The sequence below is a fragment of the Microbacterium sp. C23T genome (assembly GCF_053345975.1).
This window is the reverse complement of the sequence record NZ_JBKFBD010000004.1, coordinates 1-114,244: the sequence shown is the minus strand read 5'-3', so window position 1 is coordinate 114,244 and position 114,244 is coordinate 1. Positions and strand designations below refer to the sequence as shown.

The 114,244-nt window shown below is 70.1% G+C and carries 103 protein-coding genes, 1 tRNA gene, 1 rRNA gene and 1 pseudogene (1 of these 106 cut by a window edge); 37 read left to right on the top strand and 69 right to left on the bottom strand.

Annotation, left to right across the window (positions count from 1 at the left end; genetic code table 11):
* Positions 1-256: the final stretch of a polyprenyl synthetase family protein gene (locus tag ACLBXX_RS03510; RefSeq protein WP_447656906.1), read on the top strand. The gene continues 791 nt to the left of window position 1, outside the view; the window shows 256 of its 1,047 coding nt (coding positions 792-1,047); the start codon falls outside the window, past its left edge; its stop codon occupies positions 254-256.
* Between the two features lies 1 nt (position 257).
* Here the strand turns inward: ACLBXX_RS03510 and ACLBXX_RS03505 are convergent, their stop codons facing one another.
* Positions 258-608 carry an Rv2175c family DNA-binding protein gene (locus tag ACLBXX_RS03505; RefSeq protein WP_447656849.1) on the bottom strand — a complete coding sequence of 117 codons (351 nt, stop codon included), beginning with the start codon at positions 606-608 and terminating at the stop codon, positions 258-260.
* Positions 609-823: 215 nt separating this feature from the next.
* On the opposite strand from ACLBXX_RS03505, the gene ACLBXX_RS03500 reads away from it, so the two are divergent.
* Both ACLBXX_RS03500 and pknB read left to right on the top strand, forming a co-directional pair.
* Positions 824-1,975: a LysM peptidoglycan-binding domain-containing protein gene (locus ACLBXX_RS03500; protein WP_447656905.1), complete on the top strand. Its 1,152-nt coding sequence runs from the start codon at positions 824-826 to the stop codon at positions 1,973-1,975.
* 80 nt (positions 1,976-2,055) lie between these two features.
* Positions 2,056-4,011: a Stk1 family PASTA domain-containing Ser/Thr kinase gene (pknB, locus tag ACLBXX_RS03495; RefSeq protein ID WP_447656848.1), complete on the top strand. Its 1,956-nt coding sequence runs from the start codon at positions 2,056-2,058 to the stop codon at positions 4,009-4,011.
* A 71-nt stretch (positions 4,012-4,082) separates the two neighbouring features.
* Here pknB and ACLBXX_RS03490 read toward each other — a convergent pair whose 3' ends face one another.
* From ACLBXX_RS03490 to ACLBXX_RS03480, 3 genes are all read right to left on the bottom strand, one after another.
* A complete protein-coding gene (locus ACLBXX_RS03490; RefSeq protein WP_387138384.1) occupies positions 4,083-5,420 on the bottom strand; it encodes a class II 3-deoxy-7-phosphoheptulonate synthase in 1,338 nt (445 codons plus the stop codon).
* A 62-nt stretch (positions 5,421-5,482) separates the two neighbouring features.
* Positions 5,483-6,172, bottom strand: coding sequence for a lysophospholipid acyltransferase family protein (locus ACLBXX_RS03485; RefSeq protein ID WP_310249578.1), 690 nt, complete (start codon positions 6,170-6,172; stop codon positions 5,483-5,485).
* Positions 6,173-6,176: 4 nt separating this feature from the next.
* The gene (locus ACLBXX_RS03480) at positions 6,177-7,112 is read right to left on the bottom strand and encodes an ROK family glucokinase (protein WP_447656904.1); all 936 of its coding nucleotides are present in this window, start codon (positions 7,110-7,112) and stop codon (positions 6,177-6,179) included.
* A 152-nt stretch (positions 7,113-7,264) separates the two neighbouring features.
* Here ACLBXX_RS03480 and ACLBXX_RS03475 point away from each other — a divergent pair, with 152 nt between their 5' ends.
* Positions 7,265-9,091 carry an AMP-dependent synthetase/ligase gene (locus tag ACLBXX_RS03475; protein WP_387138388.1) on the top strand — a complete coding sequence of 609 codons (1,827 nt, stop codon included), beginning with the start codon at positions 7,265-7,267 and terminating at the stop codon, positions 9,089-9,091.
* Between the two features lie 63 nt (positions 9,092-9,154).
* Here ACLBXX_RS03475 and def read toward each other — a convergent pair whose 3' ends face one another.
* From def to ACLBXX_RS03460, 3 genes are read right to left on the bottom strand one after another with little or no spacing between them, the layout of a single operon-like run.
* Positions 9,155-9,646: a peptide deformylase gene (gene def / locus ACLBXX_RS03470; RefSeq protein ID WP_447656847.1), complete on the bottom strand. Its 492-nt coding sequence runs from the start codon at positions 9,644-9,646 to the stop codon at positions 9,155-9,157.
* Between the two features lie 8 nt (positions 9,647-9,654).
* Entirely contained in the window at positions 9,655-11,736 is a 2,082-nt protein-coding gene (locus ACLBXX_RS03465) for a MinD/ParA family ATP-binding protein (protein ID WP_447656846.1), read from the bottom strand.
* A 51-nt stretch (positions 11,737-11,787) separates the two neighbouring features.
* A complete protein-coding gene (locus ACLBXX_RS03460) occupies positions 11,788-15,195 on the bottom strand; it encodes a pyruvate carboxylase (protein WP_447656845.1) in 3,408 nt (1,135 codons plus the stop codon).
* 86 nt (positions 15,196-15,281) lie between these two features.
* Between ACLBXX_RS03460 and ACLBXX_RS03455 the strand changes: the two genes are divergently transcribed.
* Positions 15,282-16,091, top strand: a complete 810-nt coding sequence (locus tag ACLBXX_RS03455; protein WP_310290271.1) for a ParA family protein — start codon at positions 15,282-15,284, stop codon at positions 16,089-16,091.
* Between the two features lie 130 nt (positions 16,092-16,221).
* Complete coding sequence (locus ACLBXX_RS03450) at positions 16,222-17,436, top strand: trans-sulfuration enzyme family protein (protein WP_447656844.1); 1,215 nt, start codon at positions 16,222-16,224, stop codon at positions 17,434-17,436.
* A 27-nt stretch (positions 17,437-17,463) separates the two neighbouring features.
* Here ACLBXX_RS03450 and ACLBXX_RS03445 read toward each other — a convergent pair whose 3' ends face one another.
* The 3 genes from ACLBXX_RS03445 to ACLBXX_RS03435 form a co-directional block, all read right to left on the bottom strand.
* Positions 17,464-18,006, bottom strand: a complete 543-nt coding sequence (locus tag ACLBXX_RS03445; RefSeq protein WP_447656843.1) for a MerR family transcriptional regulator — start codon at positions 18,004-18,006, stop codon at positions 17,464-17,466.
* A gap of 150 nt (positions 18,007-18,156) precedes the next feature.
* Positions 18,157-18,849: a transcriptional regulator FtsR gene (gene ftsR, locus ACLBXX_RS03440; RefSeq protein WP_310249566.1), complete on the bottom strand. Its 693-nt coding sequence runs from the start codon at positions 18,847-18,849 to the stop codon at positions 18,157-18,159.
* Positions 18,849-19,352 (bottom strand): FHA domain-containing protein, encoded by a 504-nt coding sequence (locus ACLBXX_RS03435; protein ID WP_056367077.1) that lies wholly within the window; start codon positions 19,350-19,352, stop codon positions 18,849-18,851. Before ACLBXX_RS03435 ends, ftsR begins: the two co-directional genes overlap by 1 nt.
* Positions 19,353-19,518: 166 nt before the next feature.
* On the opposite strand from ACLBXX_RS03435, the gene ACLBXX_RS03430 reads away from it, so the two are divergent.
* Complete coding sequence (locus tag ACLBXX_RS03430) at positions 19,519-19,869, top strand: hypothetical protein (RefSeq protein ID WP_447656842.1); 351 nt, start codon at positions 19,519-19,521, stop codon at positions 19,867-19,869.
* A 40-nt stretch (positions 19,870-19,909) separates the two neighbouring features.
* Here the strand turns inward: ACLBXX_RS03430 and ACLBXX_RS03425 are convergent, their stop codons facing one another.
* The gene (locus ACLBXX_RS03425; protein WP_387138414.1) at positions 19,910-20,311 is read right to left on the bottom strand and encodes a hypothetical protein; all 402 of its coding nucleotides are present in this window, start codon (positions 20,309-20,311) and stop codon (positions 19,910-19,912) included.
* Between the two features lie 104 nt (positions 20,312-20,415).
* On the opposite strand from ACLBXX_RS03425, the gene ACLBXX_RS03420 reads away from it, so the two are divergent.
* The gene (locus tag ACLBXX_RS03420; RefSeq protein ID WP_447656841.1) at positions 20,416-21,096 is read left to right on the top strand and encodes a copper resistance protein CopC; all 681 of its coding nucleotides are present in this window, start codon (positions 20,416-20,418) and stop codon (positions 21,094-21,096) included.
* A 10-nt stretch (positions 21,097-21,106) separates the two neighbouring features.
* Positions 21,107-22,504 carry a dihydrolipoyl dehydrogenase gene (gene lpdA, locus ACLBXX_RS03415; protein WP_447656840.1) on the top strand — a complete coding sequence of 466 codons (1,398 nt, stop codon included), beginning with the start codon at positions 21,107-21,109 and terminating at the stop codon, positions 22,502-22,504.
* Positions 22,505-22,560: 56 nt separating this feature from the next.
* Here lpdA and ACLBXX_RS03410 read toward each other — a convergent pair whose 3' ends face one another.
* Both ACLBXX_RS03410 and ACLBXX_RS03405 read right to left on the bottom strand, forming a co-directional pair.
* A complete protein-coding gene (locus tag ACLBXX_RS03410) occupies positions 22,561-23,229 on the bottom strand; it encodes a CYTH domain-containing protein (RefSeq protein WP_447656839.1) in 669 nt (222 codons plus the stop codon).
* On the bottom strand, positions 23,219-23,446 hold the full coding sequence (locus ACLBXX_RS03405) for a hypothetical protein (RefSeq protein WP_045299024.1): 228 nt from the start codon (positions 23,444-23,446) through the stop codon (positions 23,219-23,221). The genes ACLBXX_RS03410 and ACLBXX_RS03405 overlap by 11 nt, the downstream gene beginning before the upstream one ends.
* A 133-nt stretch (positions 23,447-23,579) precedes the next feature.
* Between ACLBXX_RS03405 and glgP the strand changes: the two genes are divergently transcribed.
* The 4 genes from glgP to ACLBXX_RS03385 all read left to right on the top strand — a co-directional run bounded on the left by glgP (position 23,580) and on the right by ACLBXX_RS03385 (position 30,126).
* On the top strand, positions 23,580-26,132 hold the full coding sequence (glgP, locus tag ACLBXX_RS03400) for an alpha-glucan family phosphorylase (RefSeq protein ID WP_447656838.1): 2,553 nt from the start codon (positions 23,580-23,582) through the stop codon (positions 26,130-26,132).
* A gap of 145 nt (positions 26,133-26,277) precedes the next feature.
* Complete coding sequence (locus ACLBXX_RS03395) at positions 26,278-28,797, top strand: rhamnogalacturonan lyase (protein WP_447656837.1); 2,520 nt, start codon at positions 26,278-26,280, stop codon at positions 28,795-28,797.
* Positions 28,798-28,944: 147 nt separating this feature from the next.
* Positions 28,945-29,676: a glutamine amidotransferase gene (locus ACLBXX_RS03390; RefSeq protein ID WP_447656836.1), complete on the top strand. Its 732-nt coding sequence runs from the start codon at positions 28,945-28,947 to the stop codon at positions 29,674-29,676.
* 75 nt (positions 29,677-29,751) lie between these two features.
* Complete coding sequence (locus tag ACLBXX_RS03385) at positions 29,752-30,126, top strand: hypothetical protein (protein ID WP_447656835.1); 375 nt, start codon at positions 29,752-29,754, stop codon at positions 30,124-30,126.
* Positions 30,127-30,151: 25 nt separating this feature from the next.
* Here ACLBXX_RS03385 and ACLBXX_RS03380 read toward each other — a convergent pair whose 3' ends face one another.
* Both ACLBXX_RS03380 and ACLBXX_RS03375 read right to left on the bottom strand, forming a co-directional pair.
* The gene (locus ACLBXX_RS03380; protein ID WP_447656834.1) at positions 30,152-30,919 is read right to left on the bottom strand and encodes an NAD(P)H-hydrate epimerase; all 768 of its coding nucleotides are present in this window, start codon (positions 30,917-30,919) and stop codon (positions 30,152-30,154) included.
* Complete coding sequence (locus ACLBXX_RS03375; protein WP_447656833.1) at positions 30,916-32,004, bottom strand: YihY/virulence factor BrkB family protein; 1,089 nt, start codon at positions 32,002-32,004, stop codon at positions 30,916-30,918. The genes ACLBXX_RS03380 and ACLBXX_RS03375 overlap by 4 nt, the downstream gene beginning before the upstream one ends.
* Positions 32,005-32,090: 86 nt before the next feature.
* On the opposite strand from ACLBXX_RS03375, the gene ACLBXX_RS03370 reads away from it, so the two are divergent.
* Positions 32,091-33,758, top strand: a complete 1,668-nt coding sequence (locus tag ACLBXX_RS03370) for a GspE/PulE family protein (RefSeq protein ID WP_447656832.1) — start codon at positions 32,091-32,093, stop codon at positions 33,756-33,758.
* Between the two features lie 85 nt (positions 33,759-33,843).
* On the opposite strand, the gene ACLBXX_RS03365 is transcribed toward ACLBXX_RS03370, so the two are convergent.
* The 10 genes from ACLBXX_RS03365 to ACLBXX_RS03320 form a co-directional block, all read right to left on the bottom strand.
* Positions 33,844-35,079, bottom strand: a complete 1,236-nt coding sequence (locus tag ACLBXX_RS03365; RefSeq protein WP_447656831.1) for a type II secretion system F family protein — start codon at positions 35,077-35,079, stop codon at positions 33,844-33,846.
* A 1-nt stretch (position 35,080) separates the two neighbouring features.
* Positions 35,081-36,376, bottom strand: coding sequence for a type IV pilus twitching motility protein PilT (locus ACLBXX_RS03360; RefSeq protein WP_447656830.1), 1,296 nt, complete (start codon positions 36,374-36,376; stop codon positions 35,081-35,083).
* Between the two features lie 5 nt (positions 36,377-36,381).
* Complete coding sequence (locus tag ACLBXX_RS03355; protein WP_447656829.1) at positions 36,382-37,041, bottom strand: hypothetical protein; 660 nt, start codon at positions 37,039-37,041, stop codon at positions 36,382-36,384.
* On the bottom strand, positions 37,038-37,685 hold the full coding sequence (locus ACLBXX_RS03350; protein WP_447656828.1) for a hypothetical protein: 648 nt from the start codon (positions 37,683-37,685) through the stop codon (positions 37,038-37,040). Before ACLBXX_RS03350 ends, ACLBXX_RS03355 begins: the two co-directional genes overlap by 4 nt.
* Positions 37,682-38,704 (bottom strand): type IV pilus biogenesis protein PilM, encoded by a 1,023-nt coding sequence (gene pilM / locus ACLBXX_RS03345; protein ID WP_447656827.1) that lies wholly within the window; start codon positions 38,702-38,704, stop codon positions 37,682-37,684. Before pilM ends, ACLBXX_RS03350 begins: the two co-directional genes overlap by 4 nt.
* Before the next feature lie 28 nt (positions 38,705-38,732).
* Complete coding sequence (locus ACLBXX_RS03340; protein ID WP_447656826.1) at positions 38,733-39,614, bottom strand: prepilin peptidase; 882 nt, start codon at positions 39,612-39,614, stop codon at positions 38,733-38,735.
* Between the two features lie 3 nt (positions 39,615-39,617).
* Complete coding sequence (locus tag ACLBXX_RS03335) at positions 39,618-41,231, bottom strand: hypothetical protein (RefSeq protein WP_447656825.1); 1,614 nt, start codon at positions 41,229-41,231, stop codon at positions 39,618-39,620.
* Positions 41,219-41,758, bottom strand: coding sequence for a type II secretion system protein (locus tag ACLBXX_RS03330; RefSeq protein ID WP_447656824.1), 540 nt, complete (start codon positions 41,756-41,758; stop codon positions 41,219-41,221). The genes ACLBXX_RS03335 and ACLBXX_RS03330 overlap by 13 nt, the downstream gene beginning before the upstream one ends.
* Positions 41,755-42,153, bottom strand: a complete 399-nt coding sequence (locus ACLBXX_RS03325; protein ID WP_447656823.1) for a type IV pilus modification PilV family protein — start codon at positions 42,151-42,153, stop codon at positions 41,755-41,757. The genes ACLBXX_RS03330 and ACLBXX_RS03325 overlap by 4 nt, the downstream gene beginning before the upstream one ends.
* A gap of 87 nt (positions 42,154-42,240) precedes the next feature.
* Positions 42,241-42,615: a type IV pilin protein gene (locus tag ACLBXX_RS03320; RefSeq protein ID WP_447656822.1), complete on the bottom strand. Its 375-nt coding sequence runs from the start codon at positions 42,613-42,615 to the stop codon at positions 42,241-42,243.
* Positions 42,616-43,124: 509 nt separating this feature from the next.
* Here ACLBXX_RS03320 and ACLBXX_RS03315 point away from each other — a divergent pair.
* Entirely contained in the window at positions 43,125-44,513 is a 1,389-nt protein-coding gene (locus ACLBXX_RS03315) for a DUF222 domain-containing protein (protein WP_447656821.1), read from the top strand.
* 77 nt (positions 44,514-44,590) lie between these two features.
* Here ACLBXX_RS03315 and ACLBXX_RS03310 read toward each other — a convergent pair whose 3' ends face one another.
* The 4 genes and pseudogenes from ACLBXX_RS03310 to ACLBXX_RS03295 all read right to left on the bottom strand — a co-directional run bounded on the left by ACLBXX_RS03310 (position 44,591) and on the right by ACLBXX_RS03295 (position 46,428).
* Positions 44,591-45,406, bottom strand: coding sequence for a hypothetical protein (locus ACLBXX_RS03310; RefSeq protein ID WP_447656910.1), 816 nt, complete (start codon positions 45,404-45,406; stop codon positions 44,591-44,593).
* Positions 45,407-45,520: 114 nt separating this feature from the next.
* Positions 45,521-45,634 (bottom strand): annotated as a pseudogene (locus tag ACLBXX_RS03305) (DUF2510 domain-containing protein); the annotation flags it as partial.
* Positions 45,635-45,703: 69 nt separating this feature from the next.
* On the bottom strand, positions 45,704-46,003 hold the full coding sequence (locus ACLBXX_RS03300; protein ID WP_447656820.1) for a DUF1905 domain-containing protein: 300 nt from the start codon (positions 46,001-46,003) through the stop codon (positions 45,704-45,706).
* Positions 46,000-46,428 carry an SRPBCC family protein gene (locus ACLBXX_RS03295; protein ID WP_447656819.1) on the bottom strand — a complete coding sequence of 143 codons (429 nt, stop codon included), beginning with the start codon at positions 46,426-46,428 and terminating at the stop codon, positions 46,000-46,002. The genes ACLBXX_RS03300 and ACLBXX_RS03295 overlap by 4 nt, the downstream gene beginning before the upstream one ends.
* A gap of 41 nt (positions 46,429-46,469) precedes the next feature.
* On the opposite strand from ACLBXX_RS03295, the gene ACLBXX_RS03290 reads away from it, so the two are divergent.
* Entirely contained in the window at positions 46,470-46,901 is a 432-nt protein-coding gene (locus tag ACLBXX_RS03290) for a DUF1294 domain-containing protein (RefSeq protein WP_447656818.1), read from the top strand.
* A gap of 7 nt (positions 46,902-46,908) precedes the next feature.
* Here ACLBXX_RS03290 and ACLBXX_RS03285 read toward each other — a convergent pair whose 3' ends face one another.
* Positions 46,909-47,706: a glycosyltransferase family 2 protein gene (locus ACLBXX_RS03285; protein ID WP_447656817.1), complete on the bottom strand. Its 798-nt coding sequence runs from the start codon at positions 47,704-47,706 to the stop codon at positions 46,909-46,911.
* 50 nt (positions 47,707-47,756) lie between these two features.
* Here ACLBXX_RS03285 and ACLBXX_RS03280 point away from each other — a divergent pair, with 50 nt between their 5' ends.
* Both ACLBXX_RS03280 and ACLBXX_RS03275 read left to right on the top strand, forming a co-directional pair.
* Positions 47,757-48,344: a GNAT family N-acetyltransferase gene (locus ACLBXX_RS03280; protein WP_387138491.1), complete on the top strand. Its 588-nt coding sequence runs from the start codon at positions 47,757-47,759 to the stop codon at positions 48,342-48,344.
* Positions 48,345-48,459: 115 nt separating this feature from the next.
* Positions 48,460-50,382 carry an adenylyl cyclase gene (locus ACLBXX_RS03275; protein ID WP_447656816.1) on the top strand — a complete coding sequence of 641 codons (1,923 nt, stop codon included), beginning with the start codon at positions 48,460-48,462 and terminating at the stop codon, positions 50,380-50,382.
* Between the two features lie 76 nt (positions 50,383-50,458).
* Here the strand turns inward: ACLBXX_RS03275 and ACLBXX_RS03270 are convergent, their stop codons facing one another.
* Positions 50,459-51,454 (bottom strand): aldo/keto reductase, encoded by a 996-nt coding sequence (locus tag ACLBXX_RS03270; RefSeq protein ID WP_447656815.1) that lies wholly within the window; start codon positions 51,452-51,454, stop codon positions 50,459-50,461.
* Positions 51,455-51,590: 136 nt separating this feature from the next.
* On the opposite strand from ACLBXX_RS03270, the gene ACLBXX_RS03265 reads away from it, so the two are divergent.
* The gene (locus tag ACLBXX_RS03265) at positions 51,591-52,811 is read left to right on the top strand and encodes a hypothetical protein (protein ID WP_447656814.1); all 1,221 of its coding nucleotides are present in this window, start codon (positions 51,591-51,593) and stop codon (positions 52,809-52,811) included.
* On the opposite strand, the gene ACLBXX_RS03260 is transcribed toward ACLBXX_RS03265, so the two are convergent.
* Both ACLBXX_RS03260 and ACLBXX_RS03255 read right to left on the bottom strand, forming a co-directional pair.
* Positions 52,697-53,656, bottom strand: a complete 960-nt coding sequence (locus ACLBXX_RS03260) for a L,D-transpeptidase (RefSeq protein WP_447656813.1) — start codon at positions 53,654-53,656, stop codon at positions 52,697-52,699. The genes ACLBXX_RS03265 and ACLBXX_RS03260 overlap by 115 nt on opposite strands.
* Before the next feature lie 95 nt (positions 53,657-53,751).
* Entirely contained in the window at positions 53,752-55,242 is a 1,491-nt protein-coding gene (locus ACLBXX_RS03255; protein ID WP_447656812.1) for a hypothetical protein, read from the bottom strand.
* Between the two features lie 97 nt (positions 55,243-55,339).
* On the opposite strand from ACLBXX_RS03255, the gene ACLBXX_RS03250 reads away from it, so the two are divergent.
* Positions 55,340-56,071, top strand: a complete 732-nt coding sequence (locus ACLBXX_RS03250) for an NADPH-dependent F420 reductase (protein ID WP_447656811.1) — start codon at positions 55,340-55,342, stop codon at positions 56,069-56,071.
* A 99-nt stretch (positions 56,072-56,170) separates the two neighbouring features.
* On the opposite strand, the gene ACLBXX_RS03245 is transcribed toward ACLBXX_RS03250, so the two are convergent.
* From ACLBXX_RS03245 to ACLBXX_RS03215, 7 genes are all read right to left on the bottom strand, one after another.
* The gene (locus tag ACLBXX_RS03245) at positions 56,171-56,572 is read right to left on the bottom strand and encodes a DUF2809 domain-containing protein (protein WP_447656810.1); all 402 of its coding nucleotides are present in this window, start codon (positions 56,570-56,572) and stop codon (positions 56,171-56,173) included.
* Positions 56,569-57,138, bottom strand: a complete 570-nt coding sequence (locus ACLBXX_RS03240; RefSeq protein WP_447656809.1) for a mismatch-specific DNA-glycosylase — start codon at positions 57,136-57,138, stop codon at positions 56,569-56,571. The genes ACLBXX_RS03245 and ACLBXX_RS03240 overlap by 4 nt, the downstream gene beginning before the upstream one ends.
* A 45-nt stretch (positions 57,139-57,183) precedes the next feature.
* Positions 57,184-57,723 (bottom strand): hypothetical protein, encoded by a 540-nt coding sequence (locus tag ACLBXX_RS03235; RefSeq protein ID WP_447656808.1) that lies wholly within the window; start codon positions 57,721-57,723, stop codon positions 57,184-57,186.
* A gap of 90 nt (positions 57,724-57,813) precedes the next feature.
* Entirely contained in the window at positions 57,814-58,779 is a 966-nt protein-coding gene (speB, locus tag ACLBXX_RS03230; protein WP_447656807.1) for an agmatinase, read from the bottom strand.
* A complete protein-coding gene (locus ACLBXX_RS03225) occupies positions 58,776-60,440 on the bottom strand; it encodes a thiamine pyrophosphate-binding protein (RefSeq protein WP_447656806.1) in 1,665 nt (554 codons plus the stop codon). Before ACLBXX_RS03225 ends, speB begins: the two co-directional genes overlap by 4 nt.
* A complete protein-coding gene (locus ACLBXX_RS03220; RefSeq protein ID WP_447656805.1) occupies positions 60,437-62,125 on the bottom strand; it encodes an amidohydrolase in 1,689 nt (562 codons plus the stop codon). The genes ACLBXX_RS03225 and ACLBXX_RS03220 overlap by 4 nt, the downstream gene beginning before the upstream one ends.
* Positions 62,126-62,139: 14 nt before the next feature.
* Positions 62,140-63,462, bottom strand: coding sequence for an MFS transporter (locus ACLBXX_RS03215; RefSeq protein WP_387138526.1), 1,323 nt, complete (start codon positions 63,460-63,462; stop codon positions 62,140-62,142).
* Positions 63,463-63,681: 219 nt separating this feature from the next.
* On the opposite strand from ACLBXX_RS03215, the gene ACLBXX_RS03210 reads away from it, so the two are divergent.
* Positions 63,682-64,608: an Lrp/AsnC family transcriptional regulator gene (locus ACLBXX_RS03210; RefSeq protein WP_447656804.1), complete on the top strand. Its 927-nt coding sequence runs from the start codon at positions 63,682-63,684 to the stop codon at positions 64,606-64,608.
* Positions 64,609-64,714: 106 nt separating this feature from the next.
* On the opposite strand, the gene ACLBXX_RS03205 is transcribed toward ACLBXX_RS03210, so the two are convergent.
* The 5 genes from ACLBXX_RS03205 to ACLBXX_RS03185 form a co-directional block, all read right to left on the bottom strand.
* Entirely contained in the window at positions 64,715-65,407 is a 693-nt protein-coding gene (locus ACLBXX_RS03205) for a lipoate--protein ligase family protein (RefSeq protein ID WP_447656803.1), read from the bottom strand.
* Between the two features lie 38 nt (positions 65,408-65,445).
* Positions 65,446-67,020 carry a multicopper oxidase family protein gene (locus ACLBXX_RS03200; RefSeq protein WP_447656802.1) on the bottom strand — a complete coding sequence of 525 codons (1,575 nt, stop codon included), beginning with the start codon at positions 67,018-67,020 and terminating at the stop codon, positions 65,446-65,448.
* Positions 67,007-67,483: a hypothetical protein gene (locus ACLBXX_RS03195; RefSeq protein WP_447656801.1), complete on the bottom strand. Its 477-nt coding sequence runs from the start codon at positions 67,481-67,483 to the stop codon at positions 67,007-67,009. The genes ACLBXX_RS03200 and ACLBXX_RS03195 overlap by 14 nt, the downstream gene beginning before the upstream one ends.
* Before the next feature lie 98 nt (positions 67,484-67,581).
* Positions 67,582-68,283: a hypothetical protein gene (locus tag ACLBXX_RS03190; protein WP_447656800.1), complete on the bottom strand. Its 702-nt coding sequence runs from the start codon at positions 68,281-68,283 to the stop codon at positions 67,582-67,584.
* Between the two features lie 48 nt (positions 68,284-68,331).
* Complete coding sequence (locus ACLBXX_RS03185; RefSeq protein ID WP_447656799.1) at positions 68,332-69,552, bottom strand: globin domain-containing protein; 1,221 nt, start codon at positions 69,550-69,552, stop codon at positions 68,332-68,334.
* Positions 69,553-69,684: 132 nt separating this feature from the next.
* On the opposite strand from ACLBXX_RS03185, the gene ACLBXX_RS03180 reads away from it, so the two are divergent.
* The 10 genes from ACLBXX_RS03180 (at position 69,685) to ACLBXX_RS03135 (ending at position 82,953) form a co-directional block, all read left to right on the top strand.
* Complete coding sequence (locus tag ACLBXX_RS03180; RefSeq protein WP_447656798.1) at positions 69,685-70,296, top strand: helix-turn-helix domain-containing protein; 612 nt, start codon at positions 69,685-69,687, stop codon at positions 70,294-70,296.
* A gap of 66 nt (positions 70,297-70,362) precedes the next feature.
* Positions 70,363-70,851, top strand: coding sequence for an adenosine-specific kinase (locus ACLBXX_RS03175; protein WP_447656797.1), 489 nt, complete (start codon positions 70,363-70,365; stop codon positions 70,849-70,851).
* An 85-nt stretch (positions 70,852-70,936) separates the two neighbouring features.
* Positions 70,937-72,265, top strand: coding sequence for a flavin monoamine oxidase family protein (locus ACLBXX_RS03170; RefSeq protein WP_447656796.1), 1,329 nt, complete (start codon positions 70,937-70,939; stop codon positions 72,263-72,265).
* A gap of 92 nt (positions 72,266-72,357) precedes the next feature.
* Positions 72,358-74,967, top strand: coding sequence for a PEP/pyruvate-binding domain-containing protein (locus tag ACLBXX_RS03165; RefSeq protein ID WP_447656795.1), 2,610 nt, complete (start codon positions 72,358-72,360; stop codon positions 74,965-74,967).
* Positions 74,968-75,093: 126 nt separating this feature from the next.
* A complete protein-coding gene (locus ACLBXX_RS03160; protein ID WP_447656794.1) occupies positions 75,094-76,566 on the top strand; it encodes a pyridoxal phosphate-dependent decarboxylase family protein in 1,473 nt (490 codons plus the stop codon).
* On the top strand, positions 76,563-77,876 hold the full coding sequence (locus ACLBXX_RS03155; protein ID WP_447656793.1) for a lysine N(6)-hydroxylase/L-ornithine N(5)-oxygenase family protein: 1,314 nt from the start codon (positions 76,563-76,565) through the stop codon (positions 77,874-77,876). The genes ACLBXX_RS03160 and ACLBXX_RS03155 overlap by 4 nt, the downstream gene beginning before the upstream one ends.
* Positions 77,873-78,460: a GNAT family N-acetyltransferase gene (locus tag ACLBXX_RS03150; protein WP_447656792.1), complete on the top strand. Its 588-nt coding sequence runs from the start codon at positions 77,873-77,875 to the stop codon at positions 78,458-78,460. The genes ACLBXX_RS03155 and ACLBXX_RS03150 overlap by 4 nt, the downstream gene beginning before the upstream one ends.
* On the top strand, positions 78,457-80,244 hold the full coding sequence (locus tag ACLBXX_RS03145) for an IucA/IucC family protein (protein ID WP_447656791.1): 1,788 nt from the start codon (positions 78,457-78,459) through the stop codon (positions 80,242-80,244). Before ACLBXX_RS03150 ends, ACLBXX_RS03145 begins: the two co-directional genes overlap by 4 nt.
* Positions 80,245-80,248: 4 nt before the next feature.
* Complete coding sequence (locus tag ACLBXX_RS03140) at positions 80,249-82,351, top strand: penicillin acylase family protein (protein WP_447656790.1); 2,103 nt, start codon at positions 80,249-80,251, stop codon at positions 82,349-82,351.
* Complete coding sequence (locus ACLBXX_RS03135) at positions 82,348-82,953, top strand: GNAT family N-acetyltransferase (RefSeq protein WP_447656789.1); 606 nt, start codon at positions 82,348-82,350, stop codon at positions 82,951-82,953. Before ACLBXX_RS03140 ends, ACLBXX_RS03135 begins: the two co-directional genes overlap by 4 nt.
* 3 nt (positions 82,954-82,956) lie before the next feature.
* On the opposite strand, the gene ACLBXX_RS03130 is transcribed toward ACLBXX_RS03135, so the two are convergent.
* The 3 genes from ACLBXX_RS03130 to ACLBXX_RS03120 are packed head-to-tail and all read right to left on the bottom strand — an operon-like array spanning position 82,957 to position 88,563.
* Positions 82,957-86,307, bottom strand: a complete 3,351-nt coding sequence (locus ACLBXX_RS03130; RefSeq protein WP_447656788.1) for an ATP-binding protein — start codon at positions 86,305-86,307, stop codon at positions 82,957-82,959.
* Complete coding sequence (locus tag ACLBXX_RS03125) at positions 86,304-87,098, bottom strand: DUF4194 domain-containing protein (RefSeq protein ID WP_447656787.1); 795 nt, start codon at positions 87,096-87,098, stop codon at positions 86,304-86,306. The genes ACLBXX_RS03130 and ACLBXX_RS03125 overlap by 4 nt, the downstream gene beginning before the upstream one ends.
* Positions 87,091-88,563: a DUF3375 domain-containing protein gene (locus tag ACLBXX_RS03120; protein WP_447656786.1), complete on the bottom strand. Its 1,473-nt coding sequence runs from the start codon at positions 88,561-88,563 to the stop codon at positions 87,091-87,093. The genes ACLBXX_RS03125 and ACLBXX_RS03120 overlap by 8 nt, the downstream gene beginning before the upstream one ends.
* Positions 88,564-88,656: 93 nt before the next feature.
* Between ACLBXX_RS03120 and panD the strand changes: the two genes are divergently transcribed.
* Complete coding sequence (panD, locus tag ACLBXX_RS03115; RefSeq protein WP_447656785.1) at positions 88,657-89,043, top strand: aspartate 1-decarboxylase; 387 nt, start codon at positions 88,657-88,659, stop codon at positions 89,041-89,043.
* Positions 89,044-89,185: 142 nt separating this feature from the next.
* A complete protein-coding gene (locus ACLBXX_RS03110; protein WP_447656784.1) occupies positions 89,186-91,957 on the top strand; it encodes an Ig-like domain repeat protein in 2,772 nt (923 codons plus the stop codon).
* A 45-nt stretch (positions 91,958-92,002) separates the two neighbouring features.
* Here the strand turns inward: ACLBXX_RS03110 and ACLBXX_RS03105 are convergent.
* Positions 92,003-92,079: transfer RNA gene (locus ACLBXX_RS03105), tRNA-Pro, on the bottom strand.
* Positions 92,080-92,211: 132 nt separating this feature from the next.
* Here ACLBXX_RS03105 and ACLBXX_RS03100 point away from each other — a divergent pair.
* On the top strand, positions 92,212-92,799 hold the full coding sequence (locus ACLBXX_RS03100) for a GNAT family N-acetyltransferase (RefSeq protein WP_447656783.1): 588 nt from the start codon (positions 92,212-92,214) through the stop codon (positions 92,797-92,799).
* A gap of 9 nt (positions 92,800-92,808) precedes the next feature.
* Here the strand turns inward: ACLBXX_RS03100 and ACLBXX_RS03095 are convergent, their stop codons facing one another.
* Positions 92,809-93,987, bottom strand: coding sequence for a low temperature requirement protein A (locus ACLBXX_RS03095; protein ID WP_447656782.1), 1,179 nt, complete (start codon positions 93,985-93,987; stop codon positions 92,809-92,811).
* Positions 93,988-94,024: 37 nt separating this feature from the next.
* Between ACLBXX_RS03095 and ACLBXX_RS03090 the strand changes: the two genes are divergently transcribed.
* Both ACLBXX_RS03090 and ACLBXX_RS03085 read left to right on the top strand, forming a co-directional pair.
* Positions 94,025-94,702 (top strand): lysoplasmalogenase, encoded by a 678-nt coding sequence (locus ACLBXX_RS03090; protein WP_447656781.1) that lies wholly within the window; start codon positions 94,025-94,027, stop codon positions 94,700-94,702.
* Entirely contained in the window at positions 94,702-95,097 is a 396-nt protein-coding gene (locus tag ACLBXX_RS03085) for an RNA-binding S4 domain-containing protein (protein ID WP_447656780.1), read from the top strand. Before ACLBXX_RS03090 ends, ACLBXX_RS03085 begins: the two co-directional genes overlap by 1 nt.
* 10 nt (positions 95,098-95,107) lie before the next feature.
* Here ACLBXX_RS03085 and ACLBXX_RS03080 read toward each other — a convergent pair whose 3' ends face one another.
* Positions 95,108-96,010 carry an NUDIX domain-containing protein gene (locus tag ACLBXX_RS03080; RefSeq protein WP_447656779.1) on the bottom strand — a complete coding sequence of 301 codons (903 nt, stop codon included), beginning with the start codon at positions 96,008-96,010 and terminating at the stop codon, positions 95,108-95,110.
* Positions 96,011-96,094: 84 nt separating this feature from the next.
* Between ACLBXX_RS03080 and ACLBXX_RS03075 the strand changes: the two genes are divergently transcribed.
* Complete coding sequence (locus tag ACLBXX_RS03075) at positions 96,095-96,532, top strand: GNAT family N-acetyltransferase (RefSeq protein WP_447656778.1); 438 nt, start codon at positions 96,095-96,097, stop codon at positions 96,530-96,532.
* Positions 96,533-96,583: 51 nt separating this feature from the next.
* On the opposite strand, the gene der is transcribed toward ACLBXX_RS03075, so the two are convergent.
* From der to rrf, 18 genes are all read right to left on the bottom strand, one after another.
* The gene (der, locus tag ACLBXX_RS03070) at positions 96,584-98,122 is read right to left on the bottom strand and encodes a ribosome biogenesis GTPase Der (RefSeq protein WP_447656777.1); all 1,539 of its coding nucleotides are present in this window, start codon (positions 98,120-98,122) and stop codon (positions 96,584-96,586) included.
* Between the two features lies 1 nt (position 98,123).
* Positions 98,124-98,852 (bottom strand): (d)CMP kinase, encoded by a 729-nt coding sequence (gene cmk, locus ACLBXX_RS03065; RefSeq protein ID WP_447656776.1) that lies wholly within the window; start codon positions 98,850-98,852, stop codon positions 98,124-98,126.
* Positions 98,845-99,951, bottom strand: coding sequence for a prephenate dehydrogenase (locus ACLBXX_RS03060; protein ID WP_447656775.1), 1,107 nt, complete (start codon positions 99,949-99,951; stop codon positions 98,845-98,847). The genes cmk and ACLBXX_RS03060 overlap by 8 nt, the downstream gene beginning before the upstream one ends.
* Positions 99,952-100,725 (bottom strand): pseudouridine synthase, encoded by a 774-nt coding sequence (locus tag ACLBXX_RS03055; protein ID WP_447656774.1) that lies wholly within the window; start codon positions 100,723-100,725, stop codon positions 99,952-99,954.
* Complete coding sequence (gene scpB / locus ACLBXX_RS03050) at positions 100,722-101,330, bottom strand: SMC-Scp complex subunit ScpB (RefSeq protein WP_447656773.1); 609 nt, start codon at positions 101,328-101,330, stop codon at positions 100,722-100,724. Before scpB ends, ACLBXX_RS03055 begins: the two co-directional genes overlap by 4 nt.
* Entirely contained in the window at positions 101,320-102,159 is an 840-nt protein-coding gene (locus ACLBXX_RS03045; protein ID WP_447656772.1) for a segregation and condensation protein A, read from the bottom strand. Before ACLBXX_RS03045 ends, scpB begins: the two co-directional genes overlap by 11 nt.
* Complete coding sequence (locus tag ACLBXX_RS03040; RefSeq protein WP_447656771.1) at positions 102,143-103,027, bottom strand: ParA family protein; 885 nt, start codon at positions 103,025-103,027, stop codon at positions 102,143-102,145. Before ACLBXX_RS03040 ends, ACLBXX_RS03045 begins: the two co-directional genes overlap by 17 nt.
* Positions 103,028-103,136: 109 nt before the next feature.
* Positions 103,137-103,733: a vitamin K epoxide reductase family protein gene (locus ACLBXX_RS03035; RefSeq protein ID WP_447656770.1), complete on the bottom strand. Its 597-nt coding sequence runs from the start codon at positions 103,731-103,733 to the stop codon at positions 103,137-103,139.
* Between the two features lie 202 nt (positions 103,734-103,935).
* Positions 103,936-104,886 carry a site-specific tyrosine recombinase XerD gene (gene xerD / locus ACLBXX_RS03030; RefSeq protein WP_447656769.1) on the bottom strand — a complete coding sequence of 317 codons (951 nt, stop codon included), beginning with the start codon at positions 104,884-104,886 and terminating at the stop codon, positions 103,936-103,938.
* Positions 104,887-104,951: 65 nt separating this feature from the next.
* Positions 104,952-105,539, bottom strand: coding sequence for an NUDIX domain-containing protein (locus ACLBXX_RS03025; protein ID WP_387138614.1), 588 nt, complete (start codon positions 105,537-105,539; stop codon positions 104,952-104,954).
* A 1-nt stretch (position 105,540) separates the two neighbouring features.
* Positions 105,541-107,238 (bottom strand): CTP synthase, encoded by a 1,698-nt coding sequence (locus ACLBXX_RS03020; protein WP_447656903.1) that lies wholly within the window; start codon positions 107,236-107,238, stop codon positions 105,541-105,543.
* A 76-nt stretch (positions 107,239-107,314) separates the two neighbouring features.
* On the bottom strand, positions 107,315-109,006 hold the full coding sequence (gene recN / locus ACLBXX_RS03015) for a DNA repair protein RecN (protein WP_447656768.1): 1,692 nt from the start codon (positions 109,004-109,006) through the stop codon (positions 107,315-107,317).
* Positions 109,003-110,022 carry an NAD kinase gene (locus ACLBXX_RS03010; protein WP_447656767.1) on the bottom strand — a complete coding sequence of 340 codons (1,020 nt, stop codon included), beginning with the start codon at positions 110,020-110,022 and terminating at the stop codon, positions 109,003-109,005. The genes recN and ACLBXX_RS03010 overlap by 4 nt, the downstream gene beginning before the upstream one ends.
* Positions 110,019-110,819 (bottom strand): TlyA family RNA methyltransferase, encoded by an 801-nt coding sequence (locus ACLBXX_RS03005; RefSeq protein ID WP_447656766.1) that lies wholly within the window; start codon positions 110,817-110,819, stop codon positions 110,019-110,021. The genes ACLBXX_RS03010 and ACLBXX_RS03005 overlap by 4 nt, the downstream gene beginning before the upstream one ends.
* The gene (locus ACLBXX_RS03000) at positions 110,816-110,974 is read right to left on the bottom strand and encodes a hypothetical protein (RefSeq protein WP_387138630.1); all 159 of its coding nucleotides are present in this window, start codon (positions 110,972-110,974) and stop codon (positions 110,816-110,818) included. Before ACLBXX_RS03000 ends, ACLBXX_RS03005 begins: the two co-directional genes overlap by 4 nt.
* 52 nt (positions 110,975-111,026) lie before the next feature.
* Entirely contained in the window at positions 111,027-112,061 is a 1,035-nt protein-coding gene (locus ACLBXX_RS02995; RefSeq protein ID WP_447656765.1) for an HAD-IIA family hydrolase, read from the bottom strand.
* Positions 112,061-113,887, bottom strand: a complete 1,827-nt coding sequence (locus ACLBXX_RS02990) for a primosomal protein (protein WP_447656764.1) — start codon at positions 113,885-113,887, stop codon at positions 112,061-112,063. The genes ACLBXX_RS02995 and ACLBXX_RS02990 overlap by 1 nt, the downstream gene beginning before the upstream one ends.
* 93 nt (positions 113,888-113,980) lie before the next feature.
* Positions 113,981-114,097 (bottom strand): 5S ribosomal RNA (rrf, locus tag ACLBXX_RS02985).
* Positions 114,098-114,244: the final 147 nt, after the last annotated feature.

Here is a 114,244-nt window from a genome sequence, read left to right as displayed (position 1 = left end):
GTACGCCCGGGAGGCGCTCGCGCCCAACGCGCGCGGCATCGTCGACGAGCTCGTCGGCGACCCCGATCTCGACGCGGCGCAGATCGCGTCGCTGCAGCAGACGATCATCGACACCGGAGCGCTCGACCGTGTCGAGCGGCTCATCGCCGACTACGCCCACGAGGCCGATCGCGCCCTCTCGGGGGCACGGCTGGGCAACGCGGCCGTCGGCGAGCTGCGCGACCTCGCGCGGGCCGCGACAGTCCGCACGACCTGAGTCAGGCGAGGGTGCGCGCGACCCGGCGGACCTCGCTCTTGCGCCCGGCGAGGAGCGACTCGATCGGGGCATGGCCGAGGGACTCCTCCGGAGACAGCAGCCAGTCGATCGCCTCGTCGTCCGAGAAGCCGGCGTCGTGCAGCACGAACACGGTGCCCCGCAGCGACGACAGCGGATGCCCGTCGACCACGAACACCGACGGCACCTTGAAGACGCCGTCGCGCTTGGACCCGACGAGGTAGTAGTCGTCGAGCAGCCGGCGAACGCGGCCGAGCGGTTCGCCGAGCACCTCCCCGAGGTCGGGCAGGGTGAGCCAATCGGTCTCGAAGCGCGGAGCAGCGTCAGAGGTCACGAAAGCAACTATCTCAGATCGGATCGGGCACTCGTCCACCGCACTCTGGCCACATCAGCAACAGAAACCCCTCCTCATAACACCTGTTGACACCAATAAACATCCGTGACACGGTTCTCGGAGTCGACTGAGGGGGGAAACTCGTGCGACAGGTCCGCAGTACCAGGAATCGTGTCCAGCAGGCAGGCATCCCGTCGCGCGCACTCCTCACCGGTGTGCCGGTGGCCGTCGCAGGGTCGATCGCATTGACGCTGTCGGCGGTGCCCGCTCATGCGGCGACGACGGATGCTGCGCCCCTGAGCGTGCCGCGCACGTTCGGCGCGACGGCCGCGGGTGTCCCCCGCGTCGCCGCACTGCCCGCCGTTCGCGTGACCACCGAGACCGCACCCGCGACGTACACCGTGCAGCGCGGCGACACCGTGAGCCGCATCGCGGCGCGCTTCGGGCTCCGCACCAACGACGTGCTCGCCCTCAACGGGCTCGGGTGGTCGTCGACCATCTACCCGGGCCAGGTGCTCAAGCTCAGCGCAGCGGCCGCCGCAGCTCCGGCGCCGGCTGCGCCCGCACCTGCCCCGTCCACCGGCACGTACACCGTGCAGGGCGGCGACACGGTCAGCGCGATCGCCAAGCGGCACGGCATCACGACGAACGCCGTGCTCTCGGCCAACGGGCTCGGCTGGTCGTCGATCATCTACCCCGGGCAGACCATCAAGATCCCCGGCGCGGCCGCACCCGCGGCATCCGCTCCCGCACCGGCACCCGCACCGGCACCCGCCCCGGCGCCGAACACGTCCGCGGGCGGTTCGCACACCATCGCGGCCGGCGAGACGATCAGCTCGATCGCGAAGCGGTACGGCGTGACGACGAACGCCGTGCTCTCGGCCAACGGGCTCGGCTGGTCGTCGATCATCTACCCCGGGCAGACCATCAAGATCCCGGGCTCGGCGCCGGCGGTGCCCGGGCTCACCGCCGAGCAGGCCGCCAACGCGCAGCTGATCGTCCGCATCGGCCGTGAACTCGGCGTCTCGAACCGCGGCATCGCCATCGCCCTCGGCACCGCGATGCAGGAGTCGTCGCTGCGCAATGTGACGTACGGCGACCGCGATTCGCTCGGCCTGTTCCAGCAGCGTCCCAGCTACGGCTGGGGCACCGCCGCGGAGGTGCAGGATGCCGCGCGCGCGACGCGCGTCTTCTTCGGCGGCGCCGGCGACCCCAACGGGTCGCGCACGCGCGGACTGCTCGACATCCCCGGCTGGGAGAGCCTGACCTTCACACAGGCCGCTCAGGCCGTGCAGATCTCGGCGTACCCCGACGCGTATGCGAAGTGGGAGGCTTCGGCCCACTCCTGGCTCGCGGCGCTCGGCTGAGCCGAGGCATCCGTCACAATGCGGTCTCGCCGGGTGAGCCGCTCCGCCGGCTCGCAGGCACGGATCCGTAGACTCTCAGGGTGAGCACGAGTCAGCAGACGGACCCGCTGATCGGCCGTCTCGTCGACGGCCGGTACCGGGTGCGTGCTCGCATCGCCCGCGGCGGCATGGCCACGGTGTACGTGGCGACCGATCTGCGCCTGGAGCGGCGGGTCGCGCTCAAGGTGATGCATTCGCATCTGAGCGATGACACGGTCTTCCAGAGCCGGTTCATCCAGGAGGCCCGCGCGGCCGCCCGCCTCGCCGATCCGCACGTCGTCAACGTGTTCGATCAGGGCCAGGACGGCGACATGGCGTACCTCGTCATGGAATACCTGCCCGGCATCACGCTGCGCGAGCTTCTGCGCGAGCAGCGCCGGCTGACCATCCCGCAGGCGGTGTCGATCCTCGACGCCGTGCTGTCGGGCCTCGCCGCCGCACACAAGGCCGGCATCGTGCACCGCGACGTCAAGCCCGAGAACGTGCTCCTCGCCGAGGACGGCCGCATCAAGATCGGCGACTTCGGCCTCGCGCGGGCCACGACCGCGAACACCGCGTCGGGCGCGCAGCTGCTCGGCACGATCGCGTACCTCGCCCCCGAGCTCGTCACGCGCGGCACGGCCGACGCCCGCAGCGATATCTACGCCATCGGCATCATGCTGTACGAGATGCTCACCGGTGAGCAGCCCTACAAGGGCGAGCAGCCGATGCAGATCGCGTTCCAGCACGCCACCGACTCGGTGCCGCGCCCGAGCGTCAAGAACCCGGGCGTTCCCGAGCCCCTCGACGAGCTCGTGCTGTGGGCGACCGAGAAGTCGCCGGACGAGCGGCCCGTCGATGCGCGCGAGATGCTGCAGCGCCTGCACGACATCGAGCGCGAACTGGGCATCTCCCCCGTCGTCACCCGCACCGGCCCGATCGGCATCGTCCGCGACGACGTCGCCGCGACCGGCGAACTCACGGCGGTGCTGCCCGGAACCCCGACCGGACCCATCGCGACGATGGCGGAGGTCGACAACGCCGGCCGGCTGCGCCGCGCCACGCAGCGCCGCCGGTCCCGGGGCGCCTGGCTCATCGTGCTCGCGCTCGTGCTCGCGGCGCTCGCGGGCGGGCTCGGGTGGTGGTTCGGTTCCGGACCCGGGTCGATGGTCGCCGTCGCCGATGTCACGGGCATGAGCTTCGACGAGGCGTCCGCGCGCCTCCAGCAGGACTCCCTCGTCGCCGTGCAGCAGGGCGAGTACAGCCTCGAGGTCGCGACGGGTCAGGTCATCCGCAGCGACCCCGGCGGCGGCACCCGCGTCGACAAGGGCGCCGAGGTGAACGTCTACGTCTCGCTCGGCCCGCAGGAGGCGACGTTCCCGTCGTTCTCGGGAATGCCCGATGCCGACGCGCGCGCGGCTCTGCAGGCCCAGTCCGTATCCGTGCCCGACGAGAGCGCCAAGTTCTTCACCGACGCCGCCCCCGACGTCGTGATCGGCGTGGTCATCCGCCCGGCGGGCGCGCCCGACGACGGATCGCAGGACGTCGCGTGCCTGGACGGCTGCACCGTCCACCAGGGTGACACCGCACGTCTGCAGGTGTCGCTCGGGCCCATCCCGAACGTCGCGGGCGAGAGCGAAGGCAAGGCGCGCAGCACGCTCGAGGGTCTCGGGCTCGTCGTCGCCGACCCCAGTCAGACCGAGTCCAGCGACTCGGTGAAGGCCGACCGCGTCATCCGCCTGGTCGGCAAGGAGGACGGCACCCCGCTCGCCCCCGGCGACACCGTGACCCTCGTCGTGTCGACCGGTCCCGCACTGTTCGAGGTCCCCGACTTCGAGGGCATGACGCTCGCCGAGGCCCGGCAGGCCGCCGCTGACGCCGGCTTCACGATCGACTACGACGACCGCTGGGACGCCTTCCCCGACCCGTTCACCAAGGTCGAGTCGCAGAAGCCGGACGCCGGCGACATGCAGCCCAAGGGCACCGTCATCTCGCTGCGCATCGCCGCCGCCCTCTGACGCAGAACAGCGAGATCCCGGATGCCTCGAGGCGAGGCATCCGGGATCTTCTTCGCGTCAGGCGCGAGAGGTCAGCGCTTCTCGAGCTCCTCGGCGACGAGGAAGGCGAGCTCGAGCGACTGCATGTGGTTCAGGCGCGGGTCGCACAGCGACTCGTAGCGGGTCGCGAGGGTCGCCTCGTCGATCTGCTCGGAGCCGCCGAGGCACTCGGTGACGTCGTCACCGGTGAGCTCGACGTGGATGCCGCCGGGGAACGTGCCGACCGAGCGGTGCGCCTCGAAGAAGCCGCGGACCTCGTCGACGACGTCGTCGAAGCGACGCGTCTTGTAGCCGGTCGGGGTCGTGATGCCGTTGCCGTGCATCGGGTCGGTGACCCACAGCGGGGTCGCGCCCGAGTCCTTCACGGCCTCGAGCAGCGGCGGCAGCGCGTCGCGGATCTTGCCGGCGCCCATGCGCGTGATGAACGTGAGGCGGCCGGGCTCGCGGTTCGGGTCGAGCTTGTCGATGAGCGCGAGCGCCGTGTCGGGCGACGTGGTCGGGCCGAGCTTCACGCCGATGGGGTTGCGGATCTTCGAGAAGTAGTCGACGTGCGCGCCGTCGAGTTCGCGGGTGCGCTCGCCGATCCACAGGAAGTGCGCCGACGTGTTGTACGGCGTGTTCGTGCGCGAGTCGATGCGCGTCATGGGCCGCTCGTAGTCCATGAGCAGGCCCTCGTGACCGGTGTAGAACTCGACGCGCTTCAGCTCGTCGAAGTCGGCGCCGGCGGCCTCCATGAACTTGATGGCGCGGTCGATCTCGGTCGCGAGGCGCTCGTACTGCTGGTTGGCGGGGTTCTGCGCGAAGCCCTTGTTCCAGGAGTGCACCTCGCGGAGGTCGGCGAAGCCGCCCTGTGTGAACGCGCGGATGAGATTGATGGTCGACGCGGCCGTGTGGTAGCCCTTGAGCAGCCGGTTCGGATCCGCCTTGCGCGACGCCTCGGTGAAGTCGTAGCCGTTGACGATGTCGCCGCGGTAGGCCGGCAGGGTGACGTCGCCACGGGTCTCGGTGTCGCTCGAACGGGGCTTGGCGAACTGACCCGCCATGCGGCCCATCTTGACGACGGGCATCGAGGCGCCGTACGTGAGCACGACGGCCATCTGCAGGACCGTCTTGATGCGGTTGCGGATCTGCTCGGCGGTCGCCCCGGCGAAGGTCTCGGCGCAGTCGCCGCCCTGGAGCAGGAACGCATTGCCCGACGCGGCACGCGCGAGGCGGTCGCGGAGGTTGTCGACCTCACCGGCGAAGACGAGCGGCGGCAGGGTCGCCAGTTCGGCGGATGCCTCCGCCACCGCGTCCGCGTCATACCACTGCGGCTGCTGCTTGATGGGCAGGGTCCGCCAATGGTCGAGTGCGTCGAGGTGCTGGAGCATCCCCCGATTCTAGCCGCGGGACGCGGGGCACCGGCGCCGCGTGACGACCGGCTGCTCCGCGTTCAGCGGGTCTTCGTCTTGAGCCGGTCCTTGACGGTCGACGCGTACACGTCGTCGTACTCCTGCTCCCCCAGCCGCTGCAGCGCGACCATGATCTCGTCGGTGATCGAGCGCAGGATGTAGCGGTCGCCCTCCATACCCTCGAAGCGCGAGAAGTCGAGCGGCTCGCCCACGACGATGCCGACCCGCACGATCCGAGGCACCGTGGTGCCGATCGGCATCATCGTGTCGGTGTCGACCATGACCACGGGCACCACCGGCACGTGTGCTTCGAGCGCCATGCGTGCGATTCCGGTGCGGCCTCGGTAGAGCTTGCCGTCGGGGCTGCGGGTGCCCTCGGGGTAGATGCCGAGGAGGTCACCCCGACCCAGCACCTGCAGTCCCGTGTTGAGGGATGCCTCGGACGCCTTGCCGCCCGAACGGTCGATGGGGAGCTGACCCGTGCCCTTGAAGAACATGCGGGTCGCCCAGCCCTTGAGACCTTTGCCGGTGAAGTAGTCGCTCTTGGCGAGGAACGCGACCGGCCGGTCGAGCATGAGCGGCAGGAAGATCGAGTCCACGAACGAGAGGTGGTTGCTCGCGAGGATCGCGGCTCCCTCGGCGGGGACGTTGCGACGGCCGACGATCCACGGGCGCCAGATCGCCTTGACGATCGGTCCGATGACCACGTATTTCATCAGCCAGTAGAACATCGCGCTACGCCTCTGTCCCCGCGAGATCGGCCGCTCCGATGAGGCCCGCGTCGTTGACGAGCTTCGCGATCTTGAAGGTCGCGATCGGCCGGTCGCCGTAGCCCGGCAGCGACTTCTCGTACGCGACGCGCATCGGCTCGAGCAGGGCGTCGCCGAGCTGGGCGACCCCGCCGCCGATGACGAAGAGCTCGGGGTCGAGCACGGCCTGGAAGCCGCCGCATGCCTCGCCGAGCGCGGTCGCGACGCGACGCAGCGCCTCGGCGGCGCCGGGGTCGCCCGCGAGCACGAGGCGCGACACCGCCGGTCCGCTGATCTTGCCGTTCTCGGCGCGGTGGGCCGCCAGCGCGGCGCCGATGCCGCCGCCGTCGGCGATGTCGTTGGCCTCGCGCTGCAGTGCGCGGCCGGATGCATACTGCTCGAGGCATCCGTGCTGACCGCAGCCGCACAGGATGCCGTCGCGGATGAAGCGGATGTGGCCGAGCTCGGCGGCGACGCCGTGACCACCGCGGAAGAGCTCGCCGTCGAGGACGATGGCGCCGCCGACGCCGGTGCCCATCGTGAGCATCACCATGTGCTCGACGCCGCGGCCGGCACCGAAGCGGAACTCGGCCCACCCGGCGGCGTTCGCGTCGTTCTCGATGGTGACCGGCAGGCCGATGCCCGCTTCGAGGGTCGCCTTGAGCGGCTCGTTGTGCCACGCGATGTTGGGGGCGTGGATGACGGTCGCCCGGTCGCGATCGATGAAGCCGGCCGCCGCGACACCCACGGCGGCGACGTCGTGCGCGCCGCGGAAGTAGCGGGCCATGTCGACCACGGCCTGGGCGAGCGCGGCGGTGTCGGTGGGGGTGTCGACGCGGAGCTGTTCGACGATGGTGCCGTCGGAGTCGACGACCCCGCCCGCGATCTTGGTTCCGCCGATGTCGATGCCGACCTTGAGCACGTTCTCCCTCTCCATCCGCCGCACGCGCGACAGCGCCTTGAAGTCTATCCAGGCAGTGCTCTCCACATCCCCCGCTGAGTCCGATGTGACACCTGATTAGACTCGGATGAGATCCACCCGAGATTAAGTCGTCCGGTACCGAAGGAGCTGCCGTGGTTCAATTCGAAGTCCCCGCTATCGTCCCCGCCGACCCGCAGGCGAACATCACCGACCTCCTGGTCGAGCGCGTCAAGGCGACGCCGAACCTCGCGCTGTTCGCCGTGCCCGAGGGCGACGGCTGGCGCGACATCACGGCTGCCGAGTTCCAGAAGCAGGTCATCGCACTGGCCAAGGGCTTCGTCGCCGGTGGCATCGAGCCCGGCGACAAGGTGGGCTTCATCGCCCGCACCACCTATGAGTGGACGCTCGTCGACTTCGCGCTGTTCTATGCCGGCGCGGTCATGGTGCCGATCTACGAGACCAGCTCGAGCGCGCAGATCGCGTGGAACCTCACCGACTCGGGCGCCGTGGCGATCATCACCGAGCTTCCCGACCACACCGCCCGCTTCGCCGAGGCCCGTGCTGAGCTGCCGCTCATCCGCTCCGCGTGGGAGATGCACAGCGGCGACCTCGACAAGCTCGTCACCGAGGGTGCCGGCGTCTCGGACGACGAGATCGAGCGGCGTCGCAACCTCGCCAACGGCGCCGACATCGCGACCCTCATCTACACGTCCGGCTCGACCGGGCGCCCCAAGGGCTGCGTGCTCACCCACAGCAACTTCGTCGAGCTCACGCGCAACGCCGCCCGCTCCAACCGCGAGGTCTTCGAGACGCCGGGCGCCTCGACGCTGCTGTTCATCACGACGGCCCACGTGTTCGCGCGGTTCATCTCGATCCTCGACATCCAGGCGGGCGTGAAGACGGGCCACCAGCCCGACACGAAGCAGCTGCTGCCCGCCCTCGGCTCGTTCAAGCCGACGTTCCTCCTGGCCGTCCCGCGCGTGTTCGAGAAGGTCTACAACTCGGCCGAGCAGAAGGCAGAGGCGGGTGGCAAGGGCAAGATCTTCCGCGCCGCCGCCCACACCGCGATCGAGCACTCCCGCCTGCAGCAGGAGGGCAAGAAGATCCCGCTCGGCACGAAGATCAAGTTCGCGCTCTTCGACCGGCTGGTCTACTCGAAGCTGCGCACCGCGATGGGCGGACGCGTCGCCTATGCGGTCTCGGGCTCGGCACCGCTCGGCCCGCGACTCGGCCACTTCTTCCACAGCCTCGGGGTGAACATCCTCGAGGGCTACGGCCTCACCGAGACCACGGCGCCCGCGACGGTCAACCAGGCGCGCAAGTCCAAGATCGGCACCGTCGGTCCCGTGATCCCGGGCGTGGGCGTCCGTCTCGCCGAGGACGGCGAGATCCAGGTGCGCGGCATCAACGTGTTCAAGGAGTACTGGCGCAATCCCGAGGCGACCGCCGCCACGTTCGACGGCGACTGGTTCAAGACCGGCGACATCGGCGCGTTCGACGACGAGGGCTTCCTCACGATCACCGGTCGCAAGAAGGAGATCCTCGTCACCGCGGGTGGCAAGAACGTCGCGCCGGCCGCGCTGGAGGATCCCATCCGCGCCAACCCGATCGTGGGCCAGGTCGTCGTCGTCGGCGACCAGAAGCCCTTCATCGCTGCGTTGGTCACGCTCGACCCCGAGATGCTGCCGGCGTGGCTGTCGAACAACAGCCTTCCTGCCGACATGTCACTCGCCGACGCCGCGAAGAACGACGCCGTGCGCGCCGAGGTCCAGCGGGCGATCGACATCGCGAACAAGAACGTGTCGCGCGCCGAGTCGATCCGCAAGTTCGTGATCCTCCCCACCGAGTGGACGGAAGGCAGCGGACACCTCACGCCGAAGATGAGCATCAAGCGCAACGTGATCCTCGAGGACTTCGCGTCCGACGTCGAAGAGCTCTACTCGGTGCCGGTGAACACCACCAACGTCTCGCTCAGCTGAGCTCAGAAGACACAGAAGAGGAGCGGATGCCGGGGCCTCCGGCATCCGCTCCTCTTTCGTGTCTCAGAACCAGTCGGACTCGCGGATCTCGCGCATCGCGACGCGACGCTGCTCCTTCGAGAGGCGATCGAGGTACAGCGTGCCGTCGAGGTGGTCGGTCTCGTGCTGGAGCGCCTGGGCGAGGAGACCCTCGCCCTCGAGCACGATCTCGTTGCCGTCGAGGTCGATGCCGACGACCTTCGCCCACGGGTAGCGCACGGCGTCGTGCCAGAGGCCCGGCACCGACAGGCAGCCCTCGCCGATGGCCTCGGGCTCTCCGGACACCTCGACCAGCACCGGGTTGAGGACGTAGCCGATGTCGCCGTCGATGTTGTAGCTGAAGGCGCGCAGGCCGACGCCGATCTGCGGCGCGGCCACGCCGGCGCGGCCAGGCAGCTCGACGGTGTCGACGAGGTCGCGGACGAGGGCGCGCACGCCGTCGTCGATCTCACCGATGGGGGTGCTGACGGATTTCAGGACGGGGTCGCCGAAGACACGGATGGGACGGACTGCCATCGGATGCCTCAGGCCGCCGATGCGAGCGAACGGAGGCCCTCGACCACGGTCGCGGCGAGCTGACGGGCGGCCTCGCGCGTCGCGGGCTGCAGCTCGCGGAACACGATGGCGCTGCCGGCCGCGATGTGCGGGTCGTACGGCACGCGCACGACCGCGCGCACGCGGGTGCGGAAGTGCGATTCCAGCTCATCGAGCTGGACGAGCGGATGCCCCGGCCGCGCGTTGTTCAGCACGACCACGGCGCTGCGCACCTTGTCGGCGTAGCCGTTGGTCTCGAGCCACGTCAGCGTCTCGGAGGCGAGACGGGCCTCGTCGACGCTCAGGCCGGCGACGATCACGATCTGGTCGGCGAGGTCGAGCGTGGCGCCCATCACCGAGTGGACGATGCCGGTCCCGGTGTCGGTGAGCACCACCGAGTAGTAGTGGGCCGCGAGGGCCGCGACATCCCGGTAGTCGGCGTCGTTGAACGCCTCCGACACACGCGGGTCGGTGTCGGACGCGACGACGTCGAGGCGCGTCTCGTCGCGCGCGACGATGCCCGACAGGTCGTTGAAGCCGACGACCTCGGGGCTCATGCGCACGAGATCGCGCACGGTCTTGCCGCTGTCACGGGTGATGCGCTCGGCGAGCGTGCCACGGTCGGGGTTCGCGTCGATGGCGATCACGCGGTCGTCGCGGGCGTCGGCCAGCGCCTGGCCGAGCAGCGTGGTCACGGTCGTCTTGCCGACGCCGCCCTTGCGCGACAGCACCGGGACGAACCGGGCGCCGCCGGTGAGCGGGGCCGCGATGCGGCGGTCGAGGTCCTTGCGGGCCTTCGCACGCTTGCTGTCGCCCAGGTTGATGCGCTTGCCCGAGATCGAGTACACGAAGTGCTGCCACGCGCCCTCGGGCTCGGGACGGATCACCTGGTGCGGATCGAGCAGCCGATCGGCGGTGAGCAGGTCCGCGGTCTCGCGGCCGGCCTCGAACTCGCCGAGGCGCTTCGAGGTCAGGGCGACGTCGCCGCGAGGGAAGCCCGCACGCTCGACGGCCGTGCGCTCCACGACCGGCTGGGCGCCGGTGTGGTTGGCCTCACGGCGGGTGGCGGGCGTCGGGCCGGTGGCCGTCTTCGCCGCGGCGGCCGCAGCAGGGACTGATGGCCGGGCGGGCGCCGGCTTGGGCGCTGCCGGCGCCGGGGTCGCGGCTGCCTTGTCGTCGTCGGCCGGGGTCTTGGCGCTCATGGGCTCCTCCACGGGGTCGTCGGTCGCGATGACATCGTCTCCTGTGGCGGCGTTCTCCGCCAGAGCGGCCTCCACGCCGTCGTCGGCGAGCTCGAGGTCGAACTCGGCCGGATCGAACTCGCCGTCGAAGTCGGCGTCCTCGAAGTCGACGGCGTCGAAGTCGGCGATCTCGAACTCGTCGACGGCCGGCTCCGCGGGTGCGGGCTCGGCCGCCACGGGTTCCGCCACGGGCTCTCCGGCGACGGCCTCGGGCTCTTCGGCGGCGGCAACAGGCTCGTCGGCGAAGGCCGCAGGCTCGTCGGCGTCGGCGTCGGCGTCGGACTCGTCGGCAACAGGTTCGGGCTCCTCGGAGGCCGGCTCCTCGGAGACCGGCTCGAGCTCCTCGGCATCGGCCGTCGGTTCCTCTGCCACGGGCTCAGGCTCGGCCGCCGGCTCAGGCTCGGCCTCCTCGACCACGTCGGCGTCCTCGACGTCGAACTCGGCCTCGATGACCTCGACGATCTCGGCGTCCGCGATGTCCTCGACGGCGGGCGCCGGGGCGAAGCCCTCGCCCTCCACGGTCCACTCCTCGAGGTCGGCGGCGTTCTCGACGATCTCGGCCTCGGTGGTCTCGGTCGGGAACTCCTCGACCGGAGCCGCCTCGATGACCGGAAGATCGGCGTCGGCCGGGATCTCGATCACGAAGGGGACCTCGTCGTCGATGACGCCGTCGTCCTCACGGTCGTCGTCGGATTCGGAGGGCAGCTCGACGTTCACCTGCGCCGTCGCACCACCCAGGATGCCGAGACCGGTCGTGTCGATGCTTCCGGTGTCGGACAGCACGCCGTTCTCAGGCTCGTCGGGCGTGTGTTCGATGCGATCGGGCGTCACTGCGGAGCTCTCCTGAAAAGACGGCGTTTCGGGCGGATGCCGCCCTCCAGGTTACTGCGCCGGACGGATGACGACCAAAAGGTCGCCGGCGTCGACCTGCGCGGTCTCGGCGATCACGAGGCGCTCGATGACGCCGTCGACGGGTGCGGTGATCGCCGCCTCCATCTTCATGGCCTCGATCGACGCGACCGGCTGGCCGGCCGTGACGGTGTCGCCGGCCTTCGCCTTGAGGGTGACGACGCCCGAGAAGGGCGCTGCGACCTGCCCCGGCTTCGACGTGTCGGCCTTCTCCGCCTGGCGCGCCTCGACCTTGATGCTGCGGTCGCGCACGAACACGGGACGCAGCTGACCGTTGAGGGTCGTCATGACGGTGCGCATGCCCTTGTCGTCCGCCTCGCCGATCGCCTCGAGTCCGACGTAGAGCTGCACGCCCGGGTCGATCTCGGCGACGTGCTCCTCCCCCGGCTTGAGGCCGTAGAGGTAGTCGGGCGTGCCGAGGGTGGCGAGGTCGCCGTAGGTCTCGCGGGTCTTCTCGAACTCGCGCGCGGGTCCGGGGAAGAGCAGGCGGTTGAGCGTGCGACGACGCGTCGCGGCGTCGCCGGCAAGGCCCTCGTGCTCCTCCGCGGTGAGCGGCGGGATGTCGATCGAGATCGTGCGGCCCGCGAGCACCTTCGTGCGGAAGGGCTCGGGCCAGCCACCCGGCAGGTCGCCGAGCTCTCCCGCCATGAAGCCCACCACCGAGTCCGGGATGTCGTAGTTCTGCGGGTTGGCCTCGAAGTCGGCCGGATCGGCGCGCACGGCGACGAGCGCGAGCGCGAGGTCGCCGACGACCTTCGACGACGGCGTCACCTTGGGGATGCGCCCCAGAATGCGGTCGGCCGCGGCGTACATGTCCTCGATGAGCTCGAAGTCGTCGGCGAGGCCGAGGGCGATCGCCTGCTGACGCAGGTTCGACAGCTGCCCACCCGGGATCTCGTGGTGGTAGACGCGACCCGTCGGCGACGCGAGGCCCGACTCGAACGGACGGTACAGGTGGCGCACGCCCTCCCAGTACGGCTCGAGGTCGCTGACCGCCTGGAGGCTGAGGCCGGTGTCGCGGTCGGTGTGGGCGAGCGCGGCGACCAGCGCAGAGAGCGACGGCTGACTCGTGGTTCCCGACATCGGGGCGGCTGCAGCATCCACCGCGTCCACTCCCGCGGCACTCGCCGCGAGCAGCGTCGCGAGCTGGCCGCCCGCGGTGTCGTGCGTGTGCAGGTGCACCGGAAGGTCGAAGTTCTCGCGCAGAGCCGTGACGAGCTTCGCCGCAGCCGCCGGACGCACGAGGCCGGCCATGTCCTTGATCGCGAGGATGTGCGCGCCCGACTCGACGATCTGCTCCGCGAGGCGCAGGTAGTAGTCGAGCGTGTACAGCTTCTCGGACGGGTCGAGCAGATCGGACGTGTAGCAGAGCGCCACCTCGGCGATCGCGGTGCCCGTGGCGCGCACAGCGTCGATGGCCGGACGCATCTGCGACACGTCGTTCAGGGCGTCGAAGATGCGGAAGATGTCGACGCCCGTGGCGGCCGCCTCGCGCACGAAGGCGTCGGTCACCTCGACGGGGCGCGGCGTGTAGCCGACGGTGTTGCGGCCGCGCAGCAGCATCTGGATCGGGATGTTCGGCATCGCGGCGCGCAGCGCCTCGAGGCGCTCCCACGGGTCCTCGGCGAGGAAGCGCAGAGCGACGTCGTAGGTCGCGCCGCCCCAGGCCTCGACCGACAGCAGCTGCGGCGTCATGCGGGCGACGTGCGGGCCGACGCGGACGAGGTCGCGCGTGCGCACCCGGGTGGCGAGCAGCGACTGGTGCGCGTCGCGGAAGGTCGTCTCCGTGACGGCGAGACCGCTCTGTGCGCGCAGCGCCCGGGCGAAGCCCTCGGGGCCGAGCTCGCGCAGGCGGTCGAGGGTGCCGGCGGGTGGCGGCGACGAGAGGTCGATGGCGGGCAGCTTGCTGCCGGGCGATACCGAGACGGGCTTCTCGCCGTACGGGCGGTTGACGGTGACGTCGCCGAGCCAGTTGAGGAGCTTCGTCGCACGGTCGCGCGACGGATTGCTCGTGAGCAGCTCGGGCCGCTCGTCGATGAACGAGGTGCTGACGTCGCCCGCGACGAAGGCGGGGTCGTCGAGCACCGCGCGCAGGAAGGGGATGTTCGTGGCGACGCCGCGGATGCGGAACTCCGCCAGAGCGCGACGGGCGCGCGCGACGGCGGCCGGGAAGTCGCGGCCGCGGCACGTGAGCTTCGCGAGCATCGAGTCGAAGTGCGGGCTGATCTGCGAGCCGGCAGCGGTCGTGCCGCCGTCGAGACGGATGCCGGCACCACCGGGTGAACGGTACGTGGTGATGCGCCCGGTGTCGGGACGGAAGCCCTGTGACGGGTCCTCGGTCGTGATGCGGCACTGCAGCGCCGCGCCGCGCAGCTGGATGCGGTCCTGCGTCAGGCCGAGGTCGGCGATCGTCTGACCGGCGGCGATGCGCATCTGCGACTGCACGAGGTCGACGTCCGTCACCTCCTCGGTGACGGTGTGCTCGACCTGGATGCGCGGGTTCATCTCGATGAAGACGACCTCGCCGGTGCGGGGGCCGGCGGTCTCGAGGAGGAACTCGACGGTGCCGGCGTTCTCGTAGCCGATCGACCGCGCGAACGCGACGGCGTAGCCGTGGAGCGCATCGCGGATGGCGGGGTCGAGGTTCGGCGCCGGAGCGATCTCGATCACCTTCTGGTGGCGACGCTGCACCGAGCAGTCGCGCTCGAACAGGTGCACGGTCTCGCCGGTCTTGTCGGCGAGGATCTGCACCTCGACGTGACGGGGCCGCTGCACCGCCTGCTCGAGGAAGACCCGGGCGTCGCCGAAAGCGCTGCCCGCCTCGCGCATGGCCTCGGCCAGCGCAGGCGCGAGCTCTTCCTTGCGCTCGACCCGCCGCATCCCTCGTCCGCCGCCGCCGGCGACCGCCTTCACGAAGATCGGGAATCCGATGTCATCGGCCTGGGCGAGGAGCGCGTCGACGTCGTCGGATGCCTCCGTCGACCGCAGCACGGGCACGCCGGCCGCGACCGCGTGCTGCTTCGCGGTGACCTTGTTGCCGGCCATCTCGAGCACCTTCGAGGGCGGTCCGATGAAGGCGATGCCGTTCGCGGCCGCCTTCTCGGCGAGCTCCGGGTTCTCGGACAGGAAGCCGTACCCGGGGTAGATGGCGTCGGCACCGGCTGCGAGCGCGACGCGGACGATCTCGTCGACATCGAGGTACGCGCGGACCGGATGGCCCTTCTCACCGATCTCGTACGACTCGTCGGCCTTCTGGCGGTGCAGGGAGCCGCGGTCCTCGAAGGGGAACACCGCGACAGTGCGCGCCCCCAGCTCATACGCGGCGCGGAATGCCCGGATGGCGATCTCGCCTCGGTTCGCGACCAGGATCTTGCGGAACATGAGACCTCCGTGTGCGGCGGCGCAGGCGGGGCCCGAAAAACGGGCTGAGTGTGCTCTCAGCCTAGGGGACGGTAACGTGGTGGCTTGTGCACGTCCTATCCGTCAGCTCGCTCAAGGGTGGCGTCGGCAAGACGACCGTGACTCTCGGACTCGCGTCGGCGGCTTTCGCCCGCGGTGTCCGCACGCTCGTCGTCGACCTCGACCCGCAGTCCGACGTCTCGACGGGCATGGACATCCAGGTGGCCGGCCGCCTGAATGTCGCAGATGTCCTCGCCAATCCCAAGGAGAAGACGGTCCGTCAGGCCATCACCTCCAGCGGTTGGGCGAAGGTGCACCCGGGCACGATCGACGTCATGATCGGCAGCCCGTCGGCCATCAACTTCGACGGCCCTCACCCGAGCGTCCGCGACGTCTGGAAGCTCGAAGAGGCGCTCGCCACCATCGAGGCGGACTACGACCTGGTGCTCATCGACTGCGCGCCGTCGCTCAACGCCCTCACGCGCACCGCGTGGGCGGCCTCCGACCGCGTGATCGTCGTGACCGAGCCGGGCCTGTTCTCCGTGGCCGCCGCCGACCGCGCCCTGCGTGCGATCGAAGAGATCCGTCGCGGCCTCTCTCCTCGCCTGCAGCCGCTGGGCATCGTGGTCAACCGCGTCCGCCCGCAGTCGATCGAGCACCAGTTCCGCATCAAGGAGCTCCGCGACATGTTCGGCCCGCTTGTGTTGAGCCCGCAGCTGCCCGAGCGCACCTCGCTCCAGCAGGCGCAGGGCGCCGCGAAGCCGCTGCACATCTGGCCCGGCGACTCCGCCCAGGAGCTCGCCGCGGACTTCGACTCACTGCTCGACCGCATCATGCGCACGGGCCGCATCCCGGTCCCCGAGGACTCGCGCTCCTGATTCGCGGATGCTGCGCCCCGCAGCATCCGGGAGTCACCACTTTGCTCACCGGATGAGCACATTGCGCTAGTTGTGCACGTGCGGGTGGGCTCGACTTGCCATTCGTCGCGATTTCGCTGACCATATCGCCATGGCATCGATGACGCTGCACCCTGACAGCCTTGCCGTGCACGCCGGCCGCGACGATCTCGCGAGCCTGGGCGTTCACGCTCTCCCCCTCGACCTCTCGTCGACCAATCCTCTGCCGGGGATCGAGCTCGGCGGCATGTCGTACGAGGTCCTCGCGACCGGCGGCCACCCCTTCGAGGGCGGGTCGAACGTCTACGCGCGACTGTGGAACCCGACGGTCGCGCGCTTCGAGGAGGCTCTGGCGCGTCTCGAGCACGCCGAGGAGGCCGTCGCGTACTCGTCCGGCATGGCCGCGGTCACCGCCGTGCTGCTGGCCCTCACGCACGAGTCCCAGAAGCGCCACGTCGTGGCCGTGCGTCCGCTGTACGGCGGCACCGACCATCTGCTCGCGTCGGGCCTGCTCGGCGTCGAGACCACGTTCTGCTCCCCCGACGACGTCGCCGCCTCACTGCGCGACGACACCGCGCTCGTCGTGCTCGAGAGCCCGGCGAACCCGACGCTCGAGCTCGTCGACATCCGCCGGGTGGCCGCGGCCGCGGGCGACGTTCCGGTGCTCGTCGACAACACCTTCGCGACCCCCGTGCTGCAGCACCCGCTCGACCTGGGCGCGTCGCTCTCGCTGCACAGCGCGACGAAGTACCTCGGCGGCCACGGCGACGTCGTGGGCGGCGTCGTCGCGTGCGACGCCCGACTCGCCGCCGCGCTGCGGCGCACGCGCGCCATCACCGGCGCGATCATGCATCCCCTCGCGGCATACCTGCTGCACCGCGGCCTGGCGACCCTTCCCGTGCGCATGCGCGCCCAGCAGGAGGGCGCGCGTGTCGTCGCGGAATGGCTGCTCACACGCCCGGAGGTCGCACGGGTGCACTTCCCCGGGTTCGCCGACAGCGACCCTCGAGGCCTCATCGGCACCCAGCAGTCGGGTCCCGGCGCGATGATCGCGATCGAGCTCGCCGACGGTTTCGACGCCGCGGCGGCGCTGACGGCATCCGTCCAGCTCTTCACGCACGCGGTGTCGCTCGGCAGCGTCGACTCGCTCATCCAGCACCCGGCTGCGCTCACCCACCGGCCTGTCACCGCCGACGCGAAGCCCTCGGACGCGCTCGTTCGCCTCTCGATCGGCCTCGAAGATCCGGCCGACCTCATCGCCGACCTCGATCAGGCCCTCACCGCGACGGCGGGCGTGCGGGAGCGGGTGGAGTCCGCGCTGGGCTGACCCGGAACGGAGCGGTGCGGCGCGCCCTTACGCGGAGCGTGCGGCGCGACGCACGGCGAGCTCGTCCATCGCGTCGGGCTTCTCGACCTCGAAGTCGAGGAGCTCCGATTCGACCTCGCGCAGCACCTTGCCGACGGCGATGCCGAAGACGCCCTGGCCGCGGCTGACGAGATCGATGACCTCGTCGTTGGACGTGCACAGATAGACGGATGCCCCGTCGCTCATGAGCGTCGTGCCCGCCAGGTCGCGGATGCCTGCAGCCCGAAGCTGGTCGACCGCGGTGCGGATCTGCTGCAGTGAGATGCCGGTGTCGAGCAGGCGCTTGACGAGCTTCAGCACGAGGATGTCGCGGAAGCCGTACAGTCGCTGCGAGCCCGATCCGCTGGCACCGCGGACGGTCGGCTGGACGAGCTCGGTGCGGGCCCAGTAGTCGAGCTGGCGGTAGGTGATGCCGGCGGCCTTGGCCGCAGCGGCGCCGCGGTAGCCGACCTCGTCATCCATAGCGGGAAGACCGTCGGTGAAGAGGAGTTCTGCACTGAACGGCTCGCCGGGAGCAACGTCTCCGGTCATGCTCGGACCCCCCTCCGGATCGAATAGTTCCACGCTAGATCAGCCTCCCCCTCGCGGCAACGACATCCGGCGTTCGGGGGTCGGCGTGTCGCGCACTTCGACGATCCGCGTGCCGGAAACCCTCGAACAGCTCGTGCGACGGAGGCGGACTCAGGACAGCATGCGGTCGAGCGCCGCCCGCACGAAGATCGCGCGCACGTCGTCGAGGCGACGGGTCAGCTCGGGCGCCAGCTCGCCGGCGCGACCGCGGGACGAGGCATCCGTCCGGCGCAGCAGCGGTGCGAGAGCCGACTCCACGAGCGCGACATCGCGTTCAGCGCTCTGCCGCAGGGCGCGGACATGGCGCGGCTCGATGCCGTGGCGGTCCAGCGCGACGAGTGCGCGCAGCAGCGTCACCGACTGCTCGGTGTACGACTCCGCGCCCGCGAGGATGCCGGTGCTGATGGCGTCGTTGAGCAGCTGCGGCGCGGCGCCGGCGGCCGACAGCAGCTCGTCGCGGCGGTAGCGGCGCGGCGCGGGCACGATCGACGGCGGCGGCACGGCCGTCGGCGTCGCAGGATCGCGACCGGCGTCGACGTCTTCGAGGTAGTCGCGGATGACCGACAGCGGCAGGTAGTGGTCGCGCTGCAGGGTGAGCGCGAGGCGCAGGCGCTCGAGGTCGTCCTGCGAGAATTTGCGATAGCCCGACTCCGTGCGCAGCGGCGTGATGATCCCCTGGACCTCGAGGAAGCGCAGCTTGCTGGAGGTCAGTGACGGGAACTCGGGCGACAGACGCGCGAGGACCTGACCGATGCTGAGAAGACCCGCGGACGACGCCCTGTCACGGGCGGAAGCCGCGGGCATCAGGCCTCCGTCGCCCTGGAGAGGTCAGCCGGTGAGACGAAGAAGTTGAGGCGGAACTTGCCGATGCGCACCTCGGCGCCGTTGGTGAGCGCGGCCCTGTCGACCCGCTCGCCGTTCACGTAGGTGCCGTTCAGCGAACGCTGGTCGACGAGCTCGAAGGCGGTGCCGGTGCGGTTGATCTCCGCGTGGCGACGCGAGACGGTGACGTCGTCGAAGAAGATGTCGGCCTCGGGATGCCGCCCCACGGACGTGACGTCGGCATCGAGCAGGTAGCGGGCGCCTGCGGTGGGCCCGGAACGGACGAGCAGCAGGGCGGCGCCGGAGGGAAGGGCGTCGATCGCGTCGAGCTCGGCCTCGCCGAGCTCGCTCCCGAAGGGCACGAACGACAGGTCGGAGTCGTGGCCGAACGTCTGCGTCGTGTCGGCGGCGCGGTCGGACTCGTGTGCGTCAGACCCTGCGGCCCGGCGGATGTCGCCCTGATCGGGTCGGCGGTCGTGCTCCACGGTTTCCTCCTTCGTCCGGCCAGCCTATCCGATCGCCCCCCGCTCGGAAGAGGACGTTCGCCGTTCCCGCAATGTTTCGCCGCGTGTCACTCGACGTGCGGGCCGCAAGGCGGTCCTTCTACCCTGGCAGGACCGGCAAAGATCCGTTAACCAGAAGGAGATCACCGTGTCGAGCCCGCACAGCCAGATCCCGCCCCTCGAGGTGCGCGAGGCTGCGGCGTGCATGTGCGACCACGGTGACAGCTGCTCGTCCTACGCCCCCGGTCACGCGCTGCACCTGATCCAGGCGCGCCTCGCTTCGGCGACGCCGTCGGACTGGGCGGACGCGATCGTCGAGGCTTCCGACGAGCGCTCGGGCTTCGTGATCGTCCGAACGCTCGCCGACTGGACCCCGGTCGCGCTCTGGAACGGCACCGGCGCCGCCGCGGCCGCGACGCCCGGCACGCCGGTCGCGCTCCACGAGCGCTACCACGTGCTCGCCGTCGGCGGCGCGCGGTTCAACGTCCTCCGCGGCTGAGCTGAGCAGGCCCACCGCGGTCAGAAGAAAGCGACGAGCGTCAGCTCATCGCCATCATCATGTCCTTCATGGCCATGCAGGCGTCCATGCACGCCTTGCACGCCTGAGCGCACATCTTGCAGACCTCGCTGTGGTCCGCGTGCTCCATGCACTCGTCCATCGTCATCTGGCACATCGCCATGCAGGCGTCGAGCATCGACATCATGGTCGCCGGGTTCATGCCCTGCATCCGCATCATGGCGCGCATCATCGTGTTGCACATGTCGGCGCAGTTCATGCATGCGGGAGCGCACGACATCATCTGCGTGGAGCACACCGTGCATGCCTGCTCGCAGGCCGAGCAGGCGTCCATACACGCCTGCATGACCGACATGTCCATGGTCTCCATGCCGGGCATCGACATCATGTCCTTCGACATGGCGCCCATCATCATCTGATCCATCTGCCGCATCCTTCCGCGTGGGGACGACGGGCAGGGGGCCCGCCAATCGCCAGGCTAGACCTCGGGAGGCCCTCAGCAAAGAGCCGGATAGGCTCGATCAGGTGATGTCACAAACTCTTCACAAGCCGCTTCCAGCCCGGGTCTGGGCATTCCTCGCCGCACTGCTCGTCGCCTTCGGCGTCGTCCTCGCGACCGCATCGCCCGCCCACGCGCACGACGAGCTTCTGGGCAGCGACCCGGCGGCCGACAGCACGCTCGACGCCCTCCCCGCGCAGCTGACCCTCACGTTCAGCGCCGAGATCGCCGACGACGCCGGCGCTTCGGTCGTGGAGGTGACGGATGCCTCGGGCGCGTCGCTCGTCGACGGTGCACCGACCGCGCAGGACAACGTGCTGACGCAGCCGCTCGCGGGCGAGGCATCCGGTGCCGTCACGGTGCTGTGGAAGGTCGTCTCGAGCGACGGGCACCCCATCTCGGGCGAGTTCACGTTCACCGTCGCCGGCGCACCGACGCCGACTGAGACGGCGACCCCGACGCCCACCGAGACCTCGGCGCCGACCCAGTCCGCCGAGCCTACGCCGACGGTCACGAGCGAGCCTGTGGCGGACGAGGGATCGAGCGCGCTGCCGTGGATCATCGCGGGCGTGCTGGCTCTCGCGCTCATCGCCGCGGTCGTCTACCTGCTGGTCTCCCGCTCCCGCCGCGAGAAGGCCCTCGCGAACGGCGCTGCCGGCCCCGCCGACGGCACCTCGCAGGCCGACTCCGTGCCCCCCACCGACCGATAGGCTTGAGACCATGCCTCATTACGACGTCGCCATCCTCGGCGCGGGGCCCGGCGGCTACGTCGCAGCCGTCCGCGCTTCGCAGCTCGGCCTCAAGGTCGCCATCATCGAAGAGAAGTACTGGGGCGGTGTGTGCCTCAACGTCGGCTGCATCCCCTCGAAGGCTCTGCTCAAGAACGCCGACCTCGCGCACCAGTTCCACCACAAGGCCGACCTGTTCGGAATCTCGGGTGACGTGCACTTCGACTTCGGGGTCGCGTGGGACCGCAGCCGCAAGGTGGCGGACACCCACGTCAAGGGCATCCACTACCTGATGAAGAAGAACAAGGTCGACGAGTACGAAGGTCGCGGGTCGTTCGTCGACGCGAACACGATCGACGTCAAGAAGGCCGACGGCACCACCGAGCGCGTCACCTTCGACAACGCGATCATCTCGACCGGCTCGAAGGTGCGTCTGCTCCCGGGCGTGCAGATCGGCGGCAACGTCGTGACGTACGAGGAGCAGATCCTCGCCCGCGACCTGCCCCAGTCGATCGTCATCGTGGGCGCCGGCGCCATCGGCATGGAGTTCGCCTTCGTGATGGTGAACTACGGCGTCAAGGTCACGATCATCGAGTTCCTCGACCGTGCGCTGCCGAACGAGGACGCGGACGTCTCGAAGGAGATCGCCCGCCAGTACAAGAACTACGGCGTCGACATCCTCACCTCGACCAAGGTCGAGACGGTCACCGACCAGGGCGACAAGGTCACCGTGACCTACACCGCCAAGGACGGCACCCAGGGCTCGATCGACGCCGACAAGGTCATGATGTCGATCGGCTTCGCCGCCAACGTCGAGGGCTTCGGTCTCGAGAACACCGGCGTGAAGCTCACCGACCGCGGCGCGATCGACATCGACGACCACATGCGCACCAACGTGCCGCACATCTACGCGATCGGCGACGTCACCGCGAAGCTGCAGCTCGCGCACGTGGCCGAGGCGCAGGGCGTCGTCGCCGCCGAGACCATCGGCAAGGCCGAGACCATGACGCTCGGCGACTACCGCATGATGCCGCGCGCGACGTTCTGCTCGCCGCAGGTGGCCTCGTTCGGCCTCACCGAGCAGCAGGCGCGCGACGCCGGCTACGACGTCAAGGTCGCGAAGTTCCCCTTCTCGGCGAACGGCAAGGCGAACGGCCTGGGCGAGCCCATCGGCTTCGTCAAGCTCATCGCCGACGGCGAGCACCTCGAGCTGCTCGGCGGCCACCTCATCGGCCCCGACGTCTCGGAGCTCCTCCCCGAGCTCACGCTCGCGCAGAAGTGGGACCTCACCGCTCTCGAGGCGGCGCGCAACGTCCACACGCACCCGACGCTGTCGGAGGCCGTGCAGGAGGCCTTCCACGGCCTGGCCGGCCACATGATCAACCTCTGATCAGCTGACGCGGAACGCCCCGGACCTTCTCGGAGGTCCGGGGCGTTCTCGTGTGTTCAGGCGCCGAGGGTGCGGGCGAGTTTGGAATCGGATGCTGCGGCCCGGCCGCCGGCGGCCCGCACCGCGGCTTCGGCGGCCGCGAGCAGCGCCGCGCGCTCGTCCGCCGCTTCGGGTGCGGCGGGTCCGAGTTCGAACTCCCACTCGCGCCAAGACCTGTCGGTGCCGGAGCGCTCGTCGGTGGCGGTCACGTGGTCGTCGACGAACTCCGCCACGAGACCGCCGCGCTCGTCCTGCAGCGCGTAGGCGGTGCGGCCGTTGCGGATGCGCGCGATCGGCGCGAAGTCGGACGCTCTCGCGAGCTTCGAGACCGCGTCGGCGACAGCATCCGGGAGCTCATCCACCGGGCTGATCGGCCAGTGCAGCTCGACGCGGCCGCCGTCGGCCCCGCGCGGGCCCTTGATGTGCCAGCCCTCGTCGGGTCCGCCGGTGCGATGGCGCACCGCGTAGCCGGCGTGGGCGAGCGCGAGATCGTCGCTGTCGAGGTAGGTGGCGTCGAGCTGACGCAGCTCCGGCCCGCCGACGTGCACCACACCGGGAAGCGTCGACCAGTCGGGCAGCGGTGTGGACTCGTCGACGTCGAACTTCAGCTCGACCTCGACGCTGTGCGATGCACCGTTCGCTCCGGCGTCGCCGCCGGTCACGTCGGGAGTGCGATCAGTCGTCACGACCGTCCGGGTTCGGGTCGATGTCTTCGGTCGCCTCGACATACACGAAGCGGGTCTCGGTCGGCCCGTCCTGGTCGCCCGTGTGGGTCTCGTCGCCTTCGCGGCGGTAGACGAGCTGTCCCTCGCCGTAGGGGACGATGTACGAGTCGGAGACGGTCGGGTCGAGCGGAATGATCTGTCCGTCGAGGGGTCCGCCGTGCAGTCGTGCGATTGCCATAGCGCCAGCGTAGACCCGGCACCCGACGCGGGCCGCTCCCTTGCGATTCACGGCACCCCGTGTCACGCGGACGGGACTGTCGTTCACCGAAACGGTGCAAGCGCTTCCAGCTTTTGCCCCTAGAATCGCGAGCGTGAAGGCCATCCGAACGTTCACCGTCCGTCCCGTCCTCGCCGCTTCCCTCGCCCCACTCGACCGCCTCGCCTCCAACTGGCGCTGGTCGTGGAGTCGCGCGACGCACGCGCTGTTCGCCTCGATGGATCCCGTCCTGTGGGACGAGATCGGTGCGAACCCCGCACGGATGCTCGGTGCACTGGGCCAGGAGCGCCTCGACGAGCTCGCCCGCGACGAAGAGTTCGTCGCCCGCGTGCGCGAGGAGGACGAGCGTCTCACCGCGTACCTCGAGGGCGACCGCTGGTTCCAGCAGCTCGAGGGCGACAAGCCCGTGCACATCGCGTACTTCTCCCCCGAGTTCGGCGTCGACGGCTCGCTGCCGCAGTACTCCGGCGGCCTCGGCATCCTCGCCGGCGACCACCTCAAGAGCGCGTCCGACCTGGGCGTGCCGCTCACCGGTGTCGGCCTCTTCTACCGCGCGGGCTACTTCCGCCAGTCGATCGGAGACGACGGCTGGCAGCGCGAGAGCTACCCGCTGCTCGACCCGTACGGCCTCGGGCTGACGCTCCTCCGCAACCGCGAGGGCGCCCCCGTCGAGATCGCGCTCGACCTGCCGGGCGACCGCCGGCTGCATGCGCGCGTCTGGGTCGCCGACATCGGCCGCATCCCGCTGCTGCTGCTCGACTCCGAGACGCCGTCGAACACCGACGAGATGCGCCGCGTCACCGACCGCCTCTACGGCGGCGGCGGCGAGCACCGCCTGCTGCAGGAGCTTCTCCTCGGCGTCGGCGGCGTGCGCGCGGTGCGCGCATGGTCGGAGCTGAACGGCCGCCCCACCCCGGACGTCTATCACACCAACGAGGGCCACGCCGGGTTCCAGGGGCTCGAGCGCATGTCGGAGCTCATCACGCACGACGGGCTCAGCTTCGACGAGGCCCTCGCTCAGGTGCGCGCCGGCACGGTCTTCACGACGCACACGCCGGTGCCCGCGGGCATCGACCGCTTCCCGCGCGACCTCATCGCGGACTTCCTCTCGAGCGGCCTGTTCCAGGGCCTCGACGCCGGCCGCGCGATCTCCCTCGGCCTCGAGACCTGGGAGGGCGGCGACCAGGGCGTCTTCAACATGGCGGTGCTCGGCCTGCACCTCGGCCAGCACGCCAACGGCGTCTCGGTGCTGCACGGCGAGGTCAGCCGCGGCATGTTCGGCATGCTGTGGCCGGGCGTCGACACCGACGAGGTGCCGATCACGTCGATCACCAACGGCGTGCACGCTCCGACCTGGGTGCACCCCGCGCTCAAGGCCGTGAGCGAGCGCGCGTGGGGCGACGCGCACACCGACACGCACGACTGGACCGACCGGAACGTCGTCAGCGACGCCGAGCTGTGGGGCGTGCGCCAGGAGATGAAGGGCGAGCTCGTGGCCGAGGCGCGGCGGCGGGTGGCAGCATCCGTCTCCAACGGCCACACCCCGTCGTGGGTCGAGGATCTGCTCGACCCGGAGGTGCTGACCATCGGCTTCGCGCGCCGCGTGCCGACCTACAAGCGCCTGACGCTCATGCTGCGCGACCCTGAGCGGCTGACGCGCCTGCTCACCGACCCGGACCGCCCGGTGCAGATCGTGATCGGCGGCAAGTCGCACCCCGCCGACGACTCGGGCAAGATCCTGATCCAGCAGCTGGTGCGCTTCAGCCGCGACCCGAAGGTGCGCGGGCGCATCGTGTTCCTGCCGGACTACGACATCACGCTCGCCAAGGACCTCTACCCCGGCTGCGACGTTTGGCTCAACAACCCGCTGCGCCCGCTCGAGGCGTGCGGCACGAGCGGCATGAAGGCGGCGCTCAACGGCGCGCTCAATCTCTCGATCCTCGACGGGTGGTGGGACGAGTGGTACGACGGCGAGAACGGCTGGGCGATCCCGACGGCCGACACCGCGGCGAACGACGAGGAGCGCGACGACGACGAGGCGGCAGCCCTCTACGACCTCATCGAGCACCAGCTGGTGCCGCGCTTCTACGAGCGCGAGGGCGGCATCCCGCTCCGCTGGCTCGACATGGTGCGCCACACCATGACCGAGCTCGGCAAGAAGGCGACGAGCGACCGCATGGTGCGCGACTACGTCCAGCGCCTGTACGTGCCGGCGGCGGCGCACGACGTCGCGCTGCGCGCGAACGAGTTCCTCGAGGCGCGCGCAGTCGCCGCGTTCGTCAGCCGCGTCCGCGAGGCGTGGGGACGCGTGTCGATCGCAAGCGTCGACAGCTCGGGCATCCCGCAGCAGGCGCAGGCCGGCGACACCCTCGAGGTGCGCGCCGACGTCCGCCTCGACGGCCTCTCGCCCGACGACGTCGCGGTCGAGCTGCTCTACGGCGCGACGAACGAGGACGACGCGCTGTCGCGCGACCACTCGGTGTACCGCCTCTCCCCCGGCGCGTCCGCGGCGGACGGCGCGACGGTGTTCAGCGGCACCCTCCCGCTCGGCGTGACCGGCACCTTCGGCTACACGGTCCGCGTGCGCCCCGCGCACCCGCAGCTGGTGTCCCCGGTGGAGCTCGGCCTCGTCACCTACGCCTCGTAGGACTTCGCATACGGATGCCTCGGCCACCCCGTTGACCCGGGCGCAGGTGGCTGACTAGGGTCGTGCGGGAAAACGTATTCCTCGCGTTTTCAACGATGAAGGCCCGTCCCCACGCGGGCCGCAACCTCGGGAGAGCGATTCGAAGATGAATCTCCGCAGCACCTCTATCCGCGCGCTCGTGGCCGGCTCGGCCGCGTGCGCACTCACACTCGGACTGGCGCAGCCCGCGCTGGCCGAGCAGGCCTCCCCCGCCGACGCCCAGCTCGAAGCGCTCGACCGCGGCCTGGTCGCCGTCTCGACGGGCGAGGGCGTGTTCCTCAGCTGGCGCCTGCTCGGGACCGAAGCCGGTCCCGCGACCGAGACCGGCGTCAGCGGCCCGTCGTTCGCGGTGTTCCGCGACGGCGAGCGCATCGCCACGGTCGACGACAGCACGAACTATGCCGACGCGGACGGGTCCGCAGCATCCGTCTACACGGTCGCTCCCGCATGGAACGACGTGACCGGCGAGCAGTCCGCCCCCGTCTCGGTGTGGGGCGACGGGTTCTACGACCTGCCGCTGCAGAAGCCGGCCGACGGCGTCACCCCCGCCGGCGAGGCGTTCACGTACTCGGCGAACGACGCGTCGGTGGCCGACGTCGACGGCGACGGCGCGTACGAGTTCGTCGTGAAGTGGGACCCCTCGAACTCGAAGGATGTGTCGCAGAAGGGCTACACGGGCACCGTGTACGTCGACACGTACGAGCTCGACGGCACGCTGCTGAACCGCATCGACCTGGGTGTGAACATCCGCGCGGGCGCGCACTACACGCAGTTCATGGTCTACGACTTCGACGGCGACGGCCGCGCCGAGACGATGCTCAAGACGGCGCCCGGCACCACCTCGATCCGGTACAACGCCGACGGCACGGTCGCGACCGAGGCCGGCATCACGATGCTCGCCGACGACGTCGCGGCCGGCTACACCGCCGCCGACGACTACCGCATGAGCGCCGCCGACTACCGTCAGCACCTCATCGAGATGTTCGAGGGCTGGTCGGAGCACCCCGAGGTCGTGGCGGGCAACTGGCCGGCGACCCTCGAGGAGGCGTTCGGCATCCCCGTGACGCACGAGTACCCGCTGTCGACGGCGTCGGCGACCGAGCTCGTCGACTACTTCATCACCACCTACGCACCGAGCCGCAGCGCGCGCAACGACCTCACGACGTTCGAGGGATTCATCGTCGACGGTCCGGAGTACCTGTCGGTCTTCGACTCGGCCACCGGCGAAGAGCTCGAGACCGTGCGCTACGAGCCCGGCCGCGACGACGACGGGCTGCTGTGGGGCGACTACGCGATGGCCCGCATCGAGCCGGGCAACCGCGTCGACCGGTTCCTCGCGGGCGTCGCGTACCTCGACGGCACGCACCCGTCGGCGATCTTCGCGCGCGGCTACTACACGCGCACGACGATCCACGCCTACGACTGGGACGGCGAGCACCTCACCACGCGCTGGGCCGTCGACAGCGGCCACGTGCCGATGACGAACCCGTTCAACGACGGCCCGCACGGTCGCGACGGCACCGACCCGGTCTACGGCTCGATCACTACGCAGGGTTTCCACTCGCTGAGCGCGGCCGACGTCGACGGCGACGGCAAGCACGAGATCGTCTACGGCTCGGCCACCATCGACGACGACGGCGGACTGCTGTACAGCTCGTTCGACGTACTCCCTGCCGGCAGTGCGGCACCGGGCGAGAACGTGCGTCTCGGCCACGGCGACGCGATGCATGTCACCGACATCGACCCGAACCGCCCCGGTCTCGAGATCTGGACCGCGCACGAGGGTGCGACGTTCGCCCCCTACGGCTCGGCGATGCGCGATGCCGCCACCGGCGAGGTGCTCTTCGGCGCGTACTCTGGCCGCGACACGGGCCGCAGCATGATCGGCGACGTGCGCGCCGACGTGCCGGGACTCGAGGTGTGGGCGAGCATGCCCAACGGCACCGAGGGATCGGGCCTGCTGAGCGCGACGAACGCGCCGCTCGCAGCATCCACTCCCGGAACCAACCAGTCGATCCGCTGGGCCGCCGACATGACCACCCAGATCGTCGACGGCGCCCTCGAGGTCACGCCGACGATCAAGGATTGGACCCGCGGCACCGTGCTCACCGCCGACGGCACGCGCACGAACAACGGCACCAAGGGCAACCCGTCGCTCGTGGCCGACGTGTTCGGCGACTGGCGCGAGGAGCTGCTCGTGCGCACCGTCGACTCGAGCGCGCTGCGCATCTACACGAGCACCGAGGTGACCACGCACAAGCTGCCGACGCTCATGCACGACGTGCAGTACCGCGCCGAGGTGGCCCGCCAGAACACCACCTACAACCAGCCGTCGTACACGAGCTACTACTTCGCGAGCGACATGGACTTCGCGAAGGTTCCGGTGCTCACGACCGCGGCGACGCCCCGCGCGCCGAAGTTCACCGACCCGAAGGGTTCGAACTCCGACCACGTCGTCGTCACGCCCGACAAGGCGTTCGACTACTACGTCAACGGCGTGAAGGCCGAGAAGCCGCTGGTCAAGGTGCCCGCCGGTTCGAAGGTGCAGGTCACCGCGGTCCCGAAGGCCGGCTTCGCCGTCGCCGCCGGTGCCGTGTCGACGTGGACGCACCAGTTCAGCAAGTAAGGATCGACGGATGCCTCGGCCCGGCGCACTGCGCCGGGTCGGGGCATCTGTCTGTGCGGGCCGGGGTTGCTCGTTGGTCCGAGGCGTTTCGTCTCGCTCGTTCCTCGCTCGCTCAACGAACAGCAGGAGGGCGCATAGGCTGGTGCGGTGAAGCCGTTCGTCCTCCTTGCGACCCGGGCCGAGGACGTGCCGGCCGACGAGGAGTACGCGCTCTTCCTGCGGTACACCGGCCTCTCCGCCGACGAGCTCATCCGCGTGCGACTCGAGGCCGAACCGATGCCGCGGATCGACCTCGATGAGGTGTCGGGGATCTTCGTGGGCGGCGGGCCGTTCAACGCGTCCGACCCGCTCGAGAAGAAGTCGCCGACCCAGAGGCGGGTCGAGCAGGAGTTCGGCATCCTTCTCGACGAGGTCGTCGCCCGGGACTTCCCGTTCCTCGGCGCCTGCTACGGCGTCGGCACGCTGGGCGCCCACCAGGGTGCCGTGATCGACCGCACCTACTCCGAGCCGATCAGCGTCGTGCCCGTGACGATGACCGCGGCCGGGGCATCCGATCCCCTGCTCGCCGGTCTGCCCGAGACATTCGGCGCCTTCGTCGGACACAAGGAGGCGATCTCGCAGCTTCCGGCGTCGGCGACGCTCCTCGCGTCGTCGCCGACGTGCCCGGTGCAGATGTTCCGGGTCGGCGAGAACGTGTACGCGACGCAGTTCCACCCCGAGCTCGATGTCGAGGGCATCACGACGCGCATCCACGCGTACGCCGACTACGGCTACTTCGCCGCCGACGAGCTCGAGCTGACCCTGGCGGCCGTCCGCACCGCGGCGGTCTCGCACCCGAGCCGCATGCTCCGCACCTTCGTCGAGCGCTACGCGCGCTGACCCCTTCGCACCGCGCGACCGCGGTGGTACGCTCCCCGCACCGGCTGCCTCCGCCTGGGGAGATCGAGGTGCGTCATGGGTTCGACCAAGCTGCTCATCACGGGTGCTGTCATCGCGGTCGTGGCCTCGGCCGCGATCATCGTGCCGGCCGTCGCGTCGGGTGTGCCGTTGGCGAGGGTACTCCCCGCGACGAGCGTCGTCGCACCGGACGACTCCGCGGATGCACAGCGCAACGGCAAGGCGTGGGGGCACCACAAGGACGACCCCGCGTTCCCGGGCAACAACGGCAACGCGTGGGGGCACCACAAGGATTCGCCCGACTTCCCCGGAAACAAGGCCGACGACGGCGACGACCAGCAGGACGGCCCGGGCAACGGGAAGGGCAAGGCCTGGGGACACCACAAGGACGACCCCGACTTCCCCGGGAGCAACAGCGACGACAGCGAGTAGCCGCGGCGCTCAGACTGCCCTGCGGTCAGTCGGTCGGCGCCGTCACGATTCGGGAGACGGATGCCTCGCCCTCCGGCTCGACCGATTCCAGCGCGGGACCAAGACCGATGTCGACCAGGACGACGTCGCCGGCGAGCTCGGGTCCGCGTCCCGTGACGAGTCCGGCCTTCACCGCGCCGAACGTGACGGTGACGGATGCTGCGAGCACGGCGTCGTCGGCGGTTCCGGTGTCGGGGTGCAGACCGCTGGGGATGTCGACGGCGATGACCCGCGGCATCCGTCCCCCTCGACGCAGATCGTCGCGGATCGCCGTGACGATGCCGCGCGCCCGGCCACGCAGGGCCGAATCCGTGGAAGCGCCGATGCCGAGGATGCCGTCGACGACGAGCGCGTAGTGGCGGAGATCGTCGTCGACCTCGGGGAGGTCGACGCGTCGGACTCCGGCGGCGACCGCGGCGGCGAGGGCGGCTTCGTGGAACCGTTCCGAGACGAGCAGCACGTCGACGTCGGCGACGCGGGAGAGGTGCACGGCCGCGTAGAGGGCATCACCGCCGTTGTCGCCGCTGCCGGCGAGCACGAGCACGCGCGGCCGCAGGTCGACCGGCGACTCGGGGATCACGGCTTCGAGCACGCCGGTCAGCGTGACGACGGTCTCGGGCGTGGCGAGCTCGGCGCGCACGACATCCGCGAGGGCCGCGGCGGCGCGGCGCATCAGCGGAACTCCGGCGTCGAGCAGGGGGCGTTCCGCCGCACGCACCTGGTCGGCGGTGAACGTCGGAACGCGCTCGCTCATGTGCGGTCGGCCTTGTCGGAGACGCGCTCCTCATCTGAGGAAGCGTCGTGGTCGCCGGCCTGCTCCTTCGCCTTGCGCTTCTGCTCGGCGATCTTCTCGCGCTCGGCGTCGGCGCGCGCGTGCTCGAGCTCTTCGGTGGCCACGCGCACAGCATCCTCCGCCTGACGCACGCGTCGCAAGGCGAATGTCGGGGACCCGAAGCGCTCCCGCACGCGGTCGACGCGCTGGCGTTCGCTCAAGATGATCCAGGTCGACGCGAGGAGGATCACCTGCGCCGAGAGGTTCAGCCAGAGGAGCAGGGCGATGAGCGATGCGAACGAGGCCAGCAGGGGGTTCGCGCTCGCACCGGCGACGAAGAGGGTCGAGAGCTGCTGGAGGACCGTCAGCCCGACCGCTCCGATCAGGGCACCCGACCACAGCGACGCGGCGTGCGCCTTGACGCCGCTGAGCGAGACGAACGCGACCGCCACGATCGCCATGTCGAGCAGGAACACGACGACGATGGAGACGCTGCGCGTGACGAAGTCGGCCAGCCCGCTGTGGCTGACCCCCAGCCAGTCGAGCGCCGCCCCGACGAAGGTCGTGCCGATGAACGTCGCGCCCGCCGACAGCACGAATCCGCCTCCGATCGCGATGGCGAGCAGCAGGTTGCGCAGGATCACCCAGATCCAGAACACGTCGTCGTGCACCTTGTCGGCGAGCGAGCGCAGCGCGACGCGCAGCGACCCGATGGCGCCGATCGCCGCGCCGAAGAGACCGACGAGCGCGAGGATGCCGGCGACCGTGAGACCGGCAGGGGCTTCGATGGTGGAGACGTCGATGAGGCCGTCGCCGTCTGTTCCGAGCAGGCCCGGGATCGCAGCATCCACCGCATCGATCAACGACTGCCACGCGGCGGGGTTGTCGGCGAGCCAGATCGAGGCGAAGGAGAAGCCGAGGAGGACTCCGGCGAACACCGAGAACAGCGACCGGTACGTGATGCTGTCGGAGAGCATGGGACCGCGGCGTTCGAGGTAGTGGAACCAGACGCGCACGGGTCGGATCGAGAGTGCCCAGGCCGTCAGCTTCGCAATCAGGTCCGCCATGGCACGACCTTATCGAGCGCGCGCGGACGGGCAGCCCAGGGTTGACGCGCGCCACATAGTATGTCCCTGGGGATAGGGGTGTTGCCGTGAGAGGTCTTGCACAGACGCTGGTGCTCACCGGAGCAGTCAGGGCTGCCGACATGTCGGCCGCCCTCGCTCAGGTGGGCGAAGGTCCGGAGCTGCAGCGGTTGCTGGTGAGCTCGAAGCTGGTCACAGAAGGACAGGTCGCCGAGGCGATCGCCCTGCACACCGGCCACCGCTACGTCGACCTCGCCGAGATGCCGCTCGACCCGAACGTGGTCGCGCTCGTGCCCGGCAACCTGTGCCGCAAGTACGGTCTCATCCCCGTCGACCGCCGTGGCGAACGCCTGACTGTCGGGGTGCTCGACCCGACCGACATCGTCGCCCTCGACGACGTCGCCTCGATCACGGATCTCTTCGTTGAGCCTGTGGTCGTCGCCGAAGACGCACTGCTGAACATGTTCGAGCGGTTCCTGCGCTCGGACGAAGAGCTCAGCGAGCTCTCGATGACGATCGAGGAGTCGAGCGAGTCCAACCAGGCCGCGTTCACCGAGAGCCTCGAGGAGCAGGACGACACCGCCCCCATCGTCAGGTTCGTGAACCTGCTGATCGCGCAGGCCATCAACGACCGTGCGAGCGACATCCACGTGGAGCCGGGCGAGAAGCAGCTGACCGTGCGGTTCCGCATCGACGGCGTGCTGCACGAGATGCAGAAGGCCGACCGTGCCATCCAGGACGGCATCATCTCGCGCCTGAAGATCATGTCGTCGATCGACATCGCCGAGAAGCGCAAGCCGCAGGACGGCCGCCTCTCGGTGACGCACGAGAACCGCACCGTCGACCTCCGCGTGGCGACGCTTCCCACCGTGTGGGGCGAGAAGATCGTCATGCGAATCCTCGACAACACGGGCCAGGTCATGACGATGCGCGACCTGCTGTTCTCGAGCACGAACGAGAAGCGGTTCCGCGAGGCGATCACGAAGCCGCACGGCATGATCCTCGCGACCGGCCCGACGGGGTCGGGCAAGTCGACGAGTCTCTACACGGCGCTTCGCGCGATCGCGAACCCCAAGATCAACGTCATCACGGTCGAGGACCCGGTCGAGTACCGCATCGCCGGCATCAATCAGGTGCAGGTGAACAACCGCGCGGGCCTGACGTTCTCCACGGCGCTGCGCTCGATCCTGCGGTCGGACCCGGATGTCGTGCTCGTCGGTGAGATCCGCGACTTCGAGACGGCGAACATCTCTATCGAGGCCGCCTTGACGGGGCACCTGGTGCTGTCGACGCTGCACACGAACGACGCGCCCTCTGCTTTGACCCGGCTTACCGAGATCGGGTGCGAGCCGTTCCTCGTGGCGACGGCGCTGTCGGCCGTGATCGCACAGCGGTTGGCGCGGCGGCTGTGCATGCGGTGCCGGGAGCCGCTGGTGGAGCCGAGTGAGGTGCTGCGGTCGCTGGGATTTCCGCACGACCCGGCGGACGTGCCCGAGCTGTACAAGGCGGTGGGATGCCCCGCCTGCAGCGGCACCGGATACCGCGGGCGTGTGGCGCTCCACGAGGTGATGACGCTGAGCGACGAGATCGAGTCGCTGGTGGTGACGCGGTCGACGGGGTCGGAGATCCGTCAGGTAGCGATCGAGCAGGGGATGATCTCGCTCCGCGAGGACGGGTGGTCGAAGGTCGCGCAGGGGCTGACGACTATTGAAGAGGTGCTGCGGGTCACCGTGTGACGCGCGTGGGCGCCCGCGTCCTTCGCTCGCGCAAAACGGCGGCGACACGGCCCTTTGCGCAAGCGAAGATGACGCGCTTCCCGCCCTACTGCTTTGCGAGCTCGCCGTACAGCGTGAAGATCGGCAGATAGAGCGAGATGACCATGCTGCCGATCACGATGCCGAGGCCCACGATAAGAATCGGCTCGATCGTGGACGAAAGCTGCGACGTCGCGGTCTCGACCTCGTCCTCATAGAAGTCGGCGATCGACGCAAGCATTTCGACGAGCGTGCCCGACTCCTCGCCAACGGACACCATTTGCGGCACCATCGCCGGGAATACCTCGGCCTTGGCCAAGGGCGCGGCGAACGTACGACCTTGGCGGATCGACTCCTGCACATCGCGAACGGCCTGCTCGATCTTCCAGTTGTTCGATGCCTGCCCGACGATGCCAAGAGCTTGGATGATCGGCACGCCGGCGTTGAGCATCATCGAGAGATTCCGCGCAAAGCGCGCGACGGCGATCTTCGTCGTGAGCTTGCCGAAGACCGGCATCTTCAACTTGATCGGGTCGAAGAAGCGGCGGTACTGCTCGGTGTGGCGGTTCGCCCTCCACCAGATCACGAGGGCGAGCACGACAACAACGATGGTAGGTATGACCCACCACATGTTGTTCGAGATGTTCACAAGGATTTGTGTCGGGAGCGGCAGCGAACTGCCGAGGCTCTCGAACATGCCCTTGAAGACGGGAACGACGAATGTGACCATGACCAGCACACCGATGATTGCAATCACCAGCACGATCGCGGGGTACGTGACTGCGGCGCGGATCTTGTTGTGCAACTCTGCTTCGCGCTGATAGTTGTCTGCGATCGACGTGAGCGCGCTCCCCAGGAAGCCGCCCGTCTCACCAACCTTGATGATGCTGAGCATGAGCGGCGGGAACGTCTGCGGATGCCGAGCCAGCGCCGCGGAGAACGAGGAACCTGCCTCGACGTCGGCTTGAACCTGCACAAGAGCGGGCTGAAGCCTCTTGTCGGCCGTCTGCTCGATCAGAATTGCAAGAGTCCGCATCAATGGGAGTCCTGCGTTGATGAGCCCTGCCATCTGTCGGGAGAAGACAGCGAGGTTGCGAGCCGATACGGTCTTCGTTGCGCCCGGCAGCTTGATCTCGCGGTTTAGCCCGGTGCTGGACTTGAGCGTCACTTCGAGCGGCGTGAGCCCCTGAGCCTTGAGCTTCCCGGCGACCGCCGATTCGCTCGCAGCCTCGATCGTTCCTTTGACGACGGACCCGCCGCGGGGATCGACCGCCCGGTAGACGAACTCCTGAACGACGGCCATCTCAGCTCTCCTCGTTCGAGGCGGCCCACGCCTCGAGATCGTCGACGCCGCCCCACTCGACATCTCTCGCTGTCGGGTCGACTCGGCCGCCTACGGTGGGCGTGCCGAACCGTGATCCCATGCCGATGCCTGTGCCGGCAGTGGCGCTGGCGGGGACCGAGGCCGCCGTCTCGCCTTGGCGCCATTCGCCAGCATGGTGCGCCCACTCCTCCGCGTCGAGATCGCGCGGCTTGATGTAGACGCCGTCAAGGCTCTTCGGGTCGACGGCGAAGTCCATCGCAACGTTACGTGCGATCGTGCCTTCGGCCACAAGGCGCCGAAGATCCTGGTCGAGCGTGTGCATCCCGATCTCGGAACCCGCCTGCATCGCAGAATAGATCTGCGCGACCTGTCCCTCGCGAATCATGTTCGCAACGGCCGGGGTGTTGATGAGTACTTCGGTTGCGATGGTGCGCCCGTTGACCTGAGCGAGCGGCAACAGCGTCTGGCTAATAATGCCCTGCAGGGTGTCGCCGAGCTGGGTGCGGATCTGGTGCTGCTGGTCTGCCGGGAATACGTCGATGATGCGATTGATGCTCTTCGCGGCGCCCTGTGTGTGAAGAGTCGAAAGCACCAAGTGACCGGTCTCTGCCGCGGAGAGCGCGGTGGAGATCGACTCGGGGTCGCGAAGCTCACCGATGAGGATCACATCGGGGTCCTGGCGCAGCACGCGGCGGAGCGCCTCGGCGAACGAGTTCGTGTCGCGTCCGACCTCGCGCTGATGAACGAGCGCGCGCTTGGATTGATGGTGAAACTCGATCGGATCTTCGATCGTGACAATGTGCGCCGGAACGAGTTGATTTACGATGTCGACCATCGCAGTGAGCGTCGTCGACTTACCGGACCCGGTGGGACCAGTGAGCAGGACGAGCCCCCGGGGACGAAGAGCGAGGTCGCGCGCTATCGCGGGAGCACCCAACTCCTCAAGCGAGTACACCCGGTCTGGGATATACCGCAGGGCGATTGCGATCGAACCGAGCTGGCGATAGACGTTAGTACGGAACCGCCCGATGCCCGGGGTCGAATGCGCCAGGTCGACCTCGCCATGAGCGAGGAACTCCCTGCGCTGCCCGTCGGTCATCAACTCGAACGCGGTGCGCTCGACCCACTCGTCGGATAGCGGTTCTGTATGGCCCGGCACAGGGACGAGATCACCGTCGACGCGAAGCAGCGGCGGTGCGCCGGCAGTGATGTGTACGTCCGACGCGCGGTGGCGCGCCCCGCGGGCGAGGAGCGTTTCGAAGTCGAGTGTCTCCATCATTCTCACCTGTCCGCGTCGACGTACGTCAGAGCCGAGATCTGGACGTCGATGCCGCCTCCTCCGCTCGGACCCATGGTCGCCGTGACACTGTTCAACAGGCGCGGCCCTGCGCGGAGCGCATCGAGGAATACCGTCGCCTGAGCGATGTCCGCGGCCGTAGCGCTGATGACGAAGTCGACTTGCTGGCGCCCTGCTGAGGCGGCATCGGTCGTGGGTGCCGTCGGCGTTACGGCCGAGGTGTTCGCGGCTGCATCCGCTTCCGCCGCGGGGGTCGGGTCCGCGGCAACCGCGTCATCGCTGGACGCGCCGGTGCGAGGCGTGTATCCCACCTGCTCGCCAGCGGTGACTGCCGTTATCAGCACTCCGGACGCCTCAGCCGCGTGACCCACGACCTCAAACACGTCGTCGAGCTGCCCGTTGGCCGGAATCTGCGAGCGCAGGGCGCCAACGTTTGCGTTAATCTCGTCGAGGTTCTCCTGCTGCGCGGTGAGGGTGTCGACCTGAGCTTGGTAGAGCTCATTGGTGCTCGCAACGGTCGCCGTTTGCCCATCCACCGCAACGGCTTGGAAGTAGAGCGGCAGTGCCACGAGAAAGACTCCGAGCGCGATTACACCGAGCGAGACGACGAGGCCGATCGCGGTGACGATGTGCTTGGGCATCATTTCGTCCCTTCTTCAGGCGCGTATTGATTCGAGTAGACGCTCTGGTCGAACTGGACGGTCAGTAGGTAGGTGTACCGCCCCCCGGTTGCTGGACTCGTAGTCACTGATTGCCCATCTGCGTACAGCACTCCTTCGACGCCGCGCAGCGACCGGATCAGCGGCACAATGTCGATCGGCGTCGGGCTGTCGAAAGTGACGGTGCCGACCAACCCCTGTTCGAGCGCCGGGTCGTCACCTTGTGGCGCGCCCCCGACCGTGAGGTCGACGCCCGTGATGGCCGTGTCGGCGGGAAGCACACCTGCGATCTTGTCGATCACAGGCGTCCAAGCGAGATCGGTCGCCATTGCATCGGTGCGGTACGCCGTCAGCTCCGACTCCGTGGAGAGCGCCTGGCTCACGTCCGACAGTGACGCGATCTCGGTGAGCAGCGCGCTCGTGCGAGCCTGTTCAGCGACAAGGCGCTGATCGGCGAAGTACTTGAATGCAAAGGCGCCGCCGATGATCAGTACAGCGACCACGATCGCACCAAGCACGAGCCACACCCACAGTCGAACGAGCTGATCCCGCTCTCGGCGCGCAACCTCGCTACGCGGCATGAGGTCTACGCGGGGCGCTCCTGAGAAGGGCACCGGAATGGCGGTCATTTTCCGACCTCGCCAAGTGCGATGCCCACAGTGCCGACGAGGTTGAGCGCGACTTCGCCCGCGGGTGGCGGAGTCGACATCGAAATCACATCGCCGACAGACACCACACTCATTGGGATGTCGATGGCTGCGCCCAGAGCCGGCAAGATTCCTTCGACCGCGGCTCCAGCACCCGTGACGAAGACGCGTGCCAGCGCGACGGAGTTCGCGCGGCTACCGAAGAATGCGAGCGTGCTACGGAGACGCGCAGCCAGGTCGGACACACCCGGCGGGGTCGATGCCCGAATCGCACCGCGCGTGCGGCTGGTGAGCCCACCCCCCACGCCGTTACCGGCGGCGGCGAGCTCGAGCTCAGGCTCGGCAATCTCTGCGCTGTGGCGACGGGTCGAGCCGGTCGCTACGTCAATGGGCAATAGACGGACGAACAGCGGTACGCCGCCGCGAGAAATGACCACTTGCGTGGTGTGGTCTCCGATGCTCACGGTCGCCACGGTCTCCTCGGCTGAGGCGAGCGGCGCCGTGACGCGTGCGAGGCCAAACGCGGCGAGGTCGACAGCCTGGGCCCGCACCTTTACCTTGGCGAGGGTCGAGATGATCTGCTCGATGTTCTCGGAAACCGCGGCGACGAGCAAACCGGACACCTGATCCCCGTCCTGCGACAGCGGGAAGAAGTCGAGCACCGCCTGACTCGCGGGCACCGGCAGGAGGTCTTGCACCTGGTACGGAAGCGCTTCGCGCAGGAGATCCGGCCGCATTGCCTGCGTCGTATACTCGCGCACCAGGATTCGACGGCTCGCGACACCGAGGACCGCGTCCTTGCTCCTAAACCTTGCGCCGGTCCAGAGCTGCCGCAGCGCGACCGCGACCGCGCCAGAGTCGAGCACCTCCGAGTCACGCGCTGCCTCGGGTGGCAGCGGCACCTCGCCGTATGCGATGAGTTGGGGTCTGCGACCGAGTGAGATCTCCGCAGCGCGGACGCTCTCCTCCGTCACCTCCAGCCCAACGACCGACTTTGCCATGGTTTCCCCTTCCCCCAAAGTGTCGACGTCAGGCGCCGACGAAGAGATTCACGTACCAACGGCCGACGGCTTCGCCGGCAAAAACTCCAGTCCAGGCCCCGAGGATCATCCAGGGCCCGAACGGGATGGCGGTCTTGCGTCCAGCTCGCCGGAGAAGCATAAGGACGATGCCGAACACGCCCCCGTAAAGGAAGCCGGCAAATGCGCCCACAGCGAGCGCACCCCAACCGAGCCATCCGAGATAAATCCCGATGACGCCCGCCAGCTTGACGTCTCCCCCACCCATACCGCCCGGCCGCACCGCGCGCATCAGGAAGTACAACAGGTACAGCACTGCCATGCCGATCGCTGCGACGGCCAGGGCGCTCCAGGCAGTCGTCAGCCAAGCCGCGATGGTGAAGAGGATGCCCGCCACCAGGTAGCTCGGCAGCACGATGCTATTCGGAAGTCGGTGTGTGTCGAGGTCGATGAGCGTCAGCACGATCGAGATCGAAGTGAAATAAAGAAACGCGACAATCGCGATCCCGAGTGCCAATGCTTCGACCGCGCTGACACCACCGATCGTCGAGCGCGCGAGGAGCGATCCGGACGAAACATCAGGGCCCCAGGAGTACACCGCGAGACCCCACCAAGTGACCACCGCGAAAGCGACTCCGGTCACCGCCTCAACGATCGGATAGCGCACTGAGATCGGCGCACCACATTTGGCGCACTTGCCGCCAAGCATGATCCAGGAGGCCACGGGAATGTTCTGCCACGGCTTGATCGGCGCGTCGCAGTGCGGGCAACGACTTTCGCGCAACAGCGAGATCTTCGCCGGCACCCGGTAAGCGACGACGTTGAGGAATGACCCGATGAGGAGGCCAAGTACCCCCGCCACGATGACGAGGAAGGCGACGACGATACTCAACGGCTACTGCTCCATCTGCGAGACGCGCGACGGCGGTTGAATCGTCGTGATGATGGTGCCGTCATCGCCAGTTCCGGTGGCATCCTTGATGTAGCACCCCAGGTTGATCAGGGGCGCCCACGCCATCGAGCGGCACGTGAACTCCGGCTGTACCCAGTGATTCGTGGTGGTCTCGTTGTCGGCAGCGTAGAACTGGCCCGTGAAGGACACCGAGCTGGAGGAATTGGGCACCTTATCGAGCCCGCAAGGCGAATAAATCATGAGGTAGGGCGACAGCGTGCTCGATTTGCCGGGCAGGTTCAGCTCATCGACTGGGTACGTAGGCGACGGCCCGCAGTTCGGGCCTGCCGTGGTGGGCGCAGCATCCGCGTGGATCACGAAGAGCTGCGGGGTGTTGGTGGCGCCGACGGCCGTGAGCGACCCGCCAACCGTCACGTTCATCTCCACCGCAGCGGGCACGAGAAACACCGCATCGTTCTGGATGTTTCCTGCGTTAAGCGTGACGGCGACCTCTGTCGTGCAGGCGCGGTAATCGATGCCGTAGCGCGTTTTCCCGGTGCCGAGCGCCTCCTGAAGCTTCGCCGTCATGTTCGCCTTGCAGTTCGTCGGAGAGTTAGCGACAGTCGTCCATTGGACATCGGTGCCCCACAGGGCCGGGTCTGCGCCGAGATCAAGCCAGTTCGTCATCTGATAGACGGCTTCGAGCGTCGGGTTGAACACCGCCGGCGAGGGCACGACCGCGGCAGTCTTTGTTCCGTTGACTGTCGCACCCGTCCCGGTGATCGTCGTCTTCGCCTTAACGTTGCCGTTCACGGTCCCCTTAGAGAGGACCACTGCTCCCCCCGACAAAACGTTCCCGAGGATGTTGCCGTTGTTCGTGTCGATCGTGATCGAGCCGTTCTGCGAGACGACATCACCCGATCCGGTTACCCCCGTTGTTCCGATGGTGATCTTCGGTCCACCTACGTTGATGGAGTCGCGGGCATAAAGACTCCCTGTGATGTTGCAGCTTTGACTAAGCACGACGCTCCCGCGCGGAACCCACAGATCACCGTTGATCGTCGAGTCGCTGTTGCACGCATAGTTTCCGTCGCGGATGACGACATCACCCAAGTAAGTGGACTTCGTCAGCTTGAAAGTCCCCGAAAAGTATGCAAGGGAGCCTCCGGGCTGATTGGTGTATGTCGCGAGCCTCTGGTAAAGCGCCACCACAGTTGTGGAATCGCCATCGGGACCGACGCCGGTTGAGGTAATCTGAATCGTCGCGCTATTAGTCGTGCTCAGGCAAGAATCGGTAAGGTGCGCTGCGTCGACTCCGAATAGTGCGGATACGTTTCGGTAGGTCGGATTCGTTGAGTCCGCGACTGACTTGGTGCAACCGTTCGCCATCACCGCGGCGAGCATGGCATCGCGCCCCGACTCCGCCGCGACATACGCCTGCGTTTGACTCAGATTGGTTTCGTTGGCTTTGAAAGTGAAGAGGACGCTCGCGGCGACGAGCGATGCGATCACGAACCCGACCAGCATGACAACCAGCACCATTACCAGCGCGACGCCATCCTGCTGATCGTCCGCATCTCCGTCACCATTGCGGTGCGACAACTTCATGTCCAACATGATCCCCCTCCTTGAGGAGAAGTGCGCAGCGATACTGATCCGCTGATTTTTACGGGAGCCGCATCCGTCCCGATGTTGAATGCGTAGTCGACGGTATTGGAACTCGACAATGTGAAGTAGGCGGCCACTCCAGATACCTTCGTCACATCTGTCGCCCAAGCCGGCGGCGATGGCAGAGCAGATCCGGTCGAAGCCGACGCCATGTGCAGGCCACCGTCGGACGACACCCAGAACATCTGACACTGCTTGTCGCCGGCATATTCGGTGCGCACCCATAGCGTGGATCCGCCATCCGTGACACGAAGCGCCACTCCGTTCCGAACAGCACGCTCGACACTCTGGCCCACCAGTTGGCCTCTGTTGGTCGCGGCCGTCGTGGTCGTCACATCACTCTGAGCACGCCACGAGTTGGCGAGGATCGTGCCGATGGTGACGGCCAGGATCCCGAGGAGGATGACGACGATGATGAGTTCGATAAGGGAAAGCCCGTTGTCGTCTTCTCGAAGAGCGCGGCTACGAGTCATCATGGCAGGTAAATTTTCGCTGTCACAGTTGCCAGCTTCGTCCCGCTCTCCGCCGTCGCCGTGAGCGTGAGGGCTACAGCCTGCAGGTGGGTGGTGGACGTACATGCTGGCGGTGGTCCGGTGATGGTGATAGTGCCGCCGCGACCGTCCTCGGTCGTTGTGCCAGGAACCACGGCTGCCTGCAGGTCTGCGCACGCGACGTTCGTCGTGTTGCGCAGCCTCTCGATTTGCGAGTTGAGCGCCCGCGTAGCCGTCGCCGTCGACGACTGCTGTGAAGAATAGGCGATGCCGTTGAAGAGGGCAGGCAAGATCGCGATCGCAACCAAACCCAACAGAAAAAACGCGATGATCACCTCAGCGAGGCCAAACCCCGCGTCGCCAGCGCTGTGATCCCTCATCCGCCCACCTCCCCAAGTGGCAGAATTCCCGACCTAATCATGCCACGAGGGCCGGAAGCGAGAAGCCTCCGACCCCCGCGCTGGTTATCAGCCGCAGCCCGTGCCGCTCGACGCCTCCACGGTGGCGTCGTCTACGCTCGTGGCCGTCACGCACAGGTCGTCGAGAGTGTCACCCACAATCTCAAAGGTGAACTCGTCGTTGTCGAGGTCGGCAGCAGTAGGAAGCGTCTCGTCGTTGGCAATCGCCGAGGCCACCGAGGTCGCACCGTTCGCCGCCGCAGCCGCGGTTGCGTTCACAAGCGCGGTGTGCTGAAGGTTGCCGATGATCGGGATCGCGATAGCAACGAGGATGCCCAGGATCACGACGACGATGATGAGCTCGATGAGGGAGAAGCCTTCTTCGCCCTCTTCCTCGCGACGGCGGTTCGCCGCATCGATGTAGTTCTTGATAGTTGCACGCATGGCGCGTCTCTCCCCAGTGTGAGTTGAAAGGTCAGCTCTAACCGACCGGGGCGCGCAAAAGCGCCCGGTCTCAAACACCCCAGTAACACGTCCCAGTCTCTGTTAGAGCTGGGTTTGAGACACACGCGCTGTGCGTGAATCCCCTCCCACAGAAGAGCATCCGAGATTCCCCCCGCAAATGTCAATGTAGGTGCATGCTGGGTTGCCTCAGGAAAGCCTCAGCCGGAGGTGATGGCCGCGAGTTGGGTACTGGCTCTTTCGGGCACTCATGCCAGCGTCGACCATCCGGCTTGCCCGGCACCACCTCAATCGTGGTGACACGCTTCTTCGACCCGGCGAACCCATCGCCGCCACGCCGGGACCGCGCCCGACCCGATTCCCAGTTCGCAACGCAGCCGGCGTCTCGGCGCATCCTGGCGGCACACTCAGCGATCCACGCGGCCTCGCCGAGCATGCGCACCACGTAGGACCTTAGCTCGATTGTCGGAGGCCATCAATACTCTTTACATATGGAGCCTTCTTCGGATCAGGTGGACTGGGAGTCGAGGATCGACGACGATCCCGACCGCTTCCTCGATCCGTGGGATCTGCTCGAGCCGGGCGAAGTCCTTCCGCCCGTCGAACTCGCCGAACTCGAAACGAGTGGAGCTGCGCACGAGGCCGCAGTCCTCGAACTCGAGGGCATCAGCGCCCGAGCGCGCGTGCTCATCGCGGATGAATATGCCGGCATCGCGAGCGTCCTGAGGGATGCTGCAGCCTGCCCTGATCCGTGGGTCGGCCCCGATCCCACCCTGGATCCGGCGTGGCTCGATCCGCAGGGGCGATCGACCGCGGCCGTCCGCGCCGAGCGACGGAACATCGCCGTTCGCGCCGCGGCGCTGGATCTCGCGGTGCGACTCGGAATGTCGGAGACGCTGGTACGCACGCGTGCCGCGCACGCCGACACGCTGCGGGAGCGGTGCCCGAAGATCTGGGAGGCGTTCCGCTCCGGACGCGCGGTCGCGCAGAACGCGACTGCGGCCGCTCAGCAGGCAGCGACCCTCCCCGCCCACGTCAAAGACGCGTGGGCGAAGTTCGACGAACTGCTCGAAGCGTCGGCACAGACGCTCGCACCGGGAAAGTTCCGGTTGCGCGCCAGAGTCGTGCGCGAACGCGTGCATCCCGAGCACGTCGATGAGCGGCACAAACGGGCGATGGATGATCGAAACGTCTGGTTCCAGCCCGAGGCCGACGGGATGGCTTCCTTCACGGTGTTCACCAGCGCCGACAAGGTGGTGGCCGTGGAGCGGTACGCCGATGCGTACGCGCGGCACCTTCGCGGGCAGGAAGGGGAGGAGCGCACGCTCGCGCAGCTGCGCACCGACATCGTGCTCGATCTCGTTAGCCGAGGCATGTCGGACACCACCGAGCCTGGCGCCTGGCGTTCGCGTGCATCTGTGGCGGTGACGGTGCCGGTCATGACTCTCCTCGGGCACGACGACGAACCCGCCACACTGGACGGCTACGGCCCGATCGACACCCAGACCGCACGGCGGCTCGCGGGTGAGGCCTCCAGTTGGATTCGCATCCTCACCCACCCCATCACCGGAACGGTTCTCGACGTCGACCGCACCGCATACCCCGTGCCGAAGGCGCTGAGACGCTGGCTCGGGATTCGCGACCAGGTCTGTATCGGCCCTGGCTGCATGCGATCCGCCCGAGATTGCGATATCGACCATCGCCTCGATTGGCAGTACGGCGGAAAAACGTCCGACACGAACCTCGCTCCGCTCTGCGAACCACACCATGTGATCAAGACCAAGAGCAAATGGCTGCTCTATCGCGACGAGGCGACCGGCGCGATCTTCTGGACCTCGCCGACATCATTTACCGCGCCAACAGACCCGCCACCCTTCTGACATCCCACGTTGACCGCGACGCCTTCACTCGGCGGGGAACCCTCGCGCGCCGAAAAGTCACGAGCAACCAGCCCGGCTCAGCTGAGGATCGCGAGCGCCTGCTGCGTCGCGACGATCGCGAGCCACACCACCAGCCCGATCGAGACCACGATCGCGATCGCCGACAGCACCCTGCTCTTCGAGCGCTGCGTCGCCACGATCAACCCGCCGATCGCGAGGAAGAACCCGCCTGCCGCGAAGGCCACGCTGACCAGGCTGACCAGACCCGCGACCGACTCGTTCCAGCCGCCCAGCCAGAACACGACCGCCAGGCCACCGAGCGCAGCCACCACGAGGAGCACGACCGACGCGATCGCAGGAACGTTCGCCGGCGCAGCCTCGGGCAGCGGCGGGCGCATCTCCCCCACGTACGAACTCGACACCGGCTGGTACACGATCGGGGTCGGCATCCGCTCGCCCACCGGCGCAGGACGCCGGGGCGCGATCTGGTCGGGGAACGACTCGGCCTTCGCCGCGCCGGCGCCGTTCGGCCCACCCGAGCGCGACGCCGCAGGAGTCGAGTCGACGCTGCGCGTCGGCGCGCGCGTAACGGGCTCCGGTTCCGGCACGGCAGACGGTGAATCCGGCAACGCCTCGTCCCGCACGGCCGCCGGCTCAGCCAGCGACGACGGAGCCGGCCACACGGCCGCGGCATGCGGTTCCTCGTGCTCGACCACAACGGGAGCGGATTCCTCGACCGCTGCTTCCGGACCCACCGTCTCGGGCGCTTCCTCAGCCAGCGACGACGCAGCCGGCCACACCGCGGCCACATGAGACTCCTCCGCGGCAGCCGGCACCTCGGGCGTCGCAGCCGCAGCGCCGAGATCCCCTGCCGCAGCGCCAGAACCAGCCACCGCATCCGCATCGGCCACCCGCCGCGCACGCAACTGCGCGCGACTCAGCGGCGCTGTCGACGCCGGCCCAGCGCCGCCCACGACGTCCATCGACGCCGTGTCGGCAGCATCCGTCACCCGACGGACGTCCCCCGTCCAGGCAGCGCCGTTCCACCACCGCAGGCGGTCAGCACGCGAATCGTCCGCGTACCATCCGGGCGGCGGTCCCCCCTGAGACCCGTCCGTCATCATGCTCCCCAGCAGAATGATTCCTGAACGCAAACATAGCGGAGCGAGGGAACAACGAGCACCGCGCGGTCAGCCGTCGAGTACCTCGAGTCGCACCGTCACCGGTCCGCCGTCGACCAGCCCCTCGGCATCGCGCACCGCCTTCTTCAGCGGCAGCACGTACGAACCCGTGTCCGACGAGGGGAAGATCGACGTCGTCCAGTCACTCCCGCCGATCTGCGCGCGCACGCGCACCGAGCCGAAGCCGCGGTACGGGCGCGGGATCTCTCGGATCTCCTCGCTCAGCTCGGGCGGTACCGACGTGAAGAACCAAGCCGAATCCTCACGCGCATCCCAGCGGAAGATCTCGCCGTCGAACTCGATGATCACAGCTGCTCGCCCGGCGCCCCACCGTGGCGATCCACCAGGCGCTGCAGGCAGCTCGACCACCCGTCGATGTGGTTGTCGCGCTCCTCGGCGGTCGCGAAACCGGAGTGCCGCACGATCACGCGGGTCGCAGCATCCGCCGCGGACTGCAGCTCGACCTCGACGTCGGTGGTGTGCTCCTCCCCCGCCCACTTCCACCCGAGCCGCAGCGCGCGCGGCGCCTCGAACGTGAGCACGGTGCCCTCGACCGCCATGTCGACGGGCACCGACCGCACCTCCCAGCGGCCGAGCTCGCGCAGCTCGACGACCGCGGTGGTCTCGAAGCGCGGCGGCCAGAACCACTCCGACAGGCGACCCGCGACCGTGAATTCCCGCCACGCGACATCGACGGATGCTGCGACCAGCGCCTCTTCGGTGAGCTCATGCATGGTGACACCGTACGCCGACCCTCCCCCATAGGATCGTGCGCATGTCGAACCCGCGCCCTCGCGCTCCCCTCGCCACGCCGGAGCGCCCGGGGCGCGACCTCTCGAAGCCGCTCCCGGCGGCGCTCAGCTGGATCACGCTGCTCGTGTTCGTCGCCGCCCTCGCCGGTGTGTACTTCGTGTTCGAACTCGCGTGGTGGGTGCCAGCGCTCTACGGTGCCGCGAGCATCATCGCATTCGCCGCGTACGGCATCGACAAGGCGGCCGCGCGGCGCCAGGCGAACCGGATCTCGGAGCAGACACTGGTCATCCTCGGGCTCATCGGCGGCTGGCCCGGAGCGCTCGTCGCTCAGCAGGCGTTTCGCCACAAGACGCGCAAGCGCTCGTTCCGCCGGGCATTCTGGGCCACGGTCGGCGTGAACATCCTGGCGCTGGCGGCCTACGTCTACCTCACGGCGCCCGCGGTCGGCGGCTAAGCCCGGGTCAGCGCCCGTACTCGGGCGCCCAGTCGTCTCCGTCGGGCACCCAGTCACCCGAGGCCGAAGCGACCCGAGAGGGCTCGGCCCGGCGCCAACGGGCGCCCTCCGGCCAGCTCGCCGCGAACGTCGACGCGACCCGGAACACCCGCCGCGACAGACCCGACAAGGTCTGCACCGGACGCGCGGACACGGGCATGCGCAGCTGCGGGTCGTAGCGGACACCGTCCGACGAGCGCAGGCGGATCGTGAGGTCGAGGTCGTCGTGGATACGCGCATTGCCGCGATCGACCTGGTCGCGCACCCGCTCCCACACCCGCGTGCGCATCGCGAAATTCGAACCGAACACGAGTGGGATGCCGAGCCACTTCTTGATCCAGTAATGGCCGCCGCCGATGTACCAGCGCTCTCCGAGGTAGTTCTGCACGGGCGTACCGCCGTAGAACTCGGCGCCACCGGTGAGCACTCCCAAGGTGGGATCCGCCACGAAGGCGCGCACGAGCCGCGCGATCCAATCCGGGTGCGGCCGCGAGTCCGCGTCGAGCCGGGCGATGATGTCGGCATGTTCGAGCGCCGCGTCGTAGCCGCGGGACACGGCCGGCCAGATGCCGATGGACGGCTCATATGCCACGACGGCGTCGTACGCGTGGGCGACGGCGGCCGAGGCATCCGTGCTGGCGTTGTCGACCACGATCACGACGTCTGGCCGATGCGTCTGCGCGGCCAGTGCGGCCAGGCACGCGTCGAGATAATCCGCGTCATTCCGGCACGGAATGACCACGGCGACGCGAGGGGCGAGGGGCACGAGCCACACCATACTCCCGTGACGTCGGACGGCCGCGTTACCCTGCCGACATGGACGGACTGCGTTTCGCTCCTGCCAACGAGGCCTCGTGGGACGACCTGCAGGCCATCCTCACGGGCGCCGCGGGGCGGTGCCAATGCCAGCGCCAACGCCTCGGCGACCACGACTGGTGGTACATGCCGGAAGCGGAACGCGGCGCGATCCTCCGGGCCGAGACGCACTGCGACGACCCGCGCGCGACCGAGACGATCGGCATCGTCGCCTACGACGGCGACGAGCCCGTCGCGTGGTGCGCGGTCGACCGGCGAGGCGTCTACGGGCGGGTCCGCGGCTCCCCCGTGCCGTGGCAGGGCCGGAACGAAGACCCCGACGACGAGTCGGTCTGGGCGATCGCGTGCGTCGTCGTGCGCAAGGGCCACCGGGGTGAGGGCATCACGTATCCGCTCATCGCGGCGGCCGCCGAGCACGCGCGGGCACGCGGCGCGTCGGCGGTCGAGGGGTATCCGATGCTGACCGACGGCAAGAAGGTCATCTGGGACGAGCTCAGCGTCGGGCCGGTCGGGCCGTTCCTCGCCGCGGGGTTCCGAGAGGTCACGCATCCGACGAAACGGCGGCTCGTGATGCGCCTGGACTTCTGAAACGAATCAGCAAGCGCTCGCCGGAAACTGCCTCTTGAGACCGCTCCCACGGTTGGTTACAGTCCGGTAAGTAACCGGCACCCCGCCGGCTCTACCTCAACGGAGAGGACTCCCCATGCCCGCCCCCGTTCCACTCCTCGCGGCGCGGACCGCACGATCGGGCCGACGCGCCCGCGTCGTGCGCATCGGCACCGTGGTGACCGGCACCGCACTCGTCGCGAGCGCCCTGCTGGCCACGCCGGCCGTCGCGGCGCCGCCGCGCGCGGTCGACCCGTTCAACCCGGACTTCGGCCCGAACGTCACGATCTACTCCCCCGGCACCCCCGTCGACAAGATTCAGGCCGACCTCGACGCCCTGCATGCGCAGCAGGTCGACGCCGAGATGAGCACCGCGCGCAAGGCGGTCTACTTCCTGCCCGGCCAGTACGGCTCGGCCGCCGATCCGCTCCAGGTGAAGGTCGGCTACTACACCGAGGTCGCCGGACTCGGCGCGTCGCCCGAGGACGTCACCGTCCACGGCGCGGTCGAGGTCTACAACCGCTGCCTCGCCGACGGCGGCACGGGCAACTGCCTCGCGCTCGTGAACTTCTGGCGCACGATCTCGAACCTGTCCATCGACATCGACAAGGCTGGGCAGGACGGCTGCCGCGCCAGCGCCGAGTTCTGGGCCGTGTCGCAGGCGGTGTCGATGCGTCGCCTCGACATCTCGGGCGGCAACCTGTCGCTCATGGACTACTGCACCGCCGGACCGCAGTACGCCAGCGGCGGCTTCATCGCTGACTCGCGTCTGCCGTTCGTGATCAACGGCTCGCAGCAGCAGTGGCTGATCCGCGACAGCGAGGTCGCCGGCTGGTCGAATGGCGTCTGGAACCAGGTGTTCTCAGGCGTCGTCGGAGCCCCCGACGACGCCGGCTTCCCGAACCCGCCGTACACGACGGTCGACCAGACGCCGGTCAGCCGCGAGAAGCCGTACCTCTACGTCGACGACGAGGGCCGCTACAACGTGCGCGTGCCCGCGGCACAGCGCGACACGAGCGGGATCAGCTGGGGCGCGGGTGAGACGGCGGGGCGCAGCATCCCGATCACCGATTTCTACATCGCGACCCCGTCGGACTCGGTCAAGGACATCAACAACGCGCTCGCGCGCGGCCAGCACCTGATCCTCACGCCGGGCATCTATGACGTCGCCCAGTCGATTCAGGTCAAGCGCGCGAACACCGTCGTGCTCGGTCTCGGTCACGCGACGCTCACCGCAGTGAACGGCGCGGTGCCTCTCGAGGTGAAGGACGCCGACGGCATCGTCGTCGCGGGCGTCACCATCGACGCGGGCACGACGCTCTCGCCGGTGCTGCTGCGCGTCGGAAACCCGAACGGGAACAAGAAGCTCGACGCGAGCAACCCGATCACGCTGAGCGACGTGTACTTCCGCGTCGGCGGCCCGCACGCCGGCAAGACCACGACCGCGCTCGAGGTCAACGCCGACGACGTGCTCATCGACCACACCTGGGTGTGGCGGGGCGACCACGGCGTCGAGGGCTTCGACCCGAACGACGGCGTGAACGGCGACAACCAGCGCTGGGCCACCAACACCGGCACCAACGGCGTCATCGTGAACGGTGACGATGTGACCGCGACGGGCCTGTTCGTCGAGCACTTCCAGACGTACAACACGCTCTGGAACGGCGAGAACGGCCGGGTCATCCTGTACCAGAACGAGCTGCCCTACGACCCGCCCACGCAGGCCGACTGGACGCAGCCGAACGGCACGCTCGGATACCCCGGCTACAAGGTGGCCGACCACGTCAAGAACCACGAGCTCGACGGCGCCGGCGTGTACGTGTTCAACCAGAACAACCCGTCGATCCTCACGGCCAACGGGTTCGAGGTGCCTGAGACGCCTGGCGTGAAGCTGCACCACATCATGACGGTGAACCTGTCGGCCGGCACGGTCCAGCACGTCGTGAACGGCGTCGGCGGCCAGGCCGACAACACGAACACGGGAACCCCGCAGTACGTGGTGGACTACCCCACCCCGTAAGACCCCCCGGAAACGGATGCCTCGGCCCTGCGCGCTGCGCGCGGGGTCGAGGCATCCGTGATTCAGAGGCGGCGGGTCACCAGTGCGGATGGATCGCCGCGCGGAGTTCGCGGTCGTACACGTCGTGCACGGCCCGGTCGAACGCGGCCAGGTCGAAGCCGCCCTCTTCGAGGAGAGCCGCGGCGGCGGCGTTGGACTCTGCCTGCCGCACGTTGCGGGCACCGGGGATGACGCTCGTGACGCCGGTTTGCGCGGCGATCCACGCGAGCGACGCCGCGGGCAGCGACACCCCGTCGGGCAGGGCTGCGGCGAGTTCGCCGGCCGCCGCGACACCGGTCTCGAAGTCGACCCCCGAGAACGTCTCTCCGCGGTCGAATGCCTCGCCATGGCGGTTGTAGGTGCGGTGGTCGTCGGCGGCGAAGGTCGTGGTCGCGGTGTACTTGCCCGACAGCAGGCCCGATGCCAGCGGCACGCGCGCGAAGATCGCCACGCCGGCGGCCTCGGCGGCGGGCAGCACCTCGTCGAGCGGCTTGAGGCGGAACGGGTTGAAGATGATCTGCACGTTCGTCACGTTCGGACGCGCGATCGCCGCGAGCGCCTGCGCGGTGGTCTCGACGGAGACGCCGTACGCCGCGATCGCACCGTCGGCGACGAGCGCGTCGAGGGCGTCGTACGTGGCGTCGTCCTCGATGACCGGGGTCGGCGGGCAGTGCAGCTGCACCAGGTCGAGCGTGTCGACGCCGAGGTTGGCGCGCGAGCGATCGGTCCACGCGCGGAAGTTCTCGGGCTTGTAGTTCTCGGGCTCCTGCGCGAGGCGCCGGCCCATCTTCGTCGCGACCGTGATGCCGTGGCCGGGCCGCGCGGCGAGGAATCGGCCGATGATCGACTCGCTCCGCCCGTCGCCGTAGACATCCGCGGTGTCGAAGAGGGTGACGCCTTCGTCGACGGATGCTGCGAGCACCGCGGTCGCGTCCTCCTCCGTGACGGCACCCCAGTCGGCGCCGAGCTGCCAGGTGCCGAGGCCGATCGCCGAGACCGAGCGTCCGGTGCGGCCGAGTGCGCGCTGCTGCATGAGGAACCTCCGGGTCGAGGGGTGGGGTCGGGTTCCAGCATCCCACGCGGTCTACTGCGCCAGGCGGCGGGATGCAATCCCCGGGTGCGGAGCGCCCCGCGCGGCTTACCGTGGCCGAGATGGAAAGAGAGAACCCTTGACCGCCGAGCGCACCCCGGCTCTGCGCCGCGCCGTCTCCTATACGGCACGCCTCGCACAGCAGCCGCGCCTGCTCCTCGCTGCGAAGACCTCGCTCGCGGCGGTGCTCGCGTGGTACCTCGCACCCCTCATCCCGTTCGCCGAAGACCAGTACTCGTACTATGCGCCGCTGGGCGCACTCGTGACGATGCACCCCACGATCGCCCGGTCCGCCCGCGTCGGCGGCGAAGTGCTGATCGGGCTCGCGCTGGGCATCGGGCTCGGGCTCTGCGGCATCGCCGCGATGCGGCTGGGAGCGCCCGGCGGCCTCGTGCTCGGCCTCGTGATCGGCGTCGGAGTTCTGCTCGGCGGCCTTCGCCTGCTCGGCGTGGGCGGTGACTGGGCGCCACTCGCCGGGCTCTTCGTGCTGCTGACCGGCAGCGCCGACCCGGAAGGGTTCTCGATCTCGTACCTCGGCACGGTGGCGTTCGGCGTCGTGATCGGCATCGCGGTGAACCTCGTGGTCGTGCCGCCGCTGTACCTCCGACGGGCGAGCGAGCGTCTCTCGGCGCTCCGCGACACGGTCACGGGTCTGCTCGATGATGCGGCGGATGCCGTCGCCGAGGACGGCATCCGCGCCGACAGGTTCGAGGCCGCGCTGCGCACGCTCGCGGAGACACGGGCGACCGTCACCGCCGAGGTCGATGAAGCGGAGGAGAGCGCCCGAGGCAACCCCGCCGCCGGCGCCACCGTCAAGAGCGGGAGGAGAACGCGCAGCGCATGGCGGCGCTCGATCGCACGGCGTTCCTCACCCGCGAGCTCATCGACCTGCTGCTCGAACTCCACGCGGCCGACGACGCGTCACTCGCCGCCGCGGTGCGTGACGATCTCGCTCGCGCGATCCGGAAGACCGGCGACCTCGTCGCGACGCCGCTCGGCGACCCGGACGCGCCCGCGCGGCTCCGGGAGGCGAGCGATGCCCTGGTCGACTACCAGCGGACGCTCGGCACGCCTCGCCCCGGGACGCGCGCCGAGATCGCGACAGGGGCGGCGATGGAGCTGTGCCTGCGACGCATCATCGACGTATCCCGGCCCCTCGTGTGAGGCGGCGCCGGATGGGGTGCGTCACGGGTTGACGATGACGGGGGTTCCGAGCGGAAGTTCGGACAGCTTCGTGATCGCCTCGGGGTCGACGCGGAGGCATCCGTTCGAAATCGGTCCCGAACGGTCGTCGTGGTAGTGGAAGGCGGTGACCGCGACATCCGCGCCCCCGAAGCCGTCGAGGGTCGGCGACTGCACCGACAGGTAGACGATCGGGTGCCCACGCGTGTACGCGTACTCGGGCACCACGCGCGTCGTCATGATGAACGCGCGACCGAGCGGGGTGGGCGTGCGGTCGGTGCCCCACGCGAAGTCCGACGCGATGCGCTCCGGCACGCCGGCGCGGACGATGTCGATCGTGCGGCCCGAGATGCTCACGACGACGCTCGTGTCGGTCGGTGCGAGGTCGACATCGGTCTTGCGCATCCATCCGGTGGTCTGCGCCGGGTTGCCCTGCGAGGGGACAGCCTGGCGACCGGTGAGCAGGACCTTGACCCAGTTCTCCTGCTCCTCGACCACGGGGACCGAGGTGCCGTCGTACGGGAACTCGTGCGGCAGGTAGGCCACCGGTGCGGCGGTGGGATCGGCCCACACGGGGGCGCCGATGCCCTTTGCCACCGCGTGCGCGGGCAGCGGGACGGTGAACGCGGCGTCGTCGACCGGGAGCGCCGGGATGACGGCGAAGACGTTGATCTGCGGCAGGGTCGTCACGTCGTACGACGCGGTGTTCGCGGCGAACCCTGTGGGGGTGGGCGTCGGGGTCGGCGTGGGCGTACGGGTCGGCGTGGGTGTCGAGGTGACCGTCGGTGTCGGTGCGGGCGCTGCTTCCGTGGCCGGTGCGCGGAGAAGCCAGGCCGCGGTCAGGGCACCGGCGAGGATCACGACAGCGACCGCGACGATGGCCCAGACGCTCCGTCGGCGCTTCGTCGGCGCGGCGGCATCAGGCTCGACGGCCGCCGGGCCGTCGGTCTCGGCATCCCCCATTCCCCCATCGTCGGTCGCGATGACGGATGCCGCAACCTGACGCCGACACACGGATGGTCCCGGCGCTTGCGCCGGGACGAGGCATCCGTGATCCGTCAGGACCAGCCGTTGTCGAACCAGCTGTGCCACAGGGCGCCGTCGTTGCCGCGGCCCACGATGTCGAGCCGGCGCGGACCCCACGAGGAGATGTCGAGCGACGACGTGAAGCCGCCGCCGAGGGTCTCCCACCCGCTCCAGCCACCGTCGAACCACTTGTGCCAGCAGGCGTTGTCGGTGCCTCGCACGACGACGTCGAGGCGCCCGGGTCCCCACGCGGCGACACCCGGAGACGACGTCAGCACGCCGCCGAGCGACTCCCACCCGCTCCAGCCACCGTCGAACCACTTGTGCCACAGGGCGTTGTCGGTGCCGCGCACGAACACGTCGAGGCGTCCCGGACCCCAGGACGCGACCGCGGGGTCGGAGGTGAGGCCTCCGCCGAGCGACTCCCACCCGCTCCAGCCACCGTCGAACCACTTGTGCCACAGGGCGTTGTCGGTGCCGCGCACGAACACGTCGATGCGTCCCGGACCCCACGAGGCGGCCGCCGGGCCCGAGCTCAGGCCGCCGCCCAACGACTCCCAGTCGTGCCAGCTGCCGTCGAACCACTTGTGCCACAGAGCGTTGTCGGTGCCGCGGGCGAAGACATCGAGCCGACGGGTTCCCCACGACGACACCGCCGGGTCGGCGGTGATGATGCCGCCCAGCGACTCCCAGTTGTGCCAGCCGCCGTCGAACCACTTGTGCCAGACCGCGTTGTCGGTGCCCGCCGCGAACACGTCGAGCCGACCGGGGCCCCACGACGCCGCCGCCGGGCCGGTGTTCAGCCCGCCGCCGAGGGACTCCCAGCCGACGCCTGTCGGCGCCTGCGAGAGGTTCCCCGTCAGCCGGTACTTGACGCCGCCCGGCGTGTACGTGAGGTTGACCGGCGCCGGCGCGACCACCGGGATCGGCAGCCCCATCGACGTGTCGACGGCCGCGAAGATGAGCGGCGTCATCCCGATGAGGTCGTCGGGGTCGCCCCACGACCGCAGGAAGAGCCCGATCTTGCCGAGCGTGTCGGGCTCGATCGCAGCGCGGATCTTCGCGACAGCCGCGTCGATGTCGGGCTTCGGGTCGGTGAGCGACAGCTTGCCGCCCTCGACGAGGCTCTTCAGCTGCGTGCGGACCGCCGCGATGAGGTCGTTGATGAGCCCGCGCACCGCCGAGAACGGCGTCGCGTCGGACTCGAACACGAGCACGAGCGCGCCGAGCAGCTCGGGGAACTGCCCCGACTTCACCTGCTCCGTCGTCGGACGGGTGACGTCGTCGAAGCGCACGGCGCCCTGGTTCGCGGGAACGGCCTTCGACTCCCCCGAGTCGATCCCGTTCGCCCAGTCGTCGTTGAGCACGCCGCTCCAGAACACGCTCGTCGACCCCGGCGTGAGGAATGTCGACCGGAAGCCGACCATCACGATGTACGGCTCGTCTCCGTCCGACCAGAAGTCGTCCTCGTCCGCATTGTCGACGAACAGCCGCTCCAGACGTATCGTCCATGACTCGGCCATAGCTGCCTCCGTTCCCCGGGACCGCCCGGCGGGCGGATCTCCACCCGTGAGGAGCGGAACCGACGCGCAGCTGATACGGCGGGCTAGCCTGATTCGCGTGGGTGAGCTGACGCGGACGGGGATCACGGATGCTGCGGCGCCGCCCCGGATCCGGACGCTCGGCATCATCGGCGCAGGGCGCGTGGGACAGGTGCTCGCGCGCCTCGCGATCGCGGCCGGATACCGCGTGCTCGTCGCCGGGTCGGGCGACCCGGCACGGATCGCAGGAACGATCGAGGCGGCGGCTCCCGGCGCGGTCGCTGTCGAGGCATCCGTCGCCGCACGCGACGCCGATGCGATCGTGCTCGCGCTGCCGCTCCCCCAGCACCACACGCTGCCCGTCGACGCTCTGCGGGGGAAGCTCGTGATCGACGCGATGAACTACTGGTGGGAGGTCGACGGGCTGCGGGCCGACTTCGGCGACCTCCGCACCACGACGAGCGAGACGGTGCAGCGGTTCCTACCCGAGGCCCGGGTCGTGAAGGCGTTCAACCACATGGGCTACCGCGATCTCGACGAGGAGGCGCGGCCGGTCGGATCCTCGGGGCGGAAGGCGATCGCGGTGGCCGGCGACTCCACGCCGGATGTCGAGGCCGTGATGCGACTCGTCGACGACCTCGGCTTCGACCCGGTGCTCGCGGGGCCCCTCGCGGCAGGCATCATGCTCGAGCCCGGCGCCGAGGCCTTCGGCGCCGACGTCGACGCCCCCGAACTCCGCGCGATGCTCGAGCGTTTCCCCACGTCGCAGCGAGGGATCGTCGTCGCCCGCGCCCGCGCCGCGGGTGCGTGAGCCCGTTTCCTCCCTTCTCCCACAGGTCAACCGGGGTTCTGCAGGAGAACCGCGCGGCAATCGGTCCTGTGGAGGCCCGGTTGACCTGTTGAAGAGGGGTCAGGAACGAGGAGCCGCGACCCCGCTCCCGAATCTGCCGAGCAGCGCATCGACCGCGGTCGCGAGGACGATCGTCACCACGTAGACCAGGAGGTCGCGGGCGTCGAAGACGGTGCCGAGGACGAGCATCACGGGCGGGAAGGTCGCACCCCAGGCGAGCGGCAGACCGGTGAGCTGGAACAGCTCGACCGCGACGCACCACGCGGCGGCGATCGCGCCGGTGGCCAGCGCGGGAAGGAGCGGGGCGATGAGCACCACCGCCAGGTACGCGGCCACCGCATAGAGCGCGTCGCCGGCGATGTCGGTCGCGGCCGTATCGGGCAGAACGCCGTGCACCAGCAGCCCGGCGGCGATCGTGGCGGCGAGCAGCAGCGCGGCCACGAGCCGGCGAGTGCGGGTCACGAGATCACGCCGGCGGCTCGGGCGGGCTCCGCGTACGCCTCGGCGAGCGTCGCCACCGTCATGTGGGCGTTCAGGCCGCTCGGATTGGGCACCACCCACAGCGCGGCGCCGCCGAGATCGTCCGGCTGCCGGCCGGCGATGGCCCGCGGCCGCGCGAAGCCCTGCCGGTAGGCGGTGAGCCCGAGGATCGCGACCACCTCGGGCTTCCACCCCGCGGCATCGCGGGCCAGCCGCTCAGCGCCCTCGCTCAGCTCCGTCCGCGAGAGCTCGTCCGCCCGCGCGGTGGCGCGACGCACGATGCTCGAGATGCCGATGCCCGCGTCGAGCAGCATGCGGCGGTCGGCCTCGGCCATGCCGTCGTCATCGATGCGCGGCATCCGCTCGATGATGCCCGCCGCGACGAGGGCCGGGTAGAAGCGATTGCCCGGGTACGCGAACGGCACTCCGGTGGCGGCCGTCCACAGACCGGGGTTGATGCCCACGAACACCAGCTTCGGGTGCGTGGGCATGAGATCCGGGATGCTGCGCCCGCGGTACGTCTGCAGTTCGGCGCGCGTGAAACCCATGCGTTCAGTCTCACGCACCCGCGGGCGCAGCCCGGCACCGAGGCGTCAGGTGCGCGCCTGACCGGCCGGCTCGAGGGCGAAGTCGTTCGAGGCCGAGCCGTCGGGACGCGTGCTCTCCTGGAACACGAACTCCAGTCCACGCTCGTCGAACGCGCGGAACCAGTCGTCCCACGAGACCTCCTTGAGGTCTTCGAGGTCGTTGCCGAAGTCGAAGTCCAGGCGGAGCTCGCCGACGCTGCCCTCCTGTGCGGTGCCTTCGACGGTGGCCGGGGTCGCGTGGCGGTCCTCCGCCCACTGGCGGATCACGTCGTGGTCGGTCGTCGCGCTGTGCTCGACGGGCTCCTGCGGGGAGCCATCGGCGTCGCGCCCGGCATCTGCGTACTCAGTCGCGTCCTGGCGGGCGGCCGCCTCGCGATCGGCGTTCTGCCGCGACATGTCGTCTGCAGCGACGTTCTGCCGGGCGTCGGCCTGGGTTCCGGCATCGGGGTTCGCCGCCTCGCGCTCACGCTGCTCGCGGCGCGTGCCCGCGATAGGCTCCTCGGCGCTCATGTTCTGCTCCGGGTTGGGGTTTTCGTGGCCGTTCATGACCGTCCTCCTTCTGGGGGTCCTCCCAGCCTGCGGCGGGCAGAACGCCCTGTGGAGGGGCTTGTCACCGGGCAAGGTGCGCGCTAGGCGTCAACTCTGGCCGGCCTCGATCTGCGCCGCCATGAGCGTCACGAGCTCATACAGGACGTGGCTCGCGGCGATGCCGGTGAGCTGGGCGTGGTCGTACGCGGGCGACACCTCGACCACGTCCGCACCCACGACGTTCAGGTCGCTCAAGGCACGCAGCATCCGGAGCAGCTCCCTGCTCGTCATGCCGCCCGCCTCGGGGGTTCCGGTGCCGGGGGCGTGGGCGGGGTCGAGCACGTCGATGTCGATCGAGATGTACAGCGGCTTGTCGCCCACGCGGCGGCGCACGCGCTCGATCGCGGCCTCGATCCCCCGCTCCTCGATGTCGACGCTCGACACGATCGAGAAGCCGAGTCGCTCATCGTCGTCGAGATCCTGCTTCGAATACAGCGGACCGCGGGTGCCGACGTGGCAGCTCGCCGTGAGGTCGATGAGACCCTCCTCGCTCGCGCGGCGGAAGGGCGTGCCGTGCGTGATGGGAGCGCCGAAGTAGGTGTCCCACGTGTCGAGGTGCGCGTCGAAGTGCAGCACCGCGACCGGCCCGTGCTTCTTGTTCACCGCACGCAGCAGCGGGAGCGCGATCGTGTGGTCGCCGCCGACGGTGACGATGCGATCCACGCGCTCGCCGAGCGCCGTCGCCGCGGTCTCGATGTCGGCGACGGCCTCGCCGATGTCGAACGGGTTCGCCGGGATGTCGCCGGCATCGACCACCTGCGCCGCGGCGAACGGCGACACGTCCTGTGCGGGGTTGTACGGACGCAGCAGCCGCGACGACTCGCGCACGTGGGACGGACCGAACCGCGCACCCGGGCGATAGCTCACCCCGGTGTCGAACGGGATGCCCACGATCGCGAGGTCGGCGCGCGGCACCTCCTCGATGCGCGGCAGGCGCGCGAAGGTGGCGATCCCCGTGTAGCGCGGGTAGACGGACGCGTCGACGGGTCCGACGGGCTCGTGGTTGTCGGTCATGACTCACCTCTCGGGGTGGAAGATGCGGTCGACGGATGCTGCGCCCCGCCGTCCTGCGGAATGTGGACGAGCTGCACGCCGCCGGCGGCGATCGCCTCGGTGATCGCCGACCCGATGTGATCGAGGTTCGACGCCCGCCGGCCCGTCGCCCCGAACGCGTTCGCGAGGGCGACCCAGTCGGGCTGCACGAGATCGACGCCGACGGGACGGATGCCGCGGTCCACCTCGTTCTGCTTGATCTCGGCGTACCCGCCGTTGTCGACGCACACGACGGTGAGGTCGAGGCGCTGCTCGACCGCGGTCACCAGCTCGTTGACGCAGAACATGAGCGCACCGTCGCCGACCACGGCGACGACGGGCCGACCGCCCTCGGCGGGCTGGGCGACCCGCGCGCCGATCGCCGCGGGAAGGCCGTAACCGAGCGTCGCGTACGTCGGGGTGTACAGCAGCGAGTGCGGGCACGACTGCCGCAGCACGTTGGCGAGGGCCATGTAGACGATCTGCGACGAGTCGCCCGCGACGATCGCGTCGTGCGGCAGCGCCGCGGCGATGGTCTCGGCGAGCGCCACCGTCTCTGGGAGGATCGCAGCGGTCTCGGCGGCGATCGACTCCCGTGCGGTGGTGAGGTCACGGGGAGCGCGAGGGCTGTCGGGAAGAGCGGCGAGCAGGTTCTCGACCACGGCGGTGCAGTCCCCCACGATGCCGACGGACGCGTCGAGGTTCTTGTGCAGCTGCGCGGCCGAGATGTCGACGCGGATCACCGCGCCGCGCGCCTCGAGGCGCGGCGCCCACAGCTCGGCCTCGCCGAGCTTCGAGCCGAGCACGAGCAGGACGTCGGCGTCCTCGGCGACCCGGCGGGCGGCCTCGAGCCGCAGGTTCGAGCCCAGCGACAGCGGGTGGTGCTCGTCGACGGTGGCCTTGCCGTTGAGGGTCGTGACGACCGGGGCGCCGAGTCGCTCGGCGAGCGCCGTGATCGCACGGCCGGCGCGCGTGGCGCCGCCGCCCGCGACGATCACCGGGCGCGCAGCATCCGTCAGCAGCTTCACGGCGTCACGTACGGCGCCCGCGTCACCGCGGACCGGCGCGGGAGCCGGGCGGGCTTCACGAGCCGCTGCCGGCACGTCGGCGCGAGCCTCCAGCACATCGAGCGGGATCTCGATGTGCACCGGACGCGGACGGCCGGTGCGGAACAGCGCGAACGCGTCGTGCACCGCGTCGACGGCATCCGTCGCGCTCGTCACGCGGCGCGACCACTCGGCGATCGCGCCGACCATCGCGGTCGCGTCCTTCGTCTCGTGGAGCGTGCCGACGTCGCGGAACTCGGCCCCGAGCGCGACGCCGGGCGAGATCACCAGGAGCGGCCGCGACTCGCAGAATGCCGTGCCGATCGCGCTCATCGCATTCTGCAGGCCCGGCCCCGAGGTCGTGATGACGACGCCGGGCAGCCCGGTCTGCTGCGCCCAGCCGTCGGCGCCGTAGCCCGAGCCCTGCTCGTGGCGGTTGGTCACCGCACGCATGCCGAGGTCGGCGAGCGGCCGGTAGAGCTCGAGGTTGTGGGTGCCGGGAATGCCGAACACGGCGGTCACCCCGTAGTTGCGCACGGTCTCGAGCACGGCGCGCCCCGTGGTGTCGGCGTACTGCTCGGCGGGGTCGGCGTTCACGTCAGCGCCTCGACGCGCGCCATCGCGTACCGGCGCTCGCCCGCGACCCACGTCTCGAGCACCGGGATCTCGGAGATCTCGCTCGCGTCGACCGCCAGCGGGTCGGCCCCGAGCACCGCGAAGTCGGCGTACTTGCCGGCCTCGAGCGAGCCCAGGTCGTCCTCACGACCGAGCGACACGGCACCCTCGTACGTGTGGGCGCGCAGGGCGGCATCCGCCGAGACCCGCAGGGTGTCGGGACCGAGCTTGTGCCCACGGCGCGTCACCCGGGTGACGGCGGTCTGGATCGCCTCGAGCGGGATCGGCTCGGCCACCGGTGCGTCGGATGAGATCGTGAACGGCACTCCCGCCGCTTCGAACTCGCCGAGCGGGTTGAACCGCTCCCCCGGCGTGCCGATGGCCTGCTCGACGCCCTCGCCCCAGTTGAAGTAGTGCTGGGTCTGATTGACGGGACGGATGCCGGCGGCCGCCATGCGCTGGATCTGCTCGGGCGTCGGCAGGCCGCAGTGCTCGATGCGGTGGCGGGCGTCGTCGTCGGGGTGCTCGGCGAGCGCCGCCTCGATCGCCGACACCACCATCTCGATCGCCGTCGGCGACTGCGCGTGCGTCGCGGTCTGGAGCCCCGCCGCGTGTGCCTTGCGGATGAGCGCGGTGTACTCGGCGGGCTCGTGGTACAGCTGGCCCGTTCGGCATGGGTCGCCGACGTAGCCGTCGGGGAAGTACGCCGTCCAGCCGCCGAGCGTGCCGTCGGCATAGAGCTTGATCCCGGCGAAGCTCAGGTGCGCGTTGCCGAACTGGCCGACGAGGCCCATCTCGAGCGCCTCGTCGAGCAGGTGCGACAGCAGGTACATCGAGACCCTGAGCTCCAGCCGACCGGCCTCGGCGAGCCGGAGGTACATGTCGAACTCGCGGCGCGACACCTGCGCGTCGCCGATCGTCGTCACTCCGCCGGCGAGGAAGCGCTGCGTCGCGACATCCAGCTGCCGAAGGTGCTCCTCCGGCTCGTCGGCGAGGTGGAAGTTCGGACCGTGGTGGCCGATCTTCACGCCGTGCACGCCGGTGAGCATGTTGCACGCGGCATCCGAGATCTCGCCGGTCAGCTCGCCGTCCGCGTCACGGAAGATCTCGCCGCCCGCGGGGTTCGGGGTGTCACGGTCGACGCCGCCCCGCTCGAACGTGTACGAGTTCACGACGCCGCCGTGCCCCGACGCGTTCATGAGGTACACCTCGCGGTCGGTCGCGACCTCGTCGAGTTCGAATCGGGACGGATGCCGCTGCTCGGCGAGATTGCGGTGCTCGTAGCCATAGCCCCGCACCGGGCGGCCTTCGGGCAGCTCGGCCGCCGCGGCCTTCAGGAGCGCGACGATCTCGGGGATGCTCGCGGCCTTCTCGGGACCGCAGTCCACCCAGGTCATGAGCTGGCCGTACATGAGCGGGTGGGCGTGCGCATCGACGAAGCCCGGCACGACGACCGCGTCGCCGAGGTCGACGACCTCGGGGTCCAGGCGGAGGGCGGCCGCAGCATCCCGGCACTCCGCTGTCGTGCCGATCGCGACGATGCGGCCGCGGTCGGTCAGCATCGCAGTGGCGGTGCTGCCCTGCGCGTCGACGGTGTGGATGGCGCCGGCGATCACCAGGCGCGCGGTCTGCTGCGCGGGGCGGTCGAAGGGGGCGAGCTTTCTCATGGCGGCGGATCTCCTCAGATCGTGCGAGCGGCTGTCGTGTCGGTGCGCGGCGTGAACGAGTCCGTCACGGGCGCCTCGTCGGAGTGCTGCGGTGCGAGCCAGGTGCAGAGGCCGGCGAGGAGGGCCATGCCGATGAACATGAAGATGACCGACCAGACGCTGCCCGTCCACGCGATGAGCATGGTCGCGAACCAGGGCGAGAAGCCGGCCCAGATCGCCGCTCCGACGCCGTACGACAGGGCGATCGACGTGTAGCGCGCCTGCGGGCGGAACATCTGCGCGAGGATCGCGGCGATGGGCGCGTAGGTGGCGCTCATCGCGATGCGCACGAGCGACGCGAGCAGGAAGATGACGGGCTCGACCTTGCCGGGGAGCACCAGCATGAACGGCACGAACGTGAGCACCGAGGTCACCAGGCCGATGTACATGATGTTCTTGCGGCCCCACTTGTCGCCGAGCCAGGCGACAGGCAGCGTCACGACGAACTCGATGAACGAGGCGATCGTCATGGCGTCGAGGATGAGCTGCGGGCTCATGCTGATCGGCTCGCCGGTCGCGTACGAGGTCGCGAAGGTGGTGGCCAGGTAGTAGCCGCCGGTCGAGATCGGCAGCAGGCCGATGCCGAGGAGGATCGGCTTCCAGTTGACGCGGAGCGCGAACGCGAGCGGCATGGTCTGCTTGCGGCCTTCGATCTTCTGCTCGAAGACCGGGGACTCCTCGACGCGGTACCGCACCCAGAAGCCGACGGCGACCAGCACGATCGAGAGCAGGAACGGGATTCGCCAGCCGCCGTTCATGATGAAGTCGTCGCCGAAGCGCGACATGATCGCGAAGATGCCCGAGGCCAGCAGCGCACCGGCCGGGTTGCCCAGCTGCGTGAAGCCTCCATAGAAGGTCTTCTTGCCGGCCGGCGCGTGCTCGACGCTCATGAGCACGGCGCCGCCCCACTCGCCGCCGACCGCGAGGCCCTGCAGGGCGCGCAGCAGGATGAGGAGGATCGGGGCCACGATGCCGATCGCCTCGTAGGTGGGGAGGCAACCCACGAGCACCGTCGAGACGCCCATCAGCAGGAGCGTGATCACGAGGGAGACGCGACGCCCGAGCTTGTCGCCGATGTGGCCGAAGATGATGCCGCCGAGCGGACGCACGAGGAACGCAACGGCGAACGTCGCGAACGCCGCGGCGGTCTCGGCGAGCGGGTCGCCGCTCGGGAAGAAGAGCGGCCCGAACACGAGCGCGGCGGCGGTCGCGTAGACGTAGAAGTCGTACCACTCGATGGTGGTTCCCACGAACGCGGCGATGCCGGCGCGCCGCGCCCTGCTGGTGGTGGAAGTCATGACCGCTCCTTTGCGGATGTACCGGGGATGCGATGAACGTTAGGGACGAACGGATGCCGCTGGCAAGGGCATAACTCCAGCGCTGGGCTCGTTCGACTGGGGTTCTGTTCGACGCGCTGCGCAGAATCACGAGTCGCGTCCTGTGCGAGTGGTTCTAGACTCGTCTTCTGTACGTGCGACCGTGCGTTCCCGGGGAAATCGACGAATTCGAGGATCGCGATGGATTTCGACGCCGAGCTCATCCGCGAGCTGCAGGTCGACGGCCGGGCCAGCATCCACACGCTGGCAGGCCGCCTCGGTCAGTCGCGCTCCGCCGTCTCGACGCGGCTGAACGCGATGCTCGCCGACGGCACGGTGCGCGTCGTCGCGGCGGTCGACCCGGTGTTCCTCGGGCAGCACGTGCTCGCCCACGTGTCGATCCGCACGCAGGGCGGGGTCGAGCCGGTGGCGCAGCACCTGCGGGGTCTGAGCGAGACCGTGCTGGTCTCGGCCGTGGGCGGCGCGTACGACCTCGTCACCGAGGTACGACTCGGGTCGATGCCGGCGCTGCACGACCTGCTCGCGCAGATCCGGGCGCTCCCCGGCGTCGGCGACATCAACACCCTCATCTACACCGACGTGGTCAAGGGGTTCTTCGTGTCGCAGTACCACGGTGACGTCACCATCGACGCGATCGACACCGCCCTCATCGAGCAGCTGCAGCGCGACGGACGCAAGAGCTACCGCGCGCTCGGCGAGGCCGTGCGGCTCTCCCCGTCGGCCGTCACGACCCGGGTGCAGCGGCTCGTCGACGGCGGCGTCATCAAGATCAGCGCCGTCGAGGCGCGCGGGCTCGTGCACCGCCAGCTGTCGATGGGCGTCGGCCTCAACCTGGCGGACGCCGACGATCGCGTGACGGAGGCGCTGCGCACGTGGCGGGGCGTGGACTTCGCCGCACGCACCCTCGGCCGCTTCGACGTGGTGACGACGCTCGTGGAGCCGTCGGCGGGCGCGCTGTACGCGAGCCTCGAGAGGATCCGCGCGATCCCCGGCGTCTCGGGCGTCGAGGCGTGGTTCCACCTGGCGGTGCTCAAGGAGGACTACGCCCGCACGCTCCGTCCCGCCGGCGGCGGCATCCCGCAGCCGCTGGGCTCGATCACCGGCTGAGGCATGCGCCGCCGCGTGCACAAAATCGGAGAGTATGCGCGACACGCCGGGCCGCAGCATCCATCTCCCGGCGCGTCGGCCAGAACCTCCGATTCTGTGCGGGCGATCAGGGACCTGCGGCGAGCGCGGTGATCAGGGCATCCTCGACCATCCTCCTCGGCATGCGCGGCACCTCCGTCGCCAGGGTGCCGAACGTGGCCGGGTCCCAGTCGAGCTCGAGAGCGGCGTTGACGGCAAGCAGCACGTCGGTGAACCGATCGACCGCGCCGAGCGGCAGCATCCCGCTGAGGAGTCGTGCGCCCCGCACGGCACGCTGGGAGGTGCCGATGAGCTTGACCGCCCCGCGCGCATTGAGGCTGAACTCGCCGGGGCAGTACTCCCCCGGCACGTCGCCGACCCGGGCGTCGACGCCGAGCCCGCGCAGCGAGGCGGCGAGCGCGTCACCCACCTCGCGGAAGAACCGCGCCTGGTCGATCGAACCCTCGGCCTCGCGCGCGACGACGTCGAACACGATGCAGCTCTCGTCGTAGGCGACGGCGCGCCCGCCGGTGGGGCGGATGGCCGGAGCGAAGCCGCGCTCGACCGCGGCGGCCCGGGCGACCTCGAATCCGGGCAGCCGGCTCTCGCGGCGGCTCATCGCGACCGTCGGCACCGGCGCGTACACCCGCACGACCCGATGCTGAGCGATCGCGCCGTCGGCGACGGCCCGCAGCAGTTCGACCGACCGCTCGAGGTCGGTGGCGGCATCCGCCCGTTCCTCCTGCCGGATCACGAGAGCCGAGCCGTCGCGCAGGGTCATGTGCCCCACACTCTCACGCGAACGGCCCGACCCGGCGTTCACTCCGGGTCGTTGCCGGTGTCTCGGCCCAGGCGGAAGGGCGTCGTGACCCCGTTGTAGGCGACGTGGGTCATCAGGCCCTCCGCCGCGTGCGGGAGATTGTGACAGTGGTCCATCCAGACGCCCGGGTTGTCGGCGATGAACGCGACCTCGTACGACTCGCCGTGCGCGACATCGAGGGAATCCACCCACCACGGGCTGCCGGAGGACGGCACGTCGTCGCGCGAGAGGACGAGCAGGTGATGACCGTGGAGGTGCATCGGATGCCCCTCACCGCTGCTGTTGGAGATGGTCATCACGACGACGTCGCCCTCGTCGACCATGTACATCGGCACGCCGGCCCCGAGGCCCCTGTTGATCGTCCACCAGTAGCCCGGTCGTCCGTCGAGGAAGCCGGGGAGGCGGCCGATGTCGTACGTGAAGCGGCGGTCGGCGGCCGCCGGGTCCAATCCGATCGGCGCTGGCTCACCGTACGAGAGAAGATCGAGCTGGCCCCTCGGCGCCGACGCCTGGTCGGCGTGAGCACCCTCCGAACCGATGACGAGTGAGACACCGGGCACCTGGACGCGGACGGTACCGCTCTCGGGGACGCGTATCTCGACATCGGCGCGACCGCCCGCGGTGATCTGCACGCTCTGATCGGCGACGGCGGTCGGGCCGACGAGGTCGTGTCCGTCGACCGCGAGTACCCGGAAGGACGAACCCGTCACCCAGGCGCTCGTCGGCGTCGAGTCGGTGTTGATGAGTCGCACACGGACGATGTCGCCGGGGGCGGCGTCCTGGTGCGAGTCGCCGAGGGCGCCGTTCATCGTGCGCTGGCCGCCCGGGTAGGTGTGGATCGCAGCGACGACGTCGACGGGCGGAGGGGTCGCGGCCACGGCGGTTGCGGTATCCGATTCCGGCGCGGGAGTGAGGATCAGCGCACCGAAGAGGCCGCCGACGACCTGCGGGTGCGAGGCCTGGTGCGCGTGGTACCAGAACGTGCCGACCTGCTCGGCGACGAAGCGGTAGGTGAAGGTCTGCCCGGGCATGACGGCGTCCTGCGTGACGCCGGCGACGCCGTCCATCGCGTTGGGGACGTCGACCCCGTGCCAGTGGGCCGTGACGCCGGCGGGCACGTCCTCGTTGCGCAGCACCACCTCGACGAGCTGACCCTGCGCCGCCCGGATGGTCGGACCCGGCGTGCTGCCGTTGAGCGTGAAGCCGTCAAACGGCTCCCCGCCCAGGAGGGTGACGCGCTCGGCCCGCGCGATGAGTACGACGCGCACATCCGCAGGACGGTCGGGGTCGGCTGTCAGGTCGGTGACGCTGGTCTGTTCGGCCACGGGCGCGCTCGCCGCATCCGCTGTGCCGCCGGCGCCGAGGTGGCCGTGCGCGGCGGCGTGAGTGTCCGCGCCGGCGCCGCCGCCGTAGTCCGGGACGCCCATGTCGAACGCCGAGTACGAGCCGGGCAGCACGCTCGCCCACCAGATCCAGCCGACGAACGCGACCGCGACGAGGCCGAGCACGACGCCGAGCCGGCGGGCGAACCACGCCCACCGGCTCTTCGCCGAGGCCGTTCTAGGCGGCAGCACGGGCGGTGGCTGGCGCGGCGATCGCGTCGGCCGCTGCCGAGACACGGCGCTTCGACGCGTTCAGCCCGGCCAGGAGCGCGGTCGTGAACAGCAGCAGCGCGTTGACCCCGTGGAGGAATCCGAGCAGCGGGATGCCGTGACCGAAGAGGCCGAGCGTCACCTGCAGGATGACCAGGCCGAACACTCCGGCCGCGAACGCGACCCCACGGCGGATCTTCGCGAAGAACGACACGATCAGCAGGATCAGCGCGAGGGCGGGGATCACGAACATGCCGTTCATGCCGTGGATCATGAAACCCATCACTTCGGGGAACGGGGGCGGGCCCGCCTGCGCCGACGCGTCGACGACGCCGCCCTCGGCGATGTACAGGCCCAGACCGGCCGACGCCCAGGCGTGCGAAGCGGCCTGCAGCGCGACGAGCGCGCAGATGGCGAATGACAGGATGCGATAGGTGATGCGCATGACAGCTCCTCGGTGTCGGGTTCAACGACACGACAGAGCAGGCGAGCGGCCAGCTGATACATCGGCGGCGCGGAGCCGGCGCCGCCTGGCGGGCGAGGTCAGCGGCGTCGCCAGTGCGGCGGCGGTCCTTCGCTCGGCCGGAGCGGCGTGTACGACTTCCACACCGAGATGAAGCGGTAGCCCGCGTACCAGACGGCGCCGGCGGCGATCGCGAGACCCACGAGGATGCCCACCGTCACCGCTCCCGGGATCGGCACCCCGGCCGCGGCGCACAGCCCACCGGCGAACATGCCGGCGACCGATGCCGTCACGAGGATGGTCAGGATCGCGGATGACGCGAGCACCTGCTCGAACGCGCCGCGGTGGCGCAGGAACGAGTACGTCACCCGCATGCCGAGCTCGTCGTCGTGCGTCGACGCGAGGAACGCCGCCGCCGCGGTGGGATCGACTTCGGCGTACGCGCCGCGGATGCGGTTCATCGCGACGACGAACATCATGTCCTCCTCCGAGACGCTGAGGACGCGCATGAGGGTGAGCAGGCCGACGACGGTGAGGAAGCCGAGGATGCCGAGCGCCGCCACCGTGAACCAAGACCCGAACCGCGTCGCCTGCCCGAGGAGGCCGATCGTGACGAGCCCTGCGGAGACGAGCGTGAGGTAGATCGTGATGCGCGTGAGCACCTCGCTCTGCGCGGTGCTGCGCGCCGCGAGCAGACCCCAGTGCTCGGTCGCGAGGATCTGCAGCCGGCGCGCGAGCACCGCGTCGCTGTCCGCACCGCCCCCGTCGGCCTCGGTCGCCATGGTTCATGGTCCCACCGAGGCCGAACGGACGGTAGGCGCTCGTGCCCGTCAGGCGGCGGCGCCCTCGGGGTTCTGCGCCCAGAGATCCGGGCCGAAGACCTCGTAGTGGATGCGCTCGCTCGGGATGCCGCGGGCGATCAGCGTCGCGCGGGAGATGCGCATGAACGGCAGCGGGCCGCACATGAACACCGTCGCACCGTCGGGCAGCTCGACGTCGGCGAGGTCCATGAACCCCTCCCGCGCCGGGTGGAGCGTGGGGGCGGTCGCAGCATCCGTCTCGTACCAGTTCTGCGCCTTCGCGTCGTCCATCGCGAGCACGTGGCGGCGCAGCGACGAGTACAGCGCGTGCGTGTCGTGCGCACGGTCGGCGTGGAAGAGGCGCACGGTGCGCTGGGGCTGGCGACGGGAGAGGTCTTCGAGGATCGCGGCGACCGGCGTGATGCCGATGCCGGCCGACACGAGCACCAGGGGCTGCTCGGACTCGTCGAGCACCACATCGCCCGCCGGCTGCGACACATCGAGCACCGTGCCGGGCTTCGCGTTCTCGAAGAGCCACGTCGACACCTGGCCGTCGGGGGTGTCGCCGACGCCGCGCACGCGCTTGATCGTCACGCGGAGCGAGTCGCCGCGGGGTCCCGACGAGATCGTGTACTGGCGCGGCTGGCGCGAGCCGTCCGGCAGGTCGACCGCGATCGCGACGTACTGCCCGGTGTGGTGCGACGGAACCTCGCCCGCGACAGGCGCGAGCAGGAGCGAGAAGACGTCGTCGGACTCCTCGAACCGCTCGACCACCCGGTACGGGCGCCACGGCTGCTCGGGGTCGGTGCCGCCCTCGGCGTAGAGCTTCGCCTCCTCGGCGATCAGCGACGTCGCGAACAGCCAGTAGACCTCGTCCCACGCGGACTTCACCTCGGGGGTCACGGCATCGCCGAGAACGGTCCCCACGGCCGCCAGGAGGTGGTGTCCGACGACGAGATACGAGCGCGCCTGGATGCCGAGCGAGACGTGCTTGTGGGCGATCCGGCGCATCACCGGGGTGAAGTCGGGGGCGTTCGGGTCGATGAGCTGCACCGCGAAGGCGACGACCGACGCGGCGAGCGCCTTCGGCTGCTCCCCCACCGCCTGGTTCGCGCGGTTGAAGATGCGGAGGAGCTCGGGGTGGGCGGCGAACATCGCCGGGTAGAAGACCTTCGTGATCTCCTCGGCGTGGGCGGCGACGACACCTGCGGTGGCGCGGACCACGGCTTCGGACTCCGGTGAGAGCTGCATGGGGTTCCTTTCTCGGACCGGACGCGATGCCCTCGACCTTCCTCCGTCATCGCGCCGGGTGCCGCGGGTTCCACCGGTTTTATCCGGTCGACCTCTCAGCGGGGGCGGAGACGGCCCGCCTACCCTGGAATCATGCCCCGCCGCGCGCACGACTTCCGCGGACTCACCCAGCCCCGCCGCCTGCAGCTGCTGCACGCCATTCAGCGCGTGCCCGGACGCCGCGCCGGCGAGCTCGCCTCGGAGTCCGGCATCCCGCTGAACACCGTCCGCGACCATCTGCGCGTCCTGGAGGACGAGGGCCTCATCCGCAGCGAGACGATCCAGGTGGGAGTCCGCGGGCGTCCTCCGGTGGTGTTCCACCCCGTGCGCGAGTCGGCCTCGAGCGACGCGGCGAGCGCGCGCGTCGAGGGCGCCGAGACGAGAGGACGGATGCTGCGTGCCGTGACCGGCAGCGAGGCTCCGCAGCTTCCCGCCGACGCGGCGCGGCAGCTCGACGTGCTGTACGAGCACCTCGACGACGCCGGGCTCGACCCGGCCGTCGACGAGAAGACGCTGTCGTTCGACCTCGCGCCGTGCCGGTATCACGACATGATCGACGAGGACCGCGCCCTGGTGTGCGGCGTCCACGCGCGCCTCGTGCAGGACGTGCTACTCCACACCGACGGCCCGCTCGAACTCGAGCGCCTGGAGCCCTTCGTGACCGCGCACCACTGCCGGCTGCTGCTCACCACCCGGGCGGAATAGGGCGCAACGACCCCCGCGCGGCGAGAAGGCCAGGAGTCTAGGCTGGCGCTGTCGGAGGAGGTTCCCATGACCGTCGACATCGAGGTCGTCCCGCTCGTCAAGCCGGACGACGTGAACGTCATCGTGGGCCAGTCGCACTTCATCAAGACCGTCGAGGACCTGCACGAAGCGCTTGCCGGGGTGGGCGGAACGCTGCGGTTCGGAGTCGCGTTCTGCGAGGCATCCGGTGCGCGGCTTGTGCGCCGCACGGGCAACGACGACGACCTCATCGCGCTCGCCGTCGATGCCGCGCTGGCGATCGGCGCGGGGCACGCGTTCGTGGTCATGCTGCGCGAAGGCTTCCCGGTGAACGTGCTCAACCAGGTGAAGGCCGTCCCCGAGGTCTGCTCCATCTACTGCGCGACCGCGAACCCGGTGCAGATGCTCGTCGCCGTGACCGACACCGGCCGCGGCGTCGCGGGCGTCATCGACGGCCAGCCGCCCGTCGGCGTCGAGACCGAGCAGGACGTCGCCGACCGCCGCGACCTGCTGCGCGCCATCGGCTACAAGCTCTGACGGGGCGGCGCCGGTGGATCTGCGATCGGCCGGATGCCGCTAGCGTCGAAGGGCGCGGTGATGCGCCGGCCGGGGAGGATCGCAGATGGATCATTTCGACACGATCGTGGTGGGCGCCGGAGTGGCGGGTCTCACCGCCGCACGCCTCCTGGGCAGGGCCGGGCGTCGTGTCGTCGTGCTCGAGGCCCGCGACCGCGTGGGCGGCCGCGTCTCGACCGACCGCCATTTCCCGGGCACGGTCACCGACATGGGCGCCTCGTGGATCCACGGCATCACCGATTCCCCCGTCGCCGCGGCGGCGCAGGCGTTCGGCATGCGCACCGTCGAGTTCACCGTCGGCGGCTACCAGCCCGACAGCCGCCCCATCGCGTACTACGGCCCCGACGGGAAGCGATTGACGGATGCCGCGACCCGCGCGTACATCGACGACATCCACGCCGTCGACGCCACGCTGCGCGAGGTGGTCGCCACCTCCGCTCCCGACGCGTCGTACCGCGACGTGACCGACGCCGCGCTCGCCGCCCAGGGATGGGACACGGAGCGCACGCAGCGCGTGCGCGAGTATCTCGAGCACCGCTCCGAGGAGCAGTACGGCGCCCGGATCGAAGACCTCGCCGCCCACGGGCTCGACGACGACTCCATCGACGGCGACGAGGTCGTGTTCCCCGACGGGTACGACCGCCTGCCGCGGCGGCTGGCCGAGGGTCTCGACATCCGTCTCATCCATGTCGTGTCCGACGTGCAGTGGTCTTCCGAGGGAGTCCTCGTCACGACCGACCACGGGCTGTTCTCCGCCGACACCGCGATCGTCACGGTACCGGTCGGCGTGCTGCAGTCGGACGACTTCGCCATCGACCCGCCGCTGCCGGAGCCGGTCGCGGGCGCGCTGAGCAGGCTCACGATGAACGCGTTCGAGAAGGTGTTCCTGCGGTTCCCGGCGAAGTTCTGGGACGACGGCGTCTACGCGATCCGCCAGCAGGGCCCCGAGAGCCGGTGGTGGCACTCGTGGTACGACCTCACCGCGCTCGACGGCACGCCGACGCTGCTGACCTTCGCGGCCGGGCCGGCGGCGGTCGAGACGTGGGACTGGACCGAGGACGAGATCGTCGAGTCGATCCTCGTGCAGCTGCGGCGCCTGTACGGCGACCGTGTCGTGACGCCGACATACGTGCACGTCACGGACTGGCAGGACGACCCGTGGTCGCACGGGTCGTACGCCTACATGACGGTCGGGTCGACGACGGCCGACCACGACGACCTCGCGACGCCGATCGGCGGCGTGCTCCACCTCGCCGGCGAGGCGACCTGGACCGACGACCCGGCGACGGTGCCCGCGGCGATGCTCTCCGGCCACCGCGCGGCGTCGAGGGTGCTCCGACGCGACATCGCCATCGAGGAGGCCTGGGCCGGCTGACGAGTGCGGTCGATCTTGTGGCGGGGTGCGCGGAGTGCGATTCTGCACCTGAGCCCACGAGCGTGGGCCGACCTGGCCGATAGGACGACACCATGGCCGCGTCCAGCCCCGCACCGCACGCGAGCTTCGTGGTCGACCTCGCGGAGCTGTCGGCCGATGACCTCGCGACCGCCGGCGGCAAGGCGGCGAACCTCGGCGAACTGATCCGTGCCGGCTTCGACGTGCCACCGGGCTTCTGCGTCACGACCGAGGCGTACCGGCGTGCGGTCCGCGGCTCGGCGGTCGAGTCAGGGACGATCACGGATGCCGCGGCCGCGCGGACGGCCGTGCTCGAGGCGCCGTTCCCCTACGAGGTCGCCAGAGCGGTGCGGGAGGCGTACGACCGGCTGGAGCCGGGGGCCGGTGCCGTCGCCGTACGATCGTCGGCGACCGCGGAAGACCTCCCTGGCGCGAGCTTCGCCGGGCAGCAGGACACCTACCTCGACGTGGCCGGCGTCGACGACGTGCTGGATGCGGTCCACCGCTGCTGGGCCTCGCTGTGGACCGACCGCGCGGTCGCCTACCGCACCGCGCAGGGCATCGACGGCGCCGGAGTCGCCCTGGCGGTCGTCGTGCAGCGGATGGTCGACGCCGATTCCGCGGGCGTGCTGTTCACGGCCGACCCGGTGACCGGCCGCCGCCGTCAGGCGGTGCTCGACGCGGCACGCGGTCTCGGCGAGTCCGTCGTGTCAGGCTCGGTCGACCCCGACCACTTCATCATCGACACGGCGACCGGGCGCATCCTCGATCGGCGGCCCGGCGGCGAGGCCGACCAGCCGGCGAGCGTCACCGACGCGCAGGTGCGAGCGCTCGCCGCGCTCGGAGACCGCGTGGAGCGCGCGTTCGGCAGCCCGCAGGACATCGAGTGGGCGATCGACGGCGACGGGCATGCCTGGCTCACCCAGTCCCGGCCGGTCACGACGCTGTTCCCCGTGCCCGTGCGCGATACCCGGCTGCCCACCGGGGAGACCCGCGTCTACTTCTGCGTCAGCCTCGCGCAAGGATTGCACCGGCCGATCACGCCGATGGGCATCGCCGCGTTCCGGGTGGTCGGCTCAGGGTTCCTCGACCTCATCGGCCGCCGTCCCGCTCGGATCGCCGCAGGACCCGGAGCATTTGCGATCGGCGGCGACCGTATCTTCGTCGATGCGACGCCCGTTCTGCGATCTGCCGTGGGCCGCGAGATCATGCCGCGGGCGCTCGACGTGATGGAGGCGCGGTCCGCCGTGGTCCTCCGCGGACTGTTCGACGACCCGCGATTCTCGGTGCTTCCCCGGTCGCGGCGACGCTTCGCGCGCGGCTTCCTCCGTCTGGCGGTCCGCATCCGCCTCCCGCTCCTGATCGGGCAGGCGCTCATCAGTCCGGCGGCGGCGCAGCGGCGGGTTCAGCGGCTCGCCCGAGAAGTTCGTGCGTGGGACATCCCGGCGGGCAGCGACATCCCGACGCGGGTCGACGCGGTGGTCGATCTGCTCTTCCGGGCGATGCCGCTCGCGCCGCGAAGCCTGCCCGGCGCCCTCGTCGGATTCGGGATGCTCGGGCTCGCCGGGCGCCTGCTGCGCGGCTCGACCGAGCCGGGCGACCTGCAGACGGTGCTGCGCAGCGTGCCCGACAACGTCACGACGCAGATGGACCTCGAACTGTGGGACGTCGCCGTGCGCGCGCGGCGCGATGCCGAGTCCGCGGCAGCGCTGCGCACCCGCGACGCCGAGGACCTCGCCGATGCCTATCTGGCGGGCGCACTGCCCGCCGTCCTGCAGCGCGCGATGGCCAACTTCCTCGCCCGCTACGGCCACCGCGCCGTCGCCGAGATCGACCTCGGCATGCCGCGATGGGCGGAAGACCCCGCGCACCTCTTCGGCGTGCTGTCGGGATACCTTCGCCTCGACACGGATGCGGCGACCCCCGCGCAGCACTTCGCGGCCGGCGCTCGCGACGCCGAGGCGATGATCGACACCCTCGTCGGGCGCGCACGCGAGCGCGGCCGACTCCGTGCCGCCGCCGTCCGGTTCTGCCTTCGGCGGGCTCGAGCACTCATCGGCATGCGCGAGATGCCGAAGTTCCTCATGGTCATCGCGATGCGTCGTGCGCGGGCGGAGCTCGTCGGCATCGGCGCCGAGCTCGCCGCCGCGGGCCGGATCGCGGACCCGGCCGACGTGTTCTTCCTCGACTTCGACGAGACCAAGCGCGCCGCGGCGGGAGCCGACATGCGCGCGACGGTCCGTGAACGCCGAGACCGGTACGACACCGAGCTGCGCCGGCGGCACGTTCCGCGGATGCTGCTCTCCGACGGCACGGAACCGGAGGCCGTCGGGGTCGGCTCCGCTGCGGAGCAGCCCGGAGCACTGCGAGGCACGCCGGCGTCGGCCGGGACCGTCACCGCGCCCGCGCGCGTCATCCTCGACCCCGTGGGGGCGCGCCTCGAACCCGGCGAGATCCTCGTCGCCCCCTCGACCGACCCAGGCTGGACTCCGCTGTTCCTCACCGCGGGCGGACTCGTCATGGAGATGGGCGGCGCCAACAGCCACGGGGCCGTCGTCGCGCGGGAGTACGGCATCCCCGCGGTCGTCGGTGTGCCGCATGCGACAGAGACGATCACGACGGGGATAGAGGTGACCGTCGACGGGGCATCGGGTGTGGTGACCGTGCCGCTGTCCGAAGCCTGACAGCGCGCTCCATATTCTTGGATACCGTCCATGAATGCCGGGAGAACTGTTACGCCCGCACATTGACACGCACCTCGAGATCGGCTTAGTTAGGCAAGGCAACCCTAACTGAAGGAGCTCTCCCCCGTGCTCGACCTGCTCACGCGTTCCTCTGCCGACACCTATCGCTCCCTCATCGCACAGACCTCGGCGCAGGTCGCCGACCGGTTCGAGACGACGACGCAACCGTTCTCCGGCGCCTCGCGCGCCGAGTTGCAGCGGCTCGTCGACGACGTCCCCCTCGACGGCGACGGTGTGGGATCCTCGCAGGCCGTCCGCGAGATCGACGAGCTGTTCCTCGAACACGCGGTGTGGTTCCATCACCCCGCCTACGCGGCGCACCTCAACTGCCCGGTAGCCCTGCCCGCCGTCGCGGCCGAGACCGTGCTCGCGGCCGTCAACACCTCGGTCGACACCTACGACCAGTCCGCGGTCGGCACGCTCATCGAGCGGCGCCTGATCGCGTGGGCAGCGGAGCGCGTCGGCTTCACCCACGGCAGCGGGATCTTCACGTCGGGCGGCACGCAGTCGAACCTCCATGCCCTGCTGCTGGCCCGCGAGGCTGCACTGGCTTCCGCTCCCCTGCCGCGTCCGCGCGCCCTCGCACGACTCGTGGTCTTCGCGACGGCATCGAGCCACTTCAGCGTCGGCAAGTCCGCACTCCTGCTGGGGCTCGCCGACGACGCGGTCATCGAGGTGGCCGACGACGGAGAAGGACGGATGGATGCTGCGGCCCTGGCACTCGCGATCCGTGAGGCCGCAGCATCCGGTCGCGTTCCGATGGCGGTCGTCGCGACCGCCGGCACCACCGACCGCGGCGTGATCGACCCCGTCGCCGCCATCGCGGACGTCTGCGACGCGCACGGCGTGTGGCTGCACGTGGACGCGGCGTACGGCTGCGGGCTGCTCGTGTCGCCGCGCCGCCGGCACCTGCTCGCGGGCGTTGAGCGCGCGCGGTCGATCACCGTCGACTTCCACAAGAGCTTCTTCCAGCCGGTGTCGTCGAGCGCCATCCTCGTGCGCGAGCCGCGCGACCTCGCTGCGGGCGCCTGGCACGCGGACTACCTCAATCCGCTCGAGAACGACGAGCCGAATCAGGTCGACGTGTCGTTGCAGACCACGCGGCGCTTCGACGCACTGAAGCTCTGGGTCACGCTGCGCGCGCTCGGCGCCGACCGGATCGGCGAGATGTTCGACACGGTCATCGATCTCGCAGGGGCGGTAGGCGATGAGATCGCGGCGGATCCCGAGCTCGAGCTCGTCGGCCGGACGCAGCTCAGCACCGTGCTCTTCCGGGTGCGCCCCGACGGCGTCGACGACACCACGCGGGATGCGCTCGTGGCCGGCGTGCGCCGCGTGCTGTTCGAGTCGGGCAGGGCTCTGGTCGCGAAGACCGTGATCGACGGGCGCCCTTGCCTCAAGTTGACGCTGCTCAATCCCGAGACCACGCTCGACGACATCCGTCTGATTCTCGGAATGGTGAAGGATGCCGCGACCACCCTCGCCGGCATCGCGCCGGAGCTCGATGAGGCTCTTGCGGGCGCGGAGGCATCGGCATGAGCGCGCACGTGCACGACCTCGTCGGTGTCGGAATCGGACCGTTCAACCTCGGGCTGGCGTGCCTCGCCGAGCCGACGGGGCTCGACGCGGTGTTCCTCGACCGCGCCGACGGGTTCCGCTGGCACCACGGCATGATGATCGAGGGCGCCACGATCCAGGTGCCGTTCCTCGCCGACCTCGTGACGATGGCAGACCCGACGTCGCCGTTCTCGTTCGTGAACTGGCTGAAGCAGACGGGACGCCTCTACCCCTTCTACATCCGTGAGAGCTTCTACGCGCTGCGCACCGAGTACGACGCGTACTGCCGGTGGGCGGCCGCTCAGCTGCCGAACCTGCGCTGGAACCACGAGGTGATCGCCGTCGAGCACGACCCCGTCGATGACACCTACGTCGTGCGCGCCATGCGCACCGACACCGGTGAGGTGAGCGAGCTGCGCGCGCGGCACGTCGTGCTCGGTGTGGGAACCCAGCCCGTCATCCCGCCCGCCCTTCGCGGGCTCGACGGCCCGGTGATCCACAGTTCGGAGTACCTCGACCAGCGCGAGGCTCTGCGGGCGTCGGGTTCCATCACCGTGGTCGGAAGCGGCCAGTCCGCCGCCGAGATCTACCGCGACCTGCTGGATGGCGCGCGGGACGGCGGCTACCGGCTCGACTGGATCACACGGTCGCCGCGGTTCTTCCCGATGGAGTACACGAAACTCACGCTCGAGATGACGTCGCCGGAGTACACCGATCATTTCCACGCGTTGCCGATCGGAATCCGTCAGCACCTCGGACGCGAGCAGCGGAGCCTGTACAAGGGCATCTCGGCCGACCTCATCGACGACATCTACGACACCCTCTACCGACTGAGTGCGGACGGCCCGGTGCCGACCACGCTCCTGACCGACACCGAGGTGACGTCCGCCGAATGGGACGGTTCGCGGTACCGGCTGCGGCTGCGCCACGCGCAGGTCGACCGCGAGCACGTGCGCGAGAGCGCGTCGCTCGTGCTCGCCACCGGCTACGCCGCGCAGACGCCGCCCTTCCTGGCGCCGGTCGCCGACCGCCTCGACCACGACGTGCTCGGCCGCCTCGCGGTCGCGCGCGACTACAGCGTCGACGGCGGCCGCGGCCGCGTGTTCGTGCAGAACGGCGAGGAGCACACGCACGGCCTCACCGCCCCCGACCTCGGCTTCGGCGCGTGGCGCAACTCGTCGATCCTCGCCTCGATCACCGGCCGCGAGGTCTACCCGATCGAGCGGCGCATCGCCTTCCAGGACTTCGGTGTTCCGGCCGACGCGCCCGCCACGGTCGGGGCGGCCCGATGACACTCGCGACCTCGATCGTCCCCGCCGACCCGCAGCGCGACGCCCCCGTGCTGCAGCCCTGGCTCGCCGACCCCCACGCCGCGTTCTGGGGCATGGGCGATCTCGACGTCGACGCCGTGCGCGACTACCTGGCGAGCGTCGTCACGGACCCGCGCCAGGATGCCTGGCTCGGCCGGGTCGATGGGGTCCCGATCTTCTTCGCCGAGACGTACGACCCGGCGCAGGTGCTGCTGCGCGGCATCCATGATGCCCTTCCGGGCGATCTCGGCATGCACGTGCTCATCGCGCCACCCGGAGGCGACCCGCGCCACGGCCTCACCGACGCCGTCTTCGCCGCGGTCATGACCTGGTGCTTCGACGTGCTCGGCGCCCAGCGCGTTGTCGTCGAGCCGGACGCGCGCAACGACCGCATCCGCCGCAAGAACCTCCGCGCCGGCTTCACCGAGCTCCGCTACGTCTCGATCGACGAAGGCGACCACACCAAGACCGCGGTCCTCTCCGTCTGCACGCGCGACGACTTCGCCCGCTCCGAACTCGCCGCCGTCGCGGCGCCCGCACTCGCACGAACAGGGATCTCCGCATGACCGCCCCCGCCGCCCATCTCTCCCCCGCGCATCTGGCCGGTGCCCAGCGCCACCTCGTCGCCAAGGCGATCGCCGAGTTCAGCCACGAGCGCCTGCTGTCGCCCGAAGCCATCGTCGGCGGCTGGCGCGTCACCGTGCCGGACGCCGACGTGCAGTACCGGTTCGAGGCGGTCCGCACCGAGCTCGAGCACTGGGTGATCGACGAGGCGAGCGTGCGCCGGCTCGTCGCCGGCGAGCCCGCCGACCTCGACGCGCAGGTGTTCATCATCGAACTGCAGCCGGTGCTGGGTCTGTCGGACCAGCTGTTGCCGATCTACCTCGAAGAGATCGCGTCCACCCTGGCGAGCGCGGCGTTCAAGCTCGCCCAGGGCGGACCCTCGGCCGACGAACTGCTCGCTGCCGACTTCCAGACCATCGAGTCCGCCATGACCGAGGGGCACCCCGGGTTCGTGGCGAACAACGGACGCATCGGCTTCGACGTCTCGGCGCACGCGGCCTACTCCCCCGAAGCCGGCCATCCGTTCCGGATGGTGTGGCTCGCCGCGCGGAGGTCGACATCCCATCTGGCGCTCGGCGCGGGCCTGGACGAGGCATCCCTCCTCTCCGGTGAGCTCTCCCCTGCCGAGCACGCGCGCTTCGCGGAGCGACTGGCCGAGCTCGGCGAGGACCCCGCCGACTACCACCTGCTGCCGGTGCACCCGTGGCAGTGGGAGAACCGCATCGCGATCACGTTCGCGCCCGACATCGCCCGCCGCGATCTCGTGCTGATCGGCGAGAGCGACGACGAGTACCGCGCGCAGCAGTCCGTGCGCACGATGTTCAACGCGACGCACCCCGATCGCCATTACGTGAAGACGGCGCTCGCGGTGCAGAACATGGGGTTCCTGCGGGGGCTCTCGCCGGCGTACATGCGGGTGACGCCCGCCATCAACGACTGGGTCGCCGAGCTCGTCGCCGGTGACGCCACACTGCGGGAATCGGGCTTCCGCGTGCTGCGCGAGCGGGCGTCGATCGGGTACACCGGCGACGCCTACCATCGCACGCCGGCGCCGTCGGCGCACCGCAAGATGCTCGCGGCGCTCTGGCGCGAGAGCCCGGTGCCGCTCATCGCGCCGGGCGAGCGGCTCGCGACCATGGCGTCGCTGCTGCACCGCGACGCGAGCGGGCGCTCGTACGCCACCGCGCTGGTGCGGGCGTCGGGGGTCGAGGCGACGACGTGGGTGCGCGCGTACCTGCGGGCCTACCTGCGCCCGCTCGTGCACTGCCTGCTCGCGCACGATCTCGCGTTCATGCCGCACGGCGAGAACCTCATCCTCATTCTCGAAGACCACGTGCCGACGGGCGTGTTCATGAAGGACATCGGCGAGGAGGTCGCGCTGCTCGCCGACCGAGCCGTGCCGCAGGACGTGCGTCGCGTCATCTCGCCCGTCGACGACGACGAGAAGGCGCTCGCGATCTTCACCGACGTGTTCGACGGGGTGCTGCGCCACCTCGCCGGTATCCTCCACACCGACGGAACGCTGCCCGAGAGCGAGTTCTGGCGGATCGCCGCCGAGATCATCGACGAGCACGAGGCGCAGCATCCGTGGATCGACTCGCGCGTGGACCTGCGCGCCGACACGTTCGCGCACTCGTGCCTGAACCGCCTGCAACTGCGCAACACGCTGCAGATGGTCGACCTCGCGAACCAGTCGGCGTCGCTGATGTACGCAGGGACGTTGGCGAACCCTGTCGCGCGCTCGCGCGTCGGGTCGACCTCGTCGCGGGAGCCTGTGGGAGTCTGACGCGATGGCAGAGGTCTATCGCGACGCCCACGGCATCCCCCACCTCCGCGCGACGGACGTGGGGGACCTCGCCGAGGCGCAGGGAGAGGTGACGGCGCGCGACCGCGGCTGGCAGATCGAGGTCGATCGGCTGCGGGCGTCCGGGCGACTTTCGGAACTGATCGGCGAGGCGGGCGTGGCGTGGGACGCGTTCGCGCGGCGCGCGCGGCTCGACGACACCGCGCGCCGGGCGCTGGAGGGGACGGATGCTGAGACCCGCGCGTTCGTCACCCGCTATGCGGCGGGGGTACGGCGTGGCATGGCCGACGTGGGTGCGGGGGCGACCGAGTTCGGGGCGCTCGACACGCTGTTCGGCGAGCCGCGACCGCTGGAGCCCTGGGAGGATCACGACCCGCTCGGGGTCATGCACGTCGCGCACGCGCTGTTCTCGACGTTCCCTGTGATGCTGTGGCGCGCGCACGTCGCTGCGACGCTCGGCGACGCCTGGGTCGACGTGTTCGCGGGGTACGGCGACGGCGGCGACGAGACGCTGGCGACGTCGGGCAGCAACGCGTGGGCGCTGCACGGCTCGCGGACCGCGAGCGGGATGCCGCTGCTGGCGGGTGACCCGCACCGCATCTTCGAGCTGCCCGGCGTGTACCAGCAGGTGCGGCTGGCGTGCGACGAGTTCGACGTCGTCGGGCTCGCGTTCCCGGGCGTGCCCGGGACACCGCACTTCGGACACACCGGCGGCGCCGCGTGGGGCGTGACGAACGCGATGGCGCACAGCGTCGAGGTGTTCCGCGAACGGCTGCGGCGCGTGCCCGGCGGCTACGAGGCGCGGGGGTCGGACGGCTGGCGCGGCGTCGACCTCGAGCGCTCGGTGATCCGCGTGCGCGGCGGAGACCCGGTCCAGGTCGAGGCGCTCGAGACGGAGCGGGGCACGGTCGTGACCGAGCTCCGGGAGGACGGCGACGAGCTGGTCGGGTGGAGCGTGCGCATGCCTGCGCGCACGACCGCCGACCTCGGGGCCGGCGCGCTCCTCGGACTGCTGCGAGCACGGTCCGCGTCCGATGTCATCGCGGCCTTCGGGCGATGGGTGGACCCCGTCAACCGCGTGCTCGCCGCGGACCGCGACGGTGCGGTGCTGTCGGCGACGGTCGGGGTCACGCCGGACCGACCGCGCGCGGAACGGCGACTGCCGTTGCGTGCCGAGACGACGGAGACGGCGACGGATCGAGCGGGCGCGTGCCCACTCGCGGTGACCGACGCCGCGGCGGACGCGAACGAACGGCCGGGGCGCGCCGAGATCGACCTCGGGTGGGCGTACTCCTCGCCACACCGGGCCGGTCGCATCGGCGTGCTTCTCGAAGAGCTGCGACCCGGATCGGTGGACGAGTTCGCGCCCGTGTGGGGCGACACGGCGAGTGGCTCGGCGACCGCGCTGCTCCCGTTCGTACCGCGCGGGGCGTTGCCCCCGCCGGCTGCCGCGCTGCGGGACGCGCTCCTGGAGTGGGACGGACGGATGGACGCGGCATCCGTCTCCGCCGGCATGTTCGCGGGATGGCGGGCCGCCCTCGTCAGGCGCGTCGCCGCGCACCCGGCGCTGGCCGCACTGCACGCGCCGCACGGCTACGGTGCGGTGTTCGACCCGTGGCTGGGCGTCACGGGCCAGGTCGCCGCCACGCTGGCTCGGCTGCTCGCGCACCCGGCGTTGCGTGACGACGTGGACGCGTTGGCGGCCGCAGCGCTCGACGACGCCGCCGCCGCAGCCGAGTGGGGCGCGACGCATCGTCTTCTTCCGGTGCACGTGCTCGCCGACGTGCCGGGTGCGACCGATCCGGGCGTGCACCTCGACGTGCCGCTGTCAGGCGACGGCGACGCGGTGCGGTGCACCGGCTCGACTCCGGGTGTCACCGACCGATCGTGGCGCGGCTCGGTCGCACGCTGGGCGTGGGATCTTTCCGACCGGGAGAACAGCCTTTGGAGCGTGCCGTTCGGCGCCGCGGGCGACCCCGCTTCACCGCACTTCGCCGACCAGCTCGCGGGGTGGTCCGAGGTCCGACCCGCGCGGGTCGTGACCGACTGGGCCCGCCTCCGCATCGACGCCCCGACAGGAGCCGCATGACCATCGTCACCACAGACCGCCTCGTGACCGGATCCGCCGGATCCGTCGTGTACACCGCCGACGACGCGGTACTCGGCCGCGTCGAGATCGCCGCGCTCGACCCCGTCGCCGACCTTGCCGTGATCCACCGCTGGGTCACGGCCCCCACCGCTCGGTTCTGGGGTCTGGGCGAGCTGACGGCTCAGGAGCTCAGCGACCTCTACGCGTACGTCGACGGCCTCTCGACCCACCACGCGTTCCTGATCCGGCGCGACGGCCTGCCGATCGTGCTGCTGCAGACGTACGAGCCCGAGAACGACCCGCTCGGCGCGGTGTATGCCGCACAGCCCGGGGATGTCGGCATCCACTTCCTCCTCGGCGACCGCGGGGCGCCGGTGCGCGGCTTCACCACCCGCGTGGCGCACGTGATCTCCGGTTTCCTCTTCTCCCGGACGGCGGTGGACCGCATCGTGATCGAGCCCGACGTCGGCAACGACCGCGCCGTCGCGCGCGCCCGCCTGTTCGGGTTCGCGCTCGGCCCCCAGGTCGAGCTGCCCGGCAAGTCGGGGCAGCTCGCGTTCCTCACGCGAGAGGAGTGGGAGTCGGGCGGCGCGCGATCGTAGACGTCAGCCGCGCAGGCCGACCTTGGGCTTCGCCCACGAGCGTCCGCGGGTGTCCTTGAGGATGTCGTACTCGACATCGACGTGCGGCTCGATGGCGCTGTACTTGTCGTTCGGCGCACCGATCACGAGCTGGAAGCCGAGGCCGCGCCACGCGCCGATCGCGCGCTTGGTGAAGTGCGCGTCGGCCTTGATCAGCGCCTCGTCCATGAACACCGGGGCATAGCGCGGACGCACCGCACCGGCATCACCGAGCTGATAGCGCAGGGCCGCACCGACGATGAACGCGATGAGCTCCTGCGACTCGCCGCCGGACTTCTCGCCGATGTGGTCGTAGAGCGCGACGTGCTGCTTCGTCGCCGCGTCGACGCGCTCGGCGCTCACCCGCACGTGATTGCGCACGTCGATCAGATCGCCGAAGTCGGGGGCCGAGCGGCGCATGTGGCCGATCAGCTTCGACATGCGGCGGTACACCTGCTCGCGCTCGTCGTCGGACGACGCCGCCTCGATGAGGGCCCGCACGTCGCGCAGCTCGCGACGGAAGCGGCGGCGCGCCTCCGACTGGTTCTCGCGCGTCGTGATCTGCAGCCGGTGGTCGTCGTCGTAGAACGGCAGGTCCTGCATGATCTCGTTGATCGGCTCGATGCGATCGCGGATCTCGCGGATCGAGCGGCTCAGCGTCGAGTCCAGGTTCGTGAGGTCGTTGCCCGACAGCTTCAGCAGGCTGTCGCGCCATTCGGCCTCGAGTTCGTGCAGCCCGCTCGTCCTGAGCGCCTCCAGGATGCGCTCGAAGTCGTCGACGGACTCATCCGGGTCGGGCAGCAGATTCGGATTCGGCCAGCGCTCGAGGAAGCTCACCATGATCCGGCGCACGCTGTCGCGCTGCTGCTCGAGCGAGTCCGCGGCAGCGCGGCGGTCCTCGGTCAGCCGGTGCGCGGCGGTCGTGAGCGCGGCGACGAAACCGGCCAGCGCGTCCGAGGCGCTCGCGGGCCGCGACGTCTCGGTCAGACGGAAACGGTCGTCGAGGAACGCGACCTGCTCGGGGCGCAGCATCCGTCCCGCGTCTTCCGCGGCATCGATCACCGTCTGGTCCGCGTCGACGTCGTCGATGACGTCGCTCCACTGCGACTCGATCTGCTCGCGCTCGACCGTGGTGCGCGCGATCTCTTCGCGCAGCCGCGCCGCCTTGCCCTTCGCGGCGGCGATCTGCCCCTGCACGCGGGCGATCTCGGGATTGGATGCCGTCACGTCGTCCTGCACGGCGAGCCAACGGTCCCGCTCGGCCGTGACGGCGGCGACGTCGACCTGTTCCCAGGTGAGATCGCGGACCTTGGCGTACACCGCGAAGCGAGCGTCGACGGCGTCGAGCGCGGCATCCGCCCGCTTGCGGTCGTCGGCGGCGTGCTCGAGCCGCGCGCGGGCGGCGTCGCGCTGCCGCGCGAGGTCGGCGAGCCGCCGGTCGTTCGAGAATCCGAGCACGTTCTCGCGGCCGTGGCCCCCGTGCGCACCACGGCTGCCCTGCGACATCTGACCGGTGATCGTGAGCGCCATGCGGTGCTGCGACAGGCCGGCGGCGGAGTCGACGCACACGAAGCCGAAGCGGTCGGCGAGGCGCTCCTGCAGCCAACCCGTGAACGGCGTGCTCTGGTAGTCCAGGCGACCGGGCAACGTGGTGGTGTCGCGCAGATCCGCCTCGTCGAGGCCGGCGTGGACCCCCTCGTAGCGCAGGCGCACCGGCGTGCGCACCGAGTCGATCGCCGTGCGGAATCGCCCGAGAAGATCCACGTCGATGAGGAGGGTCGTCGCGAAACCGCCCAGGGCGAGGTTGAAGGCCTCGCGCCACGGCTCGAACTCCGTGCGCACCTCGACGAGCTCGCCGACGAACGGCAGGTCCTCGACCTCGATGCCGGCCGCCCGCGCCACGAGCTCGCGCGATTCGTGCAGCGCCCGCGGGATGTTGCCCTGCAGCCCGGTCGCCCGTCGCACCTCGGCCTCGAGCTCTGCGATCTCGCGGGCAGCGGACTTCTCCGCCGAGATCGCCTCTGCATACTCGGCCCGCACGCCGCCCTTCGCATCGCGGTCGGCGAGGCTCTCGCGGGCGCGGGCCATCAGCGCGGCGAACTCGGCCTGCGTGGCGGCGTCCTCGCCGATCGCACGCAGGTCTGCGTCGAACCCCACGCGCCGGCTCTGCGTCGCAGTCAGCCGCCGCTCGACCTCTCGGAGCTCCCGCTGCGCGGTCTCGAGGCGATCGCCGCCCGAGAGCCGCAGCACCTCGACGAGCCCGTCGCGCTCCGCCTCGGCGGCGTCGGCCAGCGCACGCTTCTCGCGAAGCGTGGTGTCGGCCGCGTTCTTGCGGTCGCGCAGCTCGGTCTCGACTTCGCGCAGCATGCCCAGTCGCCGATCGGCGCGCCAGAGCGTCGCCAGCGATGCCGGGTCGGAGAACTCGCCGACTTCGTCGATGAGCCGCACGCGCTCGAGCGCGACCGCGATCTTCTCGCGCAGCTCGCGGATGGGCTCGAGCGCGCTCACCTGCTGGCGCGCCGTCAGCATGCGCGTGCGCGTGCTCTCGAGGCCGTCGAAGTGCGCGACGACGGCGTCGGCAGTGGTCATCGTCTCGGGCTCTTCGAGCACGAGGCGCTTGTACAGGTCGTCCACCGTCGTGATCTGCTGGCCGGCCTGGATGCGGGCGAGCAGGCTCATCGCCTTGCCCCCCGCGCCCGCGGCGCCGATCCCGAGCACCGCGTGCAGCCGCGCCGAGAACTCGCGATCGGTGCCAACGGGGTCGAGTCCGGCGTTGCGGATCGAGAGGTCGGAGAGGCGCAGTGCCGCGGCCTCCTGCAGCGAGCTGACGTCGAACGCCCGGTCCGTCGTCGCGCGGACGCGCACGGTGTCTTCGAGCACGCGAGCGCCGGCCGGGATGTACCACGCGCGCAGCGCGGTGAAGCGCGAGCCGTCATGGTCGATCCACGTCATCGCGACGGCGGTCCACGTGTCTTCGCCGTCGCCGCGGAGCACGCGCATCTTCGTTCCCTCCTCGGTGCGCGACTCGTCGAGCTTGCCGCGTCCGTAGGAGAGGATGTTGCGCTGCTCGTCGCCGCGCGGGCGCCCCGTCACTCCCCCGTTCGACGCGCCGTTGAACGGCGTCGTGTGGGGCATCATGAGCGCGATGTACGCGTCCATCAGCGTCGACTTGCCTGAGCCCGACCCGCCGCACAGCAGGGTCGCCTCGGGCGAGAACCGCACGCGGTGCGCGCCGTCGTAGCCACCCCAGTTGACGAGCTGCAGGTCCTCGGCGAGCCACTGCTGCCCGCGCGATGCCGCCGGGATCAGCCCGAACAGCGTGTCGAGCATCGTCACAGCGCGTTCTCCTCGAGGTCGTCTTCGTCGTCTTCGTCGGCGTCGTCGAACACATCGACGGCGGCGACGGATGCTGCGCCCTCCGCGCGCGCCGGATCAGACTGCGTGCGCAGCCAGTCGCGCAGCTCGCGCAGCTTCTCGGCGCTCAGCACGATCTCGACGAGCGGGCTGATGCGGAACCGGCCGGTGGTCTCCTCGTCGACGATCCCGTCGCGCGCGAGCCGATCCATCGCTTTGCGGATCGAGCGCTGCCGGCGGGCGGTGTCGCCGTCGGCGTCCACGAAGTAGCTCATGACCGTCTGCTCGACGTCTTCGATGTCGACGCGGGCCGCCGGCTCGCCCGCCGCCGACTCACGCTGGTAGACGGTGCGCAGATGCACGAGCACGAGCGTCTCGGAGCGCGTGTACGGGGCGTCTCGGAGCAGGATCGGCATCTCGAGCTCGTCGGAGCGCACCTGCTGCTTGTAGGCGACGCCGCGGTCGTGGTCGACCACGAGGCGCACGAAGAGATCGTTGAGGCGCGACTCGATGAGCTGCTGGTTGTCGAGCAGCACCGTCCACTCGTCGCGGTTGCGGTCCGCCAGCAGGAACCGCCGCTGCAGGACGTGCACGAACACGCGCCGCACTGCCGGGTCGAGCACGCCGCGGTCGCCGGGGAAGAGCTCGTCGAGGTCGTCCTCCATCGCCGCGGGTGCGATGAACGCGTCGCTCGCGGCGGCCTCCTCGACGGCGATGTCGGTGGCATCGAGTGCGCCGGCCTCGAGATCGGCCTGTGTGGCGGTCTCAGTCATCGTCGTGCTCCTTCGCGGTGCGGGCGGTCACGGATCCGAACGCGAACCGGCGCGTCGTCCCGTCGGGGCGCAGGGCTTCGACGACGGACACCTCGCCGTGTTCGCTCATGCCGTTGCGGTGGGCGATTTCGAGAAGGCCCACGAGGTCCACTGGTCGTCGGGCCTCGTCATCGGCCCCCTGGAACGCGTCGCCCAGGTCGAACTCGTCGCCGAGGCCGGCGACATAGGCCTCGAGCTCGGCGTACCGGGGTCCTCCCCACGCGCGGGTGTCAGCATCCGCGAATTCCGCATCCTCGTCCGCTGCGGTGAGCGGAGCGGGCGCACCGGGAGGACGGATGTCGCTCACCGACTGTCGCAGATGGCCGATGTCGGCCATGGGGAGGCTGCGCAGCGGCTCGACCGGCGCATCGGAGGACGAGCTGCGGGTCCACGTCTGCAGACCCGACATGACGTCGCGGAGCAGATCGTCGACCTGACGGTCGCGGATCGGGTCGTGGGTGCGAACCTGACCGGTGATGACGCGGGAGGCGCGGCGCTGCGCGGTGAGCACCTCCTCGACGCCGAGCTCGACCCGACGGCCGATGGCATCCAGCTCCTTGCGCTGCTCGCCGTCCATGAGACGCGTGAACGGCTGCGCGAGCAGCGTGTGCAGCTGCTCGGTGAGGCTGTCGATGCGTTCCGGATCGCCGATCAGCCGCAAAGCGCCCGCGAAGGCGCGGCCCTCGGCGGTGGACTGCATGACGTGCTGCCCGCGCTGAAGATACTCGCGCAGCACCTCGCCGGTCGGCCGGACGTCACGACGCAGGTCGGCGACGACGTCGCGCTGCATGGCCTTGATGGATTCGGCCACCCGGGTGAAGTCCGCCGGGAGCTCGCGCGCGAGGTGCAGGACGTTCTCGGCCTCTTCGAGGAGCTGCTCGTCGTCGATCGGCTCGGACTGGCCGAGCTCGAGGCGGGCGATCTCGGCGTCGAGCGCATCGCGCTCCTGGATGAGGCGGGCCATCCGGACGGCGGGATCGGTCTCGGCGTGATCGGAGAGCCGCTCGACCGCCTCCAGCAGCGTGCGGACACGCGAGTTCGACACGCGCGTCCGGCCGCCGGCCGTGCGCCCCGTGATCTCGAGCGCGCCCACCGCGTGCGCGGTCAGGCGGTACACCTCGGCGTCGCCGTCGATCTGCGGCACGAGCCATCCGACCCGCACCCAATAGCGGCAGATCTCGCGGGCCGTGCCGACCGGGAGCGTGCGATCGCCCTCGTCGTAGCCCGCGGCGCGGAGCTCGTCGAGGATCTCGGCGACCTCGGCGTGGGCATCGGAGATCTCGACGGACGGGCGATCGACCGTGAACACGATGGAGAGGGCCGCGACCACGAAGGGCGCGTAGCGACCGTGGAGAAGGTCGAGGGTGGGGGTTCGGAACGCCGCGAGTGAGCGCAGATATGCCGCTTCGGCACGAGTGTTCCCCATCGGATCCAGACTACCTGGGGCTGACACGGGACCACGATTCGGGCACCAGCCGATCCTATTATTGGACTCGATTCACTATCCCCAGGAGTTCCCTTGCGCCGCACCCTGCTCAAGTCCAAGATCCACCGCGCCACCGTCACCGACAGCGACCTGAACTACGTCGGCTCGATCACGATCGACGCCGATCTGCTGGACCTCGCCGACATCGTCGAGCACGAGCAGGTGCACGTCGTCGACGTGAACAACGGCGCGCGATTCGAGACCTATACGATCGCCGGCGAGCGCGGCACCGGAGTGATGCAGATCAACGGCGCCGCCGCCCGCCTCGTCCACACCGGCGACGTCGTCATCGTGATGTCGTACGCGCAGTACGAGCGCGAGGAGGTGCTCGACCACCAGCCCGTCGTGATCAACATCGACGAGTCGACGCCCGGCGTGCGGGTGAACAGCGTCGCGCGCGTGCTGACCACCGCGGGCTGACGCCTCGGCCGCGCTCCGTCGAGTCGGAGTCGGATCTGTACAAGCGAACCACGCCGGTCATAGGGTGCCGTCAAGCCCTGTGTCCGTGACCCTCGCCCCATGGCGGTCCAGCGCACCGGATCCCGACGAAGGGGTGCAGAGCATGGTCAGATCCGAGTCGCGGCGAGGCGAGACCTCACGCTCACGGCTCCCGCGGCGTGGGATCGCAGCATCCATCTCCATCGCTCTTGCGCTGCTCGGCGTCGTCGCCGCGCCGTCGATGGCCCGCGCGGACGGACCGACGACGTTCAGCAACACGGCGTCGATCGCGATTCCCGCGGCGGGATCGGCGGAGCAGACCGGTCCCGCGAACCCTTACCCGTCGAACATCACGGTGTCGGGGCTGGCGGGGCTCGTCACGAAGGTTCAGGTGGTCTTCCACGGGCTCACGCACGGGGCGCTCAACGACGTGGACGCGCTGGTCGTCGCGCCCACCGGGCAGAACCTCGTCGTGATGTCGGACGTCGGCGCGCCGAACACGCTGACGACGTCGACCAACGCGACCCTCACCTTCGACGACTCCGCCGCCGACGTCGTGCCGAGCGGCAGCGTGCCGACCGGGTCCTATCGTCCGAGCAACAACGGCAGCGGGGATGCGTTTCCTGCACCCGCGCCACCGTCGTCCACCGAGGCGACTCTCGCGGGAGCGTTCACCGGCATCGCGCCCAACGGCGCCTGGCAGCTGTTCATCATCGACGACGCCACCGGAGACACCGGCTCGATGGCCGGCGGGTGGAGCCTGGTCATCACGACCGAGCAGGCCGCGGTGGCGACGACGACCACAGTGTCGACGTCGGGCACACCGTCGAAGACCGGCGACCCGGTGACCTTCACCGCGACGGTCACCGCCGGCGGCAACCCGGTGACGACGGGGAGCGTCGCCTTCACCGCGGACAACGCCGCCCTCGGCGCACCCGTCGCGCTCAACGCCTCGGGACAGGCGACAGTCACCACCAGCGCCCTCGCCGAGGGCACGCATGCGATCCTCGCGACGTACGCGGGCAGCACCGGATTCCTGGGGAGCAACGGCTCGGTCTCGCAGCGGGTCGACAACACGACCGTCGTCACCGGGAACACCTTCTGCAACCCGGGGGCGTTGACGGTTCCTCAGCAAGGAGCATCCGCTCCCTATCCGTCGAACATCACCGTGTCGGGGCTCGCCGGTCCCGTCACGAAGGTCACCGCGACCCTCAACGGGATCTCGCACACCGCGCCGATCGACCTCGACGTCATGCTGTCCGGCCCGACTCCGTCGACCAACCTCCTGCTGATGAGCGACGCAGGGGGCATCACGCCCGTGAGCGGCGCGAACGTCGTCTTCGACGACGCCGCCGCCGGTTCGGTGCCTGCACCGCTCGTCTCCGGCACGTTCCGACCGACCGACCTCGACACCGAGGGGACGGATGCTGCGTTCCCCGCGCCCGCTCCGGTCATCAGCGGGGCGACCACCCTGGCGACGTTCAACGGCGGCAACGGGAACGGCGTCTGGAGCCTGTGGGTGGTGGACGACGCGGGCGGCGACGCCGGATCGATCAACGGCGGGTGGTGCCTCACGGTCGCGACCGTGAGCGCCACCGCGACGACGCTCACGTCGAGCGTGAACCCGTCCGTCTTCGGCGACTCCGTGACGTTCACCGCGACCGTCACGTCCGGCGGCTCGCCCGTCACCGGCGGGACCGTCTCGTTCACCGACGGAGCCACACCGCTCGCTTCGAACGTTCCCGTCGACCCGAATGGGATGGCGACGTTCACCACGAGCGCGCTCGGTGTGGGCACGCATCCCCTCACCGCGACCTACTCCGGAACGCCGGCGTACGCCACGAGCAGCGGGAGCGTCGATCAGGTGGTCGGTCTCGCTTCGACGACGACGGCCATCACGTCCAGCCTGAACCCCTCGCTCGCCGGCCAAGCCGTGACGTTCACCGCGACGGTGACCTCCGGGGGATCACCCGTCACCGCCGGAACGATCTCGTTCGCCGACGCCGGCAGTCCCCTCGGCGGCCCCGTCACGGTCGACATGAACGGAAGCGCGACGCTGACCACCAGCGTGCTGACCGCCGGCACGCACCCCATCTCCGCGACGTACTCCGGAACCGCGGCCCTCGCCACCAGCAGCGGGAGCGTTGATCAGGAGGTGCTGACGCCCGCGGTCTCGGTCGCGGGCGGACCGTACGCGGTGGCAGAGGGAGACAGTCTGGCCCTGAACGGCACCGGGTCCAGCCCCGGAGCCGTCTACGAGTGGGACCTCGACGCGGACGGCGACTACAGCGACGCGAGCGGCCTGACGCCCACGCTGACCTGGGATCAGCTCGAGGCGCTGGGCATCGACGACGGCCCGTCGAACCACACCGTCGCCCTTCGCGTGACGCTCGGTTCGCAGCAGAGCACCGCCACCACCAGCCTCGCCGTCGTCAACACGGCGCCGGACACCGTCGTGACCGGCGCCCTGACCGCGACAGCCGGGTCACCGTTCACGATCAAAATCGGGGCGGACGACCCGTCGCCCGCCGACATGGCCGCGGACTTCACGTACACGGTCGACTGGGGCGACGGCTCGCCGATCCTGACGGTCGTCGGCCCGGCGGATCCGCCGGTCACGCACACTTACGCGTCGGCCGGCACGTACACGGCGTCCCTGACGTCGACCGACAAGGACGGCGGTGCCGGCGAGGCGCTGACGATCGTCGTGGTCGTCGCAGCGGCGCCGGTCACAACGCCGCCGTCGACGCCCCCGGCGACGACTCCGCCCGCCACCGGAGGCCTGCCGCCGACCGGTGCGGATCCGTCCGCGGCGCTCGTGGCCGCAGGGCTCCTGCTCCTCGTGGGCGCAGCGATGGCCGCATTCGCGAGGCGGCGACGCTCGATCCGCTCGTAGGAGACGACGAAAGAGGGTCGGCCTTTCGGCCGACCCTCTTTCGATTGGTCGGGATGACAGGATTTGAACCTGCGACCCCTTGACCCCCAGTCAAGTGCGCTACCAAGCTGCGCCACATCCCGTTAGCCCCCGCTTGCGCGTGGACAACTCCCCCATCCTACCCGCTCTGCGGGGGCCTCGCGAACCGAGGGACGCCCGGGCGTGGCATCCGTCGATCGCTTGCCCATGTCGGTGGGGCGCAATAGCGTCACGACATGGCGAACATCACCATCGAACCGGCCACCGCAGATCGCTTCGACGACGCGCAGCACGCGCTCAGCGGCGGGGGTGACGGGCACGGCTGCCAGTGCCAGTGGTGGATGATCACGAACGCCGAATGGCAGAAGACCTCGCAGGAGCAGCGCGAGGGGTTGCTGCGCGACGAGATCGACGCCGGCCCCCCTCCCGCCCTCATCGCGTACGTCGACGGTGAAGCGGCCGGCTGGGTGCGGATCGGACCACGCACGAAGCAGGTACGGATCGGTCGCACGCGTAACTTCTCGGATGCCTCGCAGGAGCCCTGGGACGACGACTCGGTGTGGTCGGTGAGCTGCTTCGTCGTGCGCAAGGAGCATCGTCAGCATGGACTCAACGCGAAGCTGCTCGACGCCGCGATCGACTACGCGCGGACGAGCGGCGCCCGCGTGATCGAGGCGTACCCGCTCGACCTCGACGCGGGCAAGAAGATCCCCGTGAACGACCTGTTCCACGGCGTGCTGTCGACGTTCGAAGAGGCCGGGTTCCGCGAAGTGGCGCGACCGAAGCCGCACCTCGCGATCGTCTCGCTCGACCTCGCGGAGTGACCCGAGACCTCAGTGCACCGGCGTCGGCTCCCGGCGCACGCGATCGACCTCGAGCACGACGACGACGCCCACCAGGAGCGCCGCAGCGACGACGTACTCCCCCGACGGCAGCAGGCCGGCCAGCGCGATCAGCACCGCGCCGCTGAGCACGGCCGCCGACGCCCATCGCGACAGCGACGCGCGCAGGAGGACGACCCACGACCCCGCCACCACGATGGCGATCGGCAGGGTCAGCGCGAGGCCGGCGATCGCGTGCGGAATCTCGGTGTGGCCGGTGATCTCGTCGATCTCGACCTCGACACCGGCAGACACGGCGCCGACGGCCGCGAAGATCACGTAGTGCAGGTAGCCGAAGCGGAAGGCCGACTTCCTGCCTTCGAGCCGATGCTGCTGCTCGCGTGAGAAGTAGACCCACCAGATGCCGGCGGTGACGACGATGCCCGAGATCGCGAGCGTCACGAGCTCCGGAACGTGCTCCCCCTCGCCGAGTGCGTCGATGATCGCATTCGCCGAGGCGAGCAGGCTCTCGCCGAGCAGCAGGAGGGTGAACAGCCCGTACCGCTCGGCGATGTGGTGCGGGTGCCACGCGGTGCGCCCGGACGCCTCGCCCCACACCGGCACCAGCAGCTCGAGTGCGACGAGGACGAAGAACGTCCAGAACTGGGCGAGGTCGTCCAGCAGGTAGATGCGGGCGACCCACAGCACCTGCACCACCGTCACTCCGAGAGCCATACGCAGCGCGGTGCGGCGAGATTCGGGATCGGATGCTGCGGCCCGCAGCCACTGCGCCACCATCGCCAACCGCATGATGACGTAGCCCCACGTCACCACGAGGAAGTCGAACTCCACCATCGCGTCGTGCACGCCCGCCGCCAGCACGAGCACGCCGCCCATCTGGACGATCGTGAGCACGCGGTAGAGCCAGTCGTCGGTGTCGAACGCAGAAGCGAACCACGTGAAGTTCATCCACGCCCACCAGATGGCGAAGAACACCATCAGGTAGGCGAGCACGCCCTGGCCGACGTGGTCCTCGCTGATGAGGTGGTGCAGGTTCTGCGACGCCTGCGACACCGCGACGACGAAGACGAGGTCGAACAGCAGCTCCAGCGGCGTCGACACACGGTGTGCCGCACCGGTATCGCGTGCGGACATCCGGACGAGGCCCATCCGAGCCAGCACATCGGTCATGCGACGATTATGGTTGCCCTGCGTATCGAGGAGGATCATGCGTCGGCTCTGGATCGGGTTCGTGCCGTACATCGCGGTGTCGATCGTGCATGTTTCGGCGCTCGCGGTCGGCTCCGACGCCGTCGCCGCGCCCACCAAGCTGGCCCTGATGCCGCTTCTCGGGCTCGCGGTCGTGTGGGGTGCGTGGGGCTCCCGCTGGACGCCCACCCACACCCTGCTGGTCGTCGCGATCGTGCTCTCGTGGCTCGGCGACGGCGCCGGCACCTTCGTCCCGTGGCTGCCGACCGTGCCGATGATGCTGCTCTTCTTCGGCCTCGCGCACCTCTGCTACATCTGGCTGTTCTGGCAGCGGCTCGCCGTGCGCCGCGTCCCTCTCTGGGCAGCTGTGTACGCCGTGTGGTGGGTGGTGCTCCTCGCCGTGCTGTGGCCGCACCTCGGCGGACTCGCCATCGCCGTGGCGATCTACGGACTGGTGCTCGGCGGCACGGCGTTCGCGGCGTCGCGCTGCCATCCGCTCATCGTGTGGGGTGGGGTGTTCTTCCTCACGTCGGACTCGGTGCTGGCGTTCCGCCTCTTCACGCCCGACGCCATGCCCGACTGGACGAGCCCGCTCGTCATGTTCACCTACTGCCTCGGCCAGGGGCTCATCGCAGCGGGCGTCCTGGTGAGCGTGCGGGCGCGGCAGACGGCGCCGACACCGGCGGTGATCCCCTGATGGATGCTGCGACCCCGGGCACATCCGTGCGCGTCGACGCCTGGCTCTGGGCCGTGCGGATCTACAAGACCCGCTCGGCCGCGACGACGGCCTGCCGCGCCGGGCACGTGCGCGTGGGCGGAGAACGGGCGAAGGCGGCGCAGGCCGTGAAGCCCGGGGACGAGGTGCGGGTGCGGATCGACGGGTTCGATCGCATGCTCGTCGTGCGTCAGCCGATCTCCAAGCGCGTCGGCGCTCCCCTGGTCGCGGCAGCGATGGAAGATCGCACTCCCCCGCGCGACCCCACGCCGCTCATGGCGCAGCGCGACCGAGGCGCGGGCCGCCCCACCAAGCGCGAGCGCCGCGAGATCGACCGCCTGCGCGGCCGCGATGACGACTGGACGCCCGGGGACTAGAGCGTCGGTCTCAGCCCTCGAACAGGTCGAGCAGCCAGCGCGCGCCGCGGACGGCGGCTCCGGCATCCGTCACCCGCTCGGAAAGCCCCCGGTCGCTCGTGACCACCGTCACCGCACGTCCTGCCGCGAGCTCCCGTTGCGCGGCAGCGACGACGGCGTCGTCACCGGATGCCTCGGCCCGCACCACCTCGACACCCGTGGCACCGTCCACCCCGCGCGCCTGCCCCTCGACGACCGCGGTCCACTCGGGGTACCAGGTCTGCTCGGGCAGCTCCAGCGCGGATGCCGGCACACCGTGCGCGGCGAGGCCGGCGATCCGCGCGATCAGGCGGGACGCCGCACCCGGGCGGTCGCGCCACCAGCCGTCGGGCACCGAGCCCATCACGTTCGCGATGTCGACGATGACCGCCGGCCGCACGCTGAGTAGGCCGCGCAGCTTCTCCCACGAGGCCGCGAAGCCGGGGTGCAGCGGGTAGCGCGTGACCTCGTCGACGGGCACCCAGGCGAGCTCGCGGCTCTCGGGGTCGCTGATGGTGGGCTCGAACGGCACCACCACGTCGCCGACGACGGTGGTGTAGCTCCAGTAGCCGAGATCGAAGACACTGAGCACTCGAGGCTGCACCGCGGCATCCGGCACGCCGGCCTCTTCGGCGGCTTCGCGCAGCGCGCCGTCGCAGGCCGACTCGCCCTCGTGGCGCGCGCCGCCGGGCAGTGCCCAGGTGTCGCCGAAGTGGCTCCACGAGACCCGGTGCTGCAGCAGGACGCCCCGCTCCGCGTCGACCGCGAGGAGACCTGCGGCCCCGAACCGGCCCCAGTACCGCTCCCCTGTCGGCGCCACGACCCACGCGTCGCCCGGGTCGCGGGGTCCGTGCGGACGCCGCAGCTCACCGGGGGCGGGAGGCTCGATCGTCACCCTGCCAGCCTGTCACACCCCACACCGCGCGCGGCCGGCGTGACCTCGCGTGACCACCGTGCGCAAGTCCGCCAGAATGGCCGGATGCCCGACGATCTCTACGACCTCGACGACGACCCGACCCGCATCCAGCGAGACGCCGTGTGGGCGTGGCTTTCGACCGAGGCGTACTGGGGAGGCTGGCGCACGCGCGAGCAGGTCGAGACGCAGCTCGACAACGCCTGGCGGGTGGTCGCCGCCTACCACCGCCCGACCGGCCAGCTGGTGGGCTTCGCGCGCGCCGTCTCGGACGGAGTCGGTTTCGCGTACCTCGCCGATGTCTTCGTCGTCGACGCGCACCGCGGGCACGGACTCGGCAAGCGCCTGATCCGCCTCATGATCGACGACGGCCCCGGCGCCGACATGCGCTGGACGCTGTTCACCGGCGACGCACACGGTCTCTACCGGCAGTTCGGCTTCGCCGAGCCCGACGCGACCGCGATGGTGCGCCCGGCACTCTACCGTCACGACGAGCACGCATGAGGAATGACGGATGCCTCGGCCCGAGGCATCCGTCATTCCCACAACTCCGCGTCAGCGCTGGCGACGCTCGCGCACGCGCATGTTGATCACGATCGGCGAGCCCTCGAAGCCGTACAGCTCGCGCAGGCGTCGCTGGATGAAGCGGCGGTAGCCCGGGTCGAGGAAGCCGGTCGTGAACAGCACGAAGGTCGGCGGGCGAGTCGAAGCCTGCGTGCCGAACAGGATGCGCGGCTGCTTTCCACCGCGCAGCGGGTGCGGGTGCTCGGCGATGAGCTCGGTGAGGAACGCGTTGAACTTGCCCGTGGGGATGCGCTGATCCCACGACTCGAGGGCCGTCTCGAGCGCCGGCACGAGCTTGTCGAGGTGACGGCCGGTGCGGGCCGAGATGTTGACGCGCGGCGCCCACTGGACGTGGGCGAGGTCCTGCTCGATCTCGCGCTCGAGGTAGCGGCGGCGATCCTGGCCGTCCATGTCGTCGTCGTTGAGGCGGTCCCACTTGTTGTAAGCGATGACGAGCGCACGACCGGACTCGAGGACGAGGTCGATGATGTTGAGGTCCTGCACGCTGATCGGCTGGGTCACGTCGATCACGACGATCGCGACCTCGGCCTTCTCGAGCGCCGCCGACGTGCGCAGCGAGGCGTAGAAATCGGCGCCCTGCTGCAAGTGGACCCGACGGCGGATGCCGGCGGTGTCGACGAAGCGCCACAGCTTGCCGCCGAGCTCGACGACCTCGTCGACGGGGTCGCGCGTGGTGCCGGCGAGCTCGTTGACGACGACGCGCTCCTCGCCCGCGGCCTTGTTGAGCAGCGACGACTTGCCGACGTTCGGGCGGCCGAGGATCGCGACGCGGCGCGGGCCGCCGATCTCGGCCTTGGCCACGGCCGACACGTCGGGCATCACCTTCACGACCTCGTCGAGGAGGTCGGCGACGCCACGGCCGTGGATGGCCGAGACGGGCCAGGGCTGGTCGAGGCCGAGGTTCCAGAGCGCCGCGGCCTCCGGCTCCTGGCGGGCGTCGTCGATCTTGTTGGCGACCAGGAAGACGGGCTTGTTGGCCTTGCGCAGCAGGCGCACGACGTGCTCATCGGTCGCGGTGGCGCCGACCATCGCGTCGACGACGAACAGCACGACGTCCGACAGGTCGATCGCGACCTCGGCCTGCGCGGCGACCGAGCGGTCGATGCCACGGGCGTCCGGCTCCCACCCGCCGGTGTCGACGAGCGTGAAGCGGCGGTCCATCCACTCGGCCTTGTACGTGACGCGGTCGCGCGTGACACCGGGGGTGTCCTCCACGACGGCCTCGCGACGGCCGAGGATGCGGTTCACCAGCGCGGACTTGCCGACGTTGGGGCGACCCACGATTGCGACGACCGGGAGCGCCGGCAGGAACTCGATGCCGTCCTCGCCGCGGACGATGCCCGCGAGCAGCGCCGCGTCCTCGTCGTCGAGGTCGTAGTCGTCGAGGCCGACGCGCAGGGCGACCGCCCGCTGCTCGGCGAGTTCGTCGTCGAGGTCCGCGAGGTTCTCGGCGAGGTTGTCGTCGCCGGCCTCGAACTCGTCGAAGTCGGGGTTGTCATCAGCGGCCATCTCAGGCTCCTGTCTGCTGGGGGTCGACCGCCGGCGCGCTCAGCGCGGCCTGGATCACGCCGAGCACGGCGTCCACGGTCTGGTCGAAATCGAGGGGGGTCGAGTCGACGACCTCGACGCCGGGTGCGGCGGTGAGGAAGTCGACGACGGCCGAGTCGGAGGCGTCGCGCTGGTGGAGTGCGGCGGCGACGGTCGCGGCATCCTGCGTCGTCACCTCGGCGCTGCGGCGCGCGGCGCGGATCTCCGGCGCGGCCGTGAGGAGGATGCGCACGGGGGCGTCGGGGGCGACGACCGTCGTGATATCGCGCCCTTCGACGACGACGCCCGGGCGCCCGGAGCGGGCCACGAGCGCGCGGAACAGCCCGTTCACCGACTGCCGCACCGCGGGCACGCGCGCGACGCCGCTGACGGCGTCCGACACGCGGGGCTCGCGGATCGCGTCGGTCACGTCGCTCGTCCCGACCCGTACCCAGTACGCGTCGGGATCGAGCGAGATCGCGTAGTCGAAGTCTCCCGAGACGTCCAGGACGGATGCTGCGTCCGACGTGTCGATGCCGCGCTCGAGGGCGTGCCACGCCAGGGCGCGGTAGGCCGCTCCGGTGTCGAGGTAGCCGTAGCCGAGACGGCGGGCGACCTGCTTCGAGACGCTCGACTTGCCGCTTCCGGCGGGGCCGTCGATCGCGACGACGACGGGATCGGGGCCCGGCTTTGTGATCGCGGGGTCAGTCATTGGTGGTGCTCGCTATCTTCCAGCCGCGCGATTCGAGACCGTCGATCGCCCGGCGCACGGCGCTGGGGACGACACTGATCTCGGCGAGGCCGAACTGGGCGCCGGGCGAATGCTCCAGGCGCAGGTCTTCCACGTTCACGTCGAGGTCGCCGAGCTCGCCGAAAAGGCGTCCGAGCTGGCCGGGGGTGTCGTCGACCATCACGACGACCTGCTCGAAGCGGCGGTTCTGGCCGTGCTTGCCGGGCAGACGCTCGACACCGTCGTTGCCGCGACGGATCGTTTCCGCGACAGCACGGCGGGCACCCGGAGCGTCGGGCTCGCGCAGGGCGTCGGCCACGGCGGTGAGGTCGGCCGCGATCAGGTCGAGCACGTCGACGACGGGCGCCGCGTTCGCGCCGAGGATCTGCACCCAGAGCTCGGGAGCGGATGCCGCGATCCGGGTCGTGTCGCGCACGCCCTGACCCGCGAGCCGCAGCGAGCCGTCGGGCGCATCGACGAAGCGCCCGGCGAGCAGGCTGGCGACCAGCTGGGGCACGTGCGAGACGAGCGCGACGCCGCGGTCGTGGTCTTCCGGCGTCATCTCGATCGGCGTCGCACCGAGGTCGAGAGCGAGGCCCTCGACGAGGGCGAGATCCGCCGACGGGGTCTCCTCGTCGCGGCACACCACCCACGGGCGCCCGACGAAGATGTCGGCGCGGGCGGAGATCGCTCCGCCGCGCTCGCGTCCGGCCAGCGGGTGCGAGCCGATGTAGTGCGTGAGGTCCACGCCGCGCTCGCGCAGGGTGCGCAGCGGCTCGAGTTTGACGCTCGCGACGTCCGTCACCACCGCCCGCGGGTGGCGTTCGAGCTCGCGCTGGATCACGTCGGCCGTGACATCGGGCGGCACCGCCACGACGACGAGCGACGGAGCGTCGTCATCGGCCGCACGGCGGCCGGCGCCGTAGTCGATCGCGAGGCGCAGCTGCGAGGGGGACGTGTCGTCCAGCGCGACGTCGATCCCGCGCGCGCTGAGCGCGTGGCCGATGCTCGCGCCGAGGAGGCCGGCACCGACGATGCGCACCGTGCCCTGCACGCGTGGAGCAAGGGAGGTCGCTGTCACTTATTCCTCCTGTTGACCTGCGGCTTGGCGCGAAAGAGTCAGCAGAGCGCCCCGCTCCACTTTAGTCAACTCCCGGGCGCGCCCGGCTGGCAGCGTTCCCAGGTGGAGCGGCCCGAACTGCCGGCGCACGAGTTCGACGACCGGATGCCCCACCTCGGCCATCATGCGGCGCACGATGCGGTTGCGCCCCGAGTGGAGCGTGAGCTCCACGAGCGATCCGCCGCCCTCGGCCGAGGACGACAGCAGCCGCGCCTTGTCGGCGGAGATCGGGCCGTCCTCCAGGTCGACGCCGCGAAGGAGCTGCTGGATGGTCTGCGGCGTCACGCGGCCGTCGACCTTGGCGATGTAGACCTTGGTGACGCCGAACGACGGGTGCGCGAGCACGTGCGCGAGCTCGCCGTCGTTCGTGAGCACGAGCAGGCCGCTGGTCTCAGCATCCAATCGCCCCACGTTGTACAGGCGCTCGTCCCAGTCCTTCGTGAAGCGGCGGAGGTCCGGGCGGCCACGGTCGTCCTTCATCGAGCTCACCACGCCCGTGGGCTTGTTGAGCATGACGTACCGCTTGGACTGGTCGAACTGGACGGCCGTGCCGTCGACGTCGACGAGGTCGTTCTCGGGGTCGACGCGCGAGCCGAGCTCGGTGACCACCGCGCCGTTCACACGCACGCGCCCCTCGACGATGAGCTGCTCGGCGACGCGCCGCGACGCGACCCCCGCGTTCGCGAGGGCCTTCTGCAGGCGCACCCCTTCGGTCGATTCCGCCTCGCCGGTCATCGACGCACTCCTTCGTCCAGGTTGTCGCCGACCTCGTCCGCGCCGTCCAGCAGCGGCGAGATGTGCGGCAGTTCGTCCAGTGAATTGATGCCCAGGTGCACGAGCAGCGCATCGGTGGTGCCGTAGTTGATCGCGCCGGTCTCGGCATCCGCGAAGAGCTCGGTGATGAGCCCCCGCGCGACCAGCGTGCGGACGACCGAGTCGACGTTGACGGCACGGATGGACGCGACCTGGCTGCGGGTCACCGGCTGCTTGTAGGCGATGACCGCGAGGGTCTCGAGCGCCGCCTGCGAGAGGCGCGACGGCGCCTGCCCGCCGACGTACTCGCTGACGAGGTCGTCGAGCTCCTCGCGCACATAGAGCCGCCAGCCGCCGCCGACCTCGCGGAGCTCGAATCCGCGCACCGGGCCGCCGGACTTGCCGTCGTAGTCGTCGACGAGGGTCTCGATCGCCTGGCGCACCGCGGGCACCGGTGCGCCGACGGCGGCCGCGAGGCTCACGAGGCTCTGCGGCTCCTCGACGATCAGCAGGATCGCCTCCAGCCGCCGCGCCACATCGGTCACCGTCACGACGGGCGGGCCGTCGGTCGAAGCATCATCGGTCATAGTCGGCTCCCAAAGTGGCGAGGTTCTCGTCGCTCCAGCGCTGAGCGCTCCAGCGGAGGGTCAGCTCGCCGAGCGGCTCGAGCTGTTCGAAGGACAGGGCGGCATGGCGGTACAGCTCCAGTACCGAGAGGAACCGGGCGACCACCACACCCGGCTGACCGACGCCCGCGATGAGCTCGCGGAAGGTCAGCGATCCGGCGTCGCGCAGCAGGGTGACGACGATCGCAGCCTGCTCGCGGATGCTCACCAGCGGTGCGTGAAGGTGGTCGAACCCGATGCGCGGGATCTCCTTCGGCGTCATCGCCAGCAGCGCGAGCGCGGCGAAGTCGTCGGCGCTGAGCGACCACACGAGCTCCGGAACGGCGTTGCGGTACTTCTCGTCGAGGCGCACGGAGCGCGTGTGACGCACCGCCTCACGGCGCAGGCACCGCTCGAACCAGGACGACACCTCCTTGAACGCGCGGTACTGCAGCAGTCGCGCGAACAGCAGATCCCGCGCCTCGAGCAGCGCGACCGACTCGGCGTCGACGAGCTCGCCCTGCGGCAGCAGCCCCGCGACCTTCATGTCGAGCAGGGTCGCGGCGACGACGAGGAACTCGGATGCCTCGTCCAGCTCTTCGCCCGGACCCAGCTCGCGGAGGTACGCGATGAACTCGTTGGTCACGAGCGACAGCGACACCTCGGTGATGTCGAGCTCGTGCTTCGAGATCAGGGTGAGGAGGAGGTCGAACGGTCCGTCGAAGTTGGTGAGCGCGACCCGGAACCCCTCCCCGGTCGCGGGGCCTTCCCCGGTCGCTGAGCCTGTCGAAGCGTCAGGCGACGGCGCCACGGGCGACCAGCTCCCGCGCCAGCCGCAGGTAGGCCTGCGCGGCGGCGTGCTCCGGCGCGAACTCGGTGATCGGCATGCCCGAGACGGAGGCATCCGGGAACTTGACGGTGCGGCCGATCACGGTCTCGAGGACGTCGTCGCCGAAGGCGTCGACCACGCGCTCGAGCACCTCGCGCGAGTGGAGCGTGCGCGCGTCGTACATCGTGGCGAGAACGCCGTCGAGCGTGATGGTGGGGTTGAGGCGGTCGCGCACCTTGTCGATCGTCTCGATGAGCATCGCGACGCCGCGCAGGGCGAAGAACTCGCATTCGAGCGGGATGACGACGCCGTGGCTCGCGGTGAGGGCGTTGACCGTCAGGAGGCCGAGCGACGGCTGGCAGTCGATGAGGATCACGTCGTAGTCGCCCGTGAGCTTGCGCAGCGCCCGCGACAGGGTCTGCTCGCGCGCGACCTCGTTGACGAGGTGCACCTCGGCCGCCGAGAGGTCGATGTTCGCCGGGATGACGTCGAGGTTGTCGACGCGCGTGTGCACGATGACCTCGTGCGGGTCGCGCTTGCCGTCGAGCAGCAGGTCGTAGATCGTCGGGATCTCGTGGGTCTGGATGCCGAGACCCGCCGACAGCGCGCCCTGCGGGTCGAAGTCGACCGCGAGCACCTTGCGGCCGTAGCCGGCCAGGGCGGCGGCGAGGTTGATGGTGGTCGTCGTCTTGCCGACGCCGCCCTTCTGGTTGCACAGCGCGATGATGCGGGCGGGGCCGTGGCCGTCGAGCTTGGGCGGGGTGGGGAAGCCCTGATAGGGACGACCGGTGGGTCCGATCGGAGTGTCCCCCGTGGCGGCCCTCGTCGCCGCCTGTGCCTTGCCCGCCACCAATGCTCCCGCCTATGTGCTTCGTGTCCACCGATTCTAGTCACGCCGCGCCCCGGAACGCCTGCGGCGCGGCGGGCTGGGCCGCGCAACGGCGCGGCTCGGACCGCCGTCAGAGCGAGCCGAGCACGTCGAGACGCACTTGCGCGGCGATCGCGATCAGCGCGTAGTCCAGCACGGTGATCAGCGGAGCCCAGGTCAGGAGCGCGGCGCCGAGCCGAGGCATCCGGCCCCATACGCCGTCGCGGAAGGTCCACCCCAGCGTGAACCAGAACAGCGGGATCGTCACGACCCACACCACCATGCACCACGGGCAGAGTGAGCCGTACTCGAAGACGCTGCGCCACGCGAGGACGTGGACGAAGGCCACCGCGCCCAACAGGAACAGCGAATAGACGCGCCAGTACCACCGGCGCAGCCCGCCCGGAGCGGCCAGGGCGCTCACGCCGGCGTAGATGGGGCCGAGGAACAGCACGATCCCGATGATCGAGTTGCTGAAGCCGAGCAGGTTGCCGCCGGGCGACAGCAGGTTGGGTCCGCACGTGACGATCGGACTGACCTGGCACGAGATGAGCGGCGCTGTTCCCGCGAGCTGGCCGATGTACTCGAGGTAGAGCAGGAACGAGACCACCCAGCCGGCGAGCCCCGCGACGATCCAGAACACCGCCAGCGCGGTCGGCGGGCAGGCTGTCGGGCCAAGGGTCCCCACGCCCCCTCCACGCGTCGCTGGCGCGCCGCGCGGAGCCTCCGGGCGCGTGGGCCCAGCTGCGGCCTCAGGTACTCCGGATGCCGCGCGCGCGGCGACGTCGGTCATGCGGCCATTATCCGCTCCGGGACATCAGGACCGCACGGCGTTCGGCCGTGCAAAATCGCTGTTCAGGTGTGGATTCGTCGGAACCGGCTCGGTGGCGTCACCGCGCGCGCGGATGCGATGTGGCGTACACGTCGCGCAGCGCATCGACCGACACGTAGGTGTAGATCTGGGTCGTCGCGACGGAGGCGTGGCCCAGCAGCTCCTGGACGACGCGGACGTCAGCGCCGCCCTGCAGGAGGTGGGTCGCGAACGAGTGCCGCAGGGTGTGGGGCGAGACGTGCGCGGTGAGGTGGGCGCGCTCGGCCGCCGACTGGATGATCAGCCACGCGCTCTGCCGCGACAACGGCGCTCCGCGCGCGCCGAGGAAGAGCTTCGGCGTCGATCGGCCACGGTGCGAGAGCTCGGGCCGCGCGCGGGTCAGGTAGGCGTCGACGGCCGCGCGCGCGTACGAACCCACCGGGACGATGCGCTCCTTGGATCCCTTGCCCCGTACGCGGAGCACGTCGCCGTGCGCGGCATCGTCGACGTCGAGCTGCACGATCTCCGACACCCGCGCACCGGTGGCGTACAGCAGCTCGAGCAGCGCGCGGTCGCGCATGCCGAGCAGATCGCCCGCCGCCGCTCCCCCGTTGCCGGACGCGTCGGCCTCGGTCGCCGGCGCGGGCCCCGAGGCATCCAACAGGCTCTCCACCTGCTCGATCGTGAGCGCCTTGGGCAGCCGCCGCGGCTGCTTCGGCGGGCGCAGGTTCGACGACGGGTCGGCCGGCTCGATGCCCTCGCGGGCGAGGAAGCGGTGGAGCCCCCGTACCGAGGACTGCAGCCGGGCCAGCGACGATGCGGCCATCGGCGGCTGGGCGGCGGCGCGGTCGGCGATGAAGCTGGCCAGAGTCACCGAGGTGACCGCAGCGGTGTCGTCGATGTGCTGTTCGCGCAGCCAGTCTGCGTAGCCGGCGAGGTCGCGCCGGTACGCCGCGACGGTGTTCTCCGACAGGCCGCGCTCGATCGCGACGTGGCGCAGGTACGAGTCCATCGCTCGAGCGATCTGCATGTCAGGCGCCTCCTGTCACGAGGGTCTCACGTCCGGCCGGTCGGCCGGCGAACTCCGGAGGGTTATCAGGCTCCCTCGGCGTCGGCCTGGCGGAGATGTTCGGCCGCAGCGAGCAGGCCCACCGCGAGGATGCCGTTGCGCAGCCGCCCCGCGAGGATCCCCGCGACGGCGTCGGCGAGCGGCAGCCACTCGAGCCGGATGTCGGCCTCCTCGTCCTCCCGCGCATGCACCTCGCTCGCGGGGGTGAGCCCGCGCGCGAGGAACAGGTGGACGATCTCGTCGTTCCCGCCGGGCGTGGTGAAGATGCTCACCAGCGGCTCCCACGACGAGGCGACGAGGTCGACCTCCTCGGCGAGCTCGCGTCGGGCGGTCTCGAGCGGCGTCTCGCCGGCCATGTCGAGCAGGCCGGCCGGGATCTCCCAATCGCGGTGGCGAATCGGGTGCCGGTACTGCTGGATCAGCAGTACCCGCCCCTCGTCGTCCACCGCCACGACCGCGGCCGCACCGGGATGATCGACGTACTGGCGCACGATCTGCCCGTCGCCGTACGCGACGGTGTCGCTGCGCACGTCCCAGACCCGGCCCTCGTAGACCAGGTCGCTGTCGAGGATGGTGGCGTCGACGGGCTCGTCGGCGAGGAGCTCCTCCGCCACGTCAGTCGTTCTCGACCTCGAACAGCTCGCTCGAGCGGTGCCGCTCGAGCGCCGCGCCGACGAGACCGCGGAACAGCGGGTTGGCGTCCGTCGGACGCGAGCGCAGCTCGGGGTGCGCCTGCGTCGCGATGTAGTACGGGTGCACATCGCGCGGCAGCTCGACGTACTCGACGAGGTTCAGGTCGGGGTTGATGCCCGAGAAGATGAGACCGGCCTCGGCGATCTGGTCGCGGTAGCGGTTGTTCACCTCGTAGCGGTGGCGGTGGCGCTCCGACGCGCGCTCCGCACCGTACACCTCGGCTGCGATCGAACCCTCCGCGAGGTCGGCCGGGTACAGGCCGAGACGCATCGTGCCGCCCAGGTCGCCGTGGTCGAGGATGTCGACCTGCTCCTCCATCGTGGCGATGACGGGATGCTGCGTGTCGGGGTCGAACTCGCTCGACGAGGCATCCTCGATGCCGGCGACATGACGGGCGTACTCGATGACGATGCACTGCAGACCGAGGCAGATGCCCAGCGTCGGGATGCCCTGCTCGCGCGCGAACTTGAGCGCCCCGATCTTGCCCTCGATGCCGCGGATGCCGAAGCCGCCGGGGATCACGATGCCGTCGAGCGGACCGAGCGCCTTGGCGGCGCCCTCGGGCGTCTCGCACTCGTCCGAGGGGATCCAGCGGATGTTGACGTGCGTCTCCTGCGCGAAACCGCCCGCCTTGAGCGCCTCGGTGACCGAGAGGTAGGCGTCGGGCAGGTCGATGTACTTGCCGACCAGGCCGATGGTGACCTCGTGCTTGGGGTTGTGCACGGCGTTCAGCACGCGCTGCCAGCGCGACCAGTCGACGTCGGCGGCCTTCGACAGGCCCAGCGCACGGACGATGTACTCGTCGAGGCCCTGCTCGTTGAGCATCGACGGGATGTCGTAGATGCTCGGCACGTCGATCGCGTTCACGACCGCGCCCTCGTCGACGTCGCACATGAGCGCGATCTTGCGCTTGTTCGCCTCGGTGACGGGGCGGTCGCTGCGCAGCACCAGCGCATCGGGCTGGATGCCGATCGAGCGAAGCGTCGCGACGGAGTGCTGCGTCGGCTTCGTCTTCTGCTCCCCCGACGCGCCCATGAAGGGCACGAGCGAGACGTGCACGAAGAAGACGTTGTTGCGGCCGAGCTCGTGGCGGATCTGACGCGCCGACTCGATGAACGGCTGCGACTCGATGTCGCCGACCGTGCCACCGATCTCGGTGATGATCACGTCGGGCTTGGGCGTCTCGTCGGCCTGCAGGCGCATGCGGCGCTTGATCTCGTCGGTGATGTGCGGGATCACCTGCACGGTGTCGCCGAGGTACTCGCCGCGGCGCTCCTTCGCGATGACCTGGGAGTAGATCTGGCCGGTGGTCACGTTGGCCGCCTGGCTCAGCTCGATGTCGAGGAAGCGCTCGTAGTGCCCGATGTCGAGGTCGGTCTCGGCGCCGTCGTCGGTCACGAAGACCTCGCCGTGCTGGAACGGGTTCATCGTGCCCGGGTCGACATTCAGATACGGGTCGAGCTTCTGCATCACGACACGCAGTCCGCGGGCCGTCAGGAGATTTCCGAGGCTGGCCGCGGTGAGACCCTTGCCCAACGAGGAAACGACACCACCGGTCACGAAGATGTGCTTGGTGGTGTCGTTCGAAGTGTCGCCGCGGAAAGAATCAGAAGTCTGCATCACGGGCTTTTATCCTATCAGGCAGTGTTTCGATGAGCTTCGCAGAAGCTGAGGACACGCGGGCGCGGGCACGCGCTCAGTCCACTTCGGTGCGAAGGCTGAGCAACTCGCGTGCGTGGGTGAGGGCGGCGTCCGAGTCGGGCATGCCCGACAGCAGACGCGCCATCTCGGCCTCGCGGTCAGCGCCGTCCAGGCGGCGGACATCGGACGCCGTGACCGAGCCGTCATTCGCCTTGACGACCGTCAGATGGTTGGCCGCGAAGGCCGCCACCTGCGCGAGGTGCGTCACCGCGATCACCTGCGACGACTCCGACAGGCGCGCGAGGCGCCGACCGACCTCGATCGCGGCGGCGCCGCCGATGCCGGCATCGACCTCGTCGAACACGAATGTCGGGACGGGGTCGACGGCGGCGATGACGACCTCGATCGCGAGCATGACGCGGCTGAGTTCACCGCCGCTCGCGCCGCGCGAGACGGCGCGCGGCTCGGCGCCGGGGTGCGGCGCGAGCAGGATGGCGACGTCGTCGCGCCCCGACGCGGACTCGGTGCCCGCCGTGACGGCGACCTCCAGGCGCGCGTCCGGCATCGCGAGCGCGCGCAGCTCTGTGCTCACGGCGGCACCCAGCCGCGCGGCTGCCTCCGTCCGCGCCGCGGTGAGCACGGCAGCGGCCTCGTCGAGGACGGATGCCGCGGCATCCCGCTCCGCCGTCAGCCGGTCGATGCGATCGGAGTCGTCGTCGAGCTCGGCGAGGCGAGAGGAGCCGGTGTCGAGCAGCTCGATGGCGGCGTCGAGGGTGCCGTGCGCGCGGACCAGGGCGGCGAGCACCGCACGGCGCTCCTCCACGGCGGCGAGCTCGTGCGGGCCGGACTCGTCGAGATCCGCGAGGTAGCCCGCGAGGGCGGCGGCGATGTCGGCGACCCGGTAGCCGACGTCGGCGAGCTGCCCGCCGAGCTCGGCCAGCACCGGGTCGTGCACGCGCTCGAGGGCGCGACGCGCCTCGGCGAGCAGCGCCCCGGCATCGGGTTCGTCGCCCTCGCCGGAGAGCCCGTCATGCGCGGTCGCGGCGGCGACCCGCAGCTCCTCGGCGTTCGCCAGGCGCTCGGCGCGCGTCGCCAGCTCGGCGTCCTCGCCGGATTCGGGCGCCGCCTGCTCGATCTCGGCGAGCTGGTTCCGCAGGTCTTCGGCCTCGCGCGCCCGCGCGTCGCGGTCATCGGTGAGCTCCGACAGCTCGCGGTCGATCGCACGCCAGTGCTCGAAGGCACGGCGGTACGCGTCGCGTGCGGAGTGGACGGCCTCGCCGCCGAATCGGTCCAGCGCATCACGCTGTGCGGCGGCGGATCGCAGGCGCAGCTGATCGGACTGCCCGTGCACGACGACGAGCTCGTCGGCGAGGTCGGCGAGCACTCCGGCCGGTGCGGCGCGGCCGCCGACGGACGCCCGCCCGCGGCCCTCGCTCGAGATCGACCGCCCGATGTACAGCTCGGCACGGCCCCCGCCGATGGGCTCGACATCGCCACCGGCCTCGCGCACACGCGCGGCGACCGGTCCGTCCTCGGGGACGATCCACACGCCGTCCACCGTGGCCTGGGCGGCGCCCGCGCGCACGGCGCCGGAGTCGGCGCGCTGGCCGAGCAGCAGCCCGAGTCCCGTCACGACCATCGTCTTGCCGGCACCCGTCTCACCCGTGATCGCCGTGAAGCCCGCACCGATCGGCAGCGTCGCCTCGGCGATCACGCCGAGGTCGCGCAGACGCATCTCTTCGATCACGGGGCGACCTCGCTGCCGACCACGTCGATCTCGACGTCGGCGGCGGTCGCGGCATCCTTCGCCGGCTTCTGGGTCGGCATGACCCCCGTGATCGCGGCCGGACCGCGCCAGCCCTCGACGGGGAGGCGGAACTTGCGCACGAGTCGGTCGGTGAACTGGGCGGGGTGCAGGCGGGCGAGACGCACCGGGCGATCGGACCGCCGCACCACGACGCGCGCGCCCGGGGGCAGGTCGTGCGACCGGCGCCCGTCGCACCACAGGATGCCGGTGCCGTTGGTGCGCTCGAGCACCTCGATGGCCACGGAGTGCTCGGGGCCGACCACGAGGGGCTTCGCGAAGAGAGCGTGGGCCGACAGCGGCACCACGGCGATCGCCTCGACCGTCGGCCAGATCACCGGCCCGCCGGCCGAGAAGTTGTAGGCGGTCGACCCGGTGGGCGTCGAGACGACCATGCCGTCGCAGCCGAACGTCGACAGCGGCCGGCCGTCGATCTCGACGACGACCTCGAGCAGGCGCTCACGGCTCGCCTTCTCGACGGTCGCTTCGTTGAGCGCCCAGGTCTCGTAGATGACGGAGTCGCCGGTGTCTTTCACCCGCACCTGGAGCGCCATGCGGTCTTCGACCTCGTACTCGCGCGCGATGACGCGGCGGACGGCCTCATCCATGTCGTCCCGCTCGATCTCGGCGAGGAAGCCGACGTGGCCCATGTTGATGCCGAGGACGGGCGCACTGCCGTCGCGGACGAGTTCGGCGGCCCGCAGGATCGTTCCGTCGCCACCGAGGACGATCGCGAGCTCGATCTCGGTCACCGGCACATCGATGCCCAGCACCGCGACGTCGGCCAGCGTCGGCCCTGCCTGCACGAGGTCTTCGCCGTCGTCGAGGGCGAGGACGGGACGGGCGCCGGCGGCCCGCAGCGCGGCGACGACCCGCTCCGCGGCAGCCACGGTGTCGGCGCGGTGAGCGTGCGCCACCACGAGGATGCTGCGCTGGGCCTCGGTGTCGGCGTCGTTCATCGGCTCCCCGCCAGTCGGTTCACAGTGCTCAACCATTCTGTCGGATTGCTCCCCCGCCCCGGCGCGAGGTGTGCGATGAACTCGGAATTGCCGTGGGTCCCCGCGATCGGGGAGGAGACGAACCCGCACGTGCCGAGGCCCGCGTCCCACGCCGCCCACAGCACGCGCGCGACCGCGTCGGCGCGCAGCACGGGGTTTGTCACGAGGCCTCCCTTGACCGCCGTGCGCCCGACTTCGAACTGCGGCTTGATCAGGAGCACGAGATCGGCATCGGATGCTGCGGCCGCCCGCGCGGCGGGAAGAACATGGGTGAGCGAGATGAAGGACAGGTCGCCCGTGATCACCGAGGGCGCCTCGGAGACGCCGCTCGCCTCGGCGAGCGAGTCGGCGGTCATGTAGCGGACGTTGAACCCTTCGACCGCGACCACACCGGGATCGTCGGCGACGGATGCTGCGAGCTGCCCGTGACCGACATCCACGGCGATCACCGGCTCGGCACCGCGCTCGCGCAGCACCTGGGTGAAGCCGCCGGTGGATGCGCCCATGTCGAGCGCGACGCGGCCGCGGACATCGACCTCGAAGGCGTCGAGGCCGGCGATGAGCTTGTGCGCCGCACGGCTGACGTAGTGGTCCGAAACCGCCACCTCGATCAGGCTCTCGTCGCCGACCGGAGCCGAGGCCTTCACCACGGGCCGGCCGTCGACCGTCACGAGCCCTTCGGCGATCAGCGTCGCGGCGTGGGTGCGGGAGCGCGCGAGACCCCGGGCGGCGAGAGCGGCGTCGAGGCGGCTCGTCATGACGGGGTGCCGGGGGTCGCCTCGAGGCGACGGGCGAGCGTGTCGTGCAGCGTGTCGTACGCCTCGGCACGCGTGGCCAGCGGCTGCGCCTCGATCACCTCGAGGGTCGACAGCAGATCGCCGTGCTCGTCCTGATGCGCGTCGGCTCCATCCATGTCCCCAGAATACGGGGGTCGCCCGACAGTCCCGGCTTTTCCGCGGCGAGGATCAGGGGCGGTGGAACGGATCCGCGTAGAGGCGCTCGGGCACGCGGAAGCCGAAGATCGCGCGTCCGGTCGACCAGATCGCCGCCGCACCCGCGCGGACGAGGTCGACCGGCGCGCCCTCGCTCAGGATCCGGATGTCGGCGCCGTCGATCGCGACACGGGCGTCCCGCACCGTGGCGACGCCGTCCTTCACCTGCACCTCGGGGTACGGCTCGTGGAGCTCGCGGAGGTCCCCCAGGATGTACGTCGGACGCGAATTCTCGGGCGCCGCCAGCACGTGCTTCGGACGATCCACGCCCGTGAGCACCAGGGCAGACGGGATACCGGCACGGTTGGCGCCGAGGATGTCGGTATCGAGCCGGTCACCCAGGAACAACGGATGCTGCGCCTCGAACCGCGCGACGGCCTCCTCGAAGATCGGCACCTCGGGCTTGCCGGCGACGGTCGCGAGCCGGCCGACGGCGGTGTGCACGGCGCTGACCAGCGTGCCGTTGCCGGGCGCGATGCCGCGGGACTGCGGGATCGTCCAGTCGGTGTTCGTCGCCACCCACGGGATGCCGCCGTCTTCCTCGGGCGTCTTGAGCGCGAAGGCCGCCTCAGCCAGCTGGGTCCAGCCCACCTCGGGCGCGAATCCCTGCACGACGGCCGACGGCGCGTCGTCGGCGCTGCGGGTCACGACGAACCCGGCCTTCTCGACCTCGACGACGAGGCCATCGCCTCCGACGACGAGGACCGTGGACCCGGGCGCGATCTTCCCCGCGAGCAGTCGCATCGCGGCCTGCGGGCTGGTGACGACATCACGCGGCGTCGTGGCGAGCCCGAGCTCGCTCAGATGCGCCGCGACCGAGGCATCCGTGCGCGCAGCATTGTTCGTTATGTACGCGAGTGAGCGACCGTCTCGGGCACGGTTGAGGCTGTCTACCGCGTGCGGCAGGGCGCCGGCGCCGGCGTAGACGACTCCGTCGAGGTCGGCCAGCACGACGTCGACGCCGTCCAGCGGGGCGGGCGTCGCGGCCCGCCGCCCGAACAGCGCCATCAGCGGTCGGCCTCGCCGTCGCCGGGTGCGTCGTCGACCCCCGCCTCCACGAGGATCTCGGCGACCTCGTCGGCGACGGAGATCTCCTCCTGCTCCGTGGCGGCGGACTCGGGCTCATCGATCGAGTCGGACTCGGACTCGGGCTCGGGCTCGGGCTCGCCGAGATCCTCGGACGTGTCCTGCTCGGTCTCGGCCGTGTCCTCGGACTCGTCCTCAGCCGCGTCCTCGAGGTCCTCTTCGATGACCTCCTCGACGAAGACGGTCTCGAGGTCGCCCAGACCGGATGCCGCGTCGATCGCGTCTGCCGCGATCACCGCACGACGCTGCCACTGCGCGGCCTCGTCCGTGCGGCCGAGCTCCTCGAGCACCGCGGCGCGGGCGGCGAACAGCGAGGGACTCCACTCGAACGCGCGATCCGGATCGAGTTCGGGGATGTCGAGCTCCTGCAGCGCACGCTCGGGCTCGCCGAGGTCGAGACGGGCGCCCGACATCGCGATCGCCAGCTCGACGCGCACCGGCGTCTCGAGCGTGGCGCGGTCGACGGCGCGACCGACCTCGAGCGCGCGATCGGCACGTCCGACGCCCCGCTCGCTGTCGACCATCAGGGCGATCTGGTCGTCGCGACCCGAGATCCGCCGGTAGGTGCGCAGTTCGCGCAGGGCGAGCGCGAAGTCGCCGGTCGCATAGGCGGTGATGGCGAGCGTCTCGCGGACCACGGCGATGCGGCCGGCGCGACGAGATGCCGACAGTGCGTGCTGGTGCGCCAGTGCCGGGTCCTCGTCGATCAGCTGCGACGCCATCACGAGGTGACGCGCGACCTCCTCGGCGTTCTCCTTGCTGAGGGTCTTCAGCTCGTTGCGCGCAGCCGGCGGCAGGTCGCGGCCGGTGACATCCTCAGGGATGACCGGGTCGTCGTGTCGAGGGCGGACGGCACGGATCTCGCCCTCGCGGACGGCGCGGTCGGGGCGGTTCGCTCCCCCGCGCGTCGGGCGCGCCGAGCGCTCGTACGGACGGTCGCCATCGCGCTTCTCGTACGGCTTGCGGTCGCCGTCACGCTTCTCGTACGGCTTCCGGTCGCCATCGCGCTTCGCGTGAGGACGGTCGCCATCGCGCTTCGCGTGAGGACGGTCGCCATCGCGCTTCTCGTACGGCTTGCGGTCACCATCGCGCCTCGCGTAAGGACGGTCGCCATCGCGTTTCTCGTACGGCTTGCGGTCACCATCACGCTTCGCATACGGACGGTCGCCATCACGCTTCTCGTACGGCTTGCGCTCACCATCGCGCTTCGCGTACGGCTTATGATCGCCATCGCGCTTCGCGTACGGCTTATGATCGCCGTCGCGCTTGGCGTACGGCTTGTGATCGCCATCGCGCTTGGCGTACGGCTTGTGATCGCCATCGCGCTTCGCGTACGGCTTGTGGTCGCCATCGCGCTTCGCGTACGGCTTGTGGTCGCCATCGCGCTTCGCGTACGGCTTGTGGTCGCCATCGCGCTTCGCGTACGGCTTGTGGTCGCCATCGCGCTTCGCGTAGGGACGGTCGCCATCGCGCTTCGCGTACGGCTTCCGGTCACCATCACGCTTCGCGTACGGCTTGTGGTCGCCATCACGCTTCGCATAGGGACGGTCGCCATCGCGCTTCTCGTACGGCTTGCGATCACCATCGCGACTCGCATACGGCTTACGGTCGCCATCGCGCTTGGCGTAGGGCTTGCGATCTCCATCGCGGCTCGCATACGGCTTGCGGTCGGCGCCGGCCGACGAGGGCTTCCCGGTGGATCGTTCGCGCGGCGCGCGTCGATCGTCGCGCGGCTCCTGCTCTGGCATTCTTCGATCCTCCTGGATCCGTTCTACGTCGGCAATCCACCCTGTTAACGCGGAATGGCCACCCTGCGAGGGGTGGCCATTCCGTGAATGGGTGTCCGGCGGTGTCCTACTCTCCCACAGGGTCCCCCCTGCAGTACCATCGGCGCTGAGAGGCTTAGCTTCCGGGTTCGGAATGGGACCGGGCGTTTCCCTCTCGCTATGGCCGCCGTAACTCTTTCGATGAGTTCGGGTTTCACAACGTGAAAAATTGTCTTCTGTTCAGTTGCGGTTTCCGACCGTACATCGGGAACCACTCAGTGGACGCGAGCATTCTCCACCCCCACCAGGGGTGGGGGGAGTGTTATCAAGTCATCGGCT

What these genes read in the sequence shown, in the direction of transcription:
- ACLBXX_RS03490 (WP_387138384.1), bottom strand. Translation starts at nt 5,420, where the DNA reads ATGCTCCAGCACCTCGACGCACTCGACCATTGGCGGACCCTGCCCATC.
- ACLBXX_RS03485 (WP_310249578.1), bottom strand. Translation starts at nt 6,172, where the DNA reads ATGTTCTACTGGCTGATGAAATACGTGGTCATCGGACCGATCGTCAAG.
- def (WP_447656847.1), bottom strand. Translation starts at nt 9,646, where the DNA reads ATGGCAGTCCGTCCCATCCGTGTCTTCGGCGACCCCGTCCTGAAATCC.
- ACLBXX_RS03460 (WP_447656845.1), bottom strand. Translation starts at nt 15,195, where the DNA reads ATGTTCCGCAAGATCCTGGTCGCGAACCGAGGCGAGATCGCCATCCGG.
- ACLBXX_RS03450 (WP_447656844.1), top strand. Translation starts at nt 16,222, where the DNA reads ATGGCATCGATGACGCTGCACCCTGACAGCCTTGCCGTGCACGCCGGC.
- ACLBXX_RS03445 (WP_447656843.1), bottom strand. Translation starts at nt 18,006, where the DNA reads ATGACCGGAGACGTTGCTCCCGGCGAGCCGTTCAGTGCAGAACTCCTC.
- ftsR (WP_310249566.1), bottom strand. Translation starts at nt 18,849, where the DNA reads ATGCCCGCGGCTTCCGCCCGTGACAGGGCGTCGTCCGCGGGTCTTCTC.
- ACLBXX_RS03425 (WP_387138414.1), bottom strand. Translation starts at nt 20,311, where the DNA reads ATGGATCAGATGATGATGGGCGCCATGTCGAAGGACATGATGTCGATG.
- ACLBXX_RS03420 (WP_447656841.1), top strand. Translation starts at nt 20,416, where the DNA reads ATGTCACAAACTCTTCACAAGCCGCTTCCAGCCCGGGTCTGGGCATTC.
- lpdA (WP_447656840.1), top strand. Translation starts at nt 21,107, where the DNA reads ATGCCTCATTACGACGTCGCCATCCTCGGCGCGGGGCCCGGCGGCTAC.
- ACLBXX_RS03405 (WP_045299024.1), bottom strand. Translation starts at nt 23,446, where the DNA reads ATGGCAATCGCACGACTGCACGGCGGACCCCTCGACGGACAGATCATT.
- ACLBXX_RS03395 (WP_447656837.1), top strand. Translation starts at nt 26,278, where the DNA reads ATGAATCTCCGCAGCACCTCTATCCGCGCGCTCGTGGCCGGCTCGGCC.
- ACLBXX_RS03385 (WP_447656835.1), top strand. Translation starts at nt 29,752, where the DNA reads ATGGGTTCGACCAAGCTGCTCATCACGGGTGCTGTCATCGCGGTCGTG.
- ACLBXX_RS03380 (WP_447656834.1), bottom strand. Translation starts at nt 30,919, where the DNA reads ATGAGCGAGCGCGTTCCGACGTTCACCGCCGACCAGGTGCGTGCGGCG.
- ACLBXX_RS03375 (WP_447656833.1), bottom strand. Translation starts at nt 32,004, where the DNA reads ATGGCGGACCTGATTGCGAAGCTGACGGCCTGGGCACTCTCGATCCGA.
- ACLBXX_RS03365 (WP_447656831.1), bottom strand. Translation starts at nt 35,079, where the DNA reads ATGGCCGTCGTTCAGGAGTTCGTCTACCGGGCGGTCGATCCCCGCGGC.
- ACLBXX_RS03360 (WP_447656830.1), bottom strand. Translation starts at nt 36,376, where the DNA reads ATGGAGACACTCGACTTCGAAACGCTCCTCGCCCGCGGGGCGCGCCAC.
- ACLBXX_RS03355 (WP_447656829.1), bottom strand. Translation starts at nt 37,041, where the DNA reads ATGATGCCCAAGCACATCGTCACCGCGATCGGCCTCGTCGTCTCGCTC.
- ACLBXX_RS03350 (WP_447656828.1), bottom strand. Translation starts at nt 37,685, where the DNA reads ATGACCGCCATTCCGGTGCCCTTCTCAGGAGCGCCCCGCGTAGACCTC.
- pilM (WP_447656827.1), bottom strand. Translation starts at nt 38,704, where the DNA reads ATGGCAAAGTCGGTCGTTGGGCTGGAGGTGACGGAGGAGAGCGTCCGC.
- ACLBXX_RS03335 (WP_447656825.1), bottom strand. Translation starts at nt 41,231, where the DNA reads ATGTTGGACATGAAGTTGTCGCACCGCAATGGTGACGGAGATGCGGAC.
- ACLBXX_RS03330 (WP_447656824.1), bottom strand. Translation starts at nt 41,758, where the DNA reads ATGATGACTCGTAGCCGCGCTCTTCGAGAAGACGACAACGGGCTTTCC.
- ACLBXX_RS03325 (WP_447656823.1), bottom strand. Translation starts at nt 42,153, where the DNA reads ATGAGGGATCACAGCGCTGGCGACGCGGGGTTTGGCCTCGCTGAGGTG.
- ACLBXX_RS03320 (WP_447656822.1), bottom strand. Translation starts at nt 42,615, where the DNA reads ATGCGTGCAACTATCAAGAACTACATCGATGCGGCGAACCGCCGTCGC.
- ACLBXX_RS03315 (WP_447656821.1), top strand. Translation starts at nt 43,125, where the DNA reads ATGGAGCCTTCTTCGGATCAGGTGGACTGGGAGTCGAGGATCGACGAC.
- ACLBXX_RS03295 (WP_447656819.1), bottom strand. Translation starts at nt 46,428, where the DNA reads ATGCATGAGCTCACCGAAGAGGCGCTGGTCGCAGCATCCGTCGATGTC.
- ACLBXX_RS03290 (WP_447656818.1), top strand. Translation starts at nt 46,470, where the DNA reads ATGTCGAACCCGCGCCCTCGCGCTCCCCTCGCCACGCCGGAGCGCCCG.
- ACLBXX_RS03280 (WP_387138491.1), top strand. Translation starts at nt 47,757, where the DNA reads ATGGACGGACTGCGTTTCGCTCCTGCCAACGAGGCCTCGTGGGACGAC.
- ACLBXX_RS03275 (WP_447656816.1), top strand. Translation starts at nt 48,460, where the DNA reads ATGCCCGCCCCCGTTCCACTCCTCGCGGCGCGGACCGCACGATCGGGC.
- ACLBXX_RS03270 (WP_447656815.1), bottom strand. Translation starts at nt 51,454, where the DNA reads ATGCAGCAGCGCGCACTCGGCCGCACCGGACGCTCGGTCTCGGCGATC.
- ACLBXX_RS03260 (WP_447656813.1), bottom strand. Translation starts at nt 53,656, where the DNA reads ATGGGGGATGCCGAGACCGACGGCCCGGCGGCCGTCGAGCCTGATGCC.
- ACLBXX_RS03255 (WP_447656812.1), bottom strand. Translation starts at nt 55,242, where the DNA reads ATGGCCGAGTCATGGACGATACGTCTGGAGCGGCTGTTCGTCGACAAT.
- ACLBXX_RS03240 (WP_447656809.1), bottom strand. Translation starts at nt 57,138, where the DNA reads ATGGGTTTCACGCGCGCCGAACTGCAGACGTACCGCGGGCGCAGCATC.
- ACLBXX_RS03235 (WP_447656808.1), bottom strand. Translation starts at nt 57,723, where the DNA reads ATGAACGGCCACGAAAACCCCAACCCGGAGCAGAACATGAGCGCCGAG.
- speB (WP_447656807.1), bottom strand. Translation starts at nt 58,779, where the DNA reads ATGACCGACAACCACGAGCCCGTCGGACCCGTCGACGCGTCCGTCTAC.
- ACLBXX_RS03220 (WP_447656805.1), bottom strand. Translation starts at nt 62,125, where the DNA reads ATGAGAAAGCTCGCCCCCTTCGACCGCCCCGCGCAGCAGACCGCGCGC.
- ACLBXX_RS03215 (WP_387138526.1), bottom strand. Translation starts at nt 63,462, where the DNA reads ATGACTTCCACCACCAGCAGGGCGCGGCGCGCCGGCATCGCCGCGTTC.
- ACLBXX_RS03210 (WP_447656804.1), top strand. Translation starts at nt 63,682, where the DNA reads ATGGATTTCGACGCCGAGCTCATCCGCGAGCTGCAGGTCGACGGCCGG.
- ACLBXX_RS03205 (WP_447656803.1), bottom strand. Translation starts at nt 65,407, where the DNA reads ATGACCCTGCGCGACGGCTCGGCTCTCGTGATCCGGCAGGAGGAACGG.
- ACLBXX_RS03195 (WP_447656801.1), bottom strand. Translation starts at nt 67,483, where the DNA reads ATGCGCATCACCTATCGCATCCTGTCATTCGCCATCTGCGCGCTCGTC.
- ACLBXX_RS03190 (WP_447656800.1), bottom strand. Translation starts at nt 68,283, where the DNA reads ATGGCGACCGAGGCCGACGGGGGCGGTGCGGACAGCGACGCGGTGCTC.
- ACLBXX_RS03185 (WP_447656799.1), bottom strand. Translation starts at nt 69,552, where the DNA reads ATGCAGCTCTCACCGGAGTCCGAAGCCGTGGTCCGCGCCACCGCAGGT.
- ACLBXX_RS03180 (WP_447656798.1), top strand. Translation starts at nt 69,685, where the DNA reads ATGCCCCGCCGCGCGCACGACTTCCGCGGACTCACCCAGCCCCGCCGC.
- ACLBXX_RS03175 (WP_447656797.1), top strand. Translation starts at nt 70,363, where the DNA reads ATGACCGTCGACATCGAGGTCGTCCCGCTCGTCAAGCCGGACGACGTG.
- ACLBXX_RS03170 (WP_447656796.1), top strand. Translation starts at nt 70,937, where the DNA reads ATGGATCATTTCGACACGATCGTGGTGGGCGCCGGAGTGGCGGGTCTC.
- ACLBXX_RS03165 (WP_447656795.1), top strand. Translation starts at nt 72,358, where the DNA reads ATGGCCGCGTCCAGCCCCGCACCGCACGCGAGCTTCGTGGTCGACCTC.
- ACLBXX_RS03155 (WP_447656793.1), top strand. Translation starts at nt 76,563, where the DNA reads ATGAGCGCGCACGTGCACGACCTCGTCGGTGTCGGAATCGGACCGTTC.
- ACLBXX_RS03150 (WP_447656792.1), top strand. Translation starts at nt 77,873, where the DNA reads ATGACACTCGCGACCTCGATCGTCCCCGCCGACCCGCAGCGCGACGCC.
- ACLBXX_RS03145 (WP_447656791.1), top strand. Translation starts at nt 78,457, where the DNA reads ATGACCGCCCCCGCCGCCCATCTCTCCCCCGCGCATCTGGCCGGTGCC.
- ACLBXX_RS03140 (WP_447656790.1), top strand. Translation starts at nt 80,249, where the DNA reads ATGGCAGAGGTCTATCGCGACGCCCACGGCATCCCCCACCTCCGCGCG.
- ACLBXX_RS03135 (WP_447656789.1), top strand. Translation starts at nt 82,348, where the DNA reads ATGACCATCGTCACCACAGACCGCCTCGTGACCGGATCCGCCGGATCC.
- ACLBXX_RS03125 (WP_447656787.1), bottom strand. Translation starts at nt 87,098, where the DNA reads ATGACTGAGACCGCCACACAGGCCGATCTCGAGGCCGGCGCACTCGAT.
- ACLBXX_RS03120 (WP_447656786.1), bottom strand. Translation starts at nt 88,563, where the DNA reads ATGGGGAACACTCGTGCCGAAGCGGCATATCTGCGCTCACTCGCGGCG.
- ACLBXX_RS03110 (WP_447656784.1), top strand. Translation starts at nt 89,186, where the DNA reads ATGGTCAGATCCGAGTCGCGGCGAGGCGAGACCTCACGCTCACGGCTC.
- ACLBXX_RS03100 (WP_447656783.1), top strand. Translation starts at nt 92,212, where the DNA reads ATGGCGAACATCACCATCGAACCGGCCACCGCAGATCGCTTCGACGAC.
- ACLBXX_RS03095 (WP_447656782.1), bottom strand. Translation starts at nt 93,987, where the DNA reads ATGACCGATGTGCTGGCTCGGATGGGCCTCGTCCGGATGTCCGCACGC.
- ACLBXX_RS03090 (WP_447656781.1), top strand. Translation starts at nt 94,025, where the DNA reads ATGCGTCGGCTCTGGATCGGGTTCGTGCCGTACATCGCGGTGTCGATC.
- ACLBXX_RS03085 (WP_447656780.1), top strand. Translation starts at nt 94,702, where the DNA reads ATGGATGCTGCGACCCCGGGCACATCCGTGCGCGTCGACGCCTGGCTC.
- ACLBXX_RS03075 (WP_447656778.1), top strand. Translation starts at nt 96,095, where the DNA reads ATGCCCGACGATCTCTACGACCTCGACGACGACCCGACCCGCATCCAG.
- der (WP_447656777.1), bottom strand. Translation starts at nt 98,122, where the DNA reads ATGGCCGCTGATGACAACCCCGACTTCGACGAGTTCGAGGCCGGCGAC.
- cmk (WP_447656776.1), bottom strand. Translation starts at nt 98,852, where the DNA reads ATGACTGACCCCGCGATCACAAAGCCGGGCCCCGATCCCGTCGTCGTC.
- ACLBXX_RS03055 (WP_447656774.1), bottom strand. Translation starts at nt 100,725, where the DNA reads ATGACCGGCGAGGCGGAATCGACCGAAGGGGTGCGCCTGCAGAAGGCC.
- scpB (WP_447656773.1), bottom strand. Translation starts at nt 101,330, where the DNA reads ATGACCGATGATGCTTCGACCGACGGCCCGCCCGTCGTGACGGTGACC.
- xerD (WP_447656769.1), bottom strand. Translation starts at nt 104,886, where the DNA reads ATGCAGATCGCTCGAGCGATGGACTCGTACCTGCGCCACGTCGCGATC.
- ACLBXX_RS03020 (WP_447656903.1), bottom strand. Translation starts at nt 107,238, where the DNA reads ATGCAGACTTCTGATTCTTTCCGCGGCGACACTTCGAACGACACCACC.
- ACLBXX_RS03010 (WP_447656767.1), bottom strand. Translation starts at nt 110,022, where the DNA reads ATGAACGACGCCGACACCGAGGCCCAGCGCAGCATCCTCGTGGTGGCG.
- ACLBXX_RS03005 (WP_447656766.1), bottom strand. Translation starts at nt 110,819, where the DNA reads ATGACGAGCCGCCTCGACGCCGCTCTCGCCGCCCGGGGTCTCGCGCGC.
- ACLBXX_RS03000 (WP_387138630.1), bottom strand. Translation starts at nt 110,974, where the DNA reads ATGGATGGAGCCGACGCGCATCAGGACGAGCACGGCGATCTGCTGTCG.
- ACLBXX_RS02995 (WP_447656765.1), bottom strand. Translation starts at nt 112,061, where the DNA reads ATGGCGCTGTTCGGGCGGCGGGCCGCGACGCCCGCCCCGCTGGACGGC.
- ACLBXX_RS02990 (WP_447656764.1), bottom strand. Translation starts at nt 113,887, where the DNA reads ATGCCAGAGCAGGAGCCGCGCGACGATCGACGCGCGCCGCGCGAACGA.